General features: G+C 37.1%; 100 protein-coding genes (2 of these 100 running past the window's edge). 50 read left to right on the top strand and 50 right to left on the bottom strand.

Annotated features, from left to right (window positions below):
- Nucleotide 1, bottom strand: a 1-nt sliver of a protein-coding gene (locus JOE44_RS16710) for a hypothetical protein (RefSeq protein WP_209786439.1). It extends 509 nt beyond the left edge of the window; a 1-nt sliver of its 510-nt coding sequence is all that appears in the window; only part of the start codon is in view: it crosses the left edge, with 1 base visible at nucleotide 1; its stop codon lies off the left edge, out of view.
- 294 nt (nucleotides 2-295) lie between these two features.
- On the opposite strand from JOE44_RS16710, the gene JOE44_RS16705 reads away from it, so the two are divergent.
- The 10 genes from JOE44_RS16705 (at nucleotide 296) to JOE44_RS16660 (ending at nucleotide 10,577) form a co-directional block, all read left to right on the top strand.
- Nucleotides 296-3,931: a hypothetical protein gene (locus JOE44_RS16705; RefSeq protein ID WP_209786438.1), complete on the top strand. Its 3,636-nt coding sequence runs from the start codon at nucleotides 296-298 to the stop codon at nucleotides 3,929-3,931.
- 30 nt (nucleotides 3,932-3,961) lie between these two features.
- Nucleotides 3,962-5,539, top strand: a complete 1,578-nt coding sequence (locus JOE44_RS16700; protein WP_209786437.1) for a hypothetical protein — start codon at nucleotides 3,962-3,964, stop codon at nucleotides 5,537-5,539.
- Between the two features lie 119 nt (nucleotides 5,540-5,658).
- A complete protein-coding gene (locus tag JOE44_RS16695; RefSeq protein ID WP_209786436.1) occupies nucleotides 5,659-6,165 on the top strand; it encodes a hypothetical protein in 507 nt (168 codons plus the stop codon).
- 75 nt (nucleotides 6,166-6,240) lie between these two features.
- On the top strand, nucleotides 6,241-8,370 hold the full coding sequence (locus JOE44_RS16690; RefSeq protein ID WP_209786435.1) for a hypothetical protein: 2,130 nt from the start codon (nucleotides 6,241-6,243) through the stop codon (nucleotides 8,368-8,370).
- Nucleotides 8,371-8,649, top strand: a complete 279-nt coding sequence (locus JOE44_RS16685) for a hypothetical protein (RefSeq protein ID WP_209786434.1) — start codon at nucleotides 8,371-8,373, stop codon at nucleotides 8,647-8,649.
- Between the two features lie 115 nt (nucleotides 8,650-8,764).
- Entirely contained in the window at nucleotides 8,765-9,022 is a 258-nt protein-coding gene (locus JOE44_RS16680) for a hypothetical protein (RefSeq protein WP_209786433.1), read from the top strand.
- Nucleotides 9,023-9,066: 44 nt separating this feature from the next.
- Complete coding sequence (locus tag JOE44_RS16675; RefSeq protein WP_209786432.1) at nucleotides 9,067-9,330, top strand: zincin-like metallopeptidase toxin domain-containing protein; 264 nt, start codon at nucleotides 9,067-9,069, stop codon at nucleotides 9,328-9,330.
- Nucleotides 9,331-9,335: 5 nt separating this feature from the next.
- Complete coding sequence (locus JOE44_RS16670) at nucleotides 9,336-9,644, top strand: hypothetical protein (RefSeq protein ID WP_209786431.1); 309 nt, start codon at nucleotides 9,336-9,338, stop codon at nucleotides 9,642-9,644.
- 59 nt (nucleotides 9,645-9,703) lie between these two features.
- Nucleotides 9,704-10,093 (top strand): hypothetical protein, encoded by a 390-nt coding sequence (locus tag JOE44_RS16665; RefSeq protein ID WP_209786430.1) that lies wholly within the window; start codon nucleotides 9,704-9,706, stop codon nucleotides 10,091-10,093.
- Between the two features lie 115 nt (nucleotides 10,094-10,208).
- Nucleotides 10,209-10,577, top strand: a complete 369-nt coding sequence (locus tag JOE44_RS16660) for a hypothetical protein (RefSeq protein WP_209786429.1) — start codon at nucleotides 10,209-10,211, stop codon at nucleotides 10,575-10,577.
- A 128-nt stretch (nucleotides 10,578-10,705) separates the two neighbouring features.
- Here the strand turns inward: JOE44_RS16660 and JOE44_RS16655 are convergent, their stop codons facing one another.
- The 7 genes from JOE44_RS16655 to JOE44_RS16625 form a co-directional block, all read right to left on the bottom strand.
- Complete coding sequence (locus tag JOE44_RS16655; protein ID WP_209786428.1) at nucleotides 10,706-11,716, bottom strand: trypsin-like peptidase domain-containing protein; 1,011 nt, start codon at nucleotides 11,714-11,716, stop codon at nucleotides 10,706-10,708.
- Between the two features lie 73 nt (nucleotides 11,717-11,789).
- Entirely contained in the window at nucleotides 11,790-12,635 is an 846-nt protein-coding gene (locus JOE44_RS16650; RefSeq protein ID WP_209786427.1) for a caspase family protein, read from the bottom strand.
- Nucleotides 12,636-12,906: 271 nt separating this feature from the next.
- The gene (locus JOE44_RS16645) at nucleotides 12,907-13,551 is read right to left on the bottom strand and encodes a response regulator transcription factor (protein ID WP_079243768.1); all 645 of its coding nucleotides are present in this window, start codon (nucleotides 13,549-13,551) and stop codon (nucleotides 12,907-12,909) included.
- On the bottom strand, nucleotides 13,548-14,318 hold the full coding sequence (locus JOE44_RS16640; protein WP_209786426.1) for a sensor histidine kinase: 771 nt from the start codon (nucleotides 14,316-14,318) through the stop codon (nucleotides 13,548-13,550). Before JOE44_RS16640 ends, JOE44_RS16645 begins: the two co-directional genes overlap by 4 nt.
- A 13-nt stretch (nucleotides 14,319-14,331) precedes the next feature.
- Nucleotides 14,332-14,976: a hypothetical protein gene (locus JOE44_RS16635; protein ID WP_209786425.1), complete on the bottom strand. Its 645-nt coding sequence runs from the start codon at nucleotides 14,974-14,976 to the stop codon at nucleotides 14,332-14,334.
- Between the two features lie 10 nt (nucleotides 14,977-14,986).
- The gene (locus JOE44_RS16630; protein ID WP_209786424.1) at nucleotides 14,987-15,541 is read right to left on the bottom strand and encodes a hypothetical protein; all 555 of its coding nucleotides are present in this window, start codon (nucleotides 15,539-15,541) and stop codon (nucleotides 14,987-14,989) included.
- Nucleotides 15,542-15,856: 315 nt separating this feature from the next.
- Nucleotides 15,857-16,681, bottom strand: a complete 825-nt coding sequence (locus JOE44_RS16625; protein ID WP_209786423.1) for a universal stress protein — start codon at nucleotides 16,679-16,681, stop codon at nucleotides 15,857-15,859.
- Nucleotides 16,682-16,910: 229 nt separating this feature from the next.
- Between JOE44_RS16625 and JOE44_RS16620 the strand changes: the two genes are divergently transcribed.
- The 11 genes from JOE44_RS16620 (at nucleotide 16,911) to JOE44_RS16570 (ending at nucleotide 32,802) form a co-directional block, all read left to right on the top strand.
- Nucleotides 16,911-18,029, top strand: coding sequence for a sensor histidine kinase (locus tag JOE44_RS16620; RefSeq protein WP_209786422.1), 1,119 nt, complete (start codon nucleotides 16,911-16,913; stop codon nucleotides 18,027-18,029).
- Nucleotides 18,026-18,790: a LytTR family DNA-binding domain-containing protein gene (locus JOE44_RS16615; RefSeq protein ID WP_209786421.1), complete on the top strand. Its 765-nt coding sequence runs from the start codon at nucleotides 18,026-18,028 to the stop codon at nucleotides 18,788-18,790. Before JOE44_RS16620 ends, JOE44_RS16615 begins: the two co-directional genes overlap by 4 nt.
- A 279-nt stretch (nucleotides 18,791-19,069) precedes the next feature.
- Nucleotides 19,070-20,191 carry an efflux RND transporter periplasmic adaptor subunit gene (locus tag JOE44_RS16610; RefSeq protein WP_209786420.1) on the top strand — a complete coding sequence of 374 codons (1,122 nt, stop codon included), beginning with the start codon at nucleotides 19,070-19,072 and terminating at the stop codon, nucleotides 20,189-20,191.
- Nucleotides 20,192-20,220: 29 nt separating this feature from the next.
- Nucleotides 20,221-23,379 (top strand): efflux RND transporter permease subunit, encoded by a 3,159-nt coding sequence (locus JOE44_RS16605; RefSeq protein ID WP_209786419.1) that lies wholly within the window; start codon nucleotides 20,221-20,223, stop codon nucleotides 23,377-23,379.
- Nucleotides 23,366-24,781, top strand: coding sequence for a TolC family protein (locus JOE44_RS16600; RefSeq protein ID WP_209786418.1), 1,416 nt, complete (start codon nucleotides 23,366-23,368; stop codon nucleotides 24,779-24,781). The genes JOE44_RS16605 and JOE44_RS16600 overlap by 14 nt, the downstream gene beginning before the upstream one ends.
- Nucleotides 24,782-25,036: 255 nt before the next feature.
- Nucleotides 25,037-25,615 carry a DUF4840 domain-containing protein gene (locus JOE44_RS16595; RefSeq protein ID WP_209786417.1) on the top strand — a complete coding sequence of 193 codons (579 nt, stop codon included), beginning with the start codon at nucleotides 25,037-25,039 and terminating at the stop codon, nucleotides 25,613-25,615.
- Between the two features lie 106 nt (nucleotides 25,616-25,721).
- Nucleotides 25,722-26,288, top strand: a complete 567-nt coding sequence (locus JOE44_RS16590) for an RNA polymerase sigma factor (RefSeq protein ID WP_105683017.1) — start codon at nucleotides 25,722-25,724, stop codon at nucleotides 26,286-26,288.
- Nucleotides 26,281-27,669, top strand: a complete 1,389-nt coding sequence (locus JOE44_RS16585) for a porin family protein (protein ID WP_209786416.1) — start codon at nucleotides 26,281-26,283, stop codon at nucleotides 27,667-27,669. The genes JOE44_RS16590 and JOE44_RS16585 overlap by 8 nt, the downstream gene beginning before the upstream one ends.
- 44 nt (nucleotides 27,670-27,713) lie before the next feature.
- Entirely contained in the window at nucleotides 27,714-28,676 is a 963-nt protein-coding gene (locus JOE44_RS16580) for a T9SS type A sorting domain-containing protein (RefSeq protein WP_209786415.1), read from the top strand.
- Between the two features lie 555 nt (nucleotides 28,677-29,231).
- The gene (locus JOE44_RS16575; RefSeq protein WP_209786414.1) at nucleotides 29,232-31,592 is read left to right on the top strand and encodes a TonB-dependent receptor; all 2,361 of its coding nucleotides are present in this window, start codon (nucleotides 29,232-29,234) and stop codon (nucleotides 31,590-31,592) included.
- Between the two features lie 7 nt (nucleotides 31,593-31,599).
- A complete protein-coding gene (locus JOE44_RS16570) occupies nucleotides 31,600-32,802 on the top strand; it encodes a hypothetical protein (RefSeq protein WP_209786413.1) in 1,203 nt (400 codons plus the stop codon).
- 133 nt (nucleotides 32,803-32,935) lie between these two features.
- Here JOE44_RS16570 and JOE44_RS16565 read toward each other — a convergent pair whose 3' ends face one another.
- The gene (locus JOE44_RS16565; RefSeq protein ID WP_209786412.1) at nucleotides 32,936-35,059 is read right to left on the bottom strand and encodes an outer membrane beta-barrel family protein; all 2,124 of its coding nucleotides are present in this window, start codon (nucleotides 35,057-35,059) and stop codon (nucleotides 32,936-32,938) included.
- Between the two features lie 10 nt (nucleotides 35,060-35,069).
- A complete protein-coding gene (locus tag JOE44_RS16560; protein ID WP_209786411.1) occupies nucleotides 35,070-36,278 on the bottom strand; it encodes a PepSY-associated TM helix domain-containing protein in 1,209 nt (402 codons plus the stop codon).
- A 281-nt stretch (nucleotides 36,279-36,559) separates the two neighbouring features.
- Here JOE44_RS16560 and JOE44_RS16555 point away from each other — a divergent pair, with 281 nt between their 5' ends.
- From JOE44_RS16555 to JOE44_RS16545, 3 genes are all read left to right on the top strand, one after another.
- Complete coding sequence (locus tag JOE44_RS16555) at nucleotides 36,560-38,095, top strand: YifB family Mg chelatase-like AAA ATPase (RefSeq protein WP_209786410.1); 1,536 nt, start codon at nucleotides 36,560-36,562, stop codon at nucleotides 38,093-38,095.
- Nucleotides 38,096-38,545: 450 nt separating this feature from the next.
- The gene (locus tag JOE44_RS16550) at nucleotides 38,546-41,653 is read left to right on the top strand and encodes a non-ribosomal peptide synthetase (protein ID WP_209786409.1); all 3,108 of its coding nucleotides are present in this window, start codon (nucleotides 38,546-38,548) and stop codon (nucleotides 41,651-41,653) included.
- Nucleotides 41,654-41,813: 160 nt separating this feature from the next.
- On the top strand, nucleotides 41,814-42,104 hold the full coding sequence (locus tag JOE44_RS16545; protein ID WP_209786408.1) for a hypothetical protein: 291 nt from the start codon (nucleotides 41,814-41,816) through the stop codon (nucleotides 42,102-42,104).
- Nucleotides 42,105-42,170: 66 nt separating this feature from the next.
- Here JOE44_RS16545 and JOE44_RS16540 read toward each other — a convergent pair whose 3' ends face one another.
- The 3 genes from JOE44_RS16540 to JOE44_RS16530 form a co-directional block, all read right to left on the bottom strand.
- On the bottom strand, nucleotides 42,171-43,394 hold the full coding sequence (locus JOE44_RS16540) for a spondin domain-containing protein (protein WP_209786407.1): 1,224 nt from the start codon (nucleotides 43,392-43,394) through the stop codon (nucleotides 42,171-42,173).
- A 108-nt stretch (nucleotides 43,395-43,502) separates the two neighbouring features.
- Nucleotides 43,503-43,979, bottom strand: coding sequence for a YdeI/OmpD-associated family protein (locus JOE44_RS16535; protein ID WP_209786406.1), 477 nt, complete (start codon nucleotides 43,977-43,979; stop codon nucleotides 43,503-43,505).
- 77 nt (nucleotides 43,980-44,056) lie between these two features.
- A complete protein-coding gene (locus JOE44_RS16530; protein ID WP_209786405.1) occupies nucleotides 44,057-46,264 on the bottom strand; it encodes a S46 family peptidase in 2,208 nt (735 codons plus the stop codon).
- 86 nt (nucleotides 46,265-46,350) lie between these two features.
- Between JOE44_RS16530 and JOE44_RS16525 the strand changes: the two genes are divergently transcribed.
- A complete protein-coding gene (locus JOE44_RS16525; protein WP_245169801.1) occupies nucleotides 46,351-46,785 on the top strand; it encodes an META domain-containing protein in 435 nt (144 codons plus the stop codon).
- 106 nt (nucleotides 46,786-46,891) lie between these two features.
- Here the strand turns inward: JOE44_RS16525 and JOE44_RS16520 are convergent, their stop codons facing one another.
- The 4 genes from JOE44_RS16520 to JOE44_RS16505 all read right to left on the bottom strand — a co-directional run bounded on the left by JOE44_RS16520 (nucleotide 46,892) and on the right by JOE44_RS16505 (nucleotide 51,176).
- The gene (locus JOE44_RS16520) at nucleotides 46,892-47,311 is read right to left on the bottom strand and encodes a hypothetical protein (protein ID WP_209786404.1); all 420 of its coding nucleotides are present in this window, start codon (nucleotides 47,309-47,311) and stop codon (nucleotides 46,892-46,894) included.
- Between the two features lie 6 nt (nucleotides 47,312-47,317).
- Nucleotides 47,318-49,840 (bottom strand): collagen-like protein, encoded by a 2,523-nt coding sequence (locus JOE44_RS16515; protein WP_209786403.1) that lies wholly within the window; start codon nucleotides 49,838-49,840, stop codon nucleotides 47,318-47,320.
- Between the two features lie 6 nt (nucleotides 49,841-49,846).
- A complete protein-coding gene (locus tag JOE44_RS16510) occupies nucleotides 49,847-50,320 on the bottom strand; it encodes a T9SS type A sorting domain-containing protein (protein ID WP_209786402.1) in 474 nt (157 codons plus the stop codon).
- A 148-nt stretch (nucleotides 50,321-50,468) separates the two neighbouring features.
- Nucleotides 50,469-51,176 carry a LytTR family DNA-binding domain-containing protein gene (locus JOE44_RS16505; RefSeq protein WP_245169800.1) on the bottom strand — a complete coding sequence of 236 codons (708 nt, stop codon included), beginning with the start codon at nucleotides 51,174-51,176 and terminating at the stop codon, nucleotides 50,469-50,471.
- A 194-nt stretch (nucleotides 51,177-51,370) separates the two neighbouring features.
- Between JOE44_RS16505 and hflX the strand changes: the two genes are divergently transcribed.
- The 9 genes from hflX to JOE44_RS16460 all read left to right on the top strand — a co-directional run bounded on the left by hflX (nucleotide 51,371) and on the right by JOE44_RS16460 (nucleotide 60,848).
- Nucleotides 51,371-52,594: a GTPase HflX gene (gene hflX, locus JOE44_RS16500; protein WP_105683064.1), complete on the top strand. Its 1,224-nt coding sequence runs from the start codon at nucleotides 51,371-51,373 to the stop codon at nucleotides 52,592-52,594.
- Nucleotides 52,594-53,229, top strand: a complete 636-nt coding sequence (locus JOE44_RS16495) for a DUF4919 domain-containing protein (RefSeq protein ID WP_209786401.1) — start codon at nucleotides 52,594-52,596, stop codon at nucleotides 53,227-53,229. The genes hflX and JOE44_RS16495 overlap by 1 nt, the downstream gene beginning before the upstream one ends.
- Before the next feature lie 21 nt (nucleotides 53,230-53,250).
- Nucleotides 53,251-54,537 (top strand): sodium:proton antiporter, encoded by a 1,287-nt coding sequence (locus JOE44_RS16490; RefSeq protein ID WP_209786400.1) that lies wholly within the window; start codon nucleotides 53,251-53,253, stop codon nucleotides 54,535-54,537.
- Between the two features lie 8 nt (nucleotides 54,538-54,545).
- Nucleotides 54,546-55,262: a DNA alkylation repair protein gene (locus JOE44_RS16485; RefSeq protein WP_209786399.1), complete on the top strand. Its 717-nt coding sequence runs from the start codon at nucleotides 54,546-54,548 to the stop codon at nucleotides 55,260-55,262.
- A 133-nt stretch (nucleotides 55,263-55,395) separates the two neighbouring features.
- Entirely contained in the window at nucleotides 55,396-56,064 is a 669-nt protein-coding gene (locus JOE44_RS16480; RefSeq protein ID WP_209786398.1) for a hypothetical protein, read from the top strand.
- A 17-nt stretch (nucleotides 56,065-56,081) separates the two neighbouring features.
- A complete protein-coding gene (locus tag JOE44_RS16475) occupies nucleotides 56,082-58,106 on the top strand; it encodes a hypothetical protein (protein ID WP_209786397.1) in 2,025 nt (674 codons plus the stop codon).
- Nucleotides 58,107-59,345 (top strand): hypothetical protein, encoded by a 1,239-nt coding sequence (locus tag JOE44_RS16470; protein WP_209786396.1) that lies wholly within the window; start codon nucleotides 58,107-58,109, stop codon nucleotides 59,343-59,345. It abuts the gene before it with no gap.
- A gap of 27 nt (nucleotides 59,346-59,372) precedes the next feature.
- Entirely contained in the window at nucleotides 59,373-59,711 is a 339-nt protein-coding gene (locus JOE44_RS16465; RefSeq protein ID WP_209786395.1) for a DUF6122 family protein, read from the top strand.
- A 66-nt stretch (nucleotides 59,712-59,777) separates the two neighbouring features.
- On the top strand, nucleotides 59,778-60,848 hold the full coding sequence (locus tag JOE44_RS16460) for an ionic transporter y4hA (RefSeq protein WP_209786394.1): 1,071 nt from the start codon (nucleotides 59,778-59,780) through the stop codon (nucleotides 60,846-60,848).
- A gap of 97 nt (nucleotides 60,849-60,945) precedes the next feature.
- Here the strand turns inward: JOE44_RS16460 and JOE44_RS16455 are convergent, their stop codons facing one another.
- A complete protein-coding gene (locus tag JOE44_RS16455; protein ID WP_209786393.1) occupies nucleotides 60,946-61,326 on the bottom strand; it encodes a group III truncated hemoglobin in 381 nt (126 codons plus the stop codon).
- Between the two features lie 210 nt (nucleotides 61,327-61,536).
- Here JOE44_RS16455 and JOE44_RS16450 point away from each other — a divergent pair, with 210 nt between their 5' ends.
- The 4 genes from JOE44_RS16450 to JOE44_RS16435 all read left to right on the top strand — a co-directional run bounded on the left by JOE44_RS16450 (nucleotide 61,537) and on the right by JOE44_RS16435 (nucleotide 64,754).
- On the top strand, nucleotides 61,537-62,529 hold the full coding sequence (locus JOE44_RS16450; RefSeq protein WP_209786392.1) for a hypothetical protein: 993 nt from the start codon (nucleotides 61,537-61,539) through the stop codon (nucleotides 62,527-62,529).
- A gap of 249 nt (nucleotides 62,530-62,778) precedes the next feature.
- Nucleotides 62,779-63,750: an ion channel gene (locus JOE44_RS16445; protein ID WP_209786391.1), complete on the top strand. Its 972-nt coding sequence runs from the start codon at nucleotides 62,779-62,781 to the stop codon at nucleotides 63,748-63,750.
- Complete coding sequence (locus JOE44_RS16440; protein ID WP_209786390.1) at nucleotides 63,751-64,239, top strand: YkgJ family cysteine cluster protein; 489 nt, start codon at nucleotides 63,751-63,753, stop codon at nucleotides 64,237-64,239.
- 215 nt (nucleotides 64,240-64,454) lie between these two features.
- Nucleotides 64,455-64,754 carry a hypothetical protein gene (locus JOE44_RS16435; protein ID WP_209786389.1) on the top strand — a complete coding sequence of 100 codons (300 nt, stop codon included), beginning with the start codon at nucleotides 64,455-64,457 and terminating at the stop codon, nucleotides 64,752-64,754.
- Between the two features lie 44 nt (nucleotides 64,755-64,798).
- On the opposite strand, the gene JOE44_RS16430 is transcribed toward JOE44_RS16435, so the two are convergent.
- The 4 genes from JOE44_RS16430 to JOE44_RS16415 form a co-directional block, all read right to left on the bottom strand.
- A complete protein-coding gene (locus JOE44_RS16430) occupies nucleotides 64,799-65,167 on the bottom strand; it encodes a DUF1801 domain-containing protein (protein WP_209786388.1) in 369 nt (122 codons plus the stop codon).
- A 129-nt stretch (nucleotides 65,168-65,296) separates the two neighbouring features.
- Nucleotides 65,297-66,655, bottom strand: a complete 1,359-nt coding sequence (gdhA, locus tag JOE44_RS16425; protein WP_079243812.1) for an NADP-specific glutamate dehydrogenase — start codon at nucleotides 66,653-66,655, stop codon at nucleotides 65,297-65,299.
- 190 nt (nucleotides 66,656-66,845) lie between these two features.
- Complete coding sequence (dprA, locus tag JOE44_RS16420; RefSeq protein ID WP_209786387.1) at nucleotides 66,846-67,955, bottom strand: DNA-processing protein DprA; 1,110 nt, start codon at nucleotides 67,953-67,955, stop codon at nucleotides 66,846-66,848.
- Between the two features lie 34 nt (nucleotides 67,956-67,989).
- Nucleotides 67,990-68,757, bottom strand: a complete 768-nt coding sequence (locus JOE44_RS16415) for a rhomboid family intramembrane serine protease (RefSeq protein ID WP_105683080.1) — start codon at nucleotides 68,755-68,757, stop codon at nucleotides 67,990-67,992.
- Between the two features lie 249 nt (nucleotides 68,758-69,006).
- On the opposite strand from JOE44_RS16415, the gene JOE44_RS16410 reads away from it, so the two are divergent.
- Together JOE44_RS16410 and JOE44_RS16405 are read left to right on the top strand one after the other, a co-directional pair.
- The gene (locus JOE44_RS16410; protein WP_209786386.1) at nucleotides 69,007-69,933 is read left to right on the top strand and encodes a DUF3078 domain-containing protein; all 927 of its coding nucleotides are present in this window, start codon (nucleotides 69,007-69,009) and stop codon (nucleotides 69,931-69,933) included.
- Between the two features lie 227 nt (nucleotides 69,934-70,160).
- Nucleotides 70,161-71,084: a DUF3078 domain-containing protein gene (locus JOE44_RS16405; RefSeq protein ID WP_209786385.1), complete on the top strand. Its 924-nt coding sequence runs from the start codon at nucleotides 70,161-70,163 to the stop codon at nucleotides 71,082-71,084.
- A gap of 76 nt (nucleotides 71,085-71,160) precedes the next feature.
- Here JOE44_RS16405 and sufD read toward each other — a convergent pair whose 3' ends face one another.
- The 4 genes from sufD to JOE44_RS16385 all read right to left on the bottom strand — a co-directional run bounded on the left by sufD (nucleotide 71,161) and on the right by JOE44_RS16385 (nucleotide 75,476).
- On the bottom strand, nucleotides 71,161-72,468 hold the full coding sequence (gene sufD / locus JOE44_RS16400) for a Fe-S cluster assembly protein SufD (RefSeq protein WP_209789230.1): 1,308 nt from the start codon (nucleotides 72,466-72,468) through the stop codon (nucleotides 71,161-71,163).
- A gap of 165 nt (nucleotides 72,469-72,633) precedes the next feature.
- Complete coding sequence (gene sufC, locus JOE44_RS16395; RefSeq protein ID WP_105683083.1) at nucleotides 72,634-73,377, bottom strand: Fe-S cluster assembly ATPase SufC; 744 nt, start codon at nucleotides 73,375-73,377, stop codon at nucleotides 72,634-72,636.
- Nucleotides 73,378-73,614: 237 nt separating this feature from the next.
- Nucleotides 73,615-75,063, bottom strand: coding sequence for a Fe-S cluster assembly protein SufB (sufB, locus tag JOE44_RS16390; RefSeq protein ID WP_105683084.1), 1,449 nt, complete (start codon nucleotides 75,061-75,063; stop codon nucleotides 73,615-73,617).
- 83 nt (nucleotides 75,064-75,146) lie between these two features.
- Nucleotides 75,147-75,476 (bottom strand): iron-sulfur cluster assembly accessory protein, encoded by a 330-nt coding sequence (locus JOE44_RS16385; RefSeq protein ID WP_027372006.1) that lies wholly within the window; start codon nucleotides 75,474-75,476, stop codon nucleotides 75,147-75,149.
- A gap of 213 nt (nucleotides 75,477-75,689) precedes the next feature.
- On the opposite strand from JOE44_RS16385, the gene JOE44_RS16380 reads away from it, so the two are divergent.
- Together JOE44_RS16380 and JOE44_RS16375 are read left to right on the top strand one after the other, a co-directional pair.
- Nucleotides 75,690-76,640 (top strand): GLPGLI family protein, encoded by a 951-nt coding sequence (locus JOE44_RS16380; protein ID WP_209786384.1) that lies wholly within the window; start codon nucleotides 75,690-75,692, stop codon nucleotides 76,638-76,640.
- A gap of 12 nt (nucleotides 76,641-76,652) precedes the next feature.
- Nucleotides 76,653-77,507: a GLPGLI family protein gene (locus JOE44_RS16375; RefSeq protein WP_209786383.1), complete on the top strand. Its 855-nt coding sequence runs from the start codon at nucleotides 76,653-76,655 to the stop codon at nucleotides 77,505-77,507.
- 58 nt (nucleotides 77,508-77,565) lie between these two features.
- Here the strand turns inward: JOE44_RS16375 and JOE44_RS16370 are convergent, their stop codons facing one another.
- From JOE44_RS16370 to JOE44_RS16310, 13 genes are all read right to left on the bottom strand, one after another.
- On the bottom strand, nucleotides 77,566-78,429 hold the full coding sequence (locus tag JOE44_RS16370) for a neutral zinc metallopeptidase (RefSeq protein WP_209786382.1): 864 nt from the start codon (nucleotides 78,427-78,429) through the stop codon (nucleotides 77,566-77,568).
- Between the two features lie 65 nt (nucleotides 78,430-78,494).
- Nucleotides 78,495-80,573 (bottom strand): alkaline phosphatase family protein, encoded by a 2,079-nt coding sequence (locus JOE44_RS16365; RefSeq protein ID WP_209786381.1) that lies wholly within the window; start codon nucleotides 80,571-80,573, stop codon nucleotides 78,495-78,497.
- A gap of 168 nt (nucleotides 80,574-80,741) precedes the next feature.
- The gene (gene ribH, locus JOE44_RS16360; protein ID WP_105683089.1) at nucleotides 80,742-81,260 is read right to left on the bottom strand and encodes a 6,7-dimethyl-8-ribityllumazine synthase; all 519 of its coding nucleotides are present in this window, start codon (nucleotides 81,258-81,260) and stop codon (nucleotides 80,742-80,744) included.
- 3 nt (nucleotides 81,261-81,263) lie between these two features.
- Nucleotides 81,264-81,971, bottom strand: coding sequence for a tetratricopeptide repeat protein (locus JOE44_RS16355; RefSeq protein ID WP_209786380.1), 708 nt, complete (start codon nucleotides 81,969-81,971; stop codon nucleotides 81,264-81,266).
- A 229-nt stretch (nucleotides 81,972-82,200) separates the two neighbouring features.
- Nucleotides 82,201-82,737, bottom strand: a complete 537-nt coding sequence (locus JOE44_RS16350; RefSeq protein ID WP_105683091.1) for an adenine phosphoribosyltransferase — start codon at nucleotides 82,735-82,737, stop codon at nucleotides 82,201-82,203.
- 3 nt (nucleotides 82,738-82,740) lie between these two features.
- Nucleotides 82,741-83,940 (bottom strand): hypothetical protein, encoded by a 1,200-nt coding sequence (locus tag JOE44_RS16345; protein WP_209786379.1) that lies wholly within the window; start codon nucleotides 83,938-83,940, stop codon nucleotides 82,741-82,743.
- A 175-nt stretch (nucleotides 83,941-84,115) separates the two neighbouring features.
- The gene (locus JOE44_RS16340) at nucleotides 84,116-85,132 is read right to left on the bottom strand and encodes a hypothetical protein (RefSeq protein ID WP_209786378.1); all 1,017 of its coding nucleotides are present in this window, start codon (nucleotides 85,130-85,132) and stop codon (nucleotides 84,116-84,118) included.
- A gap of 141 nt (nucleotides 85,133-85,273) precedes the next feature.
- Nucleotides 85,274-86,605, bottom strand: coding sequence for a quinol:cytochrome C oxidoreductase (locus JOE44_RS16335; RefSeq protein WP_209786377.1), 1,332 nt, complete (start codon nucleotides 86,603-86,605; stop codon nucleotides 85,274-85,276).
- Nucleotides 86,606-86,613: 8 nt separating this feature from the next.
- Complete coding sequence (locus JOE44_RS16330; protein WP_105683094.1) at nucleotides 86,614-87,303, bottom strand: cytochrome c; 690 nt, start codon at nucleotides 87,301-87,303, stop codon at nucleotides 86,614-86,616.
- Between the two features lies 1 nt (nucleotide 87,304).
- Nucleotides 87,305-87,826, bottom strand: coding sequence for a DUF3341 domain-containing protein (locus JOE44_RS16325; RefSeq protein ID WP_047376185.1), 522 nt, complete (start codon nucleotides 87,824-87,826; stop codon nucleotides 87,305-87,307).
- Nucleotides 87,813-89,210 carry an NrfD/PsrC family molybdoenzyme membrane anchor subunit gene (gene nrfD / locus JOE44_RS16320; protein ID WP_047380200.1) on the bottom strand — a complete coding sequence of 466 codons (1,398 nt, stop codon included), beginning with the start codon at nucleotides 89,208-89,210 and terminating at the stop codon, nucleotides 87,813-87,815. The genes JOE44_RS16325 and nrfD overlap by 14 nt, the downstream gene beginning before the upstream one ends.
- Nucleotides 89,211-89,235: 25 nt before the next feature.
- The gene (locus tag JOE44_RS16315) at nucleotides 89,236-92,295 is read right to left on the bottom strand and encodes a TAT-variant-translocated molybdopterin oxidoreductase (protein WP_209786376.1); all 3,060 of its coding nucleotides are present in this window, start codon (nucleotides 92,293-92,295) and stop codon (nucleotides 89,236-89,238) included.
- A gap of 23 nt (nucleotides 92,296-92,318) precedes the next feature.
- The gene (locus JOE44_RS16310) at nucleotides 92,319-93,677 is read right to left on the bottom strand and encodes a c-type cytochrome (protein ID WP_105683096.1); all 1,359 of its coding nucleotides are present in this window, start codon (nucleotides 93,675-93,677) and stop codon (nucleotides 92,319-92,321) included.
- Nucleotides 93,678-93,861: 184 nt separating this feature from the next.
- Between JOE44_RS16310 and JOE44_RS16305 the strand changes: the two genes are divergently transcribed.
- Nucleotides 93,862-94,419 carry an SPOR domain-containing protein gene (locus tag JOE44_RS16305; RefSeq protein ID WP_209786375.1) on the top strand — a complete coding sequence of 186 codons (558 nt, stop codon included), beginning with the start codon at nucleotides 93,862-93,864 and terminating at the stop codon, nucleotides 94,417-94,419.
- A 55-nt stretch (nucleotides 94,420-94,474) separates the two neighbouring features.
- Here JOE44_RS16305 and JOE44_RS16300 read toward each other — a convergent pair whose 3' ends face one another.
- The 6 genes from JOE44_RS16300 to ricT form a co-directional block, all read right to left on the bottom strand.
- Entirely contained in the window at nucleotides 94,475-95,752 is a 1,278-nt protein-coding gene (locus tag JOE44_RS16300; RefSeq protein WP_348635059.1) for a DUF6080 domain-containing protein, read from the bottom strand.
- Nucleotides 95,753-95,826: 74 nt separating this feature from the next.
- Nucleotides 95,827-96,642 carry a T9SS type A sorting domain-containing protein gene (locus JOE44_RS16295; protein ID WP_209786374.1) on the bottom strand — a complete coding sequence of 272 codons (816 nt, stop codon included), beginning with the start codon at nucleotides 96,640-96,642 and terminating at the stop codon, nucleotides 95,827-95,829.
- An 86-nt stretch (nucleotides 96,643-96,728) separates the two neighbouring features.
- Entirely contained in the window at nucleotides 96,729-98,270 is a 1,542-nt protein-coding gene (locus JOE44_RS16290) for a protein adenylyltransferase SelO family protein (RefSeq protein ID WP_209786373.1), read from the bottom strand.
- Nucleotides 98,271-98,345: 75 nt separating this feature from the next.
- Nucleotides 98,346-100,724 carry a transglycosylase domain-containing protein gene (locus JOE44_RS16285; RefSeq protein ID WP_209786372.1) on the bottom strand — a complete coding sequence of 793 codons (2,379 nt, stop codon included), beginning with the start codon at nucleotides 100,722-100,724 and terminating at the stop codon, nucleotides 98,346-98,348.
- 6 nt (nucleotides 100,725-100,730) lie between these two features.
- Complete coding sequence (locus JOE44_RS16280) at nucleotides 100,731-101,195, bottom strand: gliding motility lipoprotein GldH (protein ID WP_209786371.1); 465 nt, start codon at nucleotides 101,193-101,195, stop codon at nucleotides 100,731-100,733.
- A complete protein-coding gene (ricT, locus tag JOE44_RS16275; RefSeq protein WP_209786370.1) occupies nucleotides 101,188-102,588 on the bottom strand; it encodes a regulatory iron-sulfur-containing complex subunit RicT in 1,401 nt (466 codons plus the stop codon). Before ricT ends, JOE44_RS16280 begins: the two co-directional genes overlap by 8 nt.
- A 438-nt stretch (nucleotides 102,589-103,026) precedes the next feature.
- Between ricT and JOE44_RS16270 the strand changes: the two genes are divergently transcribed.
- The 5 genes from JOE44_RS16270 (at nucleotide 103,027) to JOE44_RS16250 (ending at nucleotide 109,020) form a co-directional block, all read left to right on the top strand.
- Nucleotides 103,027-104,265, top strand: coding sequence for an outer membrane protein transport protein (locus tag JOE44_RS16270; RefSeq protein WP_105683103.1), 1,239 nt, complete (start codon nucleotides 103,027-103,029; stop codon nucleotides 104,263-104,265).
- Nucleotides 104,266-104,277: 12 nt separating this feature from the next.
- A complete protein-coding gene (locus JOE44_RS16265; protein WP_209786369.1) occupies nucleotides 104,278-105,837 on the top strand; it encodes a G-D-S-L family lipolytic protein in 1,560 nt (519 codons plus the stop codon).
- Nucleotides 105,838-105,922: 85 nt separating this feature from the next.
- Nucleotides 105,923-106,861, top strand: coding sequence for a ribose-phosphate pyrophosphokinase (locus tag JOE44_RS16260; RefSeq protein ID WP_047380211.1), 939 nt, complete (start codon nucleotides 105,923-105,925; stop codon nucleotides 106,859-106,861).
- Between the two features lie 55 nt (nucleotides 106,862-106,916).
- Nucleotides 106,917-107,558, top strand: coding sequence for a 50S ribosomal protein L25/general stress protein Ctc (locus JOE44_RS16255; protein ID WP_047380212.1), 642 nt, complete (start codon nucleotides 106,917-106,919; stop codon nucleotides 107,556-107,558).
- A gap of 241 nt (nucleotides 107,559-107,799) precedes the next feature.
- Nucleotides 107,800-109,020 (top strand): cysteine desulfurase, encoded by a 1,221-nt coding sequence (locus tag JOE44_RS16250; protein WP_209786368.1) that lies wholly within the window; start codon nucleotides 107,800-107,802, stop codon nucleotides 109,018-109,020.
- Between the two features lie 58 nt (nucleotides 109,021-109,078).
- Here JOE44_RS16250 and JOE44_RS16245 read toward each other — a convergent pair whose 3' ends face one another.
- Nucleotides 109,079-109,204 (bottom strand): GNAT family acetyltransferase, encoded by a 126-nt coding sequence (locus tag JOE44_RS16245; protein WP_105683107.1) that lies wholly within the window; start codon nucleotides 109,202-109,204, stop codon nucleotides 109,079-109,081.
- 138 nt (nucleotides 109,205-109,342) lie between these two features.
- Here JOE44_RS16245 and JOE44_RS16240 point away from each other — a divergent pair, with 138 nt between their 5' ends.
- Nucleotides 109,343-110,164: a T9SS type A sorting domain-containing protein gene (locus JOE44_RS16240; protein ID WP_209786367.1), complete on the top strand. Its 822-nt coding sequence runs from the start codon at nucleotides 109,343-109,345 to the stop codon at nucleotides 110,162-110,164.
- 74 nt (nucleotides 110,165-110,238) lie between these two features.
- Here the strand turns inward: JOE44_RS16240 and hemE are convergent, their stop codons facing one another.
- Genes hemE through hemA form a run of 4 tightly spaced genes read right to left on the bottom strand, consistent with a single transcriptional unit; the run spans nucleotide 110,239 to nucleotide 114,227 of the window.
- Nucleotides 110,239-111,270: a uroporphyrinogen decarboxylase gene (gene hemE / locus JOE44_RS16235; RefSeq protein WP_047376227.1), complete on the bottom strand. Its 1,032-nt coding sequence runs from the start codon at nucleotides 111,268-111,270 to the stop codon at nucleotides 110,239-110,241.
- 47 nt (nucleotides 111,271-111,317) lie between these two features.
- On the bottom strand, nucleotides 111,318-112,001 hold the full coding sequence (locus JOE44_RS16230; RefSeq protein ID WP_209786366.1) for a uroporphyrinogen-III synthase: 684 nt from the start codon (nucleotides 111,999-112,001) through the stop codon (nucleotides 111,318-111,320).
- Between the two features lie 56 nt (nucleotides 112,002-112,057).
- The gene (hemC, locus tag JOE44_RS16225) at nucleotides 112,058-112,966 is read right to left on the bottom strand and encodes a hydroxymethylbilane synthase (protein WP_209786365.1); all 909 of its coding nucleotides are present in this window, start codon (nucleotides 112,964-112,966) and stop codon (nucleotides 112,058-112,060) included.
- Nucleotides 112,953-114,227 carry a glutamyl-tRNA reductase gene (hemA, locus tag JOE44_RS16220; protein WP_105683111.1) on the bottom strand — a complete coding sequence of 425 codons (1,275 nt, stop codon included), beginning with the start codon at nucleotides 114,225-114,227 and terminating at the stop codon, nucleotides 112,953-112,955. The genes hemC and hemA overlap by 14 nt, the downstream gene beginning before the upstream one ends.
- A 415-nt stretch (nucleotides 114,228-114,642) precedes the next feature.
- Here hemA and JOE44_RS16215 point away from each other — a divergent pair, with 415 nt between their 5' ends.
- A protein-coding gene (locus JOE44_RS16215) for a rod shape-determining protein (RefSeq protein ID WP_045491741.1) crosses the window boundary here: on the top strand, nucleotides 114,643-115,343 show its 5' portion. 325 nt of this gene lie beyond the right edge of the window; the window shows 701 of its 1,026 coding nt (coding positions 1-701); the start codon lies at nucleotides 114,643-114,645; its stop codon lies off the right edge, out of view.

Raw genomic sequence — 115,343 nt, 5'->3', positions numbered from 1 at the left:
TCTGAAGTATGTTTTAAACAAATGTATTAAAATATTGAGAATACCAATAGTTTTTATCTCAAAGGTTTAGAGTAGAAAAATGAAATTCTTTTTTCATACGTCAAGTTCTGTCGCTTCTGGGGGTGATCTTTGCCTCAAGAAAAAAACACAATATGAAACTTGACTTAAAAATTCCAGGTGGACATCTTTTGCCGGAAACCACCTAAAAAAATAAGGCTAAAACCTGAAGACATTCTACTAAAAAGAGCTTCAGATCTCTATTTTAATCTACACAAAATTACACAAAATGAACGAAATGGAAAATAATACTGCAGGCGCGCCTGTAGAAAATACACCATCACAAACTCTTTTCAGATTTGTAAGCCTGAGAAGTCCTGAATTATCGGACGATACGAAGCAAGATAAAAGATTTATTGTTATTCCTCAGGATCTGAAAAACGATAACGCTTTTTATATTCCGGTTGTTAACGGAACCGGATTGAAACAAAAATTACTGCAGACATATGCTGCCAATTATGTAAATAACCCTGAACGCATTTCAACAGACTTAAACAGTTCAAATAGTTTAGAAGGCTTCAAAAGAACCTATAAAGCTTACTATGCATTTGGAACCTGGCTGGCAAAAAATAAAAATACCTGCACGTATGAGGAGGTTATTGCAAAAAGAAGTTTGTTGACTGATCCACAGGCTGCTGCTGTAGCCCCACCAATGATCGGTTTATGGAATAATTTAATCTATCAGGTGGTAACTCAGAAAGATTTTTATGTTAAGGAAGTTATTATGCAACAGCTTTTGGCTCACCATATTCTTTCTGTATCCAATGAGGAAGAAATGAAAACGGCACTAGGCGCAAAAGTTGTTTTGCCTAAAGAATTGATGTTGGACAATGAGTCTCTTGTTGCATCACAAACTGTTTCAAGAATGGCTTCTGAAGGACCGAAGGAAACTTTCCCGACAGAAGAAATGAAAAGTCAGCAGTTAATTTCTGCTGCAAAGATGAAGCTTGAAAAATATGAAGCTTTAAAGAAAAATCTTTCTGCTGTTGAAAGATTGTATAAGGCAGAATATCAAAAAGAGTATGCAGCCAAAGAAGAAATTCATCAAAGTGAAATTACTTCGATTATTAATGGATATAAAAGAGAGCTGGCAGCTAATAAAGAGAACTTTTGCCAGGTAAGGAATCCTGAGATAAAATATGATCCGGCAGATCCTTGTCAGCAAGCTCCGGGTATCCCTGAACCCATATTACCAAAGTTTAATTTTCAATTCAGACCTGAAATAGAAGCAGACTCTTTATTAAGAGCAATAAAACCTGAAAATTTGGATGCTTTGCTTGATATTCTGGGATCTGATTTTCAGGCAAGCTCAAATAATGAAAGGTCAGCAGAGCTGAGTCCTCTCGATCTTGCAGGGCTTTTAGAAGGAAGAAGTACTTTTTCGGAGATTGATTCTTTATTGAAAGAAGCTGTTGAGAAGTGTAATACTAGTATTGTTGAAAATACCAATACGGATAATGAAGCATATACCAGTATCGGAGGAGTTCTGATTCCTGTGGCAAAAACAGTGGCTGTTCCTTTTACCTATCAGATTTGCCCGAAGTATGTTCATCAGGGATTTACCTTTGATATGGCACTTACAGTTCCGGATTCATCCTGGGAGATCAATCATATCTCTTATACTTTAACTCCTAATAATGGCTTAGCAGATTTTAATAGTGATTATTTTATGAAATCCAGATCAGGGAATACTATTTTCTTAAATGATCTTTGTATGCCGGGGCTAGACTTTAATACGATTCAGGATGCTTCTTTAAGTATTAAAATTATGTTCACTAATGGAAAACTGGCAAATATTTATGCGAATAAATTACAGGCCAGATCTTGTTTGTCTGACAAATTTTTGCTTGAAGTGGAAGATGATGAACCTGTGAAGACAGATGATGAAAATAATTTTATTCCGTCAGGATTCGGATTTAAGCAAATTGGTATTGCAGATTATTTGAAAGTTGAACAGACTACTCATGCCTATGTTGAAGGTGAAGTCGCTCATATTGAGAATATCATGGCTCGCGAATATCGTGAGAAATCTACCAGAAGATTAAGAAGAAGTGAAAATACTACGACTACATCTTCTGATACAGAGAGAGAACAACTTACTGATACTACAACAGCTACCCGTTTTGAAATGCAGAATGAGATTGCTAAAATGATGCAGGAAGCATCAGACAGTAATACGCAGTTTGGAGTAAATGCAAGTTACAAAACAGGAAATGCAAATATCAATACCAGTTTAGGTCTGGGTAATGCCAGCCATAGTTCCAGAGATGAGAGTATAAGACAAGCTACTACCCAGGCACAGGATATTACATCAAGGGCTATGGATAGGATTGTTACAAAAGTTCATGAGGAGAGAATTGAGAAAATTATTGAAGAGTTTGAAGAAAACAATAGTCATGGCTTTGATAATAAAAAAGGAGATAAACATGTTGTAGGCGTTTACAGATGGGTGGATAAACTGATGAAGAATCAGATCTATGATTACGGGAAACGTATGATGTTTGAATTTATGATTCCTGAGCCTGCAAAATTACATTTGTTGGGAATGACAAAAAGTAAGTTTGTAAAACCTGAAGATCCGAGAACTTCTGATGTAATGCCGATGAAAGATTTCAGTGCCCTTTCCAATGAGACAACTTTGAAATACTGGATCAGTAAATACAATGTGGAAATGGAAAAATTTCTGCAGAATAGTATCAAGGTAACAAAAGGGTTTGCATACGGTAGAGATAAAACTCCGGATATGAGTGAGACAGGAGGAGCATCGAGTGCAATCGGATTACAGGATGTGGTGAAAATTCCGGAGGGATATATCAGTACAGAATATTCAATCAGTGGCGGAGGAAAAGAATATGTTAGCTCATTATTGAATATCAATATTGCTGATAAACGTATTGTAGAGGGAATCACAACAACGGGGTTCAGTAAAAGCGGAAGTTTTGTTGGATATACCGGCGATGTTGCAGTCAGCATTTCTACGGACAGGTTTTACTCTTTTGAAACCTCACTTTCAATCACATGTATGCTGACAGAAGATGCCAGGAAACAATGGCAGCTTAAAACGTTCAAGTCTATCATTGATGCTTACGAAGTCGCTTTGGTCGAATATAACAATGCTATTTCTGAGGAAGAAAACAAAGCCTCTGCCATTAAAGACTCAAATCCTAATTTTTACAGGCAGATTGAAAATACGGTTCTTAGAAAAAATTGTATTTCCTATATGGCAGATAGAGCCCCGGACGCCATTCATGGTTACGGTTTATCAGGGTTAACTCAGGGAAGTTCATTTACCGATTATGAAACGAAGCTTTCTCATAATCTTGACAAATACTCTGCTTTTGTAAAATTCATGGAGCAGGCATTTGAATGGGAGAATCTATCCTATTATCTGTATCCATACTATTGGGGAAATAAACACAACTGGTCAGATTTATATAAAGCAGAAAATACAGATCCTGTTTTTAAAGCATTTTTACAAAGCGGTATGGCCAGAGTAGTAGTAACGGTGCGTCCAGGCTTTGAAGGTGCTGTACAATTTTATCTGGCAACAGGAAAAATATGGAATGGAGGTGAAGTTCCTGTCATTGGAGATGACCTTTATCTATCAATTGTAGATGAATTGAAGCAGCCAAAAGGGAAAAAACATGGAAAAGCATGGATTACCAGACTTCCTACTACTTTAAATATTCTTCAGGCAGAAAGTATAGGATTAAAAGTCACTCATGCATTGCCATTTACTACTGAGAATCCAGATGATTTTGAAGTGCCTTCCGAAGTAATTACTGAGGACAGATTCAATTTTGAACCTAATAATAACCTTCTTGGAGTAGAATCGCTGGAAGGACAGAAAGTGATTTTGGGAGACTGGAAATAACATAATTATTAACCTTAAAAATTAAAAAAAATGCCAATTATAGGAAAAATTATACGTGTCAATGAATTACCTCCCATTGGAGAAAGGGAAACGAATGCTATTTATCAGGTAGCAGCGCCAGGTTCCCTATCTTACACAGATTATGCCGTTGATGAAAACGGAGATTTAAAGACCCATGCCGTTGTTGACGGAACCATTCCCCTGGAATTAGCTGATAATCATGTCAGTATTTCAAATGCTGATCTTTTGGCAGAAGGAATCGCAAGTCAGGCTCAGTATAATATCAAGACAAGAGAAAAATTAGCTAAGAAATTAGAAGTTCCTGTCACAGACGGAAATGCTCAGGATTATCCTAAAATCATAGGATTGAATGATAATGGGAATGTTGCCAAACTTCCTGCAGGTGATTTAGGGAAAAATATGATGAATGCAAACCTGTCCAACAGCGCAGCAAGAAATCATACCCTTAATGCTTCATTTTCGATCAATACTCTAGGAAACCCCTATATATTATCCGGGTTACCTAATAAGAATGCTGATACGGCTAATTTTCAAAAAGTTGTAGTTCAAAATACCAGTGGCTTAAATGCCATTGTAGACAGTAAAAATTTACTGATGGAAATGCCCAATCAAATGACAGAAGTTGAAAGGTCAGCATGGAAGACGAAAATGAACGGAGGCTGGAGTACAGATACCATGAGCGTGGCTGTAATATCGCCGCCAATTGTGGATAAAACAGACCGTCCATTTTGGATCAATCTAAAAGGAGCAAATTTAAACCTTCCATCCACAAGTTTTAAAGTAGAGCTGTGTACCCAGGATAGTGTTTCAGCTGATACAGCTACTGTTGTTACCGCAATCCCCGGTTCACAGGTTCAGCTATATCCTAATGGAATTGATCTGACCTTCTATTACAATTTCAAAAATATTCCGGTAGGAGAATATAAGATCAGATTGTGGAATGGGGTAGCCTGGTATCTGACAAGTTTTACCATCCGTGTGGTAACTCAGATACAGCGTATTCCTCTCAATAACATTGTTTGGGAACAAAAAATATACAATAATGCGGTATCACCCGCCATTACCCAAGCAGGAGCCGCTGTAAGCTACAGCTCCGATAGCAATGTAAAGGCTCTGGCTGATGATTCTTCTTTCATCGCAGCCAGAAAGACAAATCAACTGATTGGGGCAGATGAAGATTTTTACATGAATGTTGAAATTACAGGTAGAACGGCAACAATTAACGGGCCTAACGGTTTTGGAACGATGACCCATTTTGTAGGATTAGTCAATGCAGCCAATGGAGTAGACCTATTAAATCAAACCGTTGCAAACGTTAGGCTGGTTCAGTCGTATTGGTATCCTATGTGTAAAATATTCCCTGACAATTCAGCTGAGACAGTCACTACTGCGGAGCCAACTTATGCTCTTAACGTCACATTTATAAGACGTGGAGGAAGCTGGACTGTTATTGTCAATTTCAATAATAAAACGGTTACCTATACCAAAACTGGTTATACCGGCCCGGTTGCCTTCGGAATGTATAACATGAATACAGGTGGGAATACAGGGGTAAGTGCCAATATTGTTGAACTGTATAAACTATAACCTTTATCAAGCTTTGAGCTTAAAGCAATAAAAGGCAGAGCCTGAAAATTCTGCCTTTCAATCAAATAGTGTCTATAAACTTAGCCACGAATTATTTAACCAAGCAAAATTTTAAAACAATGAAAGAAAAATTATTAATCCCTGAAGAGGTAAAGCAACTTTTAAAAGAAATCAATACAACAGATTTAAACCTGGGGGAAATCCAGATCTCTGAACATCCTTTGCTCTCAACTTTTAACAGATTTATCAGGATCAATAAAATGGTGGTAGATACAGAGCTTCCAAGAATTTATCTCTTTTACCAGCAGGTTTTAAGATATAAAGAAACGAATGAAATTGAACCTTCAAACCTCCCGACTCCTGAATGGCTGATTGGGGAAGATGAATGGTCAAGCCTTAGAGATGAAAACTTTAACAGAATATTTGTACCCGTCGTAGATGAAGAAACCCAGAACCCTGTTCTGGATGAGGACGGACATCCCAAAACATCTATTGTCAAAGTGAATACCCATCATTACATGCTTTGGCTTGTCAAAAACAATAAAATAGGTTTTCTGGATCTTCTGAAAAGCTATTTACAGGAATTTGCTGAGATGAAAAGCAATGAGCTGAACAGGCTGTCTTAACATATTGATTATCAAATGATCATTTAACTGGCAGGGTCTTAAAACCCTGCCTTTATTCACCTTAAAAATCACAAAATGAGTTTAGAAATTTTAAATAATCCTCTGTTGAGGAACATCACGGATTTCTCTCCCGGAAATGACAGTTCTGATTCTTTTGAGACCATTTTCCCTGTTCAGGAATCTCCTTTGGAGTTAAAGCAAAAAACATCAAGACAAATTGCCAATACGTATTACGGTGGGAAACCGGTTACAGACGGTAATGGATTTCAGATCTATTCGGATGATCCTGTCTTTGGAGGAAATATCGACGAAGTTGTTGTTTATAAAAGCAGATTCAGACAGACCATAGCCGGAATTGATGTTGTTCTTTTTGCCAGTAAAAATGGTGCTTTTCTTCTTCAGCGCTTTATGGAAGCTTTACCTAATAGTAATGAACTTATTCTCTTTTTAGAAATTGATGACCGTTACAATCATAATACGGTAATGCGTGCCGTAGCCGGAGCAGGACTTACGAATAAAAAGGATATGCCTTTTGCAGACATTCTCAGTTTTACAAGGAAACACGAAGTAACCGTTACACCAAAATCACTCAGAAACCTTATTGAAAAAGGGATTTACAGAAATAAAGTTGATTTTATAAGCTGGTTTCTGGGACTTAAAGATAAAAGTATCGGAGAAATATTCAGCTTTTTTAAGCAGGAAGCATTGGAAGGAGCGTCAGTGTTTTTCACACAAGGTATTGCCGAAAATATTGTCAAACTAAGAATTTCAGAGAACGGATGGAATCCCAATCCGAAAGAAGGAGAATACAATCCTACCTTTATTCCGGAGGTCTTTTATAAAGAGATCAAAGATTTCTATGAACATAAAGCATCCCAGAACCCTTATGAAAATCTTGCGGGCCAGAAAAAAATCAATGCTAAAATTGTAAAATCTTTTTTTGAAAGCATCAATGAGGTAAAGGATGGTTTTAATGGTCTGCTGAATAACGCTGAAACTTTATTTCCCACTTTTATCTATAAAAGAATTAATAAATCCCTAACCTTCTTTTTCAACCAGATCGATAAGCTGGAGAAGTTTATTGCAGACCCACTCACCGGAATGCAGCATATGGTCTACAGAAACTATCAGATTGCCAATGCCTTTCTTTGTGGAATCTATAACAGTCTGGTTGATATTATTGCCGGAATTTTTTCCATCATCGGCTTTATCTTCAAAGCAGTCGCTGCCATGGATAAAGTGAATGACAGGAAAGTGGAATATGGGGAAATGTTCCTGGAACTGATGGAAGACCTGTTGGAAGGTATTCTGACTTTTGATTATGTGGAGTTCTTTAAGGAATGCATTACGTTTCAGCTAAAAACCATCGTCCGTCTGGTAAAATGGGTAGAAAAAAATCTTCCTAAGATCACACTGGAAAAAGCGGCCTATTATTACGGGTATATCATTGGGATTATCATTGATATTATTGTGGAAACACTTCTTACAAGTGGAACTGCAGCAGTCGCCAGGCTGGCCAAATCCGTAGAAAGTTTTGTCCTGAATCCGTTGGAAAAGATTACCAAAGCGATCACAACAGCAGAGAACGCTCTCAACAGAATTATAGAATTTATTCGAATGATTCTCCGGGAATTTAAAAAGGGATCAAAAGAAATTTTTTCTAAATTAGAAAAGATTTTAAATGAGGTCTTTGGTTTTGGAGAAGAGGTTGCAGATCATGGTTTGTCTCCTGCGGAGAAAACAGTGAAGGATAAGCAGAGGAGGATTCAGGAGAAAATTGAGAGGAAAGGGAAAAAGAAGCAGCTAGAACTATTTAGAGAGGGAATGGAAGGTGTGGAAAAAGCATCTAAACAGTTAATTAATAATATTTCAAAGAAAAGGATTGTAAAAATAGCACAAGAAGGAACGGATGATTTTAGGTATTTAGAGTGGATGGGGGCAGAAGCGAATGTAGGAGGAGAAGATCTTAAGCATATATTATTAAAAAATAACCCAAGTAAAGCTGCTGTTTTAGAAGAGTTTTTACACGGTACACAAAAAAATATAAAAATAATTGAAAATACATCAGATATAGCTTATGCAGAATATCATGTAAAGGATTTTATGATAAGACATCAAAGACTTTTGGGGTTAATTGAAGAAGATATAGAAATATTAAAAATACTTAGAGATAGAGATTATGAAGTTTATAAAAATATTAAATAAATGAAAGAAATTATATTATATGTAAATGGCATTTTTCAAATGTCTTTTGGGAAGACTTTTTTTACTGGAATTATGCATAATCATGATGCTATGGTAGAAAATTCATTCTGGGAATTGATTGTTAATGGGAAAAAAATGGGAGCCATTGAAATTGAAGGAGAACAAATAGTTAAAAAAATCGATAATATTAATAAATATAGGTCTTTAGCCACAAAGATAAAAATTGATAATGATATAGATTTAAAAAAGGACATTGTCCAACTAGTTATGATAAAATAGATTTAAGACCGCTTTATATAAGGCGGTTATTTTTTCTAAATTAGAAAAGATTTTAAATGAGGTCTTTGGCTTTGGCGAAGAGGTTGCGGATCATGGTTTGTCTCCTAAACAGAAGATGGCGAAGGATAAGCAGAGGAGAATACAGGAGAATATTGAGAGGAGAAAAAATGGAGGTTATCTTTCCGGGGAAGACGAAGAGATTTTCAGAAAAGCTCAAAAAGGATCAGGAGGAGGACAAAGGTATAAGAGAAGTACTTTAAGACGCATTGCTGAAGAAATTGAAAAAAAATATAGTGATATTGGACTAAAACTGTTGAGATTGTTACCAAAAGAAGTCATCCAGAGCGTTACAAAAGATGGACAAATTATCTAAATGATATATTGGCTAGCTGTAGAACACATGAAATACCACCAATAATGTTTCTTAGAGATGATGCAACAGAACTCACCATTCAACATGAGATGTGGCATATAGATGATTTCAAAAAATTAGGTTTTAAAGAATATCATAGTGTTCCAAACTGGAAATTAGAAGAATTGGTTTGGGAAAGAGTTTGGAAACAAAAGTACCGTTGGACAGAAATAGAATTATTGGACTCATACAAATATTATAGGAATGAATGTTTAAGACAAGGTGCAGAGCCAAAAATCATTGATGAATTAGAAAAATTATTAAAATAAAAATCATGAATTTAAAAAAAGAGGAGGCATTAAATTTAGGTATTCAAGTAATGTCTGATATAAACTTTAATTATGACAAGAATGCTGAAATTAGTATTAGATATTTAGAAAAAGGGAAATATTATGATTTTAATTGCTGGCTACTAGGTTTTCCCTATGGTTTAGAAGATTTTGATAGATATGTTTATGGAAGTCTAGTTATTGATGATGATCTTAAAATAGTAAAAGAAAATATATCGATACGAAATGGTTCTATAGCCTTGGGATATGATGAGGAGACAGGAAAATATTTCATAAAGGAAAAAAGACCATAATTTGAAGATGTTTTTAAACTGTACTTTTTTCACCAAGTATTATTGCACTTGTTTATAATATGAAAACAATAATAAAAGAATTATTAATAGAATTAACCTTAAATGGTAAAAAACCGTTTCAGTATAAAATATTAGCAAAGGCGGATGATAAACTAGGAATAAGTGACTCTGTTTCACTTACAAACTGGCTTATGCATTGGCATAAAAAAATAAAAAGAGGATTCCCTTTTGAAGAGTTTCAAAACGATTATTTTGAACCTTCCGATGTTTTGTTGCCAAAATATAAAATTTTATTTGAAAACTGTCCTGAACTTTCAGAACTCTATGAGCTTAAAAATGATAAAATATATTTCAATTCTTCTTTAACAAATGAAGAAAAACAAGAGATTTTAGAGTATGTAGATGAAAACTATAAGATTATCAGACATAGTTATGGTAGGAAATCATAATATTTACCGCTTCTTAGGAGGGGGTTCTTTTTTTGTAAATTAGAAAAGATTTTAAATGATGTCTTTGGTTTTGGCGAAGAGGTTGCAGATCATAGTTTGTTAAAAATTTATAAAGATGGGACATATTTTACCACTCAATCTAACTGTAGAAAAAATGAGTGACATTGAGTTAGAAAAGAATTTTGTAAAGAAGCCAGTGATTTTAGGCAAGCAAAATTATTATCCCGTATTTGCAAAGAGAATAGATAAATTCAAAGATTTTCTTTTTTCAGAATTAATTGATGTTAATAATATTGATGATTTTGTGATGGGAGGTGTAACTACTTCATGGTTAATCGCTATTGCAATATTAGACTACTCTGATAACGAACTTTATAAAGCAGACATGGTTACGTTAATTAAACAAAATTGGGATGATGGAAATTTAAAAAATTTCCTGAACTATATTAAAAATGAAGAACAGTTCATAAGATATTTTAAATAATTAACCGCGTGGCCGCACAATTATATCGTGTGGCTTTTCGTTACCAACTTTCTAAAAAGTTTTCATCCTTGTAAAAAAATATCAAAGCCTACCCGAAAGGCAGGCTTTGATTTAAACTAAAAAATAAATTAAGGATGTTCATTTCTTGCTCTGATGACCAGATTGACTAAATCTGAGCCGCCACTTGCAAAATTATCGCTTGGGTTGTGGGCACTTTGAGTAGCCACAGCATACGGAGAGCCGTCCCAATATCCCCAGAAAGGGCCTCCGCTTTGTCCAGGCCATATATCTGCTTTATGGCTCATGCTTTCGTTGTCATCAGCACTCCAGAAATCTCCATCCAGAGCGATACCTGTTTGGTAGGTTGGTCTTTGCGTTCCTGTAAGGTCACCCGGATATCCTGCGTGAGTCCAGTAGGCGCCTCCATCCCATGAATCAGAGTAGGATTTTGAGCCTAGCCATCCTGTGCTGTTTCCGATGGGTCTGTCTAATACAATCACTACATAATCGTATTGTATTTCCGTAGAGTCGATAGTAGGACCTGCTACTTTATACTTGTAATAGGTTAATGTTCCCCAGGCTGTTCCGTAAGGAGCACTTCCGTTATAATACATTGGAGTGAATTTCAGCCATCCTGTTGTATTATTAGGCTGCCAGTCTACAATATGGGAACAGGTAAGAAGGTGTCTTGGACCAATCATTACTCCGCTTCCTGAGCCTAAAGAGCTTTCTACTCTTCCCACACATCTCCATGGATAGGCGGTAGAGTTATATACTTTTCTTTGATCTGCTCCGAAAATAGTTCTTGCATTTTCAGCAGTCAGGAAAGAATCTCTTTCAATGAATTTAGGTTTTCTGTCTTTTTTAGGTTCCAGTTTTGGGTTGTATTCAAAATCAGCATGGGTAGGATAGAAATGATCAGTTTCCAACGATCGGTTTTCTGCTGTTTTTTCATCCATAGGCATTCCTATGGTTTTCATTCCTTTTGGAAAAGTTCTTCCGTTAATGGTTTCCATAGCAGGAGCCTGGCTGAATAATTTTTCAATTGCTGCCGGTTTTTCAGTTAATTTCGCTTTAACAGTTCTAAGTCTTGACACCTCTTCAGTTGTCATTGGGTTGTTGTTTTCAATTTTAGACATGATTATTATTTTTAATCTAGTGTATTCCTACTCTTTTGATGGCTTTTCGGATTCCGCCGGTAAAGGTTTATGATTAAGTGAATATTTTTTGTGAAAATTCTGCAGTAATGCTTTCTGTCTGGTTAATTTGAGCGGCTCCCATAGCAGCCAGTGCAATAGCCACCTGTTTATCAAGCGTTTTTCGGACGATATTTCCATTGGTAGCACGTAATGCCTTACAGAAATGATAGGTGAAATATCCTCGTATTTGTCCGCTGATATTGCCTTCCATTGATACCTGATTGTCTTTCGCAGCCGCCCATAAAGTATGGTTCATTCCTGCAACAGGGACAAGTGCTTTCGTGAGAACGGTTGTTTTTTTTGAATTCTTAGAAGATTCCATTTCACTGGCATAGGTCAGATAGAATTCATCTTCAAGCATGGGAGGAATGTAACGGGCAGTTTCGTTCAGAAAATCTGCTTCCAGTCCCAGATCCATTTTTCTGGTTCCTGTTCCGGAATAACAGCAGTCGAAGATCACTTCCATATTCACTCCGGCTTTTAGTTTGCTGAGAACGGTCTTAAAATCATCATCACGAATGACTCCGTTATTGGCATAATCGTGTGGACAAATAGCTTCATCCAGACCATCCAATTCCAGATCTGCTCCGATATTGGCGACTCTTGTTCCGTGCCCGGAATAATAAAAGACAAGAGAATCTCCTTTTACACTTGTGCTGATCATGGATTTCAGATAGTTCAATATATTCGCTCTTGTGGCATTTTGGTTGGTCAGGATTTTAATCTTTGCCGGACTAAAACCACAGATAACCAATGTATTTGCCATATCCCTCGCATCATTTACACAGCCATTAAGGTCCGGACCTCCGTATCCAATGGGTGCATAATCATTAATACCTACGATAAGTGCTTTTTTCATTGTATTAGTTTTAAAAATATTCCCTACTCTGTTTCGGCTTTTCGGGTTCTGCCTTTCTGTGTTTTTTTCTATGACAAAATTCCATCATTCTGAAAGACAAAAACAGAGGAGAAAACCGTATTTTGGAAAAGGAAAAACACCTTTTTGGCTGTATATGAGAATGTTATAAAATAAAAATCCGGCAGCTTGAAAAGCTGCCGGATACGTAAATAGAATGTAAAGATGTTTGTTTTTATAGTATTGAAATAAGATAAATAATGAGAATAGTCAATCAGCACAGATCATGTTTTAAGGCAAAAAGCACCAAACCTGCTCTGTTTTTTATATCCAGTTTTACAAAAACAGAATCTCTGTAGCCATCAATGGTTTTGGGGCTAAGGCACATCTTATCAGCAATTTCCTTGTAGGTAAGTTCACTGCATGCCCATTTTATAAATTCCTTTTCCCGGTCTTTCAGTTCTGAAAGTAAGGATGCATTTTTAGCTTCTTCAGTTTTTACTTTCAATAACTTCTGGGCTACAAAATCAGTATAAAAACTCCCTTTCTCAAATACGGTATCAATAGCCTGAAAGAGAATAGAGGGCTGCATATCTTTGAGTAAATACCCTTTTGCTCCGGCCTTCAGCATTTTAATCAAAATTCTTTCATCATCATCCATGGTCAGGGCAATGACTTTGATATCGGGATAATGCTCGGTAAGCCATTCTGTGGTTTCTATACCATTTTTATAGGGCATATTAACATCCATCAGGACTACGGCGGGTAATTCTGAAGCCTGTTCCACACCTGCAATAAATTCTTCTCCGTTGGGATGATTCATAATTACCCGATATTGAGTGTTTTCTGTGATCATATTTTCCAGGGCTTTGGAAATTAAGGTATGATCATCAACGATCGCTATGGGAATAGTTTTCATAATAAATTTTTGTGATAGGTTATCAATGTTTGTGTTCCTTTATTAAGTTCTGAATGTATAGACAGTTCAGCATGAATCAGTTTGGCTCTCAGTTCCATGTTTTTTAATCCTGAACCGTCCTGAATACTGCTGGTATCAAAGCCTCTTCCATTGTCGGAGATGCTGATGTGTAGTTTCTCACAGTCATCTTCCATCTGTATGGAAACATTTTTGGCTTTGGAATGTTTAAGGATGTTGTTGATACTTTCCTGTACAATTCTGAAAAGAATCAGACCGTGTTTTGGTGAAATATCAATATCCTGTTTTTGAGTGATAAATTCTATTTTTAATAATTTCAGTTTTCTGATCCTCTGAACTTCTCTTTCAATAGACTCTGCCAGCCCGAAATGAATGATCTGTTCAGTGATTAATGTTTTAGACAGGTTTCTTATATCCTGTATGCATTCACCCAATAATTCGTTGAGCTCAATCAGATCTTCTTTTTCGGTATTTTGGAGCTTGGTAATCAATTGGTTTTGGCGCAAACGAACTACCGAAAGTTTTTGACCCAGATCATCATGCAATTCCTGACCGATATAGTTGAGAGTCTGTTCCTTCATTTCTACCTGCGAAGTAGCAAGCTCCTTTTCAAAATGAAGGTCTTTTTCTTTTTGTGCGATCAGCAAGGTTGTTTTTTTCTTGATAAAAACCGCATAAATAAAGATCATTGTCAAGACAACGATGAATAAAGTAATCGTAAAGATGATGACTAAATTATTCTCTTCCATATCTGAAAAGGATTTATCTGATTCTTTCTTGTTTGTTCCAAATTAAACCCAATATGAGTATACCATTACTGATCAGATTCAACATAAATAAAATGAAAAAATAAATAGTTTCCGAAACAGTAGTTCTGAAAAAAAGTATTGGGATGCTTCCAATGAAAAAGATCAGTAAAGCTACTGAAATCCAGAATGGTAAGTAGCTTTTGATTCCCAGTATTTTATCAGAATTAAAGGTTTGGTACAGGAACAAAATAATTGAAAATAACAACAGAAGAATATCTACATAGAGCATATTAAAAGAAAAGTGATGAAGCAGATCATCCTCTGTATAAAACATGACAGCAATATTAAGGACAAAAAGGGCCAGGATGATAACCTGTATCCTTTTGAGCAGCGGAACATACAATAACTGGTAATAGTAAAATAAGTATAAAAAGAATATAATCATTAAAAAACCAATCACGTAAAATATGTCCGTAGGCAGTTTTGTCAGGTCGTAGTAGAAATAACAGAAAATATCAATCAGGGAAAACAACAGATATCCTATGATAAAAAACAAATTCTCCTTTCCGGTTTTTCTATATTTTGTGACCATCAGAGTCATTACTATAATGGATATAACCATAGATATCTGTTTCCCTGTTTCAATATTCCAGTTCATAATCTCGTTTTTATGGCATGGTTCCGGATAACGTTTTTGGAGGAGGTGCCAGATTGGTCATGTTCATAGATTCTATTGAAGGGACATCTGTGTTTTCCTCAGTAGCTTCCGTTCTGGCCATTGGATTGTCTCTTTTTCTTTTCTGTGAAGTAGGTACCAGAAATATGGTTTGATAGCCTGCGTATTCAGGTTTTGCCATTCTGTTTTTAGGATGATTTACAGGGTATTTTCCCATATAAATTCTAATTCCCGGATTTTTTAATTTCTGTTTTTTGGCATTTTCTTTTACATATTTAATATAACCTTCCATGTCTTCCAACGAAAACCAGTACCATCGGGAATCAGGTTCACCGTTCCTGTATTTGGTGAGAATTTCATGATTGGTTCTGGTATATTCATCAAAAAGAACCCGGCCTTCACGATAGCTGATCAGTTTTTTCTTATAACTGTTGCTAACAGGTTCTTTAGGTGGTTCGGAGCAGCGGGTGCAGCTTAGCAGACATAAAGCCAGAATAAGTGCTGCACATAAGGGACTTAAAATCTTAGTAAAAAAGGAAGTTTTCATTTTTATGGTTTTAATTTTATGGAACAAAATTAGCTAACGGCACAACTATAAAAAAGAGGGAAAACACTGTTTTTATCCTTTACTAAATTTACGGCTTTTTAATATTCAGTTGAATATAAAATGTTGATTTGTTTTTATTTTAAAAAAAATATTAATTATGATTATTAAAATAACAATATCTGTTTAGTTCCGAAACTAAGTATAAAAAACAGGACCGGAAATCTATTCCCGGTCCTGTCAAACAAGATTAAGTGTAAAATTTAGCCTTTAAAGGCAAAAAGGATAATTCAAATGTGAACAGATTTTTATTGATTCTTAATCTATGTTTAGGGGAATTGATAGTAATGGTATTTTATTCTTATAAGCCATAATGGCTGTTTTACTCCGGTGGAAAAGAGATTCCACAAGATTGTATTTGTAGGGAACCATGGTCAGCAGATCGGGACTTGTCAACCTTATTTCCTCCTCAATAGCCTTGATGACCTCAATGGATTGAATCATCTTAAAACTGTATTTAATGTCATCCAGGTCATATCCGGAATTCAGGTCAATATCATGAATAACCTCTGCAAAATCTTCCAGCCTTTCACTTACATTGAATACTTCAACCTCAGCATTAAATTCATTAATAAAATAATAGATGTCATTCATGGCAGACCAGGTCATGTTTTTGTGAGTGTCATACGCAAAAAGAATTTTCCGGATTCCCGTATATTCTATGTGGGCAGGAATAATGAGTATCGGCTTTTTAATTCTATGGATCGCCCTTGTCACACTATTTCCTAAAATCCTTTGCTCAAGAGTTTTTTCTGCCATTCCCATCACTATAAAATCGCATTCGTGAAGCTGTATACAGTTTTCGAGCTCTTCAATAAAATTGCCGGAAGCCAGATGATGCCCGGCTTCAATTGTATAGAGTGAGTTAAGTTCAGCGGCTTTGTCTTCCAGTTTTTTCTGATTTTTAAGCGTTTGGGCATAGAAAAAATCGGCCGAAGCCTGTGCATTCAAGGCATGAACAGAAACCGTTTGAAGATTAAAAAGGATAATCCTGTATTTATTTTCTTTTGCCATAGATGCTGCGTAATGCGTGGCATTTTCAGCTTCGTGAGAAAAATCTGTGCAGACAATTATTGTTTTCATTGTACCGGATTTAATACTGCAAAACTATGATAGCCAGCAGTTCGCTGATGATAAAAATAGGGTGACATTGCATAAAATGATGATGAAATGTCTTTTTCAGGTGATGAACCGTCATATCCATTTTAACTCTTGTATTTTACGTTTCAGGGACGGTTTTGGCGGTCTCGTCTAAAATAGAAGATATTCGTCTAAAATCTATTTCTATATTTACATTCATAAAATCCCGGATATGAATAGGATTTCTACCATCAGAAAAAATATAGTACGGAATAAGAAGATTCTTTCTACCATGAAGAGAAGGCTCGTAATCTGGGCAGTAGCGGTAGTTACTTTCTGTGTTTTTTCTTATCTTATTGATCCTTTTGATCCCGTTTGGAAAGAATATTTGGATGCTCCGCTGAGGATGATTCTGGAAGATGCCTCATGGATTGTCTTTTTTTCTATCATCATTTCGGAAGTAAGTATATTTATTGACAGGACACTTAATAAGCTGCTTCCCTGGAGTAACAGAACCGTAAAGCGATTGCTCATTCAATGTTTGATTCAGATCGTGGGAAGTGTTATGATTGTGATTATTATTAATGCAATTGTAGACTGTACTTCTGTAACATTACCTGAAATGGATTCCCGTAAAGAATATACCCTTCTTGGGCAGTGGATTGCAACCAATATTGTAATATCATTGATTATCAGTGCATTTAATACCGTGGATTATTTACTTGAAAACTGGAAAAAAACGGCAGTAGAAGCTGCCCAGCATAAATTGAGAGCATCCAAACATAAACAGGCTGCTATGGCAGCAGAACTTCAGGCTCTAAAACTGCAGATAGATCCCCATTTTATTTTCAATAACCTGAGTGTGTTGTCAGAACTCATTCTGGAAGATCAGCAGCTAGGTTATGATTATTCAGAGAAGTTTGCAAGAGTGTACAGATATCTGTTGGTCAATTCCAAAAAAGATATCATTGCAGTAGAAGAGGAGCTGAAATTTTTAGAATCCTACATCTTTCTGATTGAAAAAAGAATTGGTGAAGGAGTGGTATTCAAAATAGATATTCAGGAAGAATACAGATCAAGATTTACACTTCCTCTGTCTTTACAGCTGTTGGTGGAAAATGCCATTAAACATAACCAAACCTCTAAACTGAACCCACTGGAAATACAGGTTTATACAAATTCTGAAGGAGAGTTGTTGGTTTCCAATACATTTCTACCTTTAATCAATAAGCCGGATTCCTCAGGAGTAGGGCTCACCAATATTATTGCACGGTACGAAATCCTGGGATATCCTAAACCTGTGATTGAAAAAACTGAAGATAAATTTATTGTAAAACTCCCATTGATATGAAGATTAATAAAGTTTTAATCGTTGAAGACGAAAGACCGAATGCTGATCGATTAAAAAGACTGTTGTTGAAGTTAAGACCCCATATCGAAATCCTGTCCGTAGAAGACTCGATTACTTCAACAGTACACTGGCTTGAAAATAATGTCGTTCCGGATGTTATTATGATGGATGTGCGCCTTGCGGATGGGCTCAGCTTTGAAATATTTAACAAGCATGAAATTAAAAGTGCGGTTATATTCACCACAGCCTACGATGAATATGCAGTACAGGCATTTAAATACAACAGTGTAGATTACCTTCTGAAACCTATTGAAGAAGAAGAACTGGATGCCGCTTTAAAACGGTATGAAACCTTTATGGAAGCCGTTCCGGTAGTGGGAACAGCCATTGAAGGACTGCTGAATTATATCCAGCCGAAAGATTACAGAAAACGGTTTTTAATAGCCCATAGAGATGGATATAAAACTGTTCTGGCAGAAGATATCTTATACTTTTATACCGAATTGGGAATCAGCAAAGCCATGTTGAATACCGGAGTGGTGGAGAATGTTCCACAGACGCTGGAAGAGCTTGAAAAACAGTTAGATCCTAAATTCTTTTTCCGGGCTAACAGACAATTTATCATTCATATCAATTCCGTAAAACAGATTTTTAATCATTTTAATGGAAAATTGAAGCTGGAACTGAGAAAGCACCCTGAAATGGAAGTGATTGTAAGCAGGGAAAAAGCTTCTATTTTCAAATCCTGGATGGATTATTAAGATGATTAATCCTTATAAAAAATAACAAAGGCTGTCTTTACATAAGGCAGCTTTTTTGTGCTTTATAGTGAAATACATTCATTTACTTTTATTGATTTTACTCTTATTTCTGTCGGAAAAGCTCTTTTTTATCATATTTATAAGCAAAAACATCTGTTTTCCTTTCATTTTTCCTATCATACGCTTCACCCGCGATTAACGACGCTTCACCCAATTTCTGAATGAATATCCTTATTATATGAAGTTATTTTGCTCCTGTAAAATTTAAAAACCAATGTTATGAATTACAGAAAAGGATATCTGGTACTTTCACTTACGGCTGCAGCGATATTGTATTCGTGTGGTTCCGGGAACAGCCAGGAAAATGCCCAGCAAATGCAGCAGGCATTGCCTACAGATTTTATCCAGGTGAAGTCCGGAGATGCTGAGGTGTCTACAGGATATCCGGGGAGTATTGAAGGGCAGGATAATGTGGATATTAAAGCACAGGTAACAGGATATCTGGAAGCTGTTTATATCAAAGAAGGACAATATGTAAGTAAAGGACAGACCCTTTTCAGAATAAACCCATCGGTATACAACGAACAGGTAAACACCAATGAAGCGGCCTTGAAATCTGCCCTTGCAGCCCAGGAAACAGCAAGACTTGAAGTGGAAAAGCTGAAACCCCTTGTAGAAGGAAAAGTAGTTTCTGATATGCAGTTGAAAACAGCTCAGGCAAGTTATAAAGCAGCATCAGCACAGGTAGCACAGGCACAGTCTTCTTTGGGATCATCAAAGATCAATGCCAATTTTACCTACATCAAAGCTCCCGTGAGCGGATATATTGGAAGAATTCCAAACAGGGTAGGAAACCTTATCAGTCCGTCTGATGCATCTCCGTTGACAACCCTTTCAAGTATCAACAGTGTGAATGTCTATTTCTCAATGAATGAAGCTGATTTTATTGCTCACAGCAGATCGGCAGCATCAGGAAATACGGCAGAAGATGTAGAACTTATCCTTGCAGATGGCTCTACTTATTCTCTTAAAGGAAAATTGGAAAATGCCAGCGGAAACTTCGATAGAAATACAGGAAGCATCCAGATGAAGGCCGTTTTTCAAAATCCCGATAAATTATTGAGAGCAGGCGGTACAGCAAGAGTCATGATTCACAATGCCCTGAATGGAGTGGTTAAACTTCCTAAAACATCAGTAAAAGATATTCAGGACAGATTTTTTGTCTATAAACTGAATGGTAAGGATAAAGTGAAAATGACTCAGATTACCGTTTCAGGAAGTACATCTCAGGATTACTTTATCAAAGAAGGTGTGAGTGCAGGAGACAGGATTGCCATCAACAGAATTGATGCCCTCACGGATGGAGCACAGGTTGTTGCGACAACAGTTCCTTTGAAATAGTTGTATAACCATTCTTAGAAAATTCAAAAATGTTAAAAAAGATAATAGACCGTCCGGTACTGGCGACGGTAATATCCCTGATCATCGTAATTTTAGGGATCATAGGATTAAACCAGCTGGCGGTGACCAGATTCCCGGACATTTCTCCGCCTACCATCACCGTTTCAGGATCATATCCGGGAGGAAATAGTGAAACCGTAATTCGTTCTGTGGTAACTCCGCTGGAAGAGCAGATCAATGGAGTGGAAGATATGGAGTACATGAAATCTACCGCAAGTAATGACGGTACATTTTCCATCTCCATTATATTCAAACAGGGAGTGAATGCCGATCAGGCCGCCGTGAATGTACAAAACAGAGTACAGCAGGCCACTCCGATACTTCCACAAGAAGTAGTGAGAATGGGATTGACTACATCCAAACAACAGAACAGTATGGTATTGATTTTCAATATTTATACTGAAGATAATAAGCAGTATGATGAAACATTCCTGCAGAACTTTGCAAACATTAACCTGATTCCACAGGTGAAAAGGGTCAAAGGAGTAGGGCAGGCTATGGTCTTCGGGTTGAAGGATTATTCTATGAGAATATGGTTAAATCCTCAGAAAATGTCTTCTTACGGACTTGAGCCTGCAGATGTTTCCAGAGCAATTACAGATCACAGTTTAGAATCTGCACCAGGTAAACTTGGGGAAGAATCTGATGCCGCCTTAGAATATGTAATCCGATATAAAGGAAAAAAGAACAAACCGGAACAATATGAAAATATTATTGTTAAAAATACCGGAAGTCAGGTCATCAGACTAAAAGATGTTGCCCGAGTAGAATTCGGAGCGATTTCAAATACGGGAGACAACCTTTCCAACGGGAAAAATGCTGTTACTGTAGCGATCATGCAGACTACAGGATCTAATGCCAATCAGATTGAAATAGGAGTGAATAAAGCTCTTGACCAGTTGTCAAAATCATTTCCTCCAGGTATCAAATATACCAAGGTAATGAGTACCAAAGAAAGGTTGGATGAAGCTACAGGACAGGTAAAATCTACTTTGATAGAAGCTTTTATCCTTGTATTTATTGTAGTGTTTATCTTCTTACAGGATTTCAGGTCTACCATCATTCCGGCAATAGCCGTTCCGGTAGCAATTATCGGGACATTCTTCTTCCTTCTGGTTTTAGGATTTACCATCAATGTGTTGACTCTTTTTGCTCTTGTACTGGCGATCGGTATTGTAGTGGATGATGCCATTGTAGTTGTAGAAGCCGTCCACAGCAATATGGAAGGAACGGATCTTTCAGGAAGAGAAGCTACGCACAAGGCGATGAGTGAGATCACAGGAGCAGTTATTTCCATTACACTGGTAATGTCTGCAGTGTTTATTCCAATCGGGTTTATGTCAGGTTCTGCAGGATTATTCTATAAGCAATTTGCCTATACATTAGCAATAGCGATTATTATTTCAGCGGTCAACGCATTGACGTTAACGCCTGCTTTATGTGCAGTATTTTTGAAAAATAACCATTCAGGAGAAGGAGAAAAACCCAAAGGATTCGGACAAAGGTTTGCGGTAGCATTCAATGCCGGATTTAACAATATGACGAACCGTTATGCAAAAGGAGTTCGGTTTTTAATAGGAAGAAAATGGATTGCAGGAGGACTGGTTATCGCAATTATCGGTGTTGCAGGATGGTTAATGTCAAGCACTCCGAAGAGTTTTGTTCCAATGGAAGATGATGGGTTCTTTATGTATACCTTAAGCATGCCGCCGGGAACCGCATTAACCAAAACGACAGAAGTTTCGAATAAGATCAATACCATTTTAAAAGGGGTAAATGCGGTGCAGGAAAATACTTCCATTACTGGATATAACCTGCTTAGCAACAGTGCAGGACCAGCTTACGCAATGGGATTTGTTAAGTTAAAACCTAAAAAAGAAAGAGGTGAAGTTCAGGATATTCAGGCCGTTGTAGATATGGCTAACGAAAAACTGGGAGTTATTAAAGAAGGAAGTGTAATGACCTTCAGAATGCCTCCGGTAGAAGGATACGGAATGACGAATGATGCAGAAATTGTCCTTCAGGACCGTATGGGAAGAGATCCTCAGGTTTTTAAAGCCAAAGCAGATGAACTGATTGGACAGCTGATGAAGGTTCCGGAAGTAGCTTTTGCCTATACCATGTTCAGGGCAGACTATCCACAAATGGAACTAGAAGTAAATGAAGATAAAGCCAAACAGCTTGGGGTAAGCATTTCAAACCTGTTGGGAACTGTTCAGACGTATTTCTCAGGAGATCAGTCTCAGAATTTCTCAAGATTCGGGAAGTTCTACAGAGTCAATATTAAAGCTGACGGAGTTTTCAGAATGGATGAGCAGGCATTCAATGATATCTTCGTAAAGAATGAAAAAGGAGATATGGTTCCGGTGAATACCCTGATCACTTTGAAAAAAGTCTACGGTCCGGAATCCGTTCAACGTTATAATCTTTACAACTCATTAAATATCAACGTATCTCCAAAACCAGGAGTAAGTAATGGAGAATTAATGGGAAAACTGGAGCAGACCTTAAGCAAATTACCCTCTGATTACAGTTATGAATGGACAGGATTGAGTCTTGAAGAAAAGTCTGCAGGAAACCAAACCATCGCCATCTTTGGGTTGTGTCTGCTTTTTGTATATCTGCTTTTAGCGGCGCAATATGAAAGTTACATCCTGCCTCTTGCGGTAATGCTTTCCATCCCAACGGGTATTGTAGGAGCATTCTTAGGAATAAAAGCGATCGGGCTGGATAATAACATCTATGTGCAGGTAGGATTGATTATGCTTATTGGTTTGCTGGCTAAAAATGCGATCCTTATTGTAGAATTTGCCATACAAAGGCGAAAAGCAGGTCTTTCGATTCTGGATTCTGCATTGGAAGGAGCAAAGGCGAGATTACGTCCGATCATCATGACTTCATTAGCCTTTATTGTAGGGATGATTCCGCTGATGATTTCCACAGGAGGAATGGCCTCAGGAAACAAGTCAATCAGTACAAGTGCAGCAATGGGAATGTTGAGCGGAGTGGTTTTAGGAGTTTTTGTAATTCCTGTACTATACATGTTCTTTCAGTATCTGGATGAGAAATTCTCTACCAAAAAGAAGTATAATACAATAGAAAATCAATTGACAAATGAGAATATTTAATATAAAGAATTTCCTTATTTCAGGCGCAATGGCATCACTGCTGATGTCTTGTGCCATAGGGAAAAAATATACAAGAACAGATCTTCAGATTCCTGAAACTTACAAAGAACAGGTACAGGTTACAGGAGATACTGTAGTGCTGCCATGGAAGACTTTTTTCAAAGATCCTAAATTGATTGGGTTAATAGATAAAGCCCTTTCAAGAAATAACGAAGTACATGTTGCCCTGAAAAATATTGAACAGCTGGATCTGATCTATAAACAAGCCAAGCTGGGGCTGATGCCGACATTGGATTTAACCGCTGGGGCGAACAGAAGCTGGGCATCCAAAAATACCCTTAACGGCTCTCTTAATGAACAGTTTGTTGGAACAAAGTATATGGATGATTTCAGTGCTGCACTGAGGCTTTCCTGGGAAATAGATATCTGGGGAAAAGCTAAAATGCAGAAAGAATCTGCTGCTGCAGAATATTTTGGACAGAAGGAAAACTTAAATGCCATTAAAAGCAGAATTGTAGTTCAGGTAGCACAGGCTTATTATAACCTTATCAGTTTGGATGAACAACTGAAAATAGCTGAACAGAATATCGAACTCAGCAACAACACGCTTAAAATGATGAATCTTCAGTTTACGGCCGGACAGATTAATTCATTGGCTGTTCAGCAGTCAGAAGCCCAAAAGAAAACTGCCGAGTTGTTAATCCCTTTGGCAAAACAGAATATTTCTATCCAGGAAAATGCTTTGAGTATTCTTTGTGGAGAATATCCCACCGGAATAGAAAGAGAAGGAAATCTTAAAACAATGATTCCTGAAAATAGATTGTCAGAAGGATTGCCTGCCCAACTGCTGAGCCGCAGACCGGATCTGAAAATGGCAGAATTTAACGTAATCAGCCTGAATTCTAAAACCGGACTGGCAAAAGCAGCCATGTATCCAAGCATCAGTCTGAGTCCGCAAATAGGAGTGAATTCCAATAAATTCAGCTCATGGTTTGATATTCCGGGATCTATAACGAAAGCAATCGCAGCCAATCTGACAGCCCCGATTTTTCAGAAAAAACAATTGAAAACTGCTTATGAAACAGCATTAATTGAGCAGGAAAAAGCAGCTATCAATTTTAAACAATCTGTCATGACCGCTGTGGGAGAAGTTTCTGATGCTATGGCCAAATCTAAAGGTTCCTCAGAAAGACTACAGCTTTTGGAACAGAGAACAGCCATTCTGGATAAAGGAATCAATGATGCTCTGAAATTGTATAAAAGCGGTATGGCAACCTATCTGGAAGTAATCACCGCTCAGAACAATAAACTTCAGAATGATCTGGAAGCCATCAACGTTACCCTTGAAAAATTAAATGCTGAGGTTGATCTTTATAGATCGCTCGGAGGAGGAGTACAATAACACAGAACTGATCCATAATAAAAAGGAAGCTATACCTATAGTTTCCTTTTTTGCTATTCAGGAAGCAGGAATACAGCTTAATTTTTACAACAGGTACGGAATTTGCAGAAGAGTGGTGAAATTTTATATTCATTAAATCAATAAGTTATGTGAAAATTTATCTTTTTTTCAAAAATACATGCAAGATTTTTGAAAAGTGAGATTTATATAGATGAGTACTCGAAAATAATTAATGTTTAACGAAAAAGTAATGCAATGAAAAAATTGACAGTACCCCGATTTTTGATAACAGTTTTAATGGTTTTTGTAGGATTTACCTTATCCTCTTGTCTTAATGATGACAGTCCGGAAATTCCGCCTGTTAAAATGGATGACTTAAAAGGAAACTATAAAGGGAAGCTTATAATTGTGCAGGGAAATAGCAAAAGAGAAGGAGTAAAAGATTTTAAAGTAAAGAAAGATACCATCTCATTTGCCGAATTTCCAATTACCGAAATTGTAAAGACGGTAGTGAAAGATCCTGCAAAAGCAGAAGCCGCTTTAAAGACAATGGGAAAAATAAAGTATGATCTTCAATATGCAGCAGTGATTAATACTGCGAATAACGTAATAGAACTTACTTTAGCTCCTAAAGCAATGGAACTTCAGATTCCTGTAGATGGTGTTAATAAAAAAACGGTTGTAGAATTCATCTCTAAGCAAAAAGGGTATTACGTAGGTATGGATCAAACACTTAGGTATGCTCTTACAGCAGATAAAATTACAGTAGACGGTACATTGGTTACTCCTTATGAAGTGATTGACTATAATTTCCCATTCTGTATAAAAAATTAATTAATAGATATTATCATAAATGGATTGCGCTTTATTACTAAGATGCAATCTATTTTTGCTTGACAGTTTTATAACGTCCCAGTGGATACGGAGGCAGTAGCAGCATATGGAAGAAAGTAAAGAACAGATTTTGGTAAAGCACCTTCTGAAGAAGGAGGAGGCTGCATGGAAAGAGCTTTTTGGAGCTTATTCCAGAAATCTGACCTATGTATGCTCCCGTTATCTGGCAGAAAAAGAAGATGTTCATGATGTACTCCAAAACAGCTTTATCAAAATGTTCCGTTCGATAGAATCTTTTGAGTACAGGGGAAATGGTTCTTTAAAAGCCTGGATGACCCGTATTACAGTGAATGAATCTTTGAAGCACATTAAACAGAAAGGAGATTTTAAATCAGCCATTGAAGTAGATGATCTTCCGGATATGCCTAATGAAGAAGAACCGGATTTTGAAGAAATTCCCCGAGATGATATTATGATGATGATCAGGTCTCTTCCTGAAGGATACAGAACTGTTTTTAACCTGTTTGTATTTGAGAAAAAAAGCCACAAAGAGATTGCCGGAGTATTGGGAATTGCAGAAAATTCTTCTGCATCACAGTTTCACCGTGCAAAAGGACTGCTTGTTCAGAAAATAAAAGAATTTAAAATGTCAAAAAAAGCACAATATGAATAATGAATGGTTAAATAACCTGCGAAGCAGAATGGACGACCATGAAGAGGAAGTGCCGGAAGGATTGTGGGATGACATCAAAGGTGAATTGTTTTCTGAAGAAGAAAATAACAGCATCCCCGGATTTATTCCTCAAGTTCATGAAGGTGGGGCAGGCAAGAAAGAAAGAACCATAGGTAAAGGACAGAAATCCTTATTCTATCGAATCGGAGGTATTGCTGCTGCTATTACATTATTGTTTTTACTGATGAAAATACTGCCTCAGAATGATACAGAAAAAATCTTGTCTCATAAACCTGAAGAGGTAAAAAAAGATGATAAAAATTCTTTACAACCTATAAAAACTGAACAGGTTTCAGGAAGTGAAGTACAATCACAGGCAGATGCTTTTTTAGCAGAAAATATAGTGAAGACAGAAAATCCGAAGGAAGGATTGACACAAAGCTATTCGGCTCCCGGAAAGAAAAATGAAATAGGGAATATTCAGGATATTATTAAACTGCCAACGGCTTCAGAAGCTTTTCAGCAGGAAAGCAAAATTGCTCAGAAAGTATCTCCCGTAGACGATACTGTGAAAGAATCGGTTATAGAAAAGAATGCGGATGAGGTTCTTTTTGAACAGGAAAAAATAAAAGAATTATATGCCGAAAATACAAAGCCCAGTACGAAAAAATCACGAGATAAAAAATCATGGATGCTGGGTCTGCTTACCGGTAATATTGCTTCCAATTCTGCAGAACAGCAGTTTCCCGGATATGCTTCAATTACTGGAAAAGTGATGAATGTGGAGCAGGTATGGACGACTTCTGTATATCATGATGATCCTCTGATGGCCATATTGCTTGCCAATCAAAGCCAGCCGGTAGAAGCGAGGATCAGACACAAAGTACCCGTTACATTCGGCCTTTCTGTCTACTATAATTTAGGAAAAAGATGGGGAATAGGAACAGGACTGAATTATACCAAACTGTCTACTGAACTCCATTCCGGAAGTGACAATAATTATATTAAAGGAGATCAGACGGTTCATTATTTAGGAATTCCTGTTCAGGTCAATTATAATGTCATTCAAAAAGGAAGATTTACGGGTTATATAACAGGTGGAGCTCTCGTGGAAAAACCTATATCAGGAAATATCACCACAACGTACGTTGTTAATGATCAAATAAAGGAATCTTCAAAAGAACGCCTGGAACCAAAACCTTTACAGTTTTCTGTGAACACGGCGGTAGGCTTTCAGCTGAAGCTCATTGATAAAGTAGGAATTTATGCAGAACCGGGAATAGGATATCATTTTAAAGAAGAAAATGCGCCCAATACCATTTACAAAGAAAAACCCCTTCATTTTAATATGAAATTTGGAATAAGAGTGCTGTTGGATTAATGTTGAGGATTATAAAATAACACCAAACTTAATAATCTTTATATATGAAAACAAAACTAATTTTTTTAGTGTTTTTACTATTCAGTATTTTGAATATAAAAGCACAATGTGCCCCAACAATTACCAGTGCGAGGCTTGGGCAAAAATATCCGGGAACGATCTTATTCTGTAGTACGGAAGACGAAATCCTTTCCACAACACAGACGTACGCAAGCTATCAGTGGTATAAACAGGAATGGACCTGGCAGACTCCTAATAACAATCCATGGGTAGCCATTCCGGGAGCTACATCACAGCAGTTAACGATTAATGGCAGCGAACAGTTGAATTATTTTAAAGTAATCGTTTCCGAGGGCGATTGTACCGCAGAAAGTCCAACTGCATTTGCAGACGGCTTTGTATACGGTCTTCCGGCTATGATGAGCACTTATACGCCTGGAACATATCAGGAAAATGCGGGAACAGTGAATGTCTGCAACGGTGCTTCTGTTCAGTTTGATAATATATTTCCTGTAGTATACGGAAAGCACACCTGGTTCAGATGTGTACCAAGCAGCAATCCTCCGGTAGTAGGAGATCCCTGTATCATTCCTGGTGTTGTAGGAGATACTTACGTGGCTACCAGTTCAGGAAAGTATGGATTTTATGCCTGTACGGAATATTGCCCTGATCAGTGTGAGATGTTAGACCCGTTTGCATTTGTAGAACTGAATTTCGGAGATTGGGAATTCTGCGGCAATTTGGGAACAGGAGAAACAAAAGTTAAAAACAATAATCTGAAAATCTACCCGAATCCTACGGCACAACACCTTTATATCGGGAAAGAATCAGATAAAGTTTACAAGGAAGTTATCATCATAGATATGTCCGGAAAGCTTGTCCTGAAGAAAGCTGATCACCAGTACAATCAGCCCATTGATGTCAGCCAGCTGGTACCCGGAAATTATATTATTGTTTCTAAAGGAACAGATGGCAGCGAATACAAAAATAGATTTATAAAGAAATAGGATTACATAATCTGAAGATGCTAAAATATTGATTGTGGGAAGGAAGAATGGATGTCAGACGAGGGATGTTCCTTGTATTGAAGAAGAACTAAAGTGATTTATTTTAATACTTTACGCTCATAGATACATTTCATCCTTGTTAATCTAATGACGGTCATAATTACCCCCAAAAGGAGCTCACTCTCTCTGGCATCCGCCTTCCTGACTTACACTTAATTTTTTCAGTAATTCAGATGACATAATCATTTTCGTTAGTTTTTAATAATGGTTGGGTCGGTACAAATCTCTTTGTACCGATTTTTTTATGTCCCCCTTTTTGAATAAATATTCTCTAGCCCTATGTTTTGCTTTTTATATGACTTTTTTCATACAGACAACAATAGAGTACAATCATGGTTTTGTATTTACATCTGAATGTAAGCCTGTTACAATTTTAAAAGGAATTTATAAATAATCCAACATTAATTATAATTAGAACAATTAAAAATAAAGCCTTTTTCCTTTGGGAGTTTACAGGTGAACCTTTAATTTTGCTATTTATAATAATTATAAATAATGAAATTGTATCAGCGTATTTTTATCTTTCTCATTTTTACCCTTACAATTTCCCTCATTAAAGCACAGGATGCTGGTTTTACAGTTCAAGGAGCTGTACAGGATCATACAATGCAGGGATTAAATGGAGTAACTATTTTTGTTGAAAACACAAAAATAAATACAAAAACCGATCAAAACGGAAATTTCAAGATTAGTTACAAGAAGGGAGAAGCTACCTTAGTATTCAGCCTGGATGGCTACAAAAAACTCAAAAAGAAAATAAACTTCGGCAGTGGAGTATCTCCCGTAAATATTCAGTTAGCTGAGGATCGTGCGGCTGTACAAGAAGTTGTAGTTCACGGCAAAGGTAAAGTAAAAGCACTGCAAGACGGTGCTTTTACTGTTAATGCTATAGATGTTGCTAAATTGGCCAATACCACGGCAGATCTTAATCAGGTTCTGAACAGAACCACAGGGATTAAAGTCCGTCAACAGGGAGGTATAGGTTCCGATTATAATTTCTCTATCAACGGAATGTCTGGTAAAGCTGTGAAATTCTTCATAGATGGCGTTCCTTTGGAAATGCTAGGAAAAGGAGTGGATCTGAGTACATTGCCTGTAAATATGGCAGACCGTGTAGAGATCTATAAAGGGGTAGTTCCTATCCATTTAAGTACGGATGCAATGGGTGGTGCGGTTAATATTATTACGCCGTCAAGCAGCAGAAATTACCTGGATGCAAGTATAAGCCTAGGTTCTTTTAATACACAGCGTATCAATCTGAATGGACAGTTTAAAGACGATAAAACAGGAATTATCCTGCGTATCAACAGTTTTTATAACCATTCAGATAACAACTACCTGATGAAGGATATGAAAATTTGGAATGCTGCTAAAAACGAATATGAGTTAAAAGACCTGAAACGTTTTAATGACAGATATCAATCTGTTTTTGGGATGGCTGAGGTAGGATTAGAAAACAAAAGCTGGGCAGATTCTTTCTTTGTAGGAATGTCACAATCAGTTTTTGATAAACAGATCCAGACCGGTTCCAATCAGGAAGTAGTATATGGCGGGGTAAAGCAAAACGGAGAGGCTCATAATTACTTTATGAAGTATAAAAAAACAGGACTATTCAATGATCATCTTGATGTGAATGTGTATGCAGGTTTCTCAAAAAGTGTTCAGAAAGCAACAGATACACTTATGCGTAAATACAGCTGGGATAACACTTTTGAACCTTCTGCTACAAGTGAAAAAGGAGGAAGAACTATTATCATGCAGCATGAAGACCGTCTTTACTCACAGCTAGGAGCTACTTACAAAATAGTTGAACACCACAAGCTTATCTTCAATTATGTCCTTGATTACCTTAAGAATACCACATTCAATCAACTTGAAGAGGAAAAAAAGAATGTGCCTCCGGCGAAGATGACCAAACAGATCTTATCTGTGGCATATCAACAGGAGTTTTTCAATAAGTATTGGACTAATATTTTCTTTGCTAAATACTATCAGGTAGGACTTCAGAAAATGGTTTTCGATCCGGTGACCAGAACAGATAATCCGGCAAAGGATAATTTTAGCAGTTGGGGCTACGGCTTCGCTACCACAGTAAAAATTACAAAAGGATTGGGAATAAAAGGATCTTTTGAACGCTCTTATCGTTTGGTAGAACCACAGGAAATTTTCGGAGACGGGGTTGCTGTAACCAGTAATATGAATCTGAAGCCTGAAACCAGTAATAATGTAAACGTAGGTTTGTACTATGGCCACCATTGGGGTCAGCATGCTTTCCGTATAGAAGGGGCAGGGTATATTCGTGATACAAAGGATTTTATTTATACCGTTCCCAATTTATATAACAGTACTTTCAAATATGAAAACCTGTCTAATATCTTTACCCGCGGACTGGAGGGAGAGATAAGTTACCAATACAAAAGACTCCTGAACGTGTTAATGAATGTGAGCTACAACAAAGCTTATGACAATACAAAATTTGCCAATAACAGTGAAGATGTCGTTTCGGCTACTTACAAAAAGGATGTTCCCAACCAGCCTTGGTTATTTGGAAATGTAAATGTAAGCGTTGGTAAAGACGACTGGTTTCAGAAAGACAGCAGGATAGAGCTTTACTACGGGCTGCAGATGACAGAATGGTTCTACAAAAACTGGAAATCCTATGGAAATCCACGAAACATTCCAATCATTCCAAGACAAACCCTTCACAACATAGGGATAAGCTATTCCATGAAGAACGGGAGGTATAATCTGGCGTTCGATGTAAGCAACATTGGGGATGCACTGGCCTATGACAACTTTAAACTTCAGAAGCAGGGACGTGCTTTCTATGTAAAATTCAGATATCTACTTAAGTAAAAAGATCATGACACATTATTTCAAAAACAGTATACTTTTAATACTTGTATGTTTAACCCTTTTTAGCTGTGAACGCGAACCTGGTTCCGGCGAATCTGAAAGTGGCGAAAAAGACTATAAATATTTTTTACTTTCCGCTCTTGGAAGCTGGCCCAATACTGTACATTACATGACAGCTACCAATGACCTGACAAAAGGTGAAATGGATATTACCAAAGAAGGAGATGAAATTAACTCCAAAGGAACTTACTCCTATATTGTAAAAAATGGCTTTATCTACAACTATAAAACCGATCAGGGCATCTTCAAAAAATTTAAATATACGCACGATAGGCTGACGACGGTAAAAGAAGTGCCTTATACCTATATCAGTGATATTGCCAGTTATGTTTGGATAGATGATCATACTTTGGTTGTTGTAGGAGATACAGGAGATGGTCAGCATATACGCTATACTGTTTTCAATGCCACAGACCTTAGTATTATCCGGCAGGGTGAGATTGAAGGATTTCAGCCTTTCCCAAATGCTTATAATTTCTATTCGCTGGGCGCTATGACGTATATGGATGGACAGATCTATTTGCAATACAGCTTCCGCAATGGTAAATGGCTCACTCCTGAATATTACAATTTTGCTGTAATAGATTATAATACCTTCAAAGTAAAAAATTCCATAACGGATAACCGAAGTTCTGGGGTAGCCAATGGTTCTCCTTATTTTAAAACTACTTTTACAAAAGATAAAGAAGCATTTTATTATACATGTTTTCCACGGGCAGGAGCAGGAACAAGTGATATTTTCCTTTTCAGGGCTCTCAAAGGGGCAACTTCACCTGATGCAGGATATCAGATCAATCTTACCAATCTTGTCGGGGGCAAGCCTTTGGAAACAGTTATCGATTATATTGGTAATAATAAAATGGTAGTTCTGTATCGTGATCCCGCATTAGGAGACAGCTACAATGGCCGGTATGCTATTATAGATATCGAAACCAAGCAGTTGGTAAGGGTTCTGGATGAATTGCCGGGAGATGAACCGTACGAACAAGGGATGTTTGTTCAGAATAACAAATTATACATTGCTGTAAATACCAATAAAGGAGGGAATTTTGTCTGGATTTATGATCAGCAAACTGATAAAATAACTAGAGGAATGAAGCTTCCCAATAGTATTTCCGGATTTGCCCGTTTCGATAAATTATATGACTAATTATAGCATATTTATTTGATAAAAAACCGGTTCTCAAAATTTTTGAGAACCGGTTTTTTGTTAAATTATTGTCGATACTTTGTTTAAAAAAAACCTTGACAAGGCTGTACTAAAATGCCCGGATATAATTGGGTTAAAGTTTATAGTTGAATGAAAGCGTTACCACACGGCTGTCCAGATTGTATTTTTGTCGGATGGTAGAGCTGAAATTATTTCCTGTTACCCGGTAATTATTGGTCTTTAATAAATCCGTTACTGCAAGTTTTACGGTTGCTTTATCCTTTAATAATGTTTTAGAAACCCCTAATGTCAGGTCAAAATAAGCATCGCGGATAAACAAGCCAATATTAGATTTCGAAAAATACTGCCCATTAGCCTCTGCTTTCAATCCTTTTGCAATGCTAAAGCTATTTTGTGCATTTAACGTAAATGCCAGTTGAGAACTGTTGACCGAGTAATTCTGATAATTGCCCTTATATTCACTGTTGAATATATTCAGCATAGAAGTAAGTGACCACCATTTAAAAAGCTTTGTAGTGGCTGTAATATTGGCGCCATATACATAAGATTTATTTAGATTATCCTGAGTTTTTACGAGGATTCCTGTGTCTGGCTGATAGTTGTATACTTCTGTCATTACATCATTTGTAACACTAAAATAGGCTGATGCAATAATGTATTTTCCCCAGGTATATCCCAATTCTGTTGCGTGGGTAAATTCCGGATTCAGATTGGGGTTTCCTTGCCAGTAATTGAAAGGATCATCATAAAAGCGGAACGGATTCAAATCGAAGTGACTGGGTCTGTTGATTCTTTTACTGTATGAGGCATAAAATCCATGTTGATCATCCATCTGGTATTTGATTGATGCACTGGGAAAAAGATTTGTATAATCTCTTTTTCGTTGTTCCCCGGAAGTTTTTTGATTGATATCTGTATGGGTTATTTCTGTTCTTAACCCCAGTTGGAATGTCCATTTCGTAAGATTAAGTTTGTAGTTGGCATACAATGCATGTATCTGCTCCTTGTATGCATATTCATTACTTGCTTTATCATCATTAATCCATTCATTATCCTGCTCTATAAAATACTCAGAAGGATTGTTATTAGACTTTATAGTAGATTTTAACCCTGTTTCCAGATTATGCATTTCGCTAAAAGGTAGAGTAAAGTCTACCTTAGCATTGAAAACCTTCAGGCGGGAAGCAATGTTGCCTTTTCTGTTGTTGAATTTCTCTGGTCCCAGATTCACCAATGCATCTGAAATCTGATTCTGGCGGGAAGAAAAACGTGAAGTTTCGTATTCCAGATCCACATCTACCTTATAATCCTTATCATTGAAGATATGCGTACCTTTTAAATTATAGGTATAATCGTACCAGTTTTCCTTGCTTTTATTATCTGAAAGTACATGAGCAAACAGGTTATCTATCGGCTGGAATATTCTGTTTTCCCCTTTCGAAAAATCTTCATATCGTCCTATCTTAGCATCAAATAAAGCACCAATAGTTGTTTTGTCGCTAAAAGCATAATCAGCGCCAAACTTAAAGTTATTAGAAGTTAAAGGCTCATTGGTCATTGAATTCTGATCTGTTCTCCTGGTTATTTGTTGAGATTGTTTTTCATCGAAGAAAATCTGGCTAAAGTTTCGTCTTTCTTCTTCGCCACGAAAGGTATAGCTGTAGTCTCCATGTAGAGAGAGTTTATGATGAGTATAGTTCAGGCTCAATCCTGTATTTACTCTGCTTTTACGGCCTCTTCCTCCGTTCAGATAATAGTTGCCACTCAGTCCTTCTGATGAGCTTTTTTTCAGTACAATATTAATGATGCCGGCATTTCCTGCAGCATCATATTTAGAGGAAGGATTGGCAATTATTTCAATATTTTTCACCAGTGTGGAATTGGTAGAACGCAACAGGTTAGCAAGTTCTTTTGCAGAGAGCGAGCTCAGCTTACCGTTAATCATTACACTTACTCCTTTTTTGCCTCGTAATGAGAGTTCACCTTCTTGCGAAACTACCACACCGGGAGTTTTGCCAAGCAGTTCCAAAACAGAAGTGCCATCAGACAACACACTATTCTCTACATTAAAAATCATTTTATCAGCTTTTTGCTGGAAAACGGCTTTACTCCCTTTTACTACGATGCCGCTGATCTCTGAGATTTTATCCGTTTGTATAGAATCGTTCTGGCTTTCAGTTTGTCCGTAGGCATTCAGACTCGCCATTAAAGGGAGCCATATATAGTGTTTCTTCATGATAATAGATTTAGGTTGTTGGTTTTTTTTTATTTTTTCTTCCCCACCAGATCATGAATCCGGTTATGGGCAATGAGGCACAGAATAAACTCATGATAAAGGCCAGAATTTTTCCGGGCATTCCAAAAAAAGCTCCCACGTGTAGATCATACGTAGCATCTGTAGCTCTTTCAGCCATAGGTTTGTCTTCGTGGGGATGGTTAAATAAAAGCTTCCCGGAATGCTCATCGAAAATCATCATCGAAGACTCGGCATAAGTGAATTCCTTATCCTTGATCCATATGCTTAAATTATCGTGTTTGTGATCTGCTTCAGCATGGTCTTCCAGATCAAGTCCAAAAGAATAAGCTTTTGGATAATGAGTTTTTACCTGTTCTATGATACGGTCTATGGTTGTTGCAGTCTCCACAGATTCGGGAGCGGTTGTTTTATATTGACTGTAATCTGGGGTAGCAGTGGAAAAGCCATTGAGTAATGCATATACCCACACCTGGGTAATCCGGAACGAATACATAATACCGGTAATGGCTACAACAATCGCCAGAAAAGAGGCGTAAAAGCCAAGGATATTGTGTACGTCATAATTTTTACGTCGCCAGCCTTTTACCTTCTCCCAACGGAACCATAGACGCTGTTGACGCATTTTTTTATTCTTCGGCCACCATAGGATAATTCCGGTAATCAGCATTATGACAAAGATGATGGTAGATATTCCCACGATAGTACCGCCAATTTTATTGCTTAGCAGTAATGAGCGGTGCAGGGTCATGCAGATAAAGAAAGGATTATTTTTTACATCATATATGGCAAGTACCTTTCCTGTGTATTGATTGACATAAACGTTTTTAAAAACAATGAAGGTATTGAAGTGATTCCAACCTTCTTCATTAACTTTAATCAGTCCGAACTGATAAGAGCGGGCGGGATCTATAGGAATAGTTACTTCATCTGTTTTTACGATTTCACTTTTCAGCTGGGCATTCACAATATCTTTTAACTCGCGTATAGGAATTGGCTTCTTATGCTGAATATCTTTTTCTCCATGAAAGGTAGTGTCCTTGCGTAATGCAGCGGTAATGTCCTCATTGAAAACAAAAAATGCACCTGATAAAGAAACTATCAATACAATAATACCTGAAAACAATCCGAGCCATAAATGAGCTTTCAGAATATATTTTTTGAAGGTCCCTTTGGATTTTTTATGACCGGTCTGCTGCATTTAATATCTATTTAGTCTTATTAAAAATAATAAATTACAAATATAACGCTATTTATACTAATTCTAAACAGTAAGATGGCTTTATTTCTCCTTTAAAACCTGATTTTTATTAGCAGGTATGCTATCCGAGCCATATGAAAATCTTAATAGTCTTGAAGAATCTATCCCAATGCTTTTTTATTGATATCTTTTTAGATATACTTATTTACATAGAAAATCATTAATGTAACTTGCAGATTTTCAAAATACTATATTGTTTACTTTTACTTCAAAAACACACCATGCTGATCAAAATTTATGGAAGTGCCATTCATGGAGTGGCCGCACAGACCATTACTATTGAAGTAAATGTAGATACCGGAGGAGTAGGATACCATCTTGTAGGCCTCCCGGATAATGCGATTAAAGAAAGCAGTTACAGAATCTCTGCAGCACTGAAAAATGTAGGATTTAAAATTCCCGGAAAGAAAATTACCATTAATATGGCTCCTGCCGATCTCAGAAAAGAAGGTTCAGCATATGATCTGAGTATAGCGATCGGGATTTTAGCTGCTTCAGATCAGATTTTGGCGGAGGAAATTGAGAATTATATTATTATGGGCGAGCTTTCTCTCGACGGAAGCCTGCAGCCTATCAAAGGTGTTTTACCTATTGCTATTCAGGCAAGAGAAGAAGGCTTTCAAGGAATTATTCTCCCTAAACAAAATGCCAGAGAAGCTGCTATTGTCAGTGATCTTGAAGTATATGGGGTAGAAAATATCAGACAAGTTATTGATTTCTTTAATGAAGGAAAACCACTTGAAAAAATGACGTTGGATACCAGAAAAGAGTTTCATGAGAAGATCAACAATTTTCCTTTTGATTTCTCCGAGGTTAAAGGTCAGGAAACCGCCAAAAGAGCAATGGAAGTTGCAGCAGCAGGCGGTCATAATATCATTTTGATCGGTCCGCCCGGAAGTGGAAAAACGATGCTGGCCAAAAGAGTTCCCAGTATTTTACCTCCTTTGACATTGAAAGAAGCGCTGGAAACAACGAAAATTCATTCTGTAGCGGGGAAAATAGGAACTGAAGCATCATTGATGACTGTTCGTCCCTTCAGATCTCCGCATCATACGATTTCTGATGTTGCCCTGGTAGGAGGCGGAAGTTATCCGCAGCCAGGAGAGATTTCCCTTGCTCATAACGGCGTATTATTTCTGGATGAAATGCCTGAATTTAAAAGAACCGTTCTGGAAGTTATGAGACAGCCTTTGGAAGATCGTGAAGTAACTATTTCAAGAGCCCGGTTTACGGTAAACTATCCGGCAAGTTTTATGTTGGTGGCCTCTATGAATCCCAGTCCAAGCGGTTTTTTCCCTGATGATCCTAATAATACGTCATCTGTTTATGAAATGCAGCGGTATATGAATAAACTTTCAGGGCCGCTTCTGGATAGGATTGATATCCATATTGAAGTTCAGAAGGTAGAATTTGAACAGCTTTCTGAAAAAAGAAAAGGGGAAAAGAGTAGTGACATCCGGGAACGTGTGCTGAAAGCAAGAGATATCCAGAATAATCGGTATCAGCATCTTACAATCAGCAGTAATGCCCAGATAGGGCCAAAGGAAATTGAGGCATTTTGTGAATTGGATGAAACCTCTTTCGGTCTTATCAAATTAGCAATGGAGAAACTCAATCTTTCAGCAAGAGCATATGACAGAATTCTGAAAGTAGCCAGAACAATCGCGGACCTTGAAGAATCTGAAAATATTCTGTCTCATCATATTTCTGAAGCCATACAATACAGAAGCCTGGATCGTGAATTCTGGAATGGTTGATTTTTCATTATTGGATTGATTTTTAAATAAATACAAATGATATTTTCATAAGTTTAATTCTATTCTTTACGATAAACATAGTAATTATGTAACGCATAGGCTGAAATATTATGTTAAGTTTGATTACCAAATTATTAATAATATTATATTATGAAAATCAAATTTTTAAATTCGGAGTAAAATATTCACCTCGATTTCTGAAGAATATCTACCATACATTCTTTCTTCTTTTTGATTCCAATAAATAACGTTTGCGGTTCTTCTCAATGAGTGAACCGCTTAAGACTTTATGTCATTCCGTTTTTTAAACTCTTATGAAACACATTTAGTAAATAAACTGTGGTTATACCTTATACCCAGTTGTTTCCTTGTTTCATAAAGTCTGAAATCAACTTTAAATAGATTCAAATCCAATAATTACAAATTTTTAAACCAAATCAAATTATTATTATGTCAAACACAATTCCCTCATTAGAAGCCTTATCAATAGGTTCAGCTGTATTACTGTCATCTGAAGACAGAGAAAAATTGTTAAACGGATTCAATAAAACCGGCTGGGATTATCACCACGAAGAAACATTGGAATCTCTTTTCCGGAAACAGGCAATTCTGCATCCCGATAAAACGGCAGCAGTTTATCGGGATCAGGAAATTACATATAGAGATTTGGATCAGAGAAGTAATCAGGTTGCCGGATTTCTATTAGGGCAGGGTATCAAAGAAGGAAAATATGTTCCTGTCTGGCTCGATCGTTCTTTAGAATGGCTTGTTGCAGTTCTTGGGATTATTAAGACGGGAGCGGCATATGTTCCAATAGATCCTGCTTACCCTGCGAAGAGAGTAGAGTATATTCTTTCAGATACCGCTGCTGATATTATCATTACCAATCAAATTCTCGGAGACCTTTTATCAGAAACAGAAAAGACAAAAGTGTTTGATCTGAGCAATATCGGGAATCTTGATGATTTATCTTCAGAATATCCTGGAATTACTATTCATCAGAACAGTTTAGCATACACAATTTATACTTCCGGCTCCACCGGAAAACCCAAAGGTGTGATGGTGAGCCATCAGGCTATACAACATCTGGTAACATGGCATAACCATCATTTTCATGTGGATCACCATTCAAAACTGACTCTTGTTGCAGGATTGGCTTTTGATATCTCCGTATGGGAAACCTGGTCGGCACTTACTGCCGGAGGTTCTGTTTTTATTGCAGATAACGAAGACAGAACAAATGCTCATGCATTGGTGGATTATTACAGAAGAAATCAGATTACACACGGTTTTGTGCCCTCTGTTTTAGCACCTTCTGTAGTTAATTACTCCAGGAATTATAACGATTTGAAATTGAAATATCTCTTTACGGGAGGTGAAAAGCTCAAACCCGTACTTACTTCTGAATTGAGCTACGAACTGGTAGACTATTATGGTCCCACGGAATGTACTGTATTTGCTACATTCAAAAAAGTGAAAGACACCAACGGAAAATATGTTTCCTCTATAGGAAGACCTATCGCCAATGCAAAAGCCTATATTTTAAGTGATAATATGGAATTGCTGCCGGTGGGAGCTATAGGAGAATTATGCATTGGAGGAAGCCTTTTAGCCAATGGATATCTTAATAATGAAGAACTTACAAATACTAAATTCATTACCAATCCCTTCAATGAAAAAGAAAAGCTTTATCGTACCGGAGACTTAGCCAAATGGAAACCGGATGGTGATATAGAATTCTTGGGAAGAATTGATAATCAGGTGAAAATTCGTGGATTCAGGATTGAACTTGGAGAAATAGAACGTTCATTAATCCGGCAGGAAAATAATAAAGAAGCAGTGGTCATTGGTAAAGAGACGGAAGGAAGTACCCAATATCTGATTGCTTTTATTGTATTAAAATCTGATGCGATAAAGGATATTTCTTTAATACGAAATGCATTGAAAGAAGAGCTTCCGGGCTATATGATTCCTGCACAGATTATTTTTGTAGATTCAATTCCATTAACAGCAAACGGTAAAACAGATACCCAGGCATTAAAAGATCTGGCTGATAAAGAAGCCAAAGAATTAATTTCATTCGAACCTCCTACCAATGAAACTGAAAGAATTATTGTAGAGGTCTGGTCTTCTGCATTGGAACGCCCCGTTATTAATATTACAGATAATTTTTTTGATATTGGAGGAAATTCTCTGTTGGTAGCAACTGTTGTTGTAGCGTTACAAAGAAAGCTTGATATAAAGATCTATTTACGGGATATTTATCAGTATCCGGTATTGCAGCAGTTATCAGAAGTTCTTATTGCCAGATCTAGGGAAACACGGGAAGCAATTCCTGTGGAAGATGTAGAGCCTTATGTTGAATTACAGAAAGATGTTTATCTAGCTCCCGGAACTGTTTTTGCAGGCGGATTTGATCCTAAGCAGGTGGAAAATACAACGGCCATATTTTTAACAGGTGTTACAGGATTTGTGGGAATTCATCTGTTGCAGGAACTTCTGGATACTACCCATGCAGATATTTATTGCCTCGTAAGAGCTCAGGACGAATTTTCTGCAATGGATAAAATTGACAGATGTTTTAAACAATACCGCATTCCTCAAAAAATAGAACAGAAATCAAGAATTATTCCTGTAATCGGAGATCTGGCTTTGCCGTCTTTAGGATTATCAGAAGAAACATTCACAAAACTGGCAAAACAAACCGATGTGATTTATCACTCCGGAAGCTCAGTAAACTTCATTGAACCTTATTCCTACATGAAAGCTCCGAATGTTGAAGGATTAAGGGAAATCATAAAATTGGCAGGGGCGGAGAGAACAAAATGTCTTGCCTTGTTATCCACCATTTCTGTGTACAGCTGGGGACATGTATTTACCGGAAAAAAAGTAATGCTTGAATCCGATGATATTGAACAAAACCTGATGTCTGTAAGCAAAGATATTGGCTATGTAAGAAGTAAATGGGTCATGGAAGCTGTTGCCGGTTTAGCGGCAAAAGAGGGGTTGCCATTGATTACTTATCGCCTGGGATACGCAATGTGCCACAGTGAAACAGGAGCAAGTGCTTCTTATCAGTGGTGGTCCGGATTGGTGAAAAACTGCATAGAATTCAAGTCTTATCCTGCATTGACTGAGCTTAGAGAAGGTCTTATCACAGTAGATTACATGACAAGAGCCATGACTCATATCACAAAAAATAAAGAAGCGATAGGCAAAAAATTCAATCTGATTGCCCGTCCGGAAACCAATCTTACGCTGGAGGATTTCTTTGGATTGATGAAGAAATATTATCCTTTCCCACTCAAAGGTCTGCCTTATAAAGAATGGCGAAAACAATGGGAAAATGACAGTAAAAACCGTTTGTATCCATTAACAAGTCTTTTCAGAGATAATATGCATGAAGGGTTATCTACTGTAGAACTTTACCAGAACACTTACGTATGGGACTGCTCCAATGTTATTGAGTATCTGGAAGGGTCGGGCATTCAGGAACCGGTATTTGATAAAAAAATATTGGATTCCTATTTACAATATCTGGGAATTCCGGTTGAATAGTATTTTAATAATTGAAAAAGCCCAGGCAGAATATGTTTGGGCTTTTAATTTTTGGCGAGCAAATACGTCAAGTTTTGTCGTAGTGGAGAATGACATTTGTATCAGGGCAATGAGAAAGTATTGCTCAGCTTTTAATTAACCGAAAACCAAAGAAAAATAAATGAATAACATTATTGTATTGTCCAAAGATTTTGCTGCCAATGAAAGTGCAGTGGTAGATCTTAGATCCGGGGGACTTACAAACTCATTGAAAGCTCTTACATTTCACAATAAAACAGGACAGTCTGCAAAATTTCTTTGGCAGGGAGATACAATCTATAACAAAGAAAAAGCTGGATATTTTAAGGAAATAAACAATGATCTGGGGGTGAAGGTAAGCCAATATGAAGGTTTTATAACGGTTACCAATGGAGGAGGAGAACAATATTTGGAAGGCCAGCTAAAGCTATAGTCAGGCATAGGCTTCTATAAAGAAAAAGATCAGACAATAAGGTCTGATCTTTTATTTATCTGAGGATTAATTGATGGTTACTTTAATCACATTCTGAACAGCAGGAACTGGATACTGGGTTCCCACTTTGGAAATGATCTTATTTTCACTTTGTGGAGTTCCGCCAAATAATGCCTGATGATTTCCAGCGCCGGGATATTGATCAATACCTGTTCCGGAATCATATAATGAGGTTTTTGAACTAATGTCTCCCTTACTATTGGCATCAATGCTTTGTTCATTAGCATAGAACCAGTCGTTGGAGAAACCAAACATCGTTACATAGGCAATTTTATCACCCGGTTCAGCATTAAAGTTTGTGGCTACCTTACTTCCCGGTGCTACAGGTGCATTTCCGGCAATATATACCCCTTTCACATTGGATAAAGATTTCAAACTGTTTTGAAGTTTGGCTACATTTCCAAACTGGGCAATATCTTTCAGTCCTATTCCGCTATCTGTTTTACCCAATTCATACATTGGATTTTTGTCACCACGGTAAACAACTACCAAAGCAGGAGAAAGCCCTGTCATAATTCCGGTATTGGCATTCAGTTTAGTCATCATTTTACTGATATTTCCCATTTGAGCAATATCTGTAATTTCAGGATTTGATAATGCATTAGGTGTAAAGAATGGCGCACTGTTCAGCAGCTGAGAACCATTGTAGTTGGATACTGCCCATACTCCGGGAGAAAAAGGAGTTTCGTTGGCGGTTCCGCCAGAAGTATTGGTAATGGTGAGAGTAAATTCCGAAGTTACATCATTATAAACCAGATTGAGTTTCATAAGCTGTGAAGCATTTACATTAGGAACCTGCATGATGGGCTTGCTTTCAACCTGTCCTGTAGCATCATCTTTCGTTCCGTTATCCCATAGTCGTACACTTGAAGAAACATCTCCCGTAATCGCATTCCCATTGGTATCAAACAGTTTGATCCCTGGCTGTTGGGAGGCAAAAAACCAGTCTTTTGAAGCTCCATACATCGTTGCGAACATCAAGGCCTGTGTTTTTCCTGCACTGAATGTAACGGAAACAGATTGTCCCGGCAAAATAATAGGAGTTCCTGTTCCCTGAAAACTTCCGCTTTCTACAAAATCTTTAGGGGTTACTACATTTTCAAAGGTAATTGTTCTTTGAAAAGACATGTCCATCATCATGTCATCATTTGAATCCTTGCATGAAGAAAGGGTAAATGTGGCTAGAGTTGCTGCCGCTAAAACAGATGTTCTGAAAATAAATTTGTTCATAAAAGTAAATTTTTATAGTTATCATTGATATCTGTAACTATAGTCGGCTACTTTTTGAGATCCTGACAAAAAATATTTTCTTAATTCATTTTTTTTTCAAAAAGATGATTATATTCCCTTTTTCCCATCCAGAATCATCTGAATCATTTTTATTTTTCTGTTTTCTCTTGTTTCCGGTTTCTTGGCTTCTTCAATCCAGCGGATGTATTCCTTTTTGTGAGTGTAACTCATTTTGTTAAACAGACCTTTTGCATCCGGATTTTCATTAAAAACAGAGGCAATGTCACCGGCAATTTCAACCACTCTTTCTTCCTTGTCCTCAATAAGAGAAACAGAAACCTCATCGCCGAAAGTTTTACCAAGCTGTTTTCTGACTTCTTGGGTAAGTCCTAAAATATGACAATCTGATTTCATTTTAGCCAGGCTTCCACGGTATTCGATTTTATTATCAAATAAGGCTTTAATTTTTACCTGTCCTTTTTTATTAAACAATTCCTCCGTAGAAAATGGAAATTCTACAAATGCAGCATTCATTTCTCCGTTTTGCTGAATAATGGCTGTAAATTCAATTTTTTTAAGGATCATGATGACATGTTTTAAGAGTCAAAAATAAAAAAACCGTGAAAGTAAATTCACGGTTTCAAAAAATATATCAAAAAATATTATTTTTTCTTGATTTTCTTAGGTGTTGCAGTAGTACCTGAGTTTTTAGTTTTTGTATCAGCTGGAGTATTTTCACCTCTTACAAGCTTTAATTCATCAACTAATCTTCTAGCACCTGCAAACTTATCGATTGTCCAAAGAACAAAACGAACGTCTACGTTAATTGTTTTCTGCCATTCCTGTTCGAATACAATATCACCGCTTAATGCTTCACTGTTACCGTCGAAAGCAATACCGATAAGGTTTCCGTCTCCATCAATTACCGGAGAACCAGAGTTACCTCCTGTAATATCGTTGTTAGAAAGGAAGTTTACAGGCATATATCCTGCAGCATCAGCATATTGTCCGAAATCTTTAAGGTTGTAAAGATCAATCACTCTTTGAGGAAGATCGAATTCTTCATCACCTTTCTTGTATTTTCCAACAACACCTGTCATATCTGTATAGTAGTTATCAGTAATACCAAAATAGTTTCTGTCATTTCTGATAGGTAATTTATCTACTGTACCGTAAGTTAATCTCATGGTAGAGTTAGCATCCGGATAGAATTTTTTCTCAGGCATAGCCTTCATTAGACCTGCTAAGAAAAGACGGTTATTTTTTGCAAAATTATCATCAATTTTAACAAATCTTTCTGTGCTTATCTTTTGATCAGCAATGATTCCGTTAGCGGCTTTCCAAAGAGGGTCAGCATCAAGTTTCAAAGCATCTGGGTTCAATAAGAAGTTTGTAGCAGAAGTCTTGTTAGCAAAGATTGAAGAGTAAGCTAAATTAGAAACTGTTTTAGCATCTAACCCTAAAATAGTAGCAGAAGCAACATCAGGGTTTTTAACTCTCGCCTGATAAAGGCTGGTCATAGCCGCAAGCATTTCTCCTTCCAAAGATGGATTGAAGTTTTCATAAGCAGCTTTGATGGCAGCTTCAGTTTTAGCTTTCATTGCTAATCTTCCCTGCATATCCTGCGCAGCATAAGCTTTAAGTGCAGAACCTACTTGTAATGCAAGGGTAATATATTTTGCATTTCTTGAAAACTGAGAAGCATAGTTTCTTTCAACATTTCTATCAGATACTTGCTTGTAATAAGTACCAATATCTTCTAAAACGCCATTGTATTGATCGTTTCCTGGCATTGCAGCCCACTTATTGTAAGTTTCTTCGATCTTTTGTTTGTCTGAAATTGTTCCGTTTTTCTCTACTGCATCAATAGTTCCCTGTCTGTTTTTCCAGTAGTTAGCTACTGAAGCATATTGAGAAGCATAGTTAAGCTGGGTTGCTTTATCCTTGTCCATGTACTTTTTCATTACATCCATAGCAAGTTTAGAAGCTTCAACCCAAGCCGGGTAATCTTTAGTTACCATTTGCTGAATTCCGTAAGAAGTCAGGTAACGGTTTGTTCTTCCAGGGTATCCTAAGATCATTGAGAAATCACCAGGCTTAATTCCTTTAAGAGAAACCGGAAGGAAGTGCTTAGGTTTTAAAGGAGTATTGCTTGGAGAATATTCAGCAGGGTTTCCTGCAGCATCAGCATACACTCTGAAAACAGTAAAGTCTGCAGTGTGTCTTGGCCATTCCCAGTTATCTGTATCTCCTCCGAATTTTCCTAATGATGAAGGTGGAGCACCTACTAATCTGATATCTTTATAATCCTGATATACGAAATAGTAGAATTCGTTTCCGTTGAAGAAATCTCTTACTACGACAGTATATTTCCCGTTTTCAGAGTTTTCTGTCTGGATTGCTTTAGTTTCAGCATCAATAACAGCTTTTCTCTCTGCTCCGGTCATATTGTTGTTTAGCTTAGAATTGATTCTCTGCGTAGCATCATCCATTCTCACTAAAAATCTTACATAAAGATCCTTTGCATTGAATTCGTCTTTCTGCTTCATTGCCCAGAATCCGTTCTTCAAATAATCTTTTTCTGGTGTAGAAGCAGCAGCAACAGCACCGTAACCACAGTGGTGGTTGGTAAATATAAGTCCTTTATCAGAAACAATTTCACCTGTACAGAATCCACCGAAACTTACGATAGCATCCTTTAAACTTGAATTGTTTACTGAATAAATTTCTTCAGGCGTAAGATGTAGACCCTCTTTTTGCATATCAACACCGTTAAGTCTTTTGATGAGCATTAGCAGCCACATCCCCTCATCCGCCCTCATCTGAGCAAAGCCCAGTAAGAAAGTGAATAGTAGAAATAGTCTTTTCATTTTATAAAATAATTTTTGTGTCGCTAATTTACTAATTTTTACGAGATTCTGTCCCGGAATGGTATGAAAATGGGATGATAATCCGCATGAAAAAAATACTATTATCACTTTTTGCCGTTTTACTTTTAGGAGTTGTTTTGAATTGTTCCACAGTACCGGCTAAAAATCCTTCCCTTCAGAGGAAGTGGATGCTGATTTCACTGGATGGTTTTTCAAAAGACCAGCTGATAGCTCATCAAGCAGAAATGAATCTGACATCCAATATGGTGAAGGGTAAAATTCAGGGGAGTGCTTACATGGGATGTAACCGGATGTCTTTTGTATCAGAATTTAAAAAAGAAGGAAAAGTAAAGATTTCAAAGGGAATCAGTACGATGAAAGCATGTCAGGATATGAATCTTGAAACCTCTTTTCAGAAGAAAATAGAAACCATGACTAATTATTCTATCGAGGGACATTTTCTTACGTTATCCGATGATCAGGGGAATTCAATGAAATTTGTAGCTGCTGACTGGGATTAATAATGGCCTATTACGATATAAAAAGTCCGCATTGCAGCGGACTTCTTTGTTTGAAAAATCTAGTTTGGTTATCAGCTTTTTTGCGGTTATTAGCTTTTGAGAGTCATTAGTTTTTTGGAATCGTTTTTTTTATTTCTTCCAGGGTTGCTGTGTTAGGCAGCCCGGTAACTGTCATTTTTGTGTTCCTAGAATTTATAGTATTGTGATATGCCTGTCTGTTGGGGATTGTTTTTTTAATGTCTTCAAGACTTGCTGTATTGGGGAGAAGCTTTCCTGAATTGTCTGCAGCTGCTTTGGGTTTGGAATCCTGTTTTTTTACTTCAAGACCATGATCAGAGACCATACCGGAGTTTACCGTTTTATTTTCGTCTCTTTCTTTTGCTTCCTGCATGAGTTTTGTCTGTTGTTCTTTTGCCTGTTTTACAACCAATGTCTGGTCTTCCTCTACCGGAGCAACTTTTTTATTTTCCTGAGCATAAATAATAGTGCTTAAAAATAATAATGGGATAATATATGCTATTTTCATGACGGTTTATTTTATGTTGACTAATACTTGAATTTTTCCAATTTCTTTTTGGTCATAATCCTGAAGCGCTTTTCCGATTACCTGTCCAATTTTTACCATTTTGATATTGGCTTTCATTGCAACACCCGGTTTGGATGAAGTAACCAACAGGTCACCTCTTTTTATTTTTCCATTCTCAAGGCATACTTTGGTAGGGATTACCCCAATGACTCCCATTGGAGCTTTATCTGAAATGTCAGTGTCAATATGCTCTTCTGTAAGCAATACACCCGGTTTAGTGGCATATACACCTGCAACAAGAGTGGAATAGGGAGTTGAAGATTTTTCAACAGTTCTGTCTGCTTTTGTTGAGATGACAAGAATATCACCAGGCTCATATTCAGAAATATGTCCATTGACATCAAATGCTTCAGCAACGTCAGCACCGCTGCTTTGAGTTCCTCCATTAAAGAATCCACGTCCGGTATTGTCAATACGAGCCACATTTACAGCACTAGGATTTCCGGATCTGAATACAGCAATAGAACCGGCACTTCGGGTTTCTGCTGTAAGAGGAGGATTGGTATTGGAGGTGTTATAATTAACGAACCTTGCGGCGCGGCCTGTTCCAAAATTAGGAATCCATGCATAAATAGCACTTCCTGTGCCGTCTGCTGTGGTTTCTACACCATCCCCTGTGTTGGATGCATTAGCTGTTATACCGTTACCATTTCCATCTGCAATAGCAATCAGTGCAGGGCCGTTTCCGGCAGGATTACTGGCATGAAATAAACCTCCATATCCTCCTGTACCGGAAGAAATTCCATAAATCCCAGCAGTGCCGAAGTTGGCAAACTGTGAATTTACTTCTCCTCTCACTGCCGCTGAAGTTCCTGTGGTTCGGTCTACTTTGAAATTCCCTGCAATACCGTTTCCAATTGTGGTTACTGTTATAACATCACTGGTATTATTCTCATTGAAGATGTTAAACCTTCCGGCTCTTCCGGTAGCAAAAGTAGGAACCCATGCATAGAGAGCGTTTCCAGCGCCATCAATGTTGGTTTCAATTCCGTTTCCGTCTTTGCCTGCATTGGCGGTGATTGCATTTCCGTTACCATCAGTCAGTGCAATCAATGAAGCTCCGTTTCCTGAAGGGTTTGAGGCATAAAATAAACCTGCACGTCCTCCCGTTCCGGAAGAAATTCCAAAAATTGCGGCGGCACCAAAGTTTCCGAAAATAGTATTTACTTCTCCTCTTACTGCAGCACCAACGCTATTGGTATTGTCAACGAGAAAAGAGGCTGCATTTCCCTGGGTGTTGTCCGGAATATTTCCATTTCCATTCGTTTCTACCTCAAAAGTATTCCCTGTAGTATTTGTTTGGTTAAAATTTTCAAATCTTCCGGCACGACCTGTACTGTTATTTAAGCCTACCTGTCCGTAAACACCGATACCGGTTCCGGATGTATTGGTAGCTACAAAACCTCTCACCCCATATCCACCTCCGTCATTACGGCCTACTACTGCTCCGGCAATATCACTGGTTGTTCTACCCACTACCGCTTCACCGCCGCCGTTGTTGTCACCTACAACACCCGCAGATGTCTGTGCAGAAGTTATTCCTTGTACCCCAAATCCTGCTCCGGTAGAACTTCTTACTCCAGCTCCGTTTCCTGAGGTTGTAACATTTACAACGGTACCATTTCCTACGCTGGATGCATTAAGAGCAACATTATTATTCGCATTATTGAAGATTGAAATACTTGCAGGGATTCCGTTATTACTGGTAGCAGTAAGACCGGTTCCTGTATTACTGTTGGCATAAACCCCGGTGCCGTTAGCACTGGCATTACCATATACACCTAACCCATTTGGAGTAACACCGTATACTCCCCATCCACTTCCGGCCTGGCTTCCGTATACACCTACTCCAAGTCCTCCGGTTCCGTTATTAATACCACGAACCGCTGAAGAAAATCCTCCGGGGGCTACATTGGTAACGACCCCTCTTACTGCTGCAATATTGGAAGTTGTTGTATTATTATTACCCTCTAAAGATGTTCCATCACCGTCATTGGTTAATGAAAACAAAGTAGAGGCATTATTGACTGTATTTGTATAGGGAATTGCAAAACTTCCGCCTCCGCCACCTGCTGATTTGGCATACATGGCATAAGGAACACTTAGCAGCTGGCTGGTTCCTACTATGGTATAGCTTGTTCCTCCTGCAGGGTCAGTTTCTGTTTTTAAATAATAGCTTCCTGCAGGCCAGTCGATGGTGGCAAATGTTCCGGTGAGTACAGTTCCTGTTCCTATTTCAAGGCTGATAAGTCCGTTGGCATTGGTGTTTCCGGTAAGTCTTTCAGAATAGACTGCGGCCCCGGCAGGAGATCCCTGTAATATGCTTACTCTTACAGCAATTCCTTGATTGACTAGGAGTTGTCCGGAACCGTTTCTCATGACTGCTTGGTAACTCATTTTTTCCGGAGCCTGAGAAAGTCCCATAAAGAAACCGGTCAGGATCCAAAACAGTGATAATATTTTTTTCATGGCATTTTATTTTTTAATGATTTTAAAAGTTTTAATATTCTCTCCATTTTGGGTAATCCTGATGATGTACATAGCTGAAGGAAGTGAGGAGAAATTAAGCTCGGATTTTGATTGTGAGATCTTATCTTTTTTTACCAGCTTACCTTGGGCATCGAATAACTGATACTCTGATCCTTTAAAATTATTTGAAGTGAAATCTAAATACAAATAATCTCTGAAAGGATTAGGGTAGAGCAAAATACCATTGAGTTCAGAAGAAGTTTCAAGGGAAGTAAGAGTGATAATTTCGTAAGGCTGTTGAACGCCTTCGAGAACTTGTCCTGTTCCTTTTTCCAGATAGGTGGTCTGACCTATGCTGTAAGAAACAAAACCATTAGCTGCTGATGCATCCAGTCCGGTTGCCAGAACTGCAGATTGAGCGTGCAGTATGGGGACGGAAAAGACAGACAGAATAATACAATAAATAGATATTCTTTCCATGGATAACAGTTTTGGTGATTAATAGATGTGTTTTTCTGGGGGAATTTGGGAAGACTAAATTACCACCTATCTCAATCAAATGACAGGAAAATAGACCAACGGCAGAAATAATCGACCAATGGCATTTTATGAATTATTATTGGCTTTTTTAAGGATTGAAAAAAGAAAGATTATCCTTGTAGGTTCGGCCGATAGGTAGCTTGATGTGATGAGCGAGCTCTATTTCATGACAGCTTTTTCCTCGGATAAGATGGCGCGGAACCGCATAGCTTCTGTGTATTCTGACAAAAGAATCAAAAAAGTTTTTTTGCAGGAGGTTTCCCAGAGAGTTTAAAATACAGTGGTTTTTTTCAAGAGTGATAATTCTGGTATAGTCTTTCAGGGCTTCCAGATACAGAATATCTTTCATCTTAATCTGAAAAATATGACCTCCTTCTTTTATCTTGATGCAGTTTTCTCCTATCATGGCATCATAGCATTCACATTTCTCCTTGATTTCAAAAAAATCGAAGAGTCTTTCCATAGAATGATGAAAACGTTCTGCGGTAAGGGGTTTGGTAATGAAATCTAATGTGTTGATTTCAAAAACCCCCGCAGCCAGTTCAGGATGTGAACTTAAGAAAATACATGCGGGTATTTTATGAGCCATCTTCCGAAATTCAATACCGCTGATTCCCTTTAAATTGGTTTCAGTAATCAGAAGATCAACAGGAAGGTCAAGATAGGGAATCGCCTTTTCTGCAGAATCAAAAGTGCCAACAATTTCAATGTTTTGATATTGCCTGATATAATGCTGAAGAACCAGCCTGTCCAGTTCATCATCATCAATAATCATACATCTGATATGCGTAATCATGATATTCCGAAGATTAGTTTTTAATTTAAATGTTTAAAAATCAGAATTTTATTACATAAAGTTATTGATTTTTTTGTATATCATTCACCAGCAAACTTAAATTTATATTAAAATATGTTATTAAATAAAAATTGATTTTGTTTTTTTTCTGAAAAATATTAACTTGTAAAAATCATAAACATAGACAGAACTTAATGTTAGAAAAGAAAGAACATAACTATGAGAAAGCAGTCTTGGTGGGTGTTATTACTCAAAATCAGGACGAAGAAAAACTGACGGAGTATTTAGATGAACTGGAGTTTTTAGCTTTCACAGCGGGCGCAACCGTACAAAAGCGTTTTACCCAAAAATTAACTCAGCCTGATTCCAAAACCTTTATCGGAAGCGGAAAAGCCATTGAGATAAAAGAATATGTAAAAGAAAATGAGATCGGAACTGTAATTTTCGATGATGAGCTCTCTCCTTCACAGCTTAAAAACCTGGAAAGAGAGATGGAAGTTAAGATTTTGGACCGTACCAATCTTATCCTTGATATTTTTGCCCAAAGAGCACAAACTTCGTATGCAAGAACGCAGGTGGAATTGGCACAATATCAATACCTTTTACCACGATTGACAAGAATGTGGACTCACCTTGAGCGTCAGAAAGGGGGAATTGGGATGAGAGGTCCCGGTGAAACGGAAATTGAAACTGACCGTCGTATTATCCGTGACAGAATTACTTTGCTGAAAGAGAAACTGAAGACCATTGACAAGCAGATGGCAACTCAGCGTAACAACCGTGGAAAAGTGGTTCGTGCAGCTTTGGTAGGATATACCAACGTGGGGAAATCTACTTTAATGAATTCCATTTCGAAATCTGAAGTTTTTGCCGAAAATAAATTATTTGCAACCCTTGATACTACTGTAAGAAAAGTGGTGATTGGAAATTTACCATTTCTGCTTACAGATACCGTAGGATTTATCAGAAAATTGCCGACTCAGCTGGTAGAATCATTTAAATCTACTTTGGATGAGGTTCGTGAAGCTGATCTTTTGATCCATGTGGTGGATATTTCTCATGAAAGCTTTGAAGATCACATAGAATCTGTAAATCATATTCTGATGGAAATTAATGCTCATCAGAAACCTATGATTATGGTTTTCAATAAGATTGACGGCTTCAGTTATGAGAAGAAAGATGAAGATGATCTTACGCCTTCTACCCGTAAAAACGTCTCTCTGGAAGAATGGAAAAAGACATGGATGGCAAAATCAAAATACCCAACTGTATTTATTTCTGCTTTAACGAAGGAAAATTTCCCGGAAATGAAGAAAATGATTTATGATGAGGTCATGAAGATTCATATTTCCAGATTTCCATACAACGATTTTCTTTTCGAATATTTCGATAACGACGAAGAAGAAAGCAACAATTAATGAAATATCACTTTTTCCTTTTATTCATCATGTTTTCGGTTTTTGGGTTCAGCCAGAAATCAAAAATTGATTTAAAAGCTATTGAGAAAAGTCTCAGAACTTCAGATTCTCCCTACAATTATGAAAAGCTTATTTTCAAATATAAAGGATATCCAAAGTCTCTGGACAGTATAGAATCTCAGTATCTGTACTACGGAAGAAATTTCAGGAACGATAAAGTAAGTACATCAGAAGAAAGTTTTAAAAGTCTTGCAGAGTCCTTTAAAGAAAACAATTTTGCAGAGTGTATCAAACAGGGAAAAGCTTTATATGGTAAAGATCCTACCAACCTGGATATTCTGCTGATTCTTCTTAGGGCTTACGACTCTGTAAAGGATGGAAATAACTTTATACACCATCTGAACCAATTCCGCGCCCTTACTGAAGGTATAAGAAGTTCGGGAAACGGAAAATCTGAGAAAACAGCTTATATCGTGAATTCTGTAGGGGATGAATACATTTTGCTCAATATTCTGAATATAGGACAGGATTATAAAAGGAGCTCAAAACCTGCTAAAGAAGGCATGTTTGATATCTGGGAAAAAGACGGGAAGCAGATTTATATCAAAATACTCTATTTGGAACTAACCAATTAATCTTAAAATAAAAAACACTTAGTGGAATTATATTATTCATTTTCAGCATTAATCGTATTAGCATCAATATTTGCCTATCTTAACTATAGGTTTTTAAAACTTCCAAGTACCATCGGAATTATGGTGATTGCCATTGTGGTTTCTATTTTTCTGGTAATGTTTGGAGAAACCGTTCTTCCGAGAACTTTCGGACATCTTCACAACCTGATGAATGGGATCGACTTTACGGAGGTTTTGATGGGCGCTATGCTTAATTTTCTACTCTTTGCAGGAGGAATTCATATTAATATTAATGATCTGAAAGAACAGTTCAGGCCTGTTGTTATATTTTCCACAGTAGGTGTTGTAATTTCTACTTTTGTTGTGGGATTTGGAATGTTTTATCTGCTTCCTTATGTAGGCGTTAAACTTCCTTTTATCTACTGTCTTGTTTTTGGTGCTCTGATTTCACCTACCGATCCGGTAGCTGTTCTGAGTGTACTGAAACAAGCTAATGTATCAAAATCTCTGGAAACAAAAGTAGCCGGAGAGTCTCTTTTTAATGACGGTATGGCGGTGGTAGTCTTTACAGTGATCTTACAGCTGGCGGTCGGAAAAGAAGTAGATCTGAGTGTTGAAACCATCGGATTGCTTTTGCTTAAAGAAGCAGGAGGCGGTCTATTGCTGGGAGTTCTGCTGGGTTGGGTTACTTCAAGACTGATGCGTGAAGTGGATGATTATATTATTTCCGTATTAGTAACACTTTCTGTTGTTATGGGAGGATATCTTATTGCCCGTCAAATGCATATTTCAGGGCCGTTGACCATGGTGGCGGCAGGGTTGTTTATGGGGAATTTCAACAGAAGTTTCAAAATGAAATCTGTTACACAGGATTATCTGATCAAATTCTGGGAATTGATTGATGAAATTCTGAATGCTGTATTATTCCTGTTCATTGGATTTGAACTTTTGATGATTAAAGATCTTAGACATTTCATGATTCCAGGTCTGGTTGCTATTGTGGTTGTGCTGTTTGCAAGGTTTATTTCCATCTGGGGACCTACAAAATTTACTTCTCTGAGAAAAAGTTTCAGTCCGCAGACCGTGAAAGTTCTGGTTTGGGGAGGAATCCGGGGTGGGGTTTCTATTGCCTTAGCGATGTCTATTCCTAAAAGTGAATACAGCGAGATTATATTAAGTATTACCTACTGTGTTGTGGTATTCTCAATCATTGTTCAGGGGCTTACCATTGCCAAAGTGGCCAACCCTAATAAGATTGCCAAAGAAGAGGAAGAGCAGGAAAGTATTGCTGTAGAAGAGCAAGCTTAAATTGTAATATGAGTATTGTTAAAGAAATACAGGAAGCACTTGCTGTTTTGTCTATTCCTGAAAAAGCAGAGTTCTTTCCAAGATTTTTCAAAACAGGAAAAGGAGAATATGGTGAAGGAGATTTGTTTCTGGGCGTAAAAGTTCCGGATCAGCGTTCTGTTGCCAAAGAATATTATTCAAAAATCAATTTAAAAGAACTCAGTGTATTACTTTCCTCAAAATACCATGAACATAGGCTAACCGCTCTTTTTATACTGATTTCAAAGTTTGAAAAAACAAAAGATAAAGCGGTAAAAGAAGAAGTGGTTACTTTTTATCTGAACCACCTTCCGTATGTGAATAACTGGGATCTGGTAGATTCTTCCTGTTATAAAATTTTGGGAAGATATACTTTTGAAAATCAGAAAGAAAGCCTTCTGAGAGAACTTTCAGAGTCTAACGAAATGTGGCATAAGAGAATTGCTGTGGTAGGAACAATGCATTATATTAAAAAAGGATCATTTGATCTTACCAAGGAATTTGTCACCAGAAACCTGAAACATTCTCATGATCTGATGCATAAAGCAAATGGCTGGTTATTAAGAGAAATGGGTAATAAGAATGAAGGAGAGCTCATCAGCTATTTGAATCAGTATTACAAAGAAATGCCGAGAACCTGCTTACGATATGCCATTGAAAAACTGGACGAAGATCTTCGCCAGGATTATCTGAAAGGACATGTTTAAAAAATAATATGCAGAAATAGTACCGTATTTTCCCCAGAAAAAGTACCGGAAAACAGCTATTTATGTTCAAAAAATCAAACAGAATAAGGTTTTAAGGTCAAAATTGAGTAATTTCGTGGTTTTAAAACCAATCATGAAAAATTTTCTCAAATTATTTCTTCTTTTTCTTCCTTTGTTATTTCTGACAAGCTGTTTCGATATTCTTGATAAAGTGAACGTAAAAGCTGACGGAACGGGAGAATATACCATAATCCTTAACGCCAGCAAAAGCAAGACAAGGCTGGCATCCATCTCCAAAATGGAAACGATTAACGGGAAAAAAGTTCCGAAAAAGGGTGAAATTGAAAACAAAATCAATGAAGCTGCAAAAATTTTTAAGGCAACTCCCGGAATCAGTAATGTGAAAACATCCATGGATTTTGACAATTATATCATCAAACTGAGCTGTAATTTCAAAAAAATTGAAAATATCAATGCCGGTCTGGAAAAGCTGAAGGCTCAGAATATATTAGGCAAAATGGTTCCCACACAAGTCTACAGTCAGAATCTTGAAAAGAAGACGTTAACCAGAAATAAAGTAAATACTTTCAAGGCGGATTATGACAAGATGAGTAAGGCGGACAAGGAAGTTTTTAATGATGCCCGATATACTTCCATTATGCAGTTCGAAAGTACGGTAAAATCACAAACCAATAACACTTACATACTTTCTCCCAATAAAAAGGCTCTTAAACTGGAAGCTGATATTCTGGATCTGATCCTTCAGAAAAAACAAATACAAAACACAATACTTTTTCAATAAATTTCTAAACTATAGTCATGAAATCTATCTTATTAAAAACGCAAAAAATTTTTTTCGTACTCTTTGGCTTTACCCTGGTTTTTGCCCAAAACAGTATGAAAATCCCGTCTGACGCTGTATTTTATATGGAAGTCAACGGAAAACAGCTTAATAATAAAATCAACTGGAATAAACTGAATCCTTTGCTGCATGAGCTGAGTAAAAAGAGTAAAGAAAACCTTTCATGGACAGATTACTCCAAAACAGGAATCAAATACGATGCTGTTCAATACCACTACGCAAGTTTTAATGATTCTATTAAAGCATACAATACCCATTTTATTATCGATAATAAGGAAAAGTTCCAGGAATTCATTAATTCTGTAAAGAAAAAAGGGCAGGAGGTTTCCAACAGAAAAAATTATTCTTACGTAGATATCAATGATGATATTTTTGTTGCCTGGAACGGAAGCCGTGCTATGCTTAGCATGATAAGCTATACCAAACCTTATAAAGACCTTTGGGCAGAAGAAGCTGTTGCAGACAGTACAGCCGTTGCTGTTGTGGACAGTGTTGCGGTAGATGCCATAGATGCTGGTGATAGTGCTTATACTGATGAGCCTGAAAAACCTTTTAATTATAAGGAAGAAATCAAAAATCTTAAAGATGATATTAAATATCTTAAAGAAAGTATTAAGGATAACAATCTTGAAATAGCAAGAATTCAGAAAGATATCAAATATCTGCAGAAACATCACAAATATCCTGAGGAAAAAGAGAATGCTGAGAGCCCTGAGAATGAAGAAGAGATGCCTAATGAATCTTATGAAGAGGAAGATAATGCCTATAAGAAAGAACAGGATTCTATCCGCAGAGAAAACTTCAAAATTGTAAAAAAGAATGCTGAAGACCGTTTTGATCAATACTTCAGTTCAAACTTGGAAATTGAAGTTCCTAAAGAAATGCTCGCGTTCAGAGATGGCAATTCTGATGTGTTTGTATATACAGACTATGGAAGAATCGTAAATGACGGAATCTATGGTAAGATGACCAAGTTGTACAGCTATGGGCAGTTCTTCAAAAACATGTACAACTCCAATTATTCGTACAATCTGTACTTTGATAAGGATAAAGTAAGACTGGTTAATAATTATCAGCACAAAAATCCTGAGATTCAAAAGAATATCTCTGCCATTTATAAAGGAAAGAAAAACAAAAAACTGCTGGAACTGATCAATGAGAAAAGTGTGGGTTACTATGCAATGAATGTAAATGGAGCAAAGTGTTTCGACATGATGTACAGTCTTTTTCAGGACTCCGGAGAAAATGAATACAAAAAAGAAATGGAACTCATCATGGAAACCATGAAAATTGTTCTGGATGAAGAAGCCATTACCAAAATTGCACCCGGAAACGGAATATTTGTTTTGAATGAATTGAAGTCCAAAACAGTAGAGTACACGGATTACGAATATGATGCTGATTTCAACGAAAAAGAAGTAAAGAAAACCAAAGAAATTGCTGTTCCTAACTTCACTTTCGCTTTTGCAACAGAAAATGAAGGCTACTGGAACCGTATTTTTGATATGCTGACAACTAATAAGAAGCTGTCTAAAAGATTCTCTAAAAAAGGAAATCTTTATACTTTTAAAGAAGAGAAAAGCGGAGGATATATTGATCAGCTGTTCTTTACCGTAAAAGACGGAGTGGTGTATCTGATGAGTTCTGCAGACAACAATGTATCTGTAGGCCAGTCTGATATTTCCAGAAAATGGGCAAAAGATTCAGCCAAATATCCGTTATCAGGAAGACTGGATATTAAAAAATTCTTAATCGGTTTGGATAAAGAATTCAAAACTCCAAAAGAAAGAAAAGCCCTGGATGCCATCAGAAAAAATGTAGGTGAAATGTACTATAAGACGGAGGTAAAAGGAGAAAGTATCCAGACTGAAATGAATTATAATATTAAAGATTCTTCGGAAAACAGTTTAATGTATTTCTTTGATGTATTCGATCAGGTTTTTAAAACAAAAGAAACAGAAGAGAAACCACAAATTTTATAAATGAAGAAAAAGAAGATTATTGTCCCGTTACTTTTACTGTTTGCTGTGGCAGTCTATTTTGTAGTCTTTCATAAAAATAAGACCCTCAAATATATTCCCGAGAATGCAGATGCCGTAATTTTAATAGATATAAAGAAAGTAACGGGACAGTACCTCTTCAGTTGGGTAGCCCACCCCTCACAATGGTCCGGGAGCAAGACCAAGGGTAAAGGATCTGGTTCTCTGAAAGATTCAGGGATCCAAATTCCGGATTTTCTACAGATTTTCCATGTCGGAAACACTAAGTTTTCCGAGTGGTATAGTGTTGTAGAATTGAAAGATTCACAAAAATTCATTCATTTTCTAAAAGCGCAAAGGTTTGCAGATCAGGGAAATAACCGCTTTCAGAAAGATCAGGTCTTTCTTATGATCAATGGCAATCATTGTATTGCAGGAACTTCAGATTCGGCTTTTGAAACGATTCAGAAACAGCTTCTTCAGGCGTCTTCAAATACTGTCCTGGATGCAGATCAGTTTATTCATAACACTGCAGGGAGTATTTCTTTTATTTCAGGAAAAAGAATTCAAAACTTTTCTATTGAGCTAAAGGATGATGAAATTGAAATCAAAAACAATTCAGATTCTGAAATTTTTAATTCAATAATCTCTAAACTTCAGACCGGTAATCACTTTCTGGAGCTTGAATTAGACAAAGAAAATATCAGGCATTTCAGCAAGGGTTTTAACAAAAACATTGCTGACTCTTCGCAGGTCACTAATATTAGAGCTACAGCTGATCTTGAACAGGTTAATGATACGATCATCAGTTATGAATATGACGATAATTTTAATGAAGTTGAAAAGAAAACCTTTCAAAATATTACCCAACCCAACTATAACATTCATATCAAAAGCAATGATCCCTTAAAAACCTGGGAATTCTTTCAGGCTAAAAAATGGCTCAATAATGAAAATCAATTCACAGAAATTCCTTTTCAACCCAATCAAGCCAGCCAAAATAATAACGGCGTTGTCATACAATCAACCCGAAAACCCATTTCACTGTCACCTCAGCTGAAAGAAAATTACATCTTCATCAGAAACAACAAGCTGCTGTATTCTTCTTTAAAAATGCTGAGTGCCAGCGAAAAAAGAATTATCTCGGATATCGATTATATATTCTATGGGAATAAATCAAAGGATTATTGGGTGAAAATAAAAGCAAAAAGTGGAGAATTACCCCTAATTTTACGGTGGTAAAAAATAGAAACCTAAAATGATCTATTAATGGCTCCATCAGATATCGCATTGCTCAAAACATGTACTCATTATTTTCTGCATCTTGTTTTTCCGGTCTTTATTGCATTGATTTTTTATCGTAAAAATTGGAAAAAGGCATATTTTATTCTTCTGGCTACGATGCTGGTAGATCTGGACCATCTTTTTGCTCATCCCATTTTTGATCCTTCAAGAGGAAGTATAGGATTTCACTTTTTACATTCATATTATGCCATTGCGGTGTATTTTTTGCTGCTGTTCTTTAAAGGAAATATAAGGATTATAGCAATTGGGCTTCTGTTTCATATGTTCACAGATTATCAGGACTTTAACTTTTGGCCTCATTAAAATATTATTAATATTTTCTTTTGATATTGAAATTTCTATAGATTTTTTGTATTTTGTAGTCACTTTATGAGACCTAAAGAATTTTTACAATACACCTATATTTTTCCTATTCTGGCAGTAGGATACTACTTTTCCGGTTTAATGGGAAGTGGTGTTCTTTATGATATCCTTGCCGGTATTTTATTGATCGGAAGTGTTCTATCCGCAGTACATCATGCTGAAGTAGTCGCTCATAAAGTAGGAGAACCTTTCGGAACAATTATTCTGGCTCTTTGTATCACCATTATTGAAGTTGCGTTGATCATCTCGCTGATGGTAGCCGGCGGAGATCAGGCGATCACGCTGGCCAGAGATACCGTTTTTGCTGCTGTAATGCTTATTCTTAACGGAATTCTGGGAATATGTATTTTAGTAGGCGGCGTTAAATACCATGAGCAGTTTTTCGCAAGAACCTCTGCAACTACTTATCTGGTAAGTATTGTTTCCATTCTTGTACTTACTCTTGTTCTGCCTAATTTTACTTCCAGTGTGAATGGGCCATTCTATAACGAAGCACAGCTTATTTTTATATCAATAGCATGTCTTGTCATCTACGGTATTTTTCTGATGGTACAGACGGTAAGGCACAGAAGTTATTTTATCGTTCCTGACGAGCATCCGGAAGAACATTATATTCCTTCATTAACAAAGACTCTTGTAAGCTTTGGATTTTTGGTTGTTTGCCTTGTCATTGTTGTACTGATGGCAAAAGGACTTTCTGATACGATAGAAGGAATGGTACAAAGCCTTGGAGCTCCAAAATCTCTGGTAGGGGTAATTATTGCCGCTGTGGTTCTTCTTCCTGAAGGGGTAGCCGCAATTCGTGCTGCAAGAGCCAACCAGATACAGTCCAGTTTAAATCTGGCATTAGGATCTGCATTGGCAAGTATTGGTCTTACCATTCCCGCAGTTTCAGCAGTGTGTATTATGTATGATATTCCACTGGTATTAGGCCTGGACAAAAAAGACATAATCCTGCTTTCTTTATCGGTATTTATCGTAATGCTTTCTTTGAGCCGTGGAAAAACAAATGTCCTCTATGGAACAGTTTTATTAGTGAATCTGGCGGCCTATATCTTTACGGTAATCGTTCCTTAAGAAGAAAAAGTACAAAATTACAAATCCGTCTATCTGTAAAATAAATCCAGAAATCTATCCTCGTGATCTTATATCTCGTACCCTGAATCTCGTATCACTATAATCTTCTTGCCAGCTCCATTTTGAAAGCCATGAGTTTTGCTATATTCTCAGATTTATAAATAGCCATATCTGCATTTTCTCCTACGAAATTTTCTTCAATAGTGGTACGCCAAAGCAGCAGCCATTGGTCAAAGTGTTTCTGTTCCATAGCCTGTATTTCATTAATTGGGAAGTGTACACCCATCGGGTTTCCTTTATACGTCATCTGTCCAAAAAGGATAGATTCCCAGAAAGAGTACATTTTAGGAAGATGCTGATCCCAGTCTACTTTAGCAATATCATTAAAAAAGAATCCTATAGTCTCATCCTTAACTACTTTGGCATAAAATGCGTTGACAAGATGTTCAATATCTTCTCGTGATTCAAGCTTTTTCATAGCCCAAATTTAGGGTAATTTGTGTAAAGGATTCCAATCGGTAAATTGATAAATTTCATATAAACAGTATTTTACAACCCATCCCGCCAAAACATACAACCGTAAAATGAAAAATTAGGAAACATTAAAATTTGATTAATTCACAAAAAAACGCCTTGAAAGAATATGATTTTTGTAAATTTAATTATTAAACACTAAAAAATTATTAAAATGAATAAAAAAATCAATTCTGTTTTGATTCTTTTATTAGCATTTTCAGTATCATGTTCAAGGGATGAAGTGAGTTCTATGAATGATGATCCGGAAAAAATAAATTATGCTGATACAAAGAGTGCACATTTAACACAGGCAGAGATGCTTCAGAAAGGCTGGAAAGTTGTAGATGAGTTTAAATTGCCAGGCAATAATAATCTGGGGATAAACTATACTTCTACCCATGAAGAGCGTGAAATTCCTTTCAAACCTAATCACCTGAAAGATATGGGATATGATGTTAGTTTTTCCGGAGAAAGAACGAGATTGAAAAATGTTTTTGCCTACGCTGGTCAGGTTCCGGATGGAATTATATTTAATCCTGATCTTTCTGTAGACGGAGATGTCCGGAATACGGCTCCTAATCCTAATGTTTCCATTGTTTTAGGAACACCTGAGGTAAACATAAAAACAGACGGAGTAGATTTACCGGATAATTCCTATACCACGGAGGCCATTAATAATGGAGATAGAGAAAGTGAAATTACAGTAACCTATTCCTATAAAAAGGGATATTCTACTTCCTGGAAGCGCACTGTCTCAGGCTCATTTGAAGTGGCAGCATCCGTATCTGTTGATATTCCGTTAGTGGCAAAAGCTTCTGCCAGCACAAAAGTTGTTGTAGGAGGAGATACAACGGAAGGCACAGAAACTTCTGAAGAAATTACCGAGACCAGCAGCTATAAGACTATCGTACCGGCTCACTCTAAAAAAAGTATTTCTATTCTGACGAAATTAAAAGGGTCTTCTGTTGAATACTTTGTACCTATGAAATTGACCGGAAGATTACAGGCCAACTTTCCTTCTCCGGCAGATGGACATTATTATTGGGCTTTTCCTATTGAAAACTTCCCTGATTTTCTTTCCAATATACACGGAGAGTCGGGGATTGTAAAATCTGTAAGCAATGTAAGTGTTACTGTGATGGAATCACCTGCACAGAAGATATAAAAACACCTTTAAAAAAGATTGTAAAAACAGCATAAATTCAGAATTTCTGCTGTTTTTGTTTGAATAAAAGTTCCTTAAAGACCCATGGGAAAGTAATCTGTGATGATTCCTGAGAAGCATAGGTATCTTAATAGATTCTATTCTTAACTTTGTTTTTTAAATATTGATATGTTGAAGGGTAGGGCTGAGCAGTAACCGGCTTATTGCTAGAATAGAATCATAATATAAGATCGTTAAAATGATTAAAAAATGACAGGAGGATTCAGAAAAAAGATCCGTCAGAAAAATGCGGAAAATAGTGGTTTCGGCACTAATGCATCCGGGAGGTTCATCAATAAAGACGGTCTCCCGAACGTTAAGAGAACAGGGGTAAATGTTTTCAACAGATTGAGCTGGTATCATACCATGCTGAATTTGTCTTCATTTCGCTTTATTTCTTATTTGGTTATCGCTTATATCCTCATTAATCTTGTATTTGCCATGATCTATTACCTGATTGGAGTAGAGCATCTTACGGGAATAGACAAGAGTGATCCGTTAAATGAGTTTATCGATGTGTTTTTCTTCAGTTCTCAGACTTTTACCACTGTTGGATATGGGAGAATAGCACCGGTAGGTTTTTTGGCAAGTCTTGTGGCTACTTTTGAAGCTTTTCTGGGATTGCTTACCTTTGCTATTGCAACGGGGCTTTTTTACGGAAGATTTTCAAGACCGCGGGCGTACCTTAGATTTTCTGATATTGCAGTAATTGCTCCTTTTCAGGAATCTTCGGCATTAATGTTCAGGCTTGCTCCTTACAAAAACAATGCATTGACGGATGCAGATGTTATTGTATCTGCAGCCATTGAGGTGATAGAAAACGGAATCGCCAAAAGTAATTTTTACAGGCTTAATACACAGATGAGTAAGATTAATACATTAGCACTCAACTGGACTGTGGTCCATAAAATTGATGAAAACTCTCCGTTTTATGGTTTTTCTGAAGAGGATTTTAAAAACACAGATATTGAACTTATTGTACAGGTTCGTGCATTTGATGAAGTATTTTCAAATACCGTGGTTCAGAGGTCTTCATATACGACAGGAGAAATTATATATGGAGCGAAATTTGTCCCGATGTATTATCCTAGCAAAGAAAATCTCTCAACAGTGCTGGATCTGGATAAAATCAATGAATATAAAAAAGAAAAACTTCCGGACTTAGTGGCAAATAAAGAATAAATGAATTTAGATTTTTATAAAAAACAGGCTATACAAAAGCAGAAAGAACACAAGAAATTTCTGGACGGATTAAAGAAAAAACCGCCCAAAAATCTTGATTATATAGTACAGGAAACCCATGATGAAGTTTTTGAGGAAATAGACTGCTTACAATGTGCCAATTGCTGCAAAACAACCGGTCCTCTTTACACCGAAAAAGATATTGAGAGAATTTCCAAACATCTCCGAATGAAGTCTGCAGATTTTGAAGCCAGGTTTTTAAGAGTAGACGAAGACAATGATAAAGTATTGCAAAATCTTCCCTGTTTTTTCCTGAATAATGATAATACCTGTTCTATCTATGAGGTAAGGCCGAAAGCCTGTCGGGAATACCCTCATACGGACCGTAAGAAGATCTATCAGATTAATAATTTGATGCTGAAAAATACAGTAATCTGCCCGGCTGCATTTGAATTCGTAGAAAAAATGATGAAGAATATAACGAAGTAGATTTAAAGGATAGAAGCTTTGATAATAAACTGCCTCAGTTAATATTTTTACTGAAATAAACTTCCAGCCTCCAGCTTCAATCTTCCCGCCAAATTAACCGGACTTATTTTACAAATTCCTCTTAAATAATTATAAAGTACGTTAAATAAGATACATACGCATAATTTTATAAATGATGCCTCGTTTAAGTTAAACAATCATTTAAATATTACATTATGAAAAAGTTATTTTTAACGGCAGCGTTTACATTAGTCGGAGTAATCGCAGTATCAGCACAATCAACACCACAAAAGCCAGCCGATACTTCTACTAATAATCCAGCGACAACTCAAACCCAACCGAATACACAGACTACAAGTCCTTCGGATCCAAAGACTCAACAGGAAAAATCGCCTGCAACTACTATGGAGACTGCTCCGGCAACTGATCCATCAGTAAGTACAACCCCTACGGATGCTACTAAGCCAGCCGATGCTCCTAAAGAGGAAAAGAAAGACAAGAAAAAGAAAAAGTAAAAGCACTTTAGCAAACACTAGTCGGAATCCTGAAATTTTATATTTCAGGATTTTTTTTGTTCAATTTCTGCCACTTTGAATTGGACTATTTTACGGACAAGATCCAGCGGAAGATTTTCATCAATAGGAAGTTGAACTGCTCCTTTAGAAAATTTATATTTTCTTTCCTCAAAATCTTTCTCAAAATTAGAAATACCTTCCGCTCCGGGATAGAACCCAATATGCTTTTTGTATCCTGCAAAATAAACTAAGGGTTTTCCTTTATACCTGAAAGCCGGCATCTGATATCCTATGTATTCTTCCAGATCAGGAACCTGTAAATGAATTGCTTTTCTGAGCTCAAGCAGTTTTTCCTGTACTTCTATCGGGAACAGAAGAATGTACTCATCAATATTCTTAAAGGTGTTTATCATTACATAAAAATAAAAAAAGCGCGGCATATAGCCGCGCTTTCTCCTTTCACTTTTTACTTTTTTCCCATTATCCCGGGAACAGGCTATATCAAAAAAGGTCGGGACTTTTCCCAACCTTTGTTTTTTTTGTTACACAACTCCTTGAGCTAACATTGCTTCTGCTACTTTTACAAAGCCGGCAATATTGGCACCTTTTACGTAGTTTACATAACCGTCTTCATCTTTTCCATAGTCTCTACAAGCTTTGTGAATACCAATCATGATTTCCTTTAATCTTGCATCAACTTCTTCAGAAGTCCAGTTAAGACGGATAGAGTTTTGAGTCATTTCTAATCCTGATGTAGCAACACCTCCAGCGTTGGAAGCCTTACCAGGAGAGAATAATACTTTATTGTCTAAGAAATAGTTGATGGCGTCTAGTGTAGAAGGCATGTTAGCTGCTTCAGTTACACAAACACATCCGTTTTCAACTAATTTTCTTGCGTCATCTAAATCTAATTCGTTTTGAGTTGCAGAAGGGAAGGCAACATCACACTTCACATCCCAAGGACGTTTTCCTGCATGGAACTCAGCAGATGGATATTTTTTAGCATAGTCTTCCGCTCTGTTGTTTCCTGAAGATCTAAGTTCTAATAAATAATCGATCTTTTCTCCGCTGATACCGTCTTTATCATAGATATATCCGTCAGGACCAGAGATGGTTACTACTTTAGCCCCTAGTTCAGTCGCTTTTTTGATAACTCCCCAAGCTACGTTTCCGAAACCTGATACAGTTACTATTTTATCCTGGAAATTCTGTCCGATAGTTTTAAGCATTTGCTCTGCGAAGTACACTACACCGTATCCTGTAGCTTCAGGACGGATTAATGAACCTCCGTAAGCAAGACCTTTTCCTGTAAGAACTCCTGTAAACTCGTTTCTGATTTTCTTGTACTGTCCGAATAAATATCCGATTTCTCTTGCTCCAACACCGATATCTCCTGCAGGTACGTCTGTTTCAGGACCGATGTGCTTGCATAATTCTGTCATGAAAGCCTGGCAGAAACGCATTACTTCCATATCAGATTTTCCTTGTGGATCGAAATCTGAACCTCCTTTACCACCTCCCATTGGAAGAGTTGTCAAAGAGTTTTTAAATACCTGTTCGAAAGCTAAGAACTTAAGAACAGATAAGTTTACTGTAGGATGGAAACGGATTCCTCCTTTGTATGGTCCAATAGCAGAGTTCATTTGGATTCTGAAACCTCTGTTAACCTGAATTTCTCCTTTATCATCAACCCATGGAACTCTGAAAATAATAATTCTTTCAGCTTCAGCCATTCTTTCAAGCAGCTTCATTCCGGTATATTCTTTTTTAGTAGCAATGAATGGAATTACGGTTACGGCAACTTCTTTTACAGCCTGTAAGAATTCCGGTTCGTTAGGATTTTTTGCTTCAATTTTTGCAATAAACTCTTGGATTTTCTGGTCAATATTATATTGTTCCATATATTAAGGTTGAATATTATTGTCAACAAATTTAATTTTTTTTTCAAGATTCACAACACTATATTTTAACATTGTTAAAAATTAAATAATAATGTTTCGTAATATTATTAAATTAATAATTTATGTTTAAAATTTATTAAAAATGAAATGTTATGTGTGAAATAATGCAGTATTAAGAAATCGTTAAATCTTAAATTGCGATAAATTGCCTCCCGGAAAATGATTTTACTTTCCCTAAAAGTTCCAATTCCAAAATTATTGGTAAGATTTTGTGAGTAGAGAGATCAATCTTCTGTGAAAGATCATCTAAAGAAATCTGTGGATAGTCTTTAATTGACTGATATATTAAATATTGATTGTCAGTTAATTGTATGGTAATCTCGTGATGAGGAAATAACTCTTCCATTTTTTCTTTTGGATCATTAAATCCAAGTATATTGATAAGATCTTTGATCGTTGAAATAGCAGTTGCTTTATTATGGAAAATCAGCTGGTTACAACCTTGGCTGCAAGGGTCTGTAATCTTTCCGGGCAGTGCAAAAACATCACGGTTGTAATCATTGGCAAATGCTGCTGTACTTACCGAGCCTCCTCCAAAACCGGTTTCCACTACAATCGTTGCCGGAGATAGTCCTGCTACAATTCGGTTTCTCTGGATGAAGTTTTCCCGGTCAGGTTTTCTGCCAGAGCTGAACTCTGTTATTAATGCGCCTCCTTCCTGCAAAATTTTCTCAGAGAGCTTTCTGTTTTTTGCGGGATATAAATGCTGGAAACCATGGGCAAGAACAGCTACAGTAGGTTTTTGGTGACGAATAGACTGCTCATGAACTTCTTTATCGATACCCAGAGCCAGACCGCTTACCGATGTATATCCTGAAGATTGTGTTGCTTCGAAGAAATCCTGAATGAACTGCTTTCCATAAGATGTCATATTTCGGGTTCCTACAATACTTACTCTTGGCTGTGTATCATCCATACTTCCTTTTTGGTAAAGAATAGCTGGGGCATCATTACATTCATTAAGTAGGAAAGGTGTTTCTTTAAGATGTTTTAGCCTGATCCGGATATTATTTTTTTCGCAAAAATTTAATTCTTCTTCTGCGAATTTCAAATGAGATTTATTTCCAATGTCTGAAACTGTTTTTTGTCCTATCCCTTCCAGTTTTTTATACTCATTTCTGGCTCTTTTCCAGGCTTCCTGAGCACTGCCAAAAGTTCGGACCAATTTATGAAAATGAATGTCGCCAATATGGCTGCATTCGCGGAGGGCGATTGCATAGAGATGTTCTTCGGAAATCATGTGTGTTTTTTTCCCAAATGTAATGAAATAAGTGTTATCTTTTCCTTAATTCCTCCAAATGATCCCAGATATCATCTTTTTTCTTATAGGGAAGTTCCATAAAATCTTCCGGGTGATTTTCTTTGTATTCCTGCCACAATTTATCATCTTTTTCGTTGTAATAATTGGGGAATTCCCAGATGAATTTTTTCTTCTTTTCTCCAACATTTTTGAAAGCAAAGGCAATGATACTGCCTACTACAGCTCCGGAAAGATGCGCCTGCCATGAGATTTTACTCGGTTCCTGCATATTATAGAACAGTTCTTCGGGAAGCATTCCCCACACCAAACTGCCATAATACAGAACAACAAGCATTGAAATTGTGAGAAGTTTTGTATTCCACTTGAAGACACCGCTAAAGAAGAGGAAGAAGGCAAGCACATACACTACACCACTGGCTCCAATGGTACAGGTATACATATAATCACCAGTAAGAATGTCAATAGGAGGAAGCAGCCATACCAAAAGCCCCGTTGCCAGCCATCCGATAATAAAAACCTTGTTGGCCACTAAAGGATAAAACTGATAAAGTAAAAACATCAGTGCTGCAATAGGGATAGAATTTCCTATGATATGATCTATATTTCCATGTAAAAGAGGAGAGGTTACCACCCCAAGCAAACCCTCAGGCAGCAATGGGATAATGGCTCCAAAACAGCTTTGGAAAAAGCCCTGCGTTTGTAAAAAGTACCCGAACCACATCGCAGATAGCATCAGCAACGGGTATATAATCGCTCTTTTGGAAATTACATTTTTGAACATGTGGATTTTACGTCAAATCAAAAGCCAATGATAAATTTCGGAAAATTTGGCGATGAATCAATTCTTACTCACCTGATTTTAAGACAAAAGGTATCAAATTTTATTTTCAAACTTATTATTTTGGCATTGATTTTATAGAAATATCTTATTGTGATTGATTCAGCTTTGAGGAAATTCGATTCTTTACGGCTGAATTTATCCTGAAAAAAAATTATATTAATACTTTTGTATGGAAAATTATTTAGAGTAATGAAGAAGTTTTTATTGATTCTTTCCTGTTTTATAGGAATATATGCAAGTGCACAAGAAGAATTGAAAAAAGATTCCGTAGTAGTAGACACCGTGAAATACTGGTCAGTATTAGGAAAAAATACTTTAATGATCAACCAGGCGGCCTTTTCAAACTGGGTAGGAGGTGGAGCCAACAACGTAGGATGGCTTGCCGGGATCAATTACAATGTGACCTATGAAAAAGACAAAGACCTTTGGGAGAATATTATTATACTGGGCTATGGACAGAATGATACGAAAGGATTAGGAATAAGAAAGACACAGGATGTGATCAATATTTCTACCAATTATGGGCGGAAATTTTCGAAAAGCTGGTATTTCTCTTTAGGAGCCGGTTTGCAGTCGCAGTTTGCGGCAGGTTACGAAGATGGGAATAATCCTGAAGCAAAGAAAATCTCAAATTTTATGGCACCAGGTTACCTGAACGTCGGGATGGGTATCACGTACAGACCTAATGATGATCTTACGGTAACTTTACGTCCTACCAACGCCAGATGGACTTTTGTATTGGATAAAGATCTCCAGACAGCAGGAAGTTATGGTCTGAAAAGTGACGGAGATACTTCTTTATTACAATTTGGTTTTCTGGGTACGGCAATTTATAAACTGAAAATAATGGAAGATATTTACTTAACCAATACAGCATCTGTCTTCTCGAATTACCTTGACCGCCCGGACAGATTGGTTCTGGCGTATGGAGCTTTACTAAACCTGAAAGTAAACAAATATATTTCATCCAATGTGACAGTAGATTTACTTTACGATCATAATCAGATAGAAAAAACACAGCTGAAGCAAACTCTTGGAATCGGGTTCGCCTATACTTTGGAGAATGGGGTAAAACGTTCCGACCGCAAAGACAGTCAGTGGTGGATTAAAAAATAATAAAGAATACGATATTTCAATAAAAAGCACTTCCGGAATGAAGTGTTTTTTTGTTTTTAAAATACTGTAATTTTAAGTTGACTTAAGTTTGCGGGTTGTTGGTGTGTTGTTTAATGTAATGATTTTCATAGTGTTACTGCGTTGTTTTTAATGGTGTTAAATTCATTTTAAAGTGAATTTTATGAAGGCCTAGATTATTATTTATACATTTGTAGTAAATCGTCATTATGAAAAAACTTTTATTGATCAGTTCTATCACTTTTGGGGCTGTAGCATTGGCTCAGGAGACTAAAACGGAAGCTCCGGCAGCAGATACTGTTAAAGCCTGGTCTATTCAGGGACAAAATACATTAATGCTTAATCAGGCTGCCTTTTCAAACTGGGTAGGTGGTGGAGCTAACAACGTAGGATGGCTTGCCGGAGTGAATTATAATCTGACTTATGAAAAAGGAAAAAATCTTTGGGAAAACATTGTTATTCTGGGTTATGGGCAAAACAATACGCAGGGAACAGGAGTAAGAAAAACGCAGGATGTTATTAACCTTTCTACAAACTATGGTAGAGAATTTGCCAAGCATTGGTATTTGTCTGCAGGTGCAGGTTTACAAACTCAGTTCGCTCCGGGATATGAAGACGGAAACAATCCCGATGCTAAGAAGATTTCCAATTTTATGGCTCCCGGGTATGTGAGTGTAGGAGCTGGGGTTACTTACCGTCCCAATGATAATTTTACGGTGACTTTACGTCCGGCAAATGCCAGATGGACTTTTGTATTAGATAAAGATCTTCAGAAGGCAGGAACTTATGGTCTTAAAAATGACGGTGATTCTTCTCTTTTCCAATTCGGTTTCTTAGGAACAGCTATGTATAAGCTGAAAATTATGGAGAATATCAGCCTGTTAAATACAGCGTCTGTATTTTCCAACTATCTTGACCATCCAGACAGACTTGTTTTGGGATATAGCGGTGTTTTAAGCATGAAAATCAATAAATATATTTCTACGAATGTTACTCTTGATCTGCTGTATGACCATAATCAGATATGGAAAACACAGTTGAAACAGACATTAGGCGTAGGTTTGGCTTACAATTTTGATAATGGTAAGAAGCGTTCGGAAAATAAGGATAACCAAAGCTGGCTGAAAAAATAAGACAGACATACCATCTGCAGTACAATAAAAAAGCACTTCAAAATGAAGTGCTTTTGTTTATCAATATATATAAGTCTTAGAATTCTATATCAACTCCTAATTTCTCAGCCAATAACTTTGAAATTTTTTCTTTTAGAGGTTCTATATCAATGTTTTGCATTGCATCATTAGCAAAAGCATATAAAAGTAATGCCTGTGCTTCTTTTTTAGAAATTCCTCTCGCTCTCAGATAGAATAAAGCGTCTTCATTCAACTGGCCTACTGTACATCCGTGAGAACATTTTACATCATCAGCAAAGATCTCTAACTGAGGTTTAGTATCAATACTTGCGCCTTCACTTAGCAATACGTTGTTGTTTTGCTGATAAGCGTTTGTTTTCTGAGCTATTTTGTCAACAAAAACTTTTCCGTTGAAAACTCCGTGGGCATTGCCATCAAAGATTCCTTTATAGTTCTGGTAGCTTTCACAGTTCGGGAAGTTATGGTGAACGGCCGTATGGTGGTCTACCAACTGATCTTTTCCGATAATGGTGATTCCGTTCATGAATGAATTGATGTTAGATCCATTATGAATAAAATCAAGGTTGTTTCTTACCAGTTTACCTCCGAAAGAGAATGTATTTACAGTGGTTAAGCTGTCTTTCTCCTGTCTTGCGAAAGTATTGTCGATAAAATAGGCTGTATTATTATCATTTTGAAGTTTGTGCCAGTCTGCTTTTGCATTAGGATAGGTAAAGATCTCCGTTACAGAGTTGGTCAATACATACGTGCTGTCAAAATTATGGTGGCTTTCAATCACTTCTACTTTTGCTCCTTCTTCTACAATCAAAAGGTTTCTTGTATTGTAGAATGTGTTCTCCTCCTGATTCTGAGAAATATAAAAAACGTGGATTGGTTTTTCAATCACTACATTTTTAGGAACCTTAAGGAAGAAACCATATTTGCAGTAAGCAAGGTTTAAGTTGGTAAACGCTTGTTCCTTTGAAGCAATGGTATTGAAATATTTTTCAAAAACCTCTTTGTGTTTCTCATCATTCAATGCATAGTTGAATGAAAGAAACTCTACATTTTCAATAGAAACTTTTGAAAGCTCCTTGTGAAGCTTACCGTTTACAAAAACAATCCAATCAAAATTTTCCTCTCCAAGGTGCAGTTCATCAAACTGCTCTTTAGTGATATTGTGGCTCTCTTTCGGGAAGAAGTTGTAGCTTTTTTCCGTGATCTCCTTTAGATTGGTATATTTATATTCTTCGTCTTTTTTTGTCGGAAAACCAAGATTTGCAAATCTCTGAAGAGCCTCTTTTCTTTCATCATCCAGAAATCTGTGACGAAGACTCTCCAAAAATTCATTATGGTTCTCTATAATCTGTTCTTTTAATGCCATTACTGGTATATCTGTGGTTTGCACCATTTTTTCTTTTTTTTTGAACTAAAATATTGCTATTCCGAGGAACAGGGAATCCAATTTTTAATAATAGAGATTCTTTATTTTACTACGTTTCACGAATGATTGTGAAAATTTTAATCTCTGAAATAATACATTTTCTTCTTAGTTAAGAAGCCAGTCGTAACCCTTTTCTTCAAGTTCTAATGCTAAAGATTTATCACCTGTTTTGATGATTTTTCCATCTGCTAAAACGTGAACGAAGTCAGGCTGAATATAGTTAAGTAATCTCTGATAGTGCGTAATCAAAAGAACTGCATTTCCTTCATTTTTAAAGTGGTTTACTCCATCTGCCACAATTCTTAATGCATCAATATCCAATCCTGAATCTGTTTCATCAAGAATAGCCAATTTAGGATTAAGCATCATCATCTGGAAGATCTCATTTCTTTTCTTTTCACCTCCTGAGAATCCCTCGTTTAATGATCTTGAAAGGAAATCTTTTTTGATCCCTAGTTTTTCAGACTTCTCGCGGATTAATGCAAGCATTTCTTTTGCCGGCATTTCTTCCAGTCCGTTTGCTTTTCTTGTTTCATTTAAAGCAGCTTTGATAAAGTTCGTTACAGAAACTCCCGGAATTTCCACTGGATACTGGAAAGAAAGGAAGATTCCTTTGTGAGCTCTATCTTCAGGAGCGTCTTCGCTGATGTCTTCTCCCTGGAAAAGGATCTCTCCACCAGTTACTTCGTAATCTTCTTTTCCTGCGATTACAGAAGAAAGGGTAGACTTACCAGCTCCGTTCGGGCCCATAATAGCGTGAACTTCGCCTGGCTTTATCTCAAGATTAATACCTTTTAATATTTCTGCGCCATCTTCAATTTTGGCGTGAAGGTCTTTAATTTGTAACATTCTTGCTAACTTTTTCTTTTTATAATTGTGTGAGCTTCTCTTCTGTTAATACACATTGTCTTTATATTGAATATTTCCTCAATAGACGGATAGAAGCTTTCTATATTTTATGTTTTGTAATAATCTTCACTGAAGATTACAACTTATATTCCCGAATAACGGTTTTAATCTGATAAAAACACTGAAAACCTTGCCATTAATCAGTGAACTTTTATCTGATAGATTCTTTTTGGAGGATTATCCCACAGAACCTTCTAATGAAATTTCCAGTAATTTCTGAGCTTCAATAGCAAATTCCATCGGAAGTTTATTTAAAACTTCTTTACTGAAACCATTGACGATCAAAGCAATTGCTCTTTCAGTATCAATACCTCTTTGGTTGCAATAGAAAATCTGGTCTTCCCCAATTTTTGAAGTCGTTGCCTCGTGCTCTAACTGAGCCGTTGGATCCTTGATTTCGATATAAGGGAAAGTATGGGCACCACATTCATTACCCATCAATAAAGAGTCGCACTGTGAGAAGTTTCTTGCCCCTTTTGCAGAAGGCATTACTTTCACCTGTCCTCTGTATGAGTTTTGAGATTTTCCGGCAGAAATACCTTTAGAAATAATCGTTGATTTGGTATTCTTTCCAATGTGGATCATTTTTGTTCCTGTATCTGCATACTGGTGGTTATTGGTTACCGCAATAGAGTAGAATTCTCCGATAGAGTTGTCTCCTTTAAGGATACAAGACGGATATTTCCATGTTACTGCAGAACCTGTTTCTACCTGAGTCCATGAGATTTTTGCATTTCTTTCGCAAAGGCCTCTTTTTGTTACAAAGTTGAATACACCTCCTTTTCCTTCTTCATTACCAGGATACCAGTTCTGTACCGTTGAATATTTAATCTCAGCATTGTCTAAAGCGATAAGCTCTACAACCGCTGCGTGAAGCTGGTTTTCATCTCTGGAGGGTGCTGTACAACCTTCAAGATAAGAAACATAACTTCCTTCATCCGCTACAAGAAGTGTTCTTTCAAACTGTCCTGTTCCTGCCTGATTGATACGGAAATAAGTGGAAAGCTCCATTGGGCATTTTACGCCTTTTGGAATATAACAGAAACTTCCGTCAGAGAATACTGCGGAGTTCAGAGCTGCATAAAAGTTATCTCCTCTTGGAACTACTTTTCCAAGATATTTTCTTACTAGATCAGGATGGTTTTTAATAGCCTCAGAGATGGAACAGAAAATAATTCCTTTTTCTGCCAATGTATCCTGGAAAGTGGTTTTCACAGAAACTGAGTCCATTACGATATCTACGGCAACTCCAGAAAGTCTTTTTTGTTCTTCGATATTGATTCCTAATTTGGCAAAAGTTGCTAATAATTCAGGATCTACCTCGTCAAGACTTGCCAGTTCAGGCTTTACTTTAGGAGCAGCATAGTAACGGATTGCCTGAAAATCTGGTTTTTCATACTTGATATTAGCCCAGTTAGGCTCTACCATTTTCTGCCAGATTTTGAAAGATTCCAAACGCCATTCAGTCATCCATTCCGGCTCTTCTTTTTTAGCAGAGATGGCACGAACGATGTCCTCATTTAAACCGATCGGGAAATCTTCATAATCAATTTTCGTTTCCCAACCGAATTCATATTTTTTATTTTCTAGATCGACTCTTAAATCGTCTTCTGTATATTTACTCATTATAATTTTTTAGATTTCAGATGTTAGATTTCAGAATTCAGAATGGCTCTGAGGTCTGAAATCTAGGATCTAATGTCTTTTCTCTAAAGACTAAATGATTCCCCACACCCACATGTTCTGGATGCATTCGGGTTGTTAAAAACAAACCCTTTTCCGTTCAATCCTCCTGAATACTCAAGAGTTGTTCCCGCTAAATAAAGGATGGATTTTTTATCTATAATAATTTTGATGTTATTATCTTCAAAAATCTGATCTGTGTCTGTTTTTTGGTTATCAAACTTTAAAACATACTCTAAACCAGAGCATCCGCCGCTTTTCACCCCTACTCTTATATAATCTTCAGCAGGGTTAAAACCATCTTCCGTCATTAACTGGATGGCTTTCTCCTTTGCATAGTCTGATACTTTTATCATTGTATTTATTTAGAATGATTTAATGATGCAAAAATACGAACTAATTTCCGCAATCTCAAATCGAAGATATCTATTTTAATGATTCTGATATTAATAGGGATTTTCAAGGCAACTATTTATGTTAAAAACAGATAAATTTCTTCTCATCATGTGAAGATTTCATTCCGGATTTTAACCTTGAATCATATTTTCGATCTATAAAGAAAATAGGTAATGAAACAAAAAGTAGCCGCTTTTTTTGTGTTGTTTTTCACGATAGTATCTTATGGTCAGACTACAAGATTTGTTTATGAAACGCTTGTAAATCCAGATTCAATCAATCTGGTGAGCATGAAAAGTGAAAGAACTTTTCTCGATATTAAAGGAGATCATTCTTTATTTATCAGCGAAAATAAATTGAAAAGAGATTCTCTTTTTACTGTTGTCAGATCAGAAATGAAAGAAAATCATAAAAAAGAGGAAAAAGATTTTTCAAAAATAGACGGAAAGAAAAATTTCGAACCTACTTTTTTTGAATATTTTATTACTAAGACTATTCCCGACCAAAAAGTGTATTATTATGAAAAGGCAGCCGGAAGACAAATTTATTATCAGGAAGACAGACCTGTAAAGTGGGACGTAACAAATATTGTTGAAAAACAAAATGGATATGCCGCTCAAAAAGCAGTTGCTGAGTTTGGAGGAAGAGTGTGGACGGCATGGTTTACCAAAGAAATTCCCTTCTCTGACGGACCTTATAAATTCTCCGGATTACCCGGACTGATTGTAAAACTGGAAGATGATAAAGGAGATTATAAGTTTGATCTTGCTAAAAAGATGATCATTAAAAATGCTTTTGAAGAACAGGTAAGCTCCGATGCCAAACAAAGTACGAGAGCCAACTTCCATGGGGATAAAGCTGCTCTGGAACTGGAGTTTGGTAAAAACAGAAAAGCAATGGCAGGGAATAATGGAGATGGAAATATGAATTTCGGAGGTGGAAGACATGGTGGCGGAATGGGCGGCGGTGGTATGAATGGAGGAGGAATGAGAGGTGGTCATGGCGGTGGCGGAATGCACAGAGGCGGAATGGGAGGCGATAATCAAGGAGGTCCAATATCACAAAGTCCATCTGCAGGAATTTATTCTACAACTACAGTCCAGAACCCCATTGAATTAAAATAAATAAAAATATAAATGAAAAAATTAGGTGTCATCGCATTAGCGCTGTTCATACAGAATGTTTCTGCACAGACAAACAGGTTTGTGTATCAGGTGACTATGAAGCCTGATGCCGAAAATAAAACAGATATCAAGACGGAAAACGCGTATCTGGATATTTCTCCGGAAAAATCAGTGTTTTATTCTGAAAACAGGATTAAAAGAGACTCTATCATGCAAAAGGCATTTCAAGGTGGAGGCGGAAGAGGAAGTATCAACAGAGATCAGATGGAAGGTTTGAGAACGAATATCAGCTATTCTGTAGAAAAGGATAAGACGAACCAAAAGACGTATTTTAAAGACAGAATAGGACGTGATCTCTATTCTTATGAAGAGGACAGGCCAATGAACTGGAAAATTGAATCAGAAACAAGAAAAATAGGCGAATACAAGGTTCAGAAGGCAGAAACGGATTTTGGAGGGAGAAAATGGACGGCATGGTTTACAACGGATCTTCCTTATCAGGATGGACCTTATAAATTCGGAGGACTTCCTGGACTGATTGTAAAAGTTGAAGATGATAAAGGCGATTACTCTTTTGATTTAATGAAGAATTATAAAATTGCTGAGTTTCCTACTTTGAACCAGTTTGGCAATACATTAAAAGTGAAAAGAGGAGATTATTTAAAACAGCAGCAAAAGTTTAAAACTGATCCCATGTCATTTATGAATCAAAGTGGCGGAGGTATTACTGCTCCAATGAGAATAGGCAGTGGAAGAGGCCCTGGAGGTGGTGGTGGAAACCAGAATCCTGCTGATATGAGAAAGAGAATGGAAGAAAGGGTGAAGGAAGAAGCGAAGAAAAATTCTAACCCTATCGAATTGCAATAAATAAAAAATGCGGTCTTACTCTGAGACCGCATTTTTTTTATATCATCTTTTGATAAAATTATTTTAATAGCTGGTTAAAAGTATCACCCTGTCTGATATCTCCGGTGTTGTAACCTTTCATAAACCATTCTTTACGCTGAGCAGAAGATCCGTGAGTGAAGCTTTCCTGGTTCACATATCCCTGTGCTCTTTTCTGGATGTTATCATCTCCAACAGCTTCTGCAGCATCTATGGCAGATTCAATGTCTCCGGGCTCCAAAATATGTTTGCTGTCATTGGTTCTTTTAGCCCAGACTCCGGCATAAAAATCAGCCTGTAGCTCTGTAGCAACAGACACTCTGTTCATTTGTTCTTCAGAATATCTTCCGCTTCTTCTTAATTGATCTACTTTTTGGGTCGTTCCTAAAAGAGTCTGCACATGGTGTCCTACTTCGTGAGCAAGAACATAGGCTACTGTAAATTCTGTTACTTTAGCCCCAAACTTTTGCTGAAGTTCACCAAAAAAGCTCATATCCATATAGACTTTCTGATCAGCAGGGCAGTAGAAAGGTCCCATGGCAGATTGAGCAGTACCACATGCTGAAGAAGTTGTATTCTCAAAAAGAACCACCTGAGGAGCGCTATAAGTCATTCCGTTTTCCTTAAAAATCTGATCCCAGGTAAGAATATTCCATTTGGCCATCATATCCACCATTTCTCCGATTTGTTTTTCACTGGCTGTAAGCTCTCTTTGTTCTCCGGGATTTCCTGAAGATTGCATACTGCCGGAATTTAAAATACCGGACGGGTCGCCTCCCAAAAAGAACACGATGGCTGCTATAATTAATGTTCCGAGTCCTCCACCTACAATCATTCCGCCGCCACCGCCTCCTGAACCACGGCGGTCATCAACGTTTCCGCCTCTGTCGTCTGTCCATTTCATACTAATAAATTTATGGGTTAATTTAAATATTTTACACCAGATTATAAGCGAAAATATCTAGATATTTATCTGTTCAGTTGTTTTGTTTTTAGCCAGTAAGAAGTAGACTGATAGGCTGATACAGCATCATCTACCAGTTTCTGCTCTGGATTTTTTAATAATTTTTCGTCGTAATACAGCTTAAATTCGGGTTTCAGATCACTTTTTTCCAGTTCCAAAGAATATTGTTTTACCTTTTTTACCGGAGAAATAATGGTCAAACGGTCACCTTTGATGAATCCAAGGTCTTGATATGTTGCCACATAAGCTTTAGGCTGGAATTCCTGCCTGAAGACATCCTGTCCTAAAAATTTAGACTGATAGCTGAAATTTAATAATCCAAAAAGAGTAGGCATCACATCTATCTGGGACATCAATGCATCGAATTTCTGAGGCTGAATAAATCCTTCTGAGAAAATCATTGCAGGAATTCTGTATTTATCCATCGGGAGTTCTGTTTTCCCTGCACTGGATGCACAGTGGTCTGCAATAATGACAAAAACAGTGTTTTTATACCAGTCTTGCTTTTTTGCCATATCAAAGAACAGCTTAAGAGAATAATCAGTGTATTTTACACCACCTTCGCGGGATTTTGCCGTTCCCGGGATATCAATTCTTCCGTCGGGATAAGTAAATGGTCTGTGATTGGAAACCGTCATCCAATGATTGAAAAAAGGTTTTCCCGACCTGGCTTCAGCATTCATCACCTGAATAGCTTTTCTTGCCATATCTTCATCAGCAACGCCCCAAACATTGGCAAAAGTAATTTCTTCAGGCTTAAAGTTGTTTCTGTCTACAATGCCATAGCCGTTTCCACCGAAGAAGTCCTGCATATTATCAAAATAGCTGTATCCACCATATAAAAACTTTACATCATATCCTTTGGATTTGAAAACGCTTCCGGTTGTGAATTTCTTTTTATTATCATCTCTTTTGATGATACTTTCTCCTGCAGTGGGAGGAATACAAAGAGTCAGGGCTTCTAGTCCTCGTACCGTTCTGTTTCCTGTAGCATAAAGATTGGTAAACATCAGGGATTTGTCAGCAAGGCTGTCCAGGAAAGGAGTAATTTTTTGCGTATTACCATAGTGTTCCATGAAGTCCGCAGAAAGACTTTCGATAGAGATCAGCACTACATTTTTCTTTGCTTCCGGCTGCTCTGCAACAACGGCTCTTGATAATGTATGTTGTGGATACTGGCTTAAGAAATTCTTTTCGGCCTGCTGCTGATTAATCTGTGAATAAAACTGGAAATAATCCAGTTCATTATGGGTAAACGCCCAATAAAACTTAGGAATTCCGTTGGCTTCAATTTCATCGGCAAAAACGTTATCAGATTTGATTTGCATCAACGAAGGGATTGCCAGTGCACTCAAAGCACAAAGTACCATGAAACTGCCCAGAAGAACCATTTTTTGTTTAAAATCCGGAAGTTCCAGCAGCTCATCTTTTGTTTTCTTATAAATGAACCATGTAATGGTAAGGGTAACGATCATGATTCCGGAAAACAATGGAACAACAGGATAGCTTTCCATGATATTTCCAATCACCTCATTGGTGTAAATAAGATAATCTACAGCAATGAAATTATAACGAACTCCAAATTCATTATAAAAGAAGTATTCACTGACTCCGTTAAAGATAATCAGAAGAACATATAATAGTAATGTAATGAAATATAATGTGTTACGGATCTTAGTTCTTTGTGTAGGAAGGAACAGCATCAATCCGAAGAAAAGAGTCTTTATTCCTACAAACACAAGAGCGATTTCCATGATAGAACCTCCATATTGCTTGAATATATTATTGGGAACAAGCCATATATAAAGGAAGAATAGAACCAAAGCCCCCAAAATAATATTGCCGTAAGGTTTTTTATATTTTGAATTGGAAAGAAAGAGGAAGTAAAGGGCAAGAATAGAGCTGGCCAGTATGAAAACAAACACGTCATTCACAAGACCTATTAACAAAACTTTTACGACTTCGAAAAATCCGAAACTAGCGGTAGTAATAGGATGAAAAAAGAATACTGTTCTTATTATTAACGAAATAATAAGATAGAAAATTCCTAAATAGAGGAAAGGTTTTATTTTTTTTAAAAACATGTATTGACTGTTTTTATGAGTTTTCACAAAGATAGTTTTTGTGGAGAACTTTTGATGGAAAAAAAGAAAAACATCCTTTTTATTAATAAGATTTATGAATTAATTTTATCCTAATAAAAAAGGACTATCCAAAAATAGTCCCATTATATAGTCAAAGTGAATAAGCGGTTAAGAGTGACCGAAACCAATATTCCCTTTCTTATCGGATAAATTCTTTTTGAAATCAATCATTCTAAGAGCTGTTACGGCTGCTTCTACACCTTTATTCCCAAGGTCACCGCCGCTTCTTGCAATAGACTGTTCCTTTGTATCATCTGTTAATACACAGAAAATTGTAGGAGTATCCGTCATGATATTACAATCTTTAATTCCCTGTGCTACAGCAGAACATACATAATCAAAATGAGGCGTTTCCCCACGGATTACACATCCTATAGAGATTATTGCGTCATATTTTCTCTCTTTGCAAAGCTGCATACTCGCATAGCTTAATTCAAAAGCTCCGGGAACAGGGAAAAGTTTGATGTTTTCAGGTTTTACCCCTTCTTTTTCAAGAATTTCCAAAGCTGCATCACGAAGATTGTAGGTTACAAAATCATTCCACTCAGAAAAAACAATGCCGATAGAAAAATCTTCGGCATTAGTTATATGAAGTGGCTTGTAATCGGAAAGATTAACTGTTGCCATTTTTTAATAATATTTAGTCATTTCGATATAAGAATCAGACATTCCGTTGTCGTAGTCCTGATATTTCTCGTCAATTGCTGAGAAGTACTTTTTAGCTTCTGTATTTTTCTTTAGTCCTAAAGCAACAATCCCTGCTTTTCTTGTGAAATAATAGGTTGTATAAGGATCATCAGATGCTGTTGCAGCCTGGTCTAGCAAACCTAAAGCCTCATCATTTTTGTTAAGACCTGATTTAGCATCTGCCATAGCTCCGTACTTCATTGCCATCAAAGTTTTGTTTTTGGAAGAGAATTTATCTAAAAGATCATAAGCTTCCTGGAACTTTCCTTCTTTGAATTTTAATAAACCGGCATTGTAAGAAGAAAGTTTACCGATTTCAGTAGAAGAATATTCATTAGCTGTACCTATAAAACCAGGGTTAGCTGCAGATTTTCCACCTAGAGCATCTTTATCTTTGCCTTCTGCAAGGTTTTTTTGAGCAGCAAGGAAACTTTTTACAGCTTCAGTGTTCTTTGGAGCAACTACGAATTGCTTATAAGCAAAGAATCCTAAAACCCCTAAAATCAATACTCCAAATACCAAACCAAGAGGTTTTGAATATTTTTCAACGAATCTTTCAGTGTTTAAAGCTTCTCTGTCAAGGTCTTTAAAGAACTCAACTGTTTCTTTACCTTCTTGCTCGTTCTGAGCACTCTTTCCCAATTTTGCCATAAGTTTTTAAAAATTGAAATGCAAATTTAATTGTTTCTGAGAGATTTACAAAATACTTTGTGAGTATTATTGATGAAATTTTGTGAATTGTTAATCGTGAGTGATGAATTTATTAAAAAAAGATGCTTCGACTGAGCTTAGCGTGACCCTTCTAATACTACTTGTTCTCATCTCACAGTAAATTATTAGCGTTGTCATGCTGAGCCTGTCGAAGCATATATATTATATCTTAATATCCTAAAATATGGTAGATTTCAGCACCGAATTTTTTCAGTTTTTCATCACCGTTTAAGCCTTCTAAGCCTATAAGGAAACTAAACTGTGAAACAATTGCTCCCTGCTTTTCTACTAGTTTAGCTGCTGCTTCTGTAGTGCCTCCTGTTGCTAAAAGATCATCGTGAATTAAAACTCTTTGTCCAGGTTTTATCTGTCCTTCACGGGTTTCAATAATAGCACTTCCATATTCCAGATCATATTTTTCTGAAATGATGGGAGGAGGAAGTTTTCCGGCTTTTCTAATTAAGATGAATGGAACTTCCAATGCCACAGCGATAGCGATTCCGAAGAGGTAACCACGGCTTTCAATTCCGCATACTGCATCTATTTTTCCTTTACTGAAGGCTGCAAGATCAGCAATAACATCTTCATAAAGTTTTGGGTCTAAAAAGATGGGTGAAATATCCTTAAACTGTATTCCCGGAATAGGAAAATCGGGGATATTTTCAATTGTTTCTTCTAGTTTCTTGATCAGTTCTGCTGAAGCCATTTATTAATTGATTTTATAGCTGGAAATTTTCCAGTCTCCATTTACATTTTTAAGCCCGAAAGTTACTTTTAAAGAAGTCGTCTTACCGCTTTTATCCGTTACGTCATAAGTAGCGTTTACGCTGGCACTGTTTGCATTAGCACCGCTGGTAGTAATATTCTTTACACTTACGTTTTTTACCGATCCAAAACCTGAAGTAGGGTTTGAAAAGGATTCATAACTTCCCCAGCTTGGATTGCTTGCTGTTTCGTATGCTGCTTTTAAATTCTGAGAACTTACACTGTTCAAAAATTTGCTTACGGTATTTTTAGGGTCTGCTGTCGGTTGCTTTGGCGCTGCCGGAGCTGCCGGAGTAGCTGTTGCAGGATCAGTTGTTGCACCAGGAGTAGCTGTTGGATTGTTTGGATCAATTACAGCACTTGGTTGTTCAGGAACAGCGGTTGAATCAGTTTTAGGAACTGTAGGAACTTTTAATGCTGCTGCATTTACATCAAGACCGATTTTAGACATTTTGAAAGTCTTAGCCGTTGTTTTTACAGAAACCGTGATATCAATTTTATTGTCTATTACTTTTGCTGCCGGAATAGAGGAGAATTTTAAATTGAATCCTTTAAAGTTATTATCCTGCATCAGGTTTTTGGCAGTAGCCAGTCTTACCCCGTTACTGAACACTTCAAGAGTGGCTTCCAGACCAGCTCCCGTGAAAGATACAGGATTTCCGGCTGTATCTACAAGTCTTGGAACAATCTGAATTGCCGTAGGCGCTCCGGTTCCGTCATCTCCTGTAGGTCTTGTTACAAGGCTTAATGACCCTGCTTTTACATCATTAGGATCGCTTTCTTTGGCTTTATCATCTCCGAAGATATTCATTTCTCCAAGTGATGGTGGAGCAGTACTTGCCCATTCTATTCCGTTTTTCTGTGCAACTTCGTCAGCCAGAGACATGATTTCAGGAACTTTTTTCCCGTTAATCAGTTTTCCAAGAGCTTTTAATTCATTGATATCACCATCTGCCTCTACTCCAAATGTTTTAAGGATATAAAGAGCTTCATTAAACTTAATCTGCTTAATGGTAGGTAAACTGGAAGTCATATCATTGATACTTGACTGCAGTGTTTTAGTATTCGTAGCATCTACATGATCTTTCTTACATGCTGTAAAAAGCAACAGACTGAAAACAAGTAGAAAAGAAAACTTTTTCATTTTTATTTGGTTTGTTGCAAATTTAATAAAACCTTTATTAATACTGGATTTTATTTTTTACTTTATGTTTTTTGCTGAATTATTATTCTTTTCCGAAAATGTATGCTGTTCTTTTAATTTTAGAATTCAATCGGAATATTTAAAACATGGAAAGTAGTGCTGAACAGAGTTTCTATTATTTTTTATTGGCTTGTTCTTTTAGATCACCTTTGAAAAAATTGCTAAAAATAGTCTGCATATTGGGAAATGATGAATCCTGCCAGTAAGATGTTTTATAATTGCTGTTGTCTTTATCGAATTTCACTTTCTCAATATCATTGTCATTGCTAAAATTAAGTTCTGTAGGATAAAAGTTGGTATAAAGTGTTATCTGATTGTAATTGGGTTCACTTTTATGTTTCAGTTTTACAAAAACAAGTTCATTATATTCCAGGAAATCCTTAAGGGTCTTTTCTGATCCTTTTTCAAAAGACATGTTTAAAATTGTTTTTATATCGTAAAATCTGTATCCAAAGAATGAAAATTCTTTATCCTGAAGGGCAGCACCAGTCACCTCTATTTGGTCTTTGTATTCACCCTTCACCTCTTTAATGGTATTTCTTTTTGTTTTATATTCTTCCGGATTTCCAACATTTTTAAGTTTGGGCAGCTCCAGAGAATTGCTATAGTCCCATTTTGAAGTTTCCTTTTTCTCATTTTTAGACTCTGTCAGTCTGAAAACTCTGTACTGTTCTACATTCGTGCTTTTCAGTTTTTTTGTTTTATTATCAAAAATGTAGGTTACAATTCCGTCTGCATAGCTATTCAGCTTATTGTTTACCGTTACATAAGCATTAAAGTTTCCTTTGATGAAAATGTATTTGGCGGGCTTATTATTTTTGATCACTACCGTTTCAATTTCCTTTACCTGATCATTGATTTTTATCACAGATTGATCAAAGTCGGAATAGGATAGGGTGGCCACCGGAAAATTATTATAAACAAGCTGAAACTTTTCCTGGGAAGGTGACAGAGATTGTTTGTCGATCTTGCCTTCAATATCCGAATATGCGAGAATAGCCCCATCTTTTCCAAACACAGAAACTCTGGGAAGAGGATTATTACTTTTTTCAGAAACGAACGTGATTGTCTGAGCCTGAATAAAACTATAGAGAAACAGAAAGAAGGAGTAAATGAAAAGTTTTGTTTTCATAATAAGATTTTGTTTTTGGTTGTTGATCTCATTATAGAGACGCATAACGAACAGAATGGTTGCCTGTTGCTAGATATACATAAAAAAAAGACTGATCGTTTTACCAATCAGTCTTTTATATTTTTATTTTGTTACAAGTCCTTAGAAAGGATACTCATAAATTTCAGATTCGTGTAAGAATGGGTTTCCTGTAGGAATCAACTTCAGTTTAGATAAAGCTGAAAGAACAGTAAACATAAATAATCCTGCTACGAATAGAACTGCTCCCAGGATTAACAAGAATACTTCAGGAGTGTTCCAGTATGGTCCTACCGTTCCTGGCATTACCATGTTGAAGTAATCTAAAAGGTGTCCTAAGATCACTACTACTGCCATTGTGGTAACTACTTTGTAGTTTCTCTTGATGCTGCTGCTTACTAATACCAATAGTGGTAATAAGAAGTTAACAATCAGCATTGGTAAAAACGTAGTACCATAGTGCTGGAATCTACCGAAGAAGTAATTAACCTCTTCCGGAACGTTTGCATACCAGTAAAGCATGAACTGAGCGAACCATGTATATGTCCAAAGCATACTTGTAGCGAAAAGGAAAACTCCTAAATCGTGTAAGTGGTTGTCATTGAACTGTGGTAAGAAACCATTTTTCTTAAGATAAACACTTAATAAGATGATGACAGCAATACCACTTGATAGGCAGCTAACCATTGAATACCAGATATACATTGTAGAGTACCAGTGAGGGTCAATAGACATCAACCAGTCCCAAGCCCAAGCTGCAGAAGCAAATCCGAAGAATACGATATATCCTACTGCCCATCTGTAAAGGAATTGATATTCTACTTTTGATTTTGTCTCGTCTACTTTTTTAGACTGAGCTTTCAGTTTCCAAGCGAAGAAAGAAGCACCTAGTACATAGATGAACGTTCTGATTGCATAGAAAGGAATATTTAAGAATCTTTTCTTTTCAAATAGGATCACGTCAAAATGAGCAGACTCTGGATTTGTCAATTCAGGGTCCATCCAATGGAATAAATGGCCATTATGAGTGATGTTTAAGATCATCAGGATAATCAGGATTGCACCACCGTAAGGAATATAAGAAGCAATAGCCTCCATTACTCTTGTGATGATAATAGGCCATCCTGCGTGAGCTGCGTGCTGAATACAGTAGAAGAACAGTACAGCGCAACTTACTCCAAAGAAAAAGACAGCTACAAAATGCAGCGATGCTAATGGCTGGTTGTGAACCTGAAGCTCAGCATGCTCTAAATGAGCTGCGTGATCCTGTGGTCCCACCATTTCACTTGAGTGTGTAGGAGCATTATGACCTGAAGCATGAACAGCTTCCATCATTTGTTCTATTTTCTCAGTAGAAATTCCTTTGTTCAAAAAGAAACCAATACCGAAAAGAACTAAACCTACAACAAGAAGTATTATAGAAGTTGATTTTAATTTTGGTGAAAAACTATACATTTCTTTTCTTATTTTTTAGTTTCGGTAGTCGTTTCAGTTGTTGCTGGTGCCGCCGCTGTAGCTGCTGCCGGTGCTGCTGCTCCTTTTTTGAAAGCACTCATCACATACAATGCCACTCTCCATCTGTCTCCTGCGTTCAGTTGTCCCGCATAAGATCCCATTGCATTTCTACCGTTTGTTAATACATAATGAACAGATCCTACAGTAATTTCTCTGTCTGCATAGTTGGGTACTCCGGAGAATGCCCCACTTTGTACGATAGGTCCTTGTCCATCACCTCCTGTTCCGTGACATGCCGCACAAGTGTGATCAAACAATATTTTTCCTCTTTCAATATCCTTAGCTGCATTAGCCGGGTTTAGAGGAGATACTGTAAGTTTTTTAGAAGCTTCATACCCGGCGTTGTACTCGTCAACATTTTTAGGTAATAAGCTTTCTTCAAAAACGCCATCTTTATTTTGAGCAACTGATCCTTCTACTGGAGAAAGACCTGTTGCACCACTATTTTTAACAAAAGCAGGAATTTCATTTTCATGATCTGAATAAGCATCCTGAGCTTTCATCAATGGATCATAAGCTACCGGAAAATACATGTCCGGGAAATATACCAGCGGAGTATTCTCCTTTGGTCCGCAAGAGTTAAGTAAAACTGTTGTTAAACCTAAAACTGCTGTAATTTTTAATACATTCTTTTTCATTTTAAGCGTCTTTAACAGTTATTTCTTCAACTCCAGTTTCAATAAGCAACTGTTTTACAGATTCTACATCTTCAGTTACAAATTCCATCATGAATTTATCATCAGTAGTTCTCGGGTCTGGGTTCTGAGCTGGAGCTCCCGGATACATTTTGTTTCTAACCAAGAAAGTTAAAGACATCATGTGAGCAGCACAGAATACCATTAATTCGAACATTGGAACTACGAATGCCGGCATGTTGTGTGCCCAGTCGAAAGCTGGTTTACCACCGATATTCTGCGGCCAGTCATGATTCATCACATACCAAGTTACAGTAGCACCGATAGTAACACCGTAAAGAGCATATAAGAATGCGGCATCAGAAATTCTTGTTTTCTTTAACCCTAAAGCCTTGTCTAGTCCGTGAACCGGAAACGGAGTATATACTTCGTTTATCGCGATTCCTTTATCGTTGAATGCTTTAACGCCGTTCATTAAATCGTCGTCGTCAGCATAAAGTCCGTATACAATTTTAGTGGTGCTCATCTCCTTCTTTTGCTTTATAAGTTTCACCTGAGATTTTCAAAATCGATTTTAATTCAGCCTGTGCAATTACAGGGAATGTTCTTGCGTACAATAAGAATAATACAGAGAAGAATCCGATAGTTCCTAAATATACACCCACATCAATGATCGTTGGCTTAAACATTGTCCATGATCCTGGTAAGTAGTCTCTTGAAAGGTTGATAACGATGATATCAAAACGCTCAAACCACATACCGATGTTAATGATTAATGCAACAATGAATGTCCAGATAATGTTCGTTCTAAGTCTTTTGAACCAGAAAGAAGCAGGAACCACAAGGTTACAGATGATCAATGACCAGAATGCCCACCAGTAAGGTCCTACAGCAGCACCTGGAGAAAGATATGTGAAATCTTCAAATCTAGATCCTGAGTACCATCCGATGAAATATTCAGTAGCATAAGCTACAGTTACCATACCCCCTGTAAGAACGATTACGATGTTCATAATTTCAATATGATACATTGTAATATATTCTTCTAAGTGACACACTTTTCTTGCAATTAACAATAGTGTCTGTACCATTGCAAATCCTGAGAAGATCGCCCCAGCAACGAAGTAAGGAGGATAGATTGTTGAGTGCCATCCTTTAATAACTGAAGTTGCGAAGTCAAAAGATACGGTTGTGTGTACTGAGAATACAAGTGGAGTAGCCAAACCTGCAAGAACCAAAGAAAGTTCTTCGAATCTTTGCCAGTGTTTTGCTTTACCACCCCAACCGAATGCAAGGAATGTATAAATTTTCTTAGTCCAAGGAGTTTTAGCTCTATCTCTGATCATTGCAAAGTCAGGGATAAGTCCCATGAACCAGAATACAGTTGATACTGAGAAATACGTCGAGATCGCAAATACGTCCCAAAGTAGAGGAGAGTTAAAGTTCCCCCAAAGAGAACCGAACTGGTTTGGTAAAGGGAATACCCAGTATCCAACCCAAACTCTACCCATGTGGATTACAGGGAAGATTGCTGCCTGTACAACCGCAAAGATCGTCATCGCCTCTGCAGATCTGTTTACAGACATTCTCCATCTCTGTCTAAATAATAATAATACTGCGGAGATTAGGGTCCCGGCGTGACCGATACCTACCCACCATACGAAGTTGGTAATATCCCAACCCCAGTTAATAGTTCTGTTAAGCCCCCATGCTCCAATACCTGTCCCGATAGTGTAAGCGATACAGCCGAATCCATAGAGGAATAGAACTAGTGCAGCATATAATGAGATCCACCATAATTTACCTGCTCTTTCTTCGATAGGTCGTGCGATATCTTCTGTAATATCGTGATAAGTTTTGTGACCAATAATTAGAGGTTCCCTTATCGGAGCTTCGTAATGTCCTGACATTTTTTACCTATTTATTATTTAAACTTTATTTTTCTACTCTGTTTCTTACTTTAGTATGATAGAACACGTTTGGTTTTGTTCCGATCTCCTCTAGTAAATAATATCTTCTGTTAGAGGCATATACCTTTCTAATAGAAGAATCTTTATCATTCATGTCTCCAAATGTCATTGCTCCAGTAGAACAAGCTTTAGAACAAGCAGTCTGGAATTCTCCATCCTTCACTCTTCTTCCCTCTTTCTTAGCCTCAAGAATAGTATTCTGAGTCATTTGGATACACATTGAACATTTCTCCATTACCCCTCTAGTTCTTACAACTACGTCTGGGTTAAGTACCATTCTTCCTAAATCATTGTTCATGTTGAAATCGAACTTTTCATTTAGGTTATAAGTAAACCAGTTGAAACGTCTTACTTTGTACGGACAGTTGTTTGCACAATATCTTGTACCGATACATCTGTTGTAAGCCATATGGTTTTGACCTTGCTTACCGTGTGAAGTAGCCGCTACCGGACATACCGTTTCACATGGAGCGTGGTTACAGTGCTGACACATTACAGGTTGGAAGATTACATCCGGATTATCTGCAGGGTGGTTTAATGCACCTCCGTCTCCGAAAGCAGTACCGTACAATTCTGGTACAGCCATTCCTTCTTTCAATCCTTCGTATACTTCTACTTTTTGTCTTGAAGAATAGTAACGGTCAATTCTTAACCAATACATATCTCTAGACATTCTTACCTCTTCTTTACCTACTACAGGAACGTTGTTCTCAGCCTGGCAAGCAATAATACATGCTCCACAACCTGTACAAGAGTTCAAGTCAATAGATAAGTTGAAGTGAGGACCATCAGTATCATCAAATGCATCCCAAAGGTCAATTTTTCTTGCTGGAAGAGCTCCACTGATTGTGTGGTATTCCAAAGGCTTGTTCCATCCTTTGTGCTCGTCATCAAATGGTACGTTGATGAATTCAGCTAAAGGAACTTCCTTCGCGATTTCGTAACGACCCATTAATGTATTTTGAAGCTGGATACCTGCGAATTCGTGATCTTCTCCTGTCTTCTCGATTTTAACTCCGGAAAGAACAAGGTTTGAACCATCGAATAAAGGATAAGCATTTACCCCTGTATCAGCAGTTGCTCCTGAGTTTTTCTTACCATAACCAAGCGCAAGACCTACTGATCCTTCTGCTTGACCTGGCTGTACGAATACAGGAACATCTTTTATTGTAACTCCGTTTACCGTAAGGTTTACGATAGAACCATCTAACTGCATTCTCGCGTTAAGGTCGTTATCGATCGCAAACTTTTCTGCATCTTTTGGAGAAATTGTCAAGTAGTTATCCCAAGACATTCTAGTGATTGGATCAGGTAACTCTTGTAACCAAGGGTTGTTTGCCTGAGTTCCGTCTCCCATTGAAGTCGTAGTGTATAATACTAATTCTAATTCGGAAGCTTTGAAGTTTCCTAATTCAGCAACAGCCTGAGCCGCGTTTCCACCAACGTAAGATAATGTTGTTGAATTGGTAGAAGCATTGATCCCGTTATATAATGCTTTGTTGAAAGAAGTACCACCTAAAAGAGAAGCAGAGCTTGCCTTTAAATAATCGTAGTAGTTGTTTGCTGCATTATTTTTACCATTTTTCCAAACCAATAGAGATTCTTCAATCTGTCTTGATTTGTAGATCTTCTGGATCGTTGGCTGCATTAATGAATATACTCCTGTCTGTGGTTCGATATCTCCCCAAGACTCTAACCAGTTAGCAACCGGAATTACAGCTTTCGCTGCTTTGTACATTTCATTTTTCTTATCAGCAACAGCAATTACATAAGGAACTTTTGATAAAGACTTTTTGAAGTCTTCTCCTTTTGGATGAGCATAGATAGGATCTACATTGTTGGTAACTAATACACCAACTTGTCCACCATTTACCCAACCTAGGAATTCCTGATATCTTGCACCGTTGAATTCTTTTAGGAAGTTTGCTTTACCAGTGAAAGCTACTGAACCTAATTTTTGGTTGATTAAGTGTGCTAAAACCTGTGCTCCTTTAGAACCGTCAGCAAAAACAACAGCTTTGCTTCCTTTTGCTTTCAATTCGTTTGCAATTTCAGTAGCAGTCTTATCAGAAGTACCACCACCTACGATTGCGTTATAAACTTCAACTAATGTTTTGTTTACTGCACTTGGCTTTAATCTGTATCTTGAGTCAGCGTTAGCACCCGTTAATGACATGTTAGATTCCACTTGGATGTGTCTCAACATGGTTGCACTTGGTTTTCTAGCTGCTGCATAAGAAGACTCTAAGCTGGATGCATTATAATCTCCTAAGAAATCAGCCTGGAAAGAAACTACCAATTCAGAACCATTAAGGTCATAAACAGGTAATGCTCTTTGTCCGAATACTTCCTGAGCAGCATCTAGTCCTGCAGCATAAGGATATGCATCGAAGGTTACCAGTTCAGCTGTAGGATATTTAGCTTTGAATTCAGCGAATAGCTTTTTGAAAGTTGGCGAAGCAAAAGAGTGTGATAAAACCACAATCTTTTTGCCTGACGCTTTAGCTTCTTCTAAACCTTTGATCACAAAACTGTCTACTTTATCGAAAGTTTCGTCTTTACCGTCTAGTTTAGGCTGTTTTACTTTATCGTTATCATAAAGAGAAAGTACACTTGCCTGAGCTCTTGCATTAGTTTTACCTAAATCACCACCAGCCGGGTTTGGTTCAATTTTAATGGGTCTACCTTCTCTAGTTTTTACTAAAACACTAGCGAAATCGAAACCATCAAAATATGTTGAAGCGTAATAGTTAGGGATTCCCGGAATAATATCATGCGGCTTTACCACATAAGGAATCGTTTTGATTACCGGAGCTTCGCAGGCAGCTAATGTTACTGCTGCTGTAGAGAATCCTAGTAATTTAAGGAAATCTCTTCTTGAAGTACTTGATCCGTTTGTCTCAGCATCTCCAAGGAAATCTTCTACCGGAATTTCTTCCTGAAACTCTTTCTGAGCCAGCTTATTATTCAAAGCTGGATCTTTAAGTTCATGAATACTTCTGAATTGTATTTTGTTTGAAGCCATTTATACTTCTAATTTTTTAGTTATTAATAATGACATTTACCACACTCAAGACCTCCAATTGCATCTACAGTGATCTTACCTCCATCTTGTGGATATTGTTTTTTCAACTTGTCATGTAGATTTTTGAAGTACTCTTTATTATAACCGTTGTTCATATCAACTTCAGTCGTTCTGTGGCACTCGATACACCATCCCATAGTAAAGTCGTTAGCCATCTGAACAACATTCATTGTGTCAATTTTACCGTGACAAGCTTTACATACAACATCAATTTTGTTGTTAGGATTCTTTTTGTTGAAAGAATTGATGATCGCTTGTTCTCCAGCAATTACGTGCTGAGAGTGGTTGAAGTAAACGAAATCTGGCATGTTGTGGATTCTTGTCCATTCAACCGGCTGTGTTTTTCCTGTGTACTGTTGTTTTGCAGGATCCCAACCTGTTGCAGCGTAGATCTTCTGGATTTCTCCGTCATAGAATGCCTTGTCTTTTCCTGGCTCCATGTAGTGATCTGCGTTGTATTCAGAAATTGTTCTGTGACAGTTCATACAAACGTTCATAGAAGGGATCTCAGATACTTTTCCGTATTTAGCACTAGAGTGACATAACTGACAGTCAATTTTCTGTTCTCCAGCGTGGATTTTGTGAGAGAAGTAGATAGGCTGCTCAGGTTTGTACCCTTTGTAAACCCCGATCCACATTAACCAGTTCCATACTCCGTAAGCGGCTAAAATAGCAAGAATTGCCAATAACCCTTTACCAATGAAGTGGAACTTCTCATACATTTCGCTGAAAGAACGAACTCTTGTTTCATTAAGTCCTGCTAATTCTTCGGATTGACCTAAAGTTACCAATTGTCTTAGTTTAACCAAGATCCAAACCAGTAAACCTGCAATCGCTAAAAGTGAAATGATGACAACGTTTGTTGTAGTTTTGTCTGCAGGTGCTGCCGCAGTAGCGTCAGTTGCAGGAGTTGCTTCCGGCTTTTTCTCCTCCGGAGCGGGAGGATTAGTTGTGAAAGCTAAAATGTCGTCAATATCCTTATCTGTAAGATTTGGAAAGACCTGCATTTCAGTCTTGTTAAACTTTTCAAAAATCTCATTGGCGTATTTATCCCCAGAAGCTCTTAGAGCTTTGTTGTCTTTGATCCACTTGTGAAGCCAATCTTTGTCTACACCACCTTCTGTCTTTACACGTTCTACAACCCCTTTTAATGGTGGTCCTACAACTTGTTTGTCCAGCGCGTGACATGCAGTACAATTCGCTTTGAAAAGTTTCTCTCCGTTTTTAGGATCGCCGTCTTGCCCGTAAAATGAAGCACTGGTTGATAGCAATAAGCCTATTGCGATCAACGTTTTTTTATAATGCTTTCTCCAACTAATCATTTAAATTATCTTATGTTAGTAAATTATTGAACATTCAATCAATTCCGCAAAAATAATATTTTTAACAGGAATTTAACGGTATATCGAAAAGGGAAAATATCATTTACGTTTAATTTGTATTGATTCTAAATAACCAGTTTGGTATAGTTTTTTAATTTGTATAAATTTGCGGAAACAAGTTTAAATGAGAAATCTAATCAAAATATTTTCGATATTATCATTATTTGGATTTTATAATATTGAAGCACAGCAGGTTGTTAAAAAAGATACCCTATCGGGAACGGAGCTTGTCATAACGATGGATTCTAAAATTAACGCTGCTTTGGAAGGAGTTGAAAGTAAATGTGCGAAAGTTGCCCCTACAAATTCCTCTAAAGATTTTAGCAACAATGATAGTGGAATTTCTACGGGAATCAATACAAAACCTCCTAAGATCTTTGTGCCGAGCAGAGAACTTACCAATGCGGAGATTTGTAGAAAAAATCCTAGAATTTTAGGCTTCAAAATTCAGATTACAACGGTGAAAAGTAATGAAGAGGCTAATGAGGTGAAGTCGTATTTCAGAAAAAGATTCCCTAATCTGAAAGTGGAAACGGATGCGTCTTTAAGACCTAATTACAAAATTTTAGCCGGAAGTTATTTCACAAAACAAAGTGCTGCCGGTGATCTTTCCAGAATCAGAGAATACTTTAAGTCTGCTGTAGCAGTACAGTATAGAATTTTCTGTGCGGAGGCAAAATAGGAGTAGTTTATTTCAAAATAAAAACAGAAAGCTGAGAAATTTTTCTCAGCTTTTTTTATCGGTAATAGTTTTCCATAAACCAGAAAAATTCAGTCATTCTGAATATATTATTAACCAGCAGATAGGCAAATAATATCACCAGGGTGAATGTTAAAAATGCCATGATTTTCGGAGAGGATCTGTAGGCAAAAAAGAGCCATCCTAAAAGAAGAGGGTAGACAAAAACAAAATGTCCTCCATAGATATAGGAAGTGTGAAGCCCAAACCTCATCACACAGTGGATCATGATGTCAACCAGAAACGAAATAGCGATTACCTGAACCCATTTATTCTTAAAATTTTTAATATAACTCCAACTTATCAGTATCAATAATAAGGCTATGAAAAGATACGGAAAAGGTGATGAATAGAGGTCCATATAAAGTCCTTTGAAATTAAATCCTTTCATATTATGTTTGTCAGACATAATAAATCCCGGGAAAAGAATATTACCTCCGAAAAAGAAGGAAAGAATCATGTCCCATGTCGGCATGGATTCTACATTGGAGAACTTTTCATATTGTTGGTTTGTTTTTGAAAAGATATTCTGGTATTTAAAATCAATTCTGTTCAAATAAAGAAGCACAAAGCAGATCACTGAAACGATTACCCTGAATGCTGCATTTCCGAATTTTTTCCAGCTTCTGAAAAGATCTTTCTCAAAAAGAAGAGGAATGAAAACTTTTACAAAGTTGGTAATCGTAAGTCCTCCGATGGTTATCCCTGCAAGTGATAATGCTGCAGCAGGAGTTTTTTCTTCTTCCCTTAATTTTATAGCTGCATAGTGATTGTATAGTGAGAGTAAAAATAGGGTATAGGTGAAATTCTCTGGAGTAAATGACAAAATAATATTGGTTGAAAAAGCTCCAAAGAACAGAATGATTACAATGCTTAGCCATAAAGGAAGGCTAATGATGTTCTTTAAATATTTGAAAACCTGAATAATATTCAATGTGATGATCAGGTTGCTGAGCCATGCCAGGGTGAGCCTGAAATTGGCATCCATTTTTCCTCCGGAAATAAATAATGAAAATTCTCTTACCCAATTAAAAAAATAGTAGGATAATGGGTGTCTTTCAAAGCTTCCTCCTGTCATCAGGATCGATTTATTATCAAAACTGAAGTAAGCATCCCACGGAATTCTGCTGTCAAAAATAATCCGGTAATGAAGAGCGATATAAGATCCCAGAATTCCGTAACAGATCATGAAAAACAGGAATACTGCCATTTCTGTATAAGTGGAAGGGAAAACCAATTTAAAAAAATTGATGATTTTTGTTTTGATATAAGACACGTGTCAAATTTTTTGCAAAAGTAAAATAAAAAAACCACCAAAATTGGTGGTTCTAAAAGTTTGTATAAAGGTTCTTATTGTTTGATTACTTTTTCTGTTTTGGAAGTTCCATCCAAGAAGTCTACTTTTAACAGATAGATTCCTTTTGGAAGTGAAGAAATATCCAATCTCTCAGAATTGTTGTTAAGCAGAGATTTTCCACTTGCATCAAATACTGTAGCAGATTTGATTTTTTTGTCTGTTTTTATATTGATTTCTCCTCTCGTTGGGTTTGGATAGATATCCGTAATACCTTTTACTTTAGCATTGTTTTCCTGAGTTGCTAATGTAGCACTTGCTAAAACCTGTACATCATCTATTGAAAGACTGTCTGCATCATTGGCTACATAATGAAATCTTACTTTAACATTTGCCTGTCCTGCATATGAAGACAAGCTCACAGTAATTGCCAGAGTTTCATAATCAACAAATAATCCATAGTTTTCTTCCACCCATACCTGAGTCCATGTAGTACCTCCATCTGTGGAAACTTCTACTTTTAGGTCTCCGTTAGGATTAGGATCAACCATGTATTCGTATCCTATTTTAGCGTTGAACTTAAGTACGGGACTTGTTGTTCCTACTAAACTGAAAGAAGGACTTGTTAAATGAGCATCTTGTGCCTGAGCAATCCATCCGATCCCTGCAGATTTCCCTCCCGTGATATTAAATGTAGCCTGTCCGGTTGCATTAAATATGGTTGTGGTAAATCCCCAAGGTCTTGAAGCCACATTTGTTCCGGTTGTCCATCCTGTTGGAGGAAATGTCGTGCCCTGAAAAGTCTCTGTGAGAATCTGTGCATTCCCAAGTATAGAAGAGACTAGGAAAATGAATAGTAATTTTGTTTTCATTTGGTTTACGTTTAAAGTTGTCAGTAAATGTAATAAAAAAATGAAAATAATTACACGTTTTTTGATTTTTTATAAAAATTTATTAATTACGAACTGCATGAAAGAGTGGAACATCCGGCTGTGTCATCATATCCGGCTGGTCTTTTGGCCGAGAACTCGGGGTATATTTCCTGATATGGATTTTCTAGGGCTCTGGTCAGTTTTTCAAACATTTCTTTTTTGCCGTTACTGATTTCTTCAATACACTCATAAAGAAGATAATTTCGGAGAATAAATTTTGGATTTGCTTTTTTCATCATCTCTAAAGAGGCTTCTCCCGAAATTGAGTTTAAAGCGATTCTTGCTTCATAGCTTTTGATGAAATTATTGAGTTTTTCCTGTTTTTCTTCATTCAACATAATATAAGAGACTTCTTTAAAATGTTCTGATATATTGGTGTTCTGGGTTATTTTTTCCAGTTGATTGAAAAATAGGGTGTAATCCAGCTGAAGTTCCTGCATAAGACTTTGCCAGTTAGTGAAAAATTCTTCATCCTCTTTTTGAAGCTGATCAAAACCGAATTTTTTACAAAGCATGTGGTCATGAGCTTTCCAGAAGTAAGTGCCGAAATTATTTAAAGTGTCTTCTAAAAATTTTTCATCTTTGATTAACGGGTGAAGGGCATTCGCAAGCTGCCAAAGATTCCATTGTGCGATCTGTCCCTGTTTTCCGAATGCATATCTTCTTCCCGGAAGATCTGTCGTATTGGGGGTGAAATTCAAATCATATTCATCCATCATAGAATAGGGGCCATAATCAATCGTTAATCCGAGAACTGACATATTATCTGTGTTCATCACTCCGTGTACAAAACCTACTCTGAACCATTCAACGATTAAGTTGGCAGTCCGGATACAGATATTTTCAAAAAAGTCTCTGTATTTCTTGCTGTCAGTTGCTGTAATTTCCGGGTAATAGTTTTCAATGGTAAAGTCGGCAAGCTCCTGAAGGCTGTTGTACTCTCTTTGAGCAGACATCAGTTCAAAATGGCCGAAACGTAAAAAACTTTCAGCAGTTCTGATAACCACGGCTCCTTTTTCTAACGCTGGATTTCCGTTATACATGATATCGCGCATTACCTCTTCTCCGGTAAAAGCAAGACTCAATGCTCTTGTGGTGGGAACACCCAAGTGATACATCGCCTCACTCATAAGGTATTCACGTACAGAAGACCTTAATACAGCTCTTCCGTCGGCATGTCTTGAGTAAGGAGTGGCACCAGCGCCTTTCCATTGGATTTCTGTCTTTTTTCCTGTCTCACTGATAATCTCACCAGCAAGGATGGCTCTTCCATCTCCCAGCTGCCCGGCCCAGTTTCCAAATTGGTGTCCTGCATAAGCTGTGGCATAGGTTTGAACGTTTTCCGGAAGATTATTTCCAACCAGAAAATCCAGATCTTTATCATTATATTTTCCTAAGCCTATTTCCTCTGATAAAACTTCATTAAAAGCAATCAGTTCTGGTTTGTCAAAGCCGGCAGGTTTAATGATGGCAAATAAAACCTTAGGGGTATTTCTCTGCATGGAATTGTTGGAAAAATCACCAGGAAAATTTTCAATAAATGGCTGTCTGATACGTTCGATTTTCATCCTTCAAAGGTATTAATTATAAAAGAAAAGACCTTCCAAATTATTGAAAGGTCTTGTGTATTTCTAAAAGAGAATTTATTTATTGAAATCTACTTCATCATTGGAATGAAGGTTTTCATTGATGTTATCTTCTTTCTTTTCTGTTGTTTTTTTAGGAGTAGGATCTGCAGGCCTTGGGTTTTTAATTTCGTCAATGGTTTGAAGGCTTCCGTCATCTCCATACCCTCCACTTAATCCTTTAAGGTTTGAACATCCGTCTTTCCAGTCTGAAGGTTTGACAAACTTATCATCAGGACTAACTTTCAGACTCTTATCTGCCCATACTTTCTTCATGAAAATTGCCCAGATCGGTAATGCCATTTTCGCACCCTGACCTTCACCGGTTCCAAAGAAGTGGGTTGCTCTGTCTTCCCATCCAACCCATGCTCCGGTGGCTAGTTTTGGAGTGATTCCCATAAACCATCCGTCAGAGTTATTCTGAGTGGTTCCTGTTTTAGCAGCAATTTCTACTGCTTTTGAGATTCCTCTTCTTCCTAATTCTCCGGAAGCTGTTCCGTATTGTGCAACACCTTTCATTAATTCAATCATGGTGTAAGCATACATCGGGTTCATGACTTCTTTCGGTTCTACATTTACTTCTTTGATTACTCTACCGTTGGCATCTTCAATTCTCCAGATCATTTCCGGTTTATTGTGGTTACCATAGTTGGCAAAAGTACTGTAGGCACCTAACATTTCATAAATTGTAATGTCTGATGATCCTAAAGCAATTGTATTGTTTCTTGGAATATCTTCTGTTACGCCCAGATCTCTTGCCGTTTGAATTACAGCGTCTACTCCTGTCATTTCAATAAGTCTTGCCGCAACAGGGTTTTGAGAGTGTGCCAATGCATCTTTTAAAGTAAGCATTCCTCCTCTTCCCGGTACATGCCATCCGTTATGATCATAAGTTCCGTTAGAAACGGTTGAACAAGGCGTCATTCCCAGTTTCATAATAGCCGTTGCATATACGAAAGGTTTGAATGTGGATCCTACCTGTCTTTTACCCTGCTTAATGTGGTCATACTGGAAGTGCTGCCAGTCTATACCTCCAACCCAAGCTTTGATCTCTCCGGTTCCCGGAACCATAGACATCAAACCTGCCTGTGCAATCTGTTTGTGATATCTGATAGAGTCCCAAGGAGACATTTCTATCTCTTCTTCTCCGTTCCATGTGAATCGTGAAGTTTTGATAGGTTTCTTGAATTCCATCATAATAGAGTCGTCAGGCATGCCGTCAGCTTTCAACAGTTTGTATCGGCCGGTTCTTTTCATGGCCTGAACCATCACACTATTGATTTGTTTGTCATTAAGATAATAGAACGGTCTGTTCTTTCTTCCCCTCTGCTCTGCGTCAAATCTTTTCTGAAGATCCGTTAAGTGTTCCTTGATGGCTTCTTCTGCATATTTCTGCATTTTAGAATCAAGGGTAACATATATCTTTAAGCCGTCTTTGTAAAGGTTCAGCTTTTTGCCGGTTTCTTTTTCATGAGTTTCAAGATATTTATCAATTTCTTTTCTCAGATAAAACTTGTAATAGGCCGAATAGTCATCGTTAATACTTTTGATTGGATGATAATCTAATGTAATAGGTGTAGCAGCAGCTTTATCAAACGTAGCCTGATCTATATAGCCTGTTTTTAACATTTGATCCAAAACAACATCTCTTCTTGCTTTTGCTCTTTCCGGATTTCTCATCGGGTTGTTTTTTACCGGATTTTCAAGCATGGCAACAAACATTGTTGCTTCCGGCAGAGTAAGCTCAGATGTTTTCTTGTTAAAGTATATTTTGGAAGCCATTTCAATACCGTTTGCATTGTATAAAAAGTCAAACTTATTGAAATACAATGTTACAATTTCTTCTTTAGTATATCTTTTTTCAAGGCTTACAGCCACTACCCATTCTTTCAGCTTTTGAAAAACAGCTTTAATTTTATTATCTGCTCTTTTCCCTGTAAAAAGTAATTTTGCCAGCTGCTGGGTTATGGTAGATCCTCCACCTCGTCCACCCCCAAAAACTACAGCTCTGGCAACAGACTGAAGATCAATTCCGGAGTGTTCTTTGAAACGCTCATCTTCTTTAGCCTGAAGGGCATAAATAAGGAAAGGAGGAAGATCCTTATAAACGATAGGTTGTGTTTTCTCTTTTTCGAATTTACCCAAAGTGACTCCGTCTGAGGAAATAATCTCTGAAGCGACAAAAATGTCCGGGTTTTCAAGTTCTTTTACATCAGGCATTTCCCCAAGAAATCCTTGAGATACCGCAAAGAAAAGTCCCGAAATCCCCAGAACTACTGCAACAAGTCCGATCCAAATGAACGAGACCCATTTTCTCCAGGAGGTATCTTTCTTTTTTTTGGGAGGCAGAGGAAATGTTTTCCCCTTATTTCCTGCATTTTTTTTGTTTTCTTCCATTTATGGTTACGGTTTAGCCGTTTCTATTTTTACTCCAATATCCTCAATTCCCGGAAGGTTGTCATTTCTCATGGCCTGAGTAAGACCGATTTCATATTTTCCTTTTCCCGGAAACTGATAATTTAATTTATATTGAAACAAAGTTTCCTTCGTATCACCAAACCCTGTACCAAGCCATTCTCCATTTGGTTTCGCCAATACATAATTTAAGGTATCGGTTTCCTTTTTTTTGTTCTGGAGATTGGTGAAATTCACAATGAACCTTATGTTGCTGTAAGGATAACTGTTGTTGTTTCTTACGACAAATATAATATTTTTAGGATTCTGCGGATCTGAAATTTCAAGATTAAATTTTTGTTCACTTTTCTTATTCCATTTGTTATCAACGGAATTCATGATGACGTCTCCTCCTGAGGAAGAGTTACAGCTAAAGAAAAGGATAAGTGAAAGTAATCCTAAAATTTTATGCATTATTATCTTTTTTTGGAGGATATTTCTTTTTGAATTTCTTCTTATTTGGGTTGCTCTGCGGGTTTTTATCAGCATCAGAATTACTCACCGTTTTTTCCACAGGTCCTTTTTGCTGTGGGTGCTGCTTTTGAGGTTTGGGCTGATTCCCGGACTGAGGAGCATTTGGGTTTTCGGTTTTTTCAGATCTTTCCGGCCTTTCTGGTCTCTCCGGTCTGTTTCTTTTTTGCCCTTGCCCTTGTCCTTGCTGTGCCTGTTGGCTGTTACTCTGCTTGTTTGGAGTATTCCTGTTTCTGTTTCCTCTGTTTTTCTTCTCGAAACGATCCACATTGTTTTCCTGGATCAAATCAATAGTATGGGTAGGGGTGTCCGGCTGTTTCAAATCTTCAAGAGGAAGTGTTTTTTCTCCTCTTTTGTTTTTTGAAATCAACTTTTTAACAAGGTCAATGTCGAAATCATACCATGCAATAGAACTGTCCACGTAAGCAAACCACATTTTCTTTTTGAAAACGTCGATTTTGATACAGAATGCTTTTCCTTTCTCCGTTTCCAACGTTGTTGAAGAAGAAGGGAAGTTGCTCAAGGCATCCAGGTAACTGTCAAGTTCGTAGTTAAGGCAGCATTTTAGTTTACCGCACTGTCCTGCAAGCTTCTGAGGATTGATGCTCAGCTGCTGATATCTTGCAACGTTGGTGTTTACAGACCTGAAATCTGTAAGCCATGTAGAACAGCAAAGCTCACGCCCGCAAGATCCGATTCCACCTACTTTGGCTGCTTCCTGTCTGAAACCGATTTGTTTCATATCGATTTTAGTACGAAATGCTCCGGCATAGTCTTTAATTAACTGTCTGAAATCCACCCGGTTTTCGGCAGTGTAATAGAAGGTGATTTTTGAAGAGTCACCCTGGTATTCCACATCAGTAACTTTCATTTCAAGGCCTATTCTCTGGGCAATTTTTCTTGCTTCAAGCTTTACACCATCTTCTTTTTTTCTTGCTTCCTGCCATACCTCAAGATCTTTTTGGTTGGCCTGTCTGTATATTTTGAGTGCCGATTCTTCAGAAAACTTTTTCTTTTTCATCTGAATCTTTACTAATTCTCCCGTAAGGCTTACAACGCCTACATCGTGTCCCGGACTTGATTCTACTGTAACTACACTACCAATATGTAAAGGAATATTATTTACATTTTTATAAAACGATTTTCTGTCATTTTTAAATCTAACTTCTACAAAATCACACCTGTTTGGTGCCGGATTGTTGATGTTAGAAAGCCAGTCAAAAACACTTAATTTATAACTATTCCCGCAGGTATTTACATTTTCACAGCCATTTGCGGTTTTTTTAGGGCCGCAAGAATGTGCAGAATCGCCGGATGTTTTACATCCACAACTCATATTTACTATTATTTATAATCTGCAAATTTATGTATTTTTATCTTTATGCGATTCTAAAATACTTAAATAACCTGAATTCGGGAAAAAACATTTTCTTATTTTAGGTAAGAATGAATGTCACAGGCTGTATAAAGGCTGCTATAAGGAAATAAATGAACATAGATTTTTTTTAATTTAACATTCATTATCATTTTGCTTTCCTGTATTGTTTTTTTAGTATGCTGCGGTACAATGTTAAACATTTGTTTAAAATTAAACAATAAATGAGTTGTTGTTTTTCGGTATTCTTAAACCTTTAATAATGATTGTTTTGTCTTTTGTTTATTTCAAGGTGTTATTTTAAACATAGTTTTCTTTTAGGATAATGTTTAAAATATTGGCAAATATTAACAGACGTATTCAAAATAATTTTATATTTGGCTTATATAATAATAGTCTATGAAAAAAATATTAGTATCAACTGCTTTATTGGCGGGAGTTCTATCTTACGCAGGAGGCTTCAGAGTTTCCCTGCAAGGGGTAAAACAATTGGCAATGGCGCATACTAGTGCTCATGCCGAAGACGCGAGTGTGACATTTTTTAACCCTGCGGGTATGTCATTTATCCCTTCCAAACTGAGTGTAGTGGCAGGAGGATTTGCAGCAAGTAACAAGGTTACTTTTCAAAACTTCAATACTTTACAAAGTACAGAGACAGATAACCCTGTAGGAACTCCTTTCTATGCCGCGATTACTTATAGACCGATAGAAAAGCTTACCGTAGGTCTTAGTGTAACAACGCCTTTTGGAAGTACAATTAAGTGGCCGAATGACTGGGAAGGTAAAGAAATGGTTCAGAAATTAGAACTGAAAAGTTTCTACTTCCAACCCATGGTTTCTGTAAAACTAGCTCCATGGGTATCTTTTGGTGCCAGCTATATTTATGCAAAAGGAGTTGTAGATTGGGATAAAGCAGTAACACAATTTGGAGGGCAGGTAAATATCAATGATAAAAAAGCAAGCGGACACGGATATGGTTTCGGTTTCTACTTCAGACCTGATCCGAAATTAGATGTAAGTATTGCTTACCGTTCAGCAATAGATATGAAAGCTAAGAATGGTACGGCTACTTTCCAGTTCCCTTCTCAATCTATCTATAATCAGTTGAAACTAAATGCTGCCGGACAGGATGGGTTCTCTGCAACACTTCCGTTGGTGGAAGAATATACCATTGGTTTAACTTATAAAGTGACACCGAAATGGCAGGTTTCTGCAGACTTTAACTATCATGGATGGGAGAGATACAGCAAACTTACTTTAGATTTCGAGAATGCTCCTATTGGAAACAATCCATCGGATCCTACTATTCTTACCAATCCTAAGAATTTCAAAAACTCCAAAACTTTCAGATTGGGAACTCAGTATGCATTCACCAATATGATCTATGGACGTTTGGGAGCTTATTATGATGAAGCACCTTATACAACAGATAACTTTATTCCGGAGACACCTTCATATGATACTTATGTGGTTACCGGAGGGATAGGTATCAAGCTGAAACAATTCGGAGTGGATATTGCCGGAGGATATGCAATGCCTCAATACAGAAATGTAGATAATGCTAACTTAGGTTTCTACGGACAGTCAAAAGCAACAGCATTCTACTTAGGTCTAGGTTTATCTTATAATCCATTTTAATTTTAGAAGACTATGAAAAAAATTATAATATCGACAATTGCAGTTTCTGCACTTCTTTTTACAGTAAGCTGTAATACGGATTTCGATACGGATGTGAAAGATATCCAGGTAACAAAAGGAGATGCTGATTTTTCAAAATATATATCGTTAGGAAACTCTCTTACTTCAGGATATCGTGATGGTGCGCTGTATAGCAGTGGCCAGAATGAATCTTATCCAAGTATGATCGCTGCACAGATGAAACTTGCAGGGGGAGGAGACTTTAAACAACCTTTAATGCCTAATGACGTAGGTGGATTCAATAACCTTCCGGGATTTCCTGGAAAATTGACTCTTCAGGTTGTTAACGGATCTTTGGCTCCTGTACCGAGCGGAGCAGCAGCACCACTAGATGTGCTATCCGGAGGAGGTACTTATAACAATATGGGGGTTCCGGGTGCGAAGTCATTCCACTTAGTTGCTCCTGGATATGGAAGTCAGGCAGGTCTTCTAACCGGTACGGCTAATCCTTATTTTGTAAGATTTGCTTCTTCTGCAACAACCAGTGTATTGGCTGATGCTATGGCTCAGAAAGCTACGTTTTTCTCTCTGTGGATAGGAAATAATGATGTATTGTCCTATGCTACCAACGGAGGAACAAACTCGCAGACTGTAGGAGGGGTTACAACATATTCGGTTGCAACAGTTCAGACAGGAAATACAAATCCTGCAACTTATAAATTAAATGATATCTCTGATCCTGCGCTTTTGGCCGGATCTATTAAGGCGGTTTTAGATGGTCTTAAAAGTGTAGGAACAACAAAAGGGGTTATTGCTAATATCCCTTCTGTTACTTCAGTTCCTTTCTTTACTACGGTGCCTTATAACCCTTTGACACCAGCTCTTTTAGGTTCAAATCTGACAACTCTTAATACAAGCTTGTATGGTCCTTTAAAGCAGGCTCTTACTGCTTTTGGAGCAGGGGATAGAATTAATTTACTTTCTGCTACAGGTCCAAATCCTGTTTTAATTAAAGATGTTGCTCTGACAGATCTTTCGGCTCAGCTTACCGCTGCTTTAACTCCTTCTTTGGGGCCACTGATGGCTGCTGCTTTTGGTCAGATCTTTGGTCAGGCAAGACAGGCGACAGCAGATGATTATATTTTGCTTACGACAAGTTCTGTGATTGGAAGTACTGCAGCAGGAGTTCCTGCTCCGGTAAATATTTATGGAATTTCTTATCCATTACAAAACCAACATGTATTAACGAAAACAGAAGCTGGCTACGTAAAAACTGCAACTACTGCATATAATGCTTCCATCAAATCACTTGCTGACTCCTATGGGCTTGCATTTGTAGATGCCAATACTAAAATGGTTGAACTGAATGCACAGTCAGGAATCTTATTTGACGGAGTGAAATATACTGCGAAATTTGTAACGGGAGGAGCTTTCTCTTTAGATGGAGTTCACCTGACAGGACGCGGATACGGTATTGTTGCTAATGAATTTATCAAGTCCATCAATGCTAAATACAAGTCTACACTTCCACAGGTAGATCCGAACAAATATTCAGGAGTTAAATTCCCTTAATAATTGATAAAATAAAAACTTAGAAACCACAGGAGTAAATCTTGTGGTTTTTTTTTAAATTTGCAAAATCTTTTAAAAAGTAAAAATGGCCGATCAGTTAAGTTATCTATTTTGTACAAGAACCAGCAGGGACTTGGCAGAGAAAATTGCCCAGAATTATGGGAAAGAATTAGGAAAAATCAACTTTCAGGAGTTCAGCGACGGGGAATTTGAACCTGTTTTGGACGAATCTGTAAGAGGAGGAAGAGTTTTCCTGATTGGATCTACATTCCCTCCTGCAGACAATCTTTTAGAGCTTCTTCTAATGATTGATGCAGCGAAAAGAGCTTCTGCAAAGAGCATTACCGTAGTAATTCCTTACTTCGGACTTGCCAGACAGGACAGAAAAGACAAACCAAGAGCGCCGATCGGTGCGAAGTTAGTTGCCAACCTTCTTACAGCAGCAGGAGCAACAAGAGTAATGACAATGGATCTTCACGCAGATCAGATTCAAGGGTTCTTCGAAATCCCGGTAGATCACCTGTATGCTTCTTCTATTTTCGTAGATTATATCAGATCTCTGAATCTTGATAATCTTACCATTGCTTCTCCGGATATGGGAGGTGCGAAAAGAGCTAAAAACTATGCGGGACACTTAGGTGCTGAAGTAGTAATTGCTTATAAGGAAAGAAAAAAGGCAAACGTTGTGGAAGAAATGTTCCTTATTGGTGATGTTACAGGTAAAAACGTAATCCTTATTGATGATATGATAGACACTGCAGGTACACTTTGTAAAGCAGCAGATATCCTAATTGAAAAAGGAGCGAAAACAGTAAGAGCTATGGCAACGCACGGAGTGCTTTCAGGTAAGGCTTACGATAATATTGAGAACTCAAAACTCTTGGAAGTTATTGTAACTGACTCAATTCCTGTTAAAAATAATTTGTCATCTAAAATAAAAGTGCTATCTTGCGCCCCGTTATTTGCAGATGTTATGACCATGGTTCATGAGCATAAATCAATTAGCAGTAAGTTTGTTATTTAATTGATTTTTAGTAATTTGCAAATTAAATAAGAATAATTTTTTAAATTTATTATAAATGAAATCTATTACAATTCAAGGTACAAAAAGAGAAAACGTGGGCAAAAAGTCTACAAAAGCTTTACGTGATGCTGAATTAGTTCCTTGTGTTGTTTATGGAGGTGAAGCTCCTTTAAATTTCTCTGCTGAAGAGAAAGCTTTTAAAGGATTAGTATACACTCCTGAAGCACACACGGTATCTATTGAGGTTGACGGAAAAACAATTCCAGCTGTTCTTCAGGACATTCAGTTTCACCCAATCACTGATAAAATTCTTCACGTAGACTTCTACCAACTATCTGACGATAAGCCAGTAGTTATGGAGGTTCCTGTAAGAATTACTGGACGTTCAAAAGGTGTTGTAGCTGGTGGTGTTTTACGTCAGTCTTTCAGAAAACTAAAAGTAAAAGCTATCCCTGCTAACCTACCTGACGAAATCGTTGTAGATGTTACTCCATTAAGAATTGGTAACAAACTTTACATCGGTGGTATCAAAACAGAAGGATATTCTTTCATGCACCCGGACAATGCAGTAGTAGTTGCTGTTAAGATGTCTAGAAATGCAATGAAAGGAGGTGCAGCAGCAATGGATGATGAAGATGAAGAAGAAGTTGCAACTGAAGAAGGTGCAGCTCCAGCAGAAGAAACTGCAGCAGAATAAGAATTGCTTATTTAAACAATATAAAACCTGTCAATGTATTGGCAGGTTTTTTATTTGCATTATTTGAGGAACAGGCACTCTTCTATAAAGTTTTTGCTTTATTGACTTTCTTCACCTTGAGCTATCGAATATTTCTATCAGCTGACAAGTATCAGGCTTTAACCCTATGCTTCCTTTCAGAAAAAAAGCCGTAAATTTGAAGAGTTCTAAATAAGAACGTTTTAATTTAAAAAATAAATAAATGTTTGACATTCAGGAAATAAGAAGCCAGTTTTCTATATTGGACAGAGAAGTGAACGGTAAGCCTTTGGTTTATCTGGATAATGCAGCTACATCTCAAAAACCAAATTCAGTTTTGGAAGTCTGTCACGCATATTATACAGAACTTAATGCCAATGTTCACAGAGGAATTCATACGCTAAGCCAGTTGGCAACAGAAGAAATGGAACTTTCAAGAAGAAAAATCCAGAAATTCATCAATGCTGAACATGATTTTGAAGTAATCTTTACAAAAGGAACAACAGAAGGGCTGAACCTTATCGCTTATATTTTAACACAGAAACTGCAGAAAGATGATGAGATCATCATTTCATATCTGGAACACCATTCTAATATTGTTCCATGGCAGATGCTTTGTGAAAGAACCGGAGCTAAACTTCGCGTCATTCCTATTGATGAAAACGGAATTCTTCAGATGGATCATTTTGACCAGTTTTTAAGCGAAAAAACAAAGGTTGTTTCTGTGAATCAGGTTTCCAATGCATTGGGAATTGTGAATCCTGTAGAAGAGATTATTGCAAAAACAAGAAAGAATACAGAAGCTTACATCGTTATTGACGGGGCTCAGTCTGCTCCGCATTTCAATATTGATGTTCAGAAGCTGGATTGTGACTTCTTTGTATTCTCAGGCCATAAAATGTATGCTCCTATGGGAACAGGGATTTTATATGGTAAACGAGAAATATTAGAAGCATTGCCACCGTTTCACGGAGGAGGAGAGATGATTGCAACATGTTCTTTCGAAGGAACTACGTATGCCGGTCTTCCGTTTAAATATGAAGCGGGAACACCTAATGTAGGTGGAAATATCGCTTTAGGAGCTGCTGTTGATTTTATGAACAGAATAGGTCATGCCAATATTCAGAATCATGAAAATGCTTTATTGGAATATGCTCAAAGACAGCTTTTAGAAATAGAAGGAATTAAGATCTATGGAGAAAAAGCAAAGAGAACCGGGGTTGTTTCCTTTAATCTGGAAGGAGTGGGTATAGCCTCTGATGTAGGAATGATCCTTGATAAAATGGGAATTGCTGTAAGAACAGGCCACCACTGTACACAACCGATCATGAACTTCTTTAATATTGCCGGAACGGTAAGAGCAAGTTTTGCGGTGTATAATACTTTTGAAGAAATTGATATCCTGGTAGAAGGAGTTAAAAAAGCACAAAGAATGTTGAGCTAATCAATACGATATTCTTTATGATATAAATTAAAAAGCAGCTTAATAGCTGCTTTTTTTATTAGTCTATTGGAACACAATAGCATCGGCCGTCAATAATAACCTGGTAATATCCGATGGCGCATTCAAGGCAGATTTCTCCTCCCGCTATAATGCTTTTCATTCTTTCTTTGTTTAGTTTTTTCATAGGATGTGATTTAAAGTTTAAACATAAAGGTATAAATTATAGATAAAATTCAAATGTATGCAATGTATTTATTTTGCGTATAATTATGTTTTATGAAATATAATTCATTAATTTTATATAAACATCAAATATTTTATTATGAAAAAACTATTTATTCTATTTTTATCCATTTGTGGTTTATGTAATGCACAGATTTTTTCTGAAAACTTCAACGGGAATGCTTTGCCGGCCGGGTGGACGGTAGAGAATCCGGATAACTCTTTTAACTGGAACGTGGGTTCACAGAATGGTTTCGCAGGCTTTCCCGATGGGGCAGCTTTTTTTGATGATGATGATGCAGGGCCAACAGGAATTAATACGAATGCCAGACTGATTTCTCCTGTAATTAACCTTACCGGATTAGTAAATCCAAAGCTATCGTTTAATTATGCGAATATGATTGATAATCTGGATTCTACTTTAAAAGTTGAAGTTTTCAATGGAACTTCCTGGATTCAGGTTTTTACTTTTTCAGGAGATGCAGGAGTGTGGGATCTTGATTTTAACACCTTTACATTTGTAGTAACAAGTTATGATACTGCTGCAAATATAGACCTGACACCCTATGCTAACGTGGCTTTTAAACTCAGATTTGTTTATGATGATGCCGGAGACTATTCTTACGGTGTTGTCGTAGATAATGTGATGATTACAAGTGGAGTTTTGGCAACTTCAGAGGTTTCATATGCTGATCATATAGAGATATATCCAAATCCGGTTAAGGGAAATCTTTATATTAAACAAAACTCTCAAAATAAGGTTGAAAAGATTTCTGTGATTGATCAGTCAGGGAAGCTGGTGAGGACATTTAGTAAAGGATCAGATTCTTACGATGTGTCAGATTTGCCAAAAGGAGTCTATATTATAATGATCATTAATCATGCCGGGAAAATTGTTAAGAAGAAAATAATGAAGGAATAATCATTGGAAAAAGGAACAAAAAAACCTTATAGAACATTCTGTAAGGTTTTTTTGTATTTCAAAAAGAAATAATTTTATAAATTCGGCTTCCAGTCAACCACTGCTCTGATAAATGCTTCTGCATTTTCAACAGGGACATTAGGTAAAATTCCGTGACCTAAGTTGGCGATATATCTGTCTTTTCCAAAACGGTTAATCATTTCGTTCACCATTTTCTTGATCGTTTCAGGTGTTGAGTGAAGTCTGGCAGGATCAAAGTTTCCTTGTAGCGTCATTGTGTGATTGGTCAGTGTTCTTGCGAATTCCGGCTTAATAGTCCAGTCTACCCCAAGAGCAGAAGCTTTAGACATTGTCATATCTTCCAGTGCAAACCAACATCCTTTTCCAAAGACAACAACGTGAGTAAGCGGACTTAATGCTTCAACAATCTGATTAATATACTGCCATGAGAATTCCTGATAATCTGTAGGAGAAAGCATTCCTCCCCATGAATCGAAAACCTGTACTGCAGAAACTCCTTTTTCTACTTTTCTCTTTAAGTAAGCAATGGTAGTATCTGTAATTTTTTGCAATAATAAATGAGCTGCTTCAGGTTGTTGGAAACAGAAAGATTTCGCAATATCAAAAGCTTTACTTCCTTTTCCTTCTACACAATAGCAAAGGATAGTCCATGGAGAACCGGCAAAACCGATCAATGGAATGTCATTGTCCAGTTTCTGTAGCGTAAGCTCAATAGCATCAAAAACGTAGCCTAAAGTATCATTCACGTCCGGAGTTTCAATATTCTGAACCTGTTCCATTGTTCTGATAGGAGTATCCAGCCAAGGGCCAACGGATTCTTTCATCTTGAAATCAATTCCCATTGCCTGTGGCACTACCAGGATATCAGAAAACAGAATCGCAGCATCCAAAGGAAATCTGCGGATAGGCTGTAGAGTGATCTCAGCGGCAAGCTCAGGAGTCTGACATCTTGTAAAGAAATCATATTGGTCTCTCAAGGCAATGAATTCCGGCAGATATCTTCCAGCCTGCCTCATCATCCAGACAGGAGGTCTTTCAACGGTTTCTCCGCGAAGTGCTTTTAAATATAGGTCGTTCTTTATCATAATCAATTTTAACTAATATTACCGGCAATATTTCGGTAACAGATATTCTAAATTCTACTTCTGATTTCTTTTCTGATCAATGCAAAGATGGAGGTCAGTGTATTTTCTTCAGAAGTGAAAATTTCTTCCTGCGTATAATTTCTCAGCTCACCGGAAGTGGTTTCGCCAATGGAAAAAAGTTTCATCCCTTCCAGAGAATTTCGCCTTGCAAAACTACGAACTCCGCTCGGACTAAAAAATACTGCAGCATGATATTTTTCATTTATTAAAGGATGAGTTTCCTCAGTATTGTATATCGTAACTTTTTTGTACTTAATGTTTTGTAAAGGAAGTTCCTGATCCAGGACATTGATGGCAAGATTGCCACAGAAGTGAAGAAACTGCTCGTGCTGGCATTTCCCGATAATAAACCTGGAAAGAGTCTCGGCATTTTTCAACACCTTAAAGGTTCCGAAGCCATGTTTTCTTAATTCCCTCTTCGTTTTTTCGCCCACACAATAGATCTTGTTGTAGTTTTTTGCCGTAAAATTCTCATTGGGCTTAAATCTGTTTTTGAAAAATGAGATCACTCCATTCACGCTGGTGAAAATCAGAGAATAATTTTTCAGATCAAAAGGACTGATCATAATAGGCTTTGTCTTAATTACCTCAACACAGTCGACCGAAATATCCTCTCCTAATTCTTTGGATATAATCGTTGGGTCTATATTTTTGGTAAATAAGATTTTCATGTCTGTAAAATTAAGAAGATGAAAAGAGCTGCGGAAGGAATTTATAATCTGAAATATCAGATCTGGCTTTTGATTTCTGCCATTAATTCTTTTCCTCCGTTTTCAAGAACCACTTTTGCGAACTTTTCTCCAAAATTTTCTTCCGGAGTATACACGAAGTTTTCATCCACAGCAATGCAGTTTTTCCCGTCTAAAGAGCAAAGTGCTGCTTTGAAACGGATCTGGTCGCCAATGATTTCTGCAAATGCTCCGATAGGCGCAGTACAGCCTCCTTCTAAAGTACTCAGGAAATTTCTTTCAATTTCTACACAGATCTGAGTCTGCTCGTGGTTGATCTGGCTTACAATTTCGTTGATCTCCGGTTTGTCAGTATGTCCGGCTACGGAAATTACTCCTTGGGATGGAGCGCAAATCATTAATGGAAGCATTTCATAGTCAATTTCCATTTTCATTCTTTTGATACCTGCCAAAGATAGAATGGTGGCATCAAAATCTCCATCTTCCAGTTTTTGAAGTCTGGTTTGAATATTCCCACGGATATCCGAAAAATCAGTAGTCGGATAATTTCTCAGCCAGAAAGCTCTTCTTCTTAAACTGCTGGTGGCAAGCTTAAGCTCATGGAACTCTTTGTTTCTTGCTGATTCCTTTCTGATCAGAATGTCCTGTGGATAATCTCTTTCCAGATAAGCGATCATCTCAATATTCTGAGGCAATTGAGTAGGAACGTCTTTTAAAGAATGTACGGCAATATCAATCTCGTCATTCAATAAGGCAACATCAAGGTCTCTTGTGAAAACCCCGGTAATTCCTAAAGAATAGAGTGGCTGATTAAGGTTCTTATCGCCAGAAGAAACGATAGGAACAATTTCCGTTAAATAATTGTTGTTCTGAAGGTGCCTCGCAACCTCTCTAGCCTGCCAAAGTGCAAGTGCGGAATTTCTCGTTCCGATTCTAATGCTTTTCATTGAATTCGTTGTTTGGTTGTTCAACTAATATTTCGTGCATTAATTTACTAATTTCTTCGGCTTTTAAAGGATTGTCGATGATATATTTTGCAAAACGGTTGGTGATTTTCTGGATCATTTTGTCAGAAAGTTCCATGTCCGTGATGTTTATGTATTTATTCTTTCTGTAAAAATTATGCATTTCGTTGCGTTCCATATTCTTTAGAACCGCTTTGAAGTGATGAATATTGGGTGCCAGCTTTCTCTTTTTCTCCCATTCAATAAAGTCTTTCATCAGTTCCTTAATGATTTTTTCAGCTTTTGGAATTTCTCTTTCACGCTGTTGAATCGTTTCCTGGATCTGTTTTGAAAGCTCATCCACATCAATCAGAGTTACATTTTCATTTTCGGTAACATTCTTTTCAACGTTATGAGGGATCGAAAGATCAATCACCAGTGTTTCTTTTCCGTTTGGGAAATGAGACTGGTTGATAATAGGATGCTTGGCTCCTGTTGCTACAATAAGGATATCGGTGTTTTTTAATTCCTTGTCAAAATCAGAATAATCAACGTGAGGAATATTATATTTCTGGGAAATCTTTTCAGCTTTCTCCTGAGTTCTGTTGGCAATTTTAATTTTCGGCTGAAAGACATGTTTTACCAGATTTTCAACGGTATTCTGCCCAATCTCACCTACCCCGAGAAGAAGGATGTTTTTTTCTGCAATCCTTTTCTGGCTGTTTAAAATATAATGAACCGCTGCATAAGAAACAGAAGCCGCTCCATTGGAAATGCCGGTTTCATTTTTTATTCTTTTCGAAATCTGAATAGCTGCATTGATTGCTCTTTCCAGGTAAGGATTAGAATTTTGTCTCTCTTTTTTGAAACGGTTGTATGCTTTTTTGATCTGTCCGATGATTTCAAAATCTCCGATAATCTGACTTTCAAGACCCGCAGCTACTCTGAAAAGGTGAATAAGAGCTTCCTCTTTGGTAAGAATATTGGCAAACTGAAGAAAATCCGTAAGATGTACTCCGATGGTTTTACAATACTCCTCAGCCACTAAAAGGTAATTGGGGGAAGTGGTATAGATTTCGGTCCTGTTACAGGTGGAAACCACAAATGCATCACCAAGATCTTCCTGATGGACTCTGGAAACAAAGTTTTTGATGTTCTCATCAAAGAATGCAAACTTTCCTCTCGTTTCTACGTCGGCTTTCTCGTAGCTTATTGAAAGCACGGCAAAATTTGACGTTCGATGAATGTTGGAATACTGTAACATAAGCAGTCGCAAATTTACGATTTTTTTAATTAACCATTCTCTGAAAGTGTATATGATAATTATCGTAAAAAACTATAAAAGCAGAAGGAAAGAAGTTTATGGAAGAAATGCTAAACGGTAAAATGACAAAATTGTCTTGTAAGCAAAGCTTGAATTATTTTTCGTTTGAATTTTTTCGCTTTAATCCCATCAGAATCCTCTGCTTTCTTAGCTTTTTTGCCCTTTTGGGATTTCGCTTTTCAACCCTTTTAACACCCCTTGAATTTTAGTTGAAATCAAACTCTGTAAATGTCTAAATTGAAAGTTAATAAAGAATTATAAATTTTAATAAAATTTTAACCAAATTAAGTTGGTGGGAAATTTCTTTAGTAGTCTTAAATTTATATCTTTGTAAACTTAAAATCAGAAGAAAAATATGAGTTTATTTGATATGTTTACGCAAGAAATTGCGATAGACCTGGGAACGGCTAATACCCTAATTATCCATAATAATAAAATTGTTATAGATCAACCGTCAATTGTTGCAATTGAACGTTCTACGGGTAAACCCATTGCTGTAGGGGAACAGGCTAAGCATATGCAAGGTAAAACTCACGAGGATATCAAGACAATCCGTCCTTTGAAGGATGGAGTTATTGCTGATTTTCACGCTTCTGAACATATGATCAAGGAATTCATCAAGAAAATTCCTGGAATCAAAGGTAAATTCATTCAACCGGCATTACGAATTGTAATCTGTATCCCTTCTGGTATCACTGAAGTTGAAAAAAGAGCGGTAAGAGACTCTGCTCAGAAAGTAAACGCAAAAGAAGTACGATTAATCTATGAACCAATGGCCGCTGCAATAGGAGTTGGGATTGACGTACAAAAGCCTGAAGGAAATATGATCATCGATATAGGTGGTGGTACTACGGAAATTGCTGTAGTGGCTTTAGGAGGAATCGTATGTGATAAATCTGTGAAGATTGCCGGAGACGTATTTACCAACGATATTGCTTATTACTTAAGAACTCACCATAACCTTTATATCGGAGAAAGAACAGCTGAAAGAATCAAAATTGAAGTAGGTTCTGCAGTAGAAGATCTTGATGTAGATATCGAGGACATCCCGGTACA

This window comes from Chryseobacterium sp. PvR013 (genome assembly GCF_017833095.1).
Taxonomy (GTDB): domain Bacteria; phylum Bacteroidota; class Bacteroidia; order Flavobacteriales; family Weeksellaceae; genus Chryseobacterium; species Chryseobacterium culicis_A.
Note: the sequence above shows the minus strand (reverse complement) of the source record. Positions and strands in the feature narration are given on the sequence as shown.

Excerpts from the sequence above, each read along its gene's own strand:
- nrfD (WP_047380200.1), bottom strand. The coding sequence starts at position 89,210 with ATGTCAGGACATTACGAAGCTCCGATAAGGGAACCTCTAATTATTGGT.
- JOE44_RS16355 (WP_209786380.1), bottom strand. The coding sequence starts at position 81,971 with ATGGCAAAATTGGGAAAGAGTGCTCAGAACGAGCAAGAAGGTAAAGAA.
- JOE44_RS16635 (WP_209786425.1), bottom strand. The coding sequence starts at position 14,976 with ATGAACTGGAATATTGAAACAGGGAAACAGATATCTATGGTTATATCC.
- JOE44_RS16265 (WP_209786369.1), top strand. The coding sequence starts at position 104,278 with ATGAAAAAAATTATAATATCGACAATTGCAGTTTCTGCACTTCTTTTT.
- JOE44_RS16485 (WP_209786399.1), top strand. The coding sequence starts at position 54,546 with ATGAGTATTGTTAAAGAAATACAGGAAGCACTTGCTGTTTTGTCTATT.
- hemC (WP_209786365.1), bottom strand. The coding sequence starts at position 112,966 with ATGAAAAGCATTAGAATCGGAACGAGAAATTCCGCACTTGCACTTTGG.
- hemE (WP_047376227.1), bottom strand. The coding sequence starts at position 111,270 with ATGATAAAGAACGACCTATATTTAAAAGCACTTCGCGGAGAAACCGTT.
- hflX (WP_105683064.1), top strand. The coding sequence starts at position 51,371 with ATGTTAGAAAAGAAAGAACATAACTATGAGAAAGCAGTCTTGGTGGGT.
- JOE44_RS16270 (WP_105683103.1), top strand. The coding sequence starts at position 103,027 with ATGAAAAAAATATTAGTATCAACTGCTTTATTGGCGGGAGTTCTATCT.
- JOE44_RS16530 (WP_209786405.1), bottom strand. The coding sequence starts at position 46,264 with ATGAAAAGACTATTTCTACTATTCACTTTCTTACTGGGCTTTGCTCAG.
- JOE44_RS16680 (WP_209786433.1), top strand. The coding sequence starts at position 8,765 with ATGGCGAAGGATAAGCAGAGGAGAATACAGGAGAATATTGAGAGGAGA.
- JOE44_RS16620 (WP_209786422.1), top strand. The coding sequence starts at position 16,911 with ATGAATAGGATTTCTACCATCAGAAAAAATATAGTACGGAATAAGAAG.
- JOE44_RS16520 (WP_209786404.1), bottom strand. The coding sequence starts at position 47,311 with ATGAAAATAGCATATATTATCCCATTATTATTTTTAAGCACTATTATT.
- JOE44_RS16330 (WP_105683094.1), bottom strand. The coding sequence starts at position 87,303 with ATGAAAAAGAATGTATTAAAAATTACAGCAGTTTTAGGTTTAACAACA.
- JOE44_RS16535 (WP_209786406.1), bottom strand. The coding sequence starts at position 43,979 with ATGATCCTTAAAAAAATTGAATTTACAGCCATTATTCAGCAAAACGGA.
- ricT (WP_209786370.1), bottom strand. The coding sequence starts at position 102,588 with ATGAGTTGTGGATGTAAAACATCCGGCGATTCTGCACATTCTTGCGGC.
- JOE44_RS16595 (WP_209786417.1), top strand. The coding sequence starts at position 25,037 with ATGAAAAAATTGACAGTACCCCGATTTTTGATAACAGTTTTAATGGTT.
- sufB (WP_105683084.1), bottom strand. The coding sequence starts at position 75,063 with ATGAGTAAATATACAGAAGACGATTTAAGAGTCGATCTAGAAAATAAA.
- JOE44_RS16655 (WP_209786428.1), bottom strand. The coding sequence starts at position 11,716 with ATGTCTAAAATTGAAAACAACAACCCAATGACAACTGAAGAGGTGTCA.
- JOE44_RS16670 (WP_209786431.1), top strand. The coding sequence starts at position 9,336 with ATGAATTTAAAAAAAGAGGAGGCATTAAATTTAGGTATTCAAGTAATG.
- hemA (WP_105683111.1), bottom strand. The coding sequence starts at position 114,227 with ATGTTACAGTATTCCAACATTCATCGAACGTCAAATTTTGCCGTGCTT.
- JOE44_RS16645 (WP_079243768.1), bottom strand. The coding sequence starts at position 13,551 with ATGAAAACTATTCCCATAGCGATCGTTGATGATCATACCTTAATTTCC.
- JOE44_RS16695 (WP_209786436.1), top strand. The coding sequence starts at position 5,659 with ATGAAAGAAAAATTATTAATCCCTGAAGAGGTAAAGCAACTTTTAAAA.
- JOE44_RS16340 (WP_209786378.1), bottom strand. The coding sequence starts at position 85,132 with ATGAAAACAAAACTTTTCATTTACTCCTTCTTTCTGTTTCTCTATAGT.
- JOE44_RS16545 (WP_209786408.1), top strand. The coding sequence starts at position 41,814 with ATGAATAACATTATTGTATTGTCCAAAGATTTTGCTGCCAATGAAAGT.
- JOE44_RS16505 (WP_245169800.1), bottom strand. The coding sequence starts at position 51,176 with ATGATTACGCATATCAGATGTATGATTATTGATGATGATGAACTGGAC.
- JOE44_RS16615 (WP_209786421.1), top strand. The coding sequence starts at position 18,026 with ATGAAGATTAATAAAGTTTTAATCGTTGAAGACGAAAGACCGAATGCT.
- JOE44_RS16435 (WP_209786389.1), top strand. The coding sequence starts at position 64,455 with ATGAAAAAGTTATTTTTAACGGCAGCGTTTACATTAGTCGGAGTAATC.
- JOE44_RS16325 (WP_047376185.1), bottom strand. The coding sequence starts at position 87,826 with ATGAGCACCACTAAAATTGTATACGGACTTTATGCTGACGACGACGAT.
- JOE44_RS16250 (WP_209786368.1), top strand. The coding sequence starts at position 107,800 with ATGTTTGACATTCAGGAAATAAGAAGCCAGTTTTCTATATTGGACAGA.
- JOE44_RS16510 (WP_209786402.1), bottom strand. The coding sequence starts at position 50,320 with ATGGAAAGAATATCTATTTATTGTATTATTCTGTCTGTCTTTTCCGTC.
- JOE44_RS16690 (WP_209786435.1), top strand. The coding sequence starts at position 6,241 with ATGAGTTTAGAAATTTTAAATAATCCTCTGTTGAGGAACATCACGGAT.
- JOE44_RS16660 (WP_209786429.1), top strand. The coding sequence starts at position 10,209 with ATGGGACATATTTTACCACTCAATCTAACTGTAGAAAAAATGAGTGAC.
- JOE44_RS16295 (WP_209786374.1), bottom strand. The coding sequence starts at position 96,642 with ATGAAAACAAAATTACTATTCATTTTCCTAGTCTCTTCTATACTTGGG.
- JOE44_RS16415 (WP_105683080.1), bottom strand. The coding sequence starts at position 68,757 with ATGTTCAAAAATGTAATTTCCAAAAGAGCGATTATATACCCGTTGCTG.
- gdhA (WP_079243812.1), bottom strand. The coding sequence starts at position 66,655 with ATGGAACAATATAATATTGACCAGAAAATCCAAGAGTTTATTGCAAAA.
- JOE44_RS16255 (WP_047380212.1), top strand. The coding sequence starts at position 106,917 with ATGAAATCTATTACAATTCAAGGTACAAAAAGAGAAAACGTGGGCAAA.
- JOE44_RS16245 (WP_105683107.1), bottom strand. The coding sequence starts at position 109,204 with ATGAAAAAACTAAACAAAGAAAGAATGAAAAGCATTATAGCGGGAGGA.
- JOE44_RS16365 (WP_209786381.1), bottom strand. The coding sequence starts at position 80,573 with ATGTTTTTAAAAAAAATAAAACCTTTCCTCTATTTAGGAATTTTCTAT.
- JOE44_RS16315 (WP_209786376.1), bottom strand. The coding sequence starts at position 92,295 with ATGGCTTCAAACAAAATACAATTCAGAAGTATTCATGAACTTAAAGAT.
- JOE44_RS16515 (WP_209786403.1), bottom strand. The coding sequence starts at position 49,840 with ATGAAAAAAATATTATCACTGTTTTGGATCCTGACCGGTTTCTTTATG.
- JOE44_RS16565 (WP_209786412.1), bottom strand. The coding sequence starts at position 35,059 with ATGAAGAAACACTATATATGGCTCCCTTTAATGGCGAGTCTGAATGCC.
- JOE44_RS16605 (WP_209786419.1), top strand. The coding sequence starts at position 20,221 with ATGTTAAAAAAGATAATAGACCGTCCGGTACTGGCGACGGTAATATCC.
- JOE44_RS16455 (WP_209786393.1), bottom strand. The coding sequence starts at position 61,326 with ATGAAAAAGCTTGAATCACGAGAAGATATTGAACATCTTGTCAACGCA.
- JOE44_RS16575 (WP_209786414.1), top strand. The coding sequence starts at position 29,232 with ATGAAATTGTATCAGCGTATTTTTATCTTTCTCATTTTTACCCTTACA.
- JOE44_RS16675 (WP_209786432.1), top strand. The coding sequence starts at position 9,067 with ATGTTTCTTAGAGATGATGCAACAGAACTCACCATTCAACATGAGATG.
- JOE44_RS16280 (WP_209786371.1), bottom strand. The coding sequence starts at position 101,195 with ATGCATAAAATTTTAGGATTACTTTCACTTATCCTTTTCTTTAGCTGT.
- JOE44_RS16465 (WP_209786395.1), top strand. The coding sequence starts at position 59,373 with ATGGCTCCATCAGATATCGCATTGCTCAAAACATGTACTCATTATTTT.
- JOE44_RS16600 (WP_209786418.1), top strand. The coding sequence starts at position 23,366 with ATGAGAATATTTAATATAAAGAATTTCCTTATTTCAGGCGCAATGGCA.
- JOE44_RS16305 (WP_209786375.1), top strand. The coding sequence starts at position 93,862 with ATGAGAAATCTAATCAAAATATTTTCGATATTATCATTATTTGGATTT.
- JOE44_RS16230 (WP_209786366.1), bottom strand. The coding sequence starts at position 112,001 with ATGAAAATCTTATTTACCAAAAATATAGACCCAACGATTATATCCAAA.
- JOE44_RS16650 (WP_209786427.1), bottom strand. The coding sequence starts at position 12,635 with ATGAAAAAAGCACTTATCGTAGGTATTAATGATTATGCACCCATTGGA.
- JOE44_RS16470 (WP_209786396.1), top strand. The coding sequence starts at position 58,107 with ATGAAGAAAAAGAAGATTATTGTCCCGTTACTTTTACTGTTTGCTGTG.
- JOE44_RS16430 (WP_209786388.1), bottom strand. The coding sequence starts at position 65,167 with ATGATAAACACCTTTAAGAATATTGATGAGTACATTCTTCTGTTCCCG.
- JOE44_RS16450 (WP_209786392.1), top strand. The coding sequence starts at position 61,537 with ATGAATAAAAAAATCAATTCTGTTTTGATTCTTTTATTAGCATTTTCA.
- JOE44_RS16410 (WP_209786386.1), top strand. The coding sequence starts at position 69,007 with ATGAAGAAGTTTTTATTGATTCTTTCCTGTTTTATAGGAATATATGCA.
- JOE44_RS16705 (WP_209786438.1), top strand. The coding sequence starts at position 296 with ATGGAAAATAATACTGCAGGCGCGCCTGTAGAAAATACACCATCACAA.
- sufC (WP_105683083.1), bottom strand. The coding sequence starts at position 73,377 with ATGTTACAAATTAAAGACCTTCACGCCAAAATTGAAGATGGCGCAGAA.
- JOE44_RS16610 (WP_209786420.1), top strand. The coding sequence starts at position 19,070 with ATGAATTACAGAAAAGGATATCTGGTACTTTCACTTACGGCTGCAGCG.
- JOE44_RS16335 (WP_209786377.1), bottom strand. The coding sequence starts at position 86,605 with ATGTATAGTTTTTCACCAAAATTAAAATCAACTTCTATAATACTTCTT.
- JOE44_RS16590 (WP_105683017.1), top strand. The coding sequence starts at position 25,722 with ATGGAAGAAAGTAAAGAACAGATTTTGGTAAAGCACCTTCTGAAGAAG.
- JOE44_RS16285 (WP_209786372.1), bottom strand. The coding sequence starts at position 100,724 with ATGGAAGAAAACAAAAAAAATGCAGGAAATAAGGGGAAAACATTTCCT.
- JOE44_RS16350 (WP_105683091.1), bottom strand. The coding sequence starts at position 82,737 with ATGGCTTCAGCAGAACTGATCAAGAAACTAGAAGAAACAATTGAAAAT.
- JOE44_RS16310 (WP_105683096.1), bottom strand. The coding sequence starts at position 93,677 with ATGATTAGTTGGAGAAAGCATTATAAAAAAACGTTGATCGCAATAGGC.
- JOE44_RS16290 (WP_209786373.1), bottom strand. The coding sequence starts at position 98,270 with ATGAAAATCGAACGTATCAGACAGCCATTTATTGAAAATTTTCCTGGT.
- JOE44_RS16555 (WP_209786410.1), top strand. The coding sequence starts at position 36,560 with ATGCTGATCAAAATTTATGGAAGTGCCATTCATGGAGTGGCCGCACAG.
- JOE44_RS16260 (WP_047380211.1), top strand. The coding sequence starts at position 105,923 with ATGGCCGATCAGTTAAGTTATCTATTTTGTACAAGAACCAGCAGGGAC.
- JOE44_RS16570 (WP_209786413.1), top strand. The coding sequence starts at position 31,600 with ATGACACATTATTTCAAAAACAGTATACTTTTAATACTTGTATGTTTA.
- JOE44_RS16495 (WP_209786401.1), top strand. The coding sequence starts at position 52,594 with ATGAAATATCACTTTTTCCTTTTATTCATCATGTTTTCGGTTTTTGGG.
- JOE44_RS16375 (WP_209786383.1), top strand. The coding sequence starts at position 76,653 with ATGAAAAAATTAGGTGTCATCGCATTAGCGCTGTTCATACAGAATGTT.
- ribH (WP_105683089.1), bottom strand. The coding sequence starts at position 81,260 with ATGGCAACAGTTAATCTTTCCGATTACAAGCCACTTCATATAACTAAT.
- JOE44_RS16550 (WP_209786409.1), top strand. The coding sequence starts at position 38,546 with ATGTCAAACACAATTCCCTCATTAGAAGCCTTATCAATAGGTTCAGCT.
- JOE44_RS16380 (WP_209786384.1), top strand. The coding sequence starts at position 75,690 with ATGAAACAAAAAGTAGCCGCTTTTTTTGTGTTGTTTTTCACGATAGTA.
- JOE44_RS16630 (WP_209786424.1), bottom strand. The coding sequence starts at position 15,541 with ATGAAAACTTCCTTTTTTACTAAGATTTTAAGTCCCTTATGTGCAGCA.
- JOE44_RS16665 (WP_209786430.1), top strand. The coding sequence starts at position 9,704 with ATGAAAACAATAATAAAAGAATTATTAATAGAATTAACCTTAAATGGT.
- JOE44_RS16685 (WP_209786434.1), top strand. The coding sequence starts at position 8,371 with ATGAAAGAAATTATATTATATGTAAATGGCATTTTTCAAATGTCTTTT.
- JOE44_RS16525 (WP_245169801.1), top strand. The coding sequence starts at position 46,351 with ATGAAAAAAATACTATTATCACTTTTTGCCGTTTTACTTTTAGGAGTT.
- JOE44_RS16640 (WP_209786426.1), bottom strand. The coding sequence starts at position 14,318 with ATGGAAGAGAATAATTTAGTCATCATCTTTACGATTACTTTATTCATC.
- JOE44_RS16460 (WP_209786394.1), top strand. The coding sequence starts at position 59,778 with ATGAGACCTAAAGAATTTTTACAATACACCTATATTTTTCCTATTCTG.
- JOE44_RS16405 (WP_209786385.1), top strand. The coding sequence starts at position 70,161 with ATGAAAAAACTTTTATTGATCAGTTCTATCACTTTTGGGGCTGTAGCA.
- JOE44_RS16625 (WP_209786423.1), bottom strand. The coding sequence starts at position 16,681 with ATGAAAACAATAATTGTCTGCACAGATTTTTCTCACGAAGCTGAAAAT.
- JOE44_RS16560 (WP_209786411.1), bottom strand. The coding sequence starts at position 36,278 with ATGCAGCAGACCGGTCATAAAAAATCCAAAGGGACCTTCAAAAAATAT.
- dprA (WP_209786387.1), bottom strand. The coding sequence starts at position 67,955 with ATGATTTCCGAAGAACATCTCTATGCAATCGCCCTCCGCGAATGCAGC.
- JOE44_RS16585 (WP_209786416.1), top strand. The coding sequence starts at position 26,281 with ATGAATAATGAATGGTTAAATAACCTGCGAAGCAGAATGGACGACCAT.
- JOE44_RS16475 (WP_209786397.1), top strand. The coding sequence starts at position 56,082 with ATGAAATCTATCTTATTAAAAACGCAAAAAATTTTTTTCGTACTCTTT.
- JOE44_RS16480 (WP_209786398.1), top strand. The coding sequence starts at position 55,396 with ATGAAAAATTTTCTCAAATTATTTCTTCTTTTTCTTCCTTTGTTATTT.
- JOE44_RS16700 (WP_209786437.1), top strand. The coding sequence starts at position 3,962 with ATGCCAATTATAGGAAAAATTATACGTGTCAATGAATTACCTCCCATT.
- JOE44_RS16240 (WP_209786367.1), top strand. The coding sequence starts at position 109,343 with ATGAAAAAACTATTTATTCTATTTTTATCCATTTGTGGTTTATGTAAT.
- JOE44_RS16345 (WP_209786379.1), bottom strand. The coding sequence starts at position 83,940 with ATGAAAAAGTTTTCTTTTCTACTTGTTTTCAGTCTGTTGCTTTTTACA.
- JOE44_RS16540 (WP_209786407.1), bottom strand. The coding sequence starts at position 43,394 with ATGAACAAATTTATTTTCAGAACATCTGTTTTAGCGGCAGCAACTCTA.
- JOE44_RS16580 (WP_209786415.1), top strand. The coding sequence starts at position 27,714 with ATGAAAACAAAACTAATTTTTTTAGTGTTTTTACTATTCAGTATTTTG.
- JOE44_RS16445 (WP_209786391.1), top strand. The coding sequence starts at position 62,779 with ATGACAGGAGGATTCAGAAAAAAGATCCGTCAGAAAAATGCGGAAAAT.
- JOE44_RS16385 (WP_027372006.1), bottom strand. The coding sequence starts at position 75,476 with ATGATAAAAGTATCAGACTATGCAAAGGAGAAAGCCATCCAGTTAATG.
- sufD (WP_209789230.1), bottom strand. The coding sequence starts at position 72,468 with ATGGCATTAAAAGAACAGATTATAGAGAACCATAATGAATTTTTGGAG.
- JOE44_RS16440 (WP_209786390.1), top strand. The coding sequence starts at position 63,751 with ATGAATTTAGATTTTTATAAAAAACAGGCTATACAAAAGCAGAAAGAA.
- JOE44_RS16370 (WP_209786382.1), bottom strand. The coding sequence starts at position 78,429 with ATGAAATGGACAGACGACAGAGGCGGAAACGTTGATGACCGCCGTGGT.